The organism is Vibrio sp. B172a, from assembly GCF_030248355.1.
GTDB classification, from domain to species: Bacteria; Pseudomonadota; Gammaproteobacteria; order Enterobacterales; family Vibrionaceae; genus Vibrio; species Vibrio owensii.
Genome location: NZ_JAHGAC010000005.1, coordinates 1 through 114,396, shown reverse-complemented (window position 1 = coordinate 114,396; position 114,396 = coordinate 1). Strand labels below are relative to the sequence as shown.

General features: G+C 44.9%; 122 protein-coding genes, 2 pseudogenes and 1 riboswitch (1 of these 125 only partly in view). Of the genes and pseudogenes, 47 read left to right on the top strand and 77 right to left on the bottom strand.

Features of this window, described 5'->3' with window-relative positions; translation table 11 throughout:
- The 5 genes from KIT90_RS06960 to KIT90_RS06940 form a co-directional block, all read right to left on the bottom strand.
- A protein-coding gene (locus KIT90_RS06960; RefSeq protein ID WP_285375984.1) for a long-chain fatty acid--CoA ligase crosses the window boundary here: on the bottom strand, positions 1-614 show its start. The gene continues 1,195 nt to the left of window position 1, outside the view; the window shows 614 of its 1,809 coding nt (coding positions 1-614); the start codon lies at positions 612-614; its stop codon lies beyond the left edge, outside the window.
- A 299-nt stretch (positions 615-913) separates the two neighbouring features.
- On the bottom strand, positions 914-1,873 hold the full coding sequence (gene calR / locus KIT90_RS06955; protein WP_005437396.1) for a LysR family transcriptional regulator CalR: 960 nt from the start codon (positions 1,871-1,873) through the stop codon (positions 914-916).
- A 531-nt stretch (positions 1,874-2,404) separates the two neighbouring features.
- The gene (locus KIT90_RS06950; RefSeq protein ID WP_039841410.1) at positions 2,405-3,451 is read right to left on the bottom strand and encodes an MJ1255/VC2487 family glycosyltransferase; all 1,047 of its coding nucleotides are present in this window, start codon (positions 3,449-3,451) and stop codon (positions 2,405-2,407) included.
- A 3-nt stretch (positions 3,452-3,454) separates the two neighbouring features.
- Positions 3,455-4,003, bottom strand: a complete 549-nt coding sequence (locus KIT90_RS06945) for a phosphatase PAP2 family protein (protein WP_033005531.1) — start codon at positions 4,001-4,003, stop codon at positions 3,455-3,457.
- 200 nt (positions 4,004-4,203) lie between these two features.
- On the bottom strand, positions 4,204-4,995 hold the full coding sequence (locus KIT90_RS06940) for an SH3 domain-containing protein (protein ID WP_285375980.1): 792 nt from the start codon (positions 4,993-4,995) through the stop codon (positions 4,204-4,206).
- Between the two features lie 533 nt (positions 4,996-5,528).
- On the opposite strand from KIT90_RS06940, the gene leuA reads away from it, so the two are divergent.
- From leuA to KIT90_RS06915, 5 genes are all read left to right on the top strand, one after another.
- A complete protein-coding gene (gene leuA, locus KIT90_RS06935) occupies positions 5,529-7,076 on the top strand; it encodes a 2-isopropylmalate synthase (protein WP_038893918.1) in 1,548 nt (515 codons plus the stop codon).
- Between the two features lie 94 nt (positions 7,077-7,170).
- Entirely contained in the window at positions 7,171-8,262 is a 1,092-nt protein-coding gene (gene leuB, locus KIT90_RS06930) for a 3-isopropylmalate dehydrogenase (protein ID WP_285375978.1), read from the top strand.
- A gap of 73 nt (positions 8,263-8,335) precedes the next feature.
- Positions 8,336-9,736, top strand: a complete 1,401-nt coding sequence (gene leuC / locus KIT90_RS06925) for a 3-isopropylmalate dehydratase large subunit (RefSeq protein WP_285375977.1) — start codon at positions 8,336-8,338, stop codon at positions 9,734-9,736.
- Between the two features lie 16 nt (positions 9,737-9,752).
- Positions 9,753-10,355: a 3-isopropylmalate dehydratase small subunit gene (gene leuD / locus KIT90_RS06920; RefSeq protein ID WP_045416455.1), complete on the top strand. Its 603-nt coding sequence runs from the start codon at positions 9,753-9,755 to the stop codon at positions 10,353-10,355.
- Positions 10,356-10,490: 135 nt separating this feature from the next.
- On the top strand, positions 10,491-11,273 hold the full coding sequence (locus tag KIT90_RS06915; protein ID WP_285375974.1) for a DUF547 domain-containing protein: 783 nt from the start codon (positions 10,491-10,493) through the stop codon (positions 11,271-11,273).
- A 138-nt stretch (positions 11,274-11,411) separates the two neighbouring features.
- Here the strand turns inward: KIT90_RS06915 and djlA are convergent, their stop codons facing one another.
- Positions 11,412-12,272, bottom strand: coding sequence for a co-chaperone DjlA (gene djlA, locus KIT90_RS06910; protein WP_009707793.1), 861 nt, complete (start codon positions 12,270-12,272; stop codon positions 11,412-11,414).
- Positions 12,273-12,541: 269 nt separating this feature from the next.
- Here djlA and lptD point away from each other — a divergent pair, with 269 nt between their 5' ends.
- From lptD to apaH, 6 genes are all read left to right on the top strand, one after another.
- A complete protein-coding gene (gene lptD / locus KIT90_RS06905) occupies positions 12,542-14,887 on the top strand; it encodes an LPS assembly protein LptD (protein ID WP_285375972.1) in 2,346 nt (781 codons plus the stop codon).
- 61 nt (positions 14,888-14,948) lie between these two features.
- A complete protein-coding gene (gene surA / locus KIT90_RS06900; RefSeq protein WP_005437385.1) occupies positions 14,949-16,232 on the top strand; it encodes a peptidylprolyl isomerase SurA in 1,284 nt (427 codons plus the stop codon).
- Positions 16,222-17,220 (top strand): 4-hydroxythreonine-4-phosphate dehydrogenase PdxA, encoded by a 999-nt coding sequence (pdxA, locus tag KIT90_RS06895; RefSeq protein ID WP_039841404.1) that lies wholly within the window; start codon positions 16,222-16,224, stop codon positions 17,218-17,220. Before surA ends, pdxA begins: the two co-directional genes overlap by 11 nt.
- The gene (gene rsmA, locus KIT90_RS06890; protein ID WP_009707797.1) at positions 17,217-18,026 is read left to right on the top strand and encodes a 16S rRNA (adenine(1518)-N(6)/adenine(1519)-N(6))-dimethyltransferase RsmA; all 810 of its coding nucleotides are present in this window, start codon (positions 17,217-17,219) and stop codon (positions 18,024-18,026) included. Before pdxA ends, rsmA begins: the two co-directional genes overlap by 4 nt.
- 76 nt (positions 18,027-18,102) lie before the next feature.
- Positions 18,103-18,483, top strand: a complete 381-nt coding sequence (gene apaG, locus KIT90_RS06885) for a Co2+/Mg2+ efflux protein ApaG (RefSeq protein ID WP_005437382.1) — start codon at positions 18,103-18,105, stop codon at positions 18,481-18,483.
- Positions 18,484-18,495: 12 nt separating this feature from the next.
- Positions 18,496-19,302: a bis(5'-nucleosyl)-tetraphosphatase (symmetrical) ApaH gene (gene apaH, locus KIT90_RS06880; protein WP_285375971.1), complete on the top strand. Its 807-nt coding sequence runs from the start codon at positions 18,496-18,498 to the stop codon at positions 19,300-19,302.
- A gap of 67 nt (positions 19,303-19,369) precedes the next feature.
- Here the strand turns inward: apaH and folA are convergent, their stop codons facing one another.
- Entirely contained in the window at positions 19,370-19,849 is a 480-nt protein-coding gene (gene folA / locus KIT90_RS06875) for a type 3 dihydrofolate reductase (protein ID WP_009707799.1), read from the bottom strand.
- A gap of 330 nt (positions 19,850-20,179) precedes the next feature.
- On the opposite strand from folA, the gene KIT90_RS06870 reads away from it, so the two are divergent.
- The gene (locus KIT90_RS06870) at positions 20,180-21,208 is read left to right on the top strand and encodes a hypothetical protein (protein WP_285375969.1); all 1,029 of its coding nucleotides are present in this window, start codon (positions 20,180-20,182) and stop codon (positions 21,206-21,208) included.
- A 46-nt stretch (positions 21,209-21,254) separates the two neighbouring features.
- Here KIT90_RS06870 and KIT90_RS06865 read toward each other — a convergent pair whose 3' ends face one another.
- From KIT90_RS06865 to rplU, 5 genes are all read right to left on the bottom strand, one after another.
- Positions 21,255-21,728, bottom strand: a complete 474-nt coding sequence (locus tag KIT90_RS06865) for a threonine/serine exporter family protein (RefSeq protein ID WP_005437379.1) — start codon at positions 21,726-21,728, stop codon at positions 21,255-21,257.
- A complete protein-coding gene (locus tag KIT90_RS06860) occupies positions 21,728-22,528 on the bottom strand; it encodes a threonine/serine exporter family protein (protein ID WP_005437378.1) in 801 nt (266 codons plus the stop codon). The genes KIT90_RS06865 and KIT90_RS06860 overlap by 1 nt, the downstream gene beginning before the upstream one ends.
- Before the next feature lie 116 nt (positions 22,529-22,644).
- Positions 22,645-23,820 carry an Obg family GTPase CgtA gene (gene cgtA / locus KIT90_RS06855; protein ID WP_005437377.1) on the bottom strand — a complete coding sequence of 392 codons (1,176 nt, stop codon included), beginning with the start codon at positions 23,818-23,820 and terminating at the stop codon, positions 22,645-22,647.
- A 211-nt stretch (positions 23,821-24,031) separates the two neighbouring features.
- Entirely contained in the window at positions 24,032-24,289 is a 258-nt protein-coding gene (gene rpmA, locus KIT90_RS06850) for a 50S ribosomal protein L27 (protein WP_005383095.1), read from the bottom strand.
- A gap of 20 nt (positions 24,290-24,309) precedes the next feature.
- Positions 24,310-24,621, bottom strand: coding sequence for a 50S ribosomal protein L21 (gene rplU, locus KIT90_RS06845; protein ID WP_005437376.1), 312 nt, complete (start codon positions 24,619-24,621; stop codon positions 24,310-24,312).
- Between the two features lie 257 nt (positions 24,622-24,878).
- Here rplU and ispB point away from each other — a divergent pair, with 257 nt between their 5' ends.
- On the top strand, positions 24,879-25,850 hold the full coding sequence (ispB, locus tag KIT90_RS06840) for an octaprenyl diphosphate synthase (RefSeq protein ID WP_045482144.1): 972 nt from the start codon (positions 24,879-24,881) through the stop codon (positions 25,848-25,850).
- An 82-nt stretch (positions 25,851-25,932) separates the two neighbouring features.
- Here the strand turns inward: ispB and KIT90_RS06835 are convergent, their stop codons facing one another.
- Entirely contained in the window at positions 25,933-26,124 is a 192-nt protein-coding gene (locus KIT90_RS06835) for a hypothetical protein (protein ID WP_020196546.1), read from the bottom strand.
- Positions 26,125-26,257: 133 nt separating this feature from the next.
- Complete coding sequence (gene mdh, locus KIT90_RS06830) at positions 26,258-27,193, bottom strand: malate dehydrogenase (protein ID WP_020196545.1); 936 nt, start codon at positions 27,191-27,193, stop codon at positions 26,258-26,260.
- A gap of 358 nt (positions 27,194-27,551) precedes the next feature.
- Between mdh and argR the strand changes: the two genes are divergently transcribed.
- The 4 genes from argR to KIT90_RS06810 all read left to right on the top strand — a co-directional run bounded on the left by argR (position 27,552) and on the right by KIT90_RS06810 (position 32,733).
- On the top strand, positions 27,552-28,022 hold the full coding sequence (gene argR, locus KIT90_RS06825) for a transcriptional regulator ArgR (RefSeq protein WP_005430583.1): 471 nt from the start codon (positions 27,552-27,554) through the stop codon (positions 28,020-28,022).
- Between the two features lie 384 nt (positions 28,023-28,406).
- Positions 28,407-29,375 (top strand): TAXI family TRAP transporter solute-binding subunit, encoded by a 969-nt coding sequence (locus KIT90_RS06820; protein WP_005437372.1) that lies wholly within the window; start codon positions 28,407-28,409, stop codon positions 29,373-29,375.
- A gap of 295 nt (positions 29,376-29,670) precedes the next feature.
- On the top strand, positions 29,671-32,250 hold the full coding sequence (locus KIT90_RS06815; protein ID WP_285375965.1) for a TRAP transporter permease: 2,580 nt from the start codon (positions 29,671-29,673) through the stop codon (positions 32,248-32,250).
- Positions 32,251-32,295: 45 nt separating this feature from the next.
- A complete protein-coding gene (locus KIT90_RS06810) occupies positions 32,296-32,733 on the top strand; it encodes a universal stress protein (protein WP_005437370.1) in 438 nt (145 codons plus the stop codon).
- Between the two features lie 94 nt (positions 32,734-32,827).
- On the opposite strand, the gene thiQ is transcribed toward KIT90_RS06810, so the two are convergent.
- The 5 genes from thiQ to mpl form a co-directional block, all read right to left on the bottom strand.
- Positions 32,828-33,532 carry a thiamine ABC transporter ATP-binding protein gene (gene thiQ, locus KIT90_RS06805; RefSeq protein ID WP_285375963.1) on the bottom strand — a complete coding sequence of 235 codons (705 nt, stop codon included), beginning with the start codon at positions 33,530-33,532 and terminating at the stop codon, positions 32,828-32,830.
- Entirely contained in the window at positions 33,532-35,118 is a 1,587-nt protein-coding gene (gene thiP / locus KIT90_RS06800) for a thiamine/thiamine pyrophosphate ABC transporter permease ThiP (RefSeq protein WP_285375961.1), read from the bottom strand. Before thiP ends, thiQ begins: the two co-directional genes overlap by 1 nt.
- Positions 35,119-35,132: 14 nt before the next feature.
- The gene (thiB, locus tag KIT90_RS06795; protein WP_285375959.1) at positions 35,133-36,125 is read right to left on the bottom strand and encodes a thiamine ABC transporter substrate binding subunit; all 993 of its coding nucleotides are present in this window, start codon (positions 36,123-36,125) and stop codon (positions 35,133-35,135) included.
- Between the two features lie 68 nt (positions 36,126-36,193).
- Positions 36,194-36,343: riboswitch (TPP riboswitch) on the bottom strand.
- A 32-nt stretch (positions 36,344-36,375) separates the two neighbouring features.
- Positions 36,376-37,014, bottom strand: a complete 639-nt coding sequence (locus tag KIT90_RS06790; RefSeq protein WP_005450501.1) for a flavin prenyltransferase UbiX — start codon at positions 37,012-37,014, stop codon at positions 36,376-36,378.
- A complete protein-coding gene (gene mpl / locus KIT90_RS06785) occupies positions 37,014-38,372 on the bottom strand; it encodes a UDP-N-acetylmuramate:L-alanyl-gamma-D-glutamyl-meso-diaminopimelate ligase (RefSeq protein WP_285375957.1) in 1,359 nt (452 codons plus the stop codon). The genes KIT90_RS06790 and mpl overlap by 1 nt, the downstream gene beginning before the upstream one ends.
- 313 nt (positions 38,373-38,685) lie before the next feature.
- Here mpl and fbp point away from each other — a divergent pair, with 313 nt between their 5' ends.
- Complete coding sequence (gene fbp, locus KIT90_RS06780) at positions 38,686-39,702, top strand: class 1 fructose-bisphosphatase (protein WP_005430527.1); 1,017 nt, start codon at positions 38,686-38,688, stop codon at positions 39,700-39,702.
- Positions 39,703-39,827: 125 nt separating this feature from the next.
- Positions 39,828-40,358 (top strand): inorganic diphosphatase, encoded by a 531-nt coding sequence (ppa, locus tag KIT90_RS06775; RefSeq protein ID WP_285375955.1) that lies wholly within the window; start codon positions 39,828-39,830, stop codon positions 40,356-40,358.
- A gap of 65 nt (positions 40,359-40,423) precedes the next feature.
- Here the strand turns inward: ppa and KIT90_RS06770 are convergent, their stop codons facing one another.
- The 5 genes from KIT90_RS06770 to KIT90_RS06750 form a co-directional block, all read right to left on the bottom strand.
- Positions 40,424-40,783 (bottom strand): DUF2799 domain-containing protein, encoded by a 360-nt coding sequence (locus KIT90_RS06770; RefSeq protein WP_009707810.1) that lies wholly within the window; start codon positions 40,781-40,783, stop codon positions 40,424-40,426.
- A gap of 23 nt (positions 40,784-40,806) precedes the next feature.
- Positions 40,807-41,145: a DUF2799 domain-containing protein gene (locus KIT90_RS06765; RefSeq protein ID WP_020196538.1), complete on the bottom strand. Its 339-nt coding sequence runs from the start codon at positions 41,143-41,145 to the stop codon at positions 40,807-40,809.
- A 64-nt stretch (positions 41,146-41,209) separates the two neighbouring features.
- A complete protein-coding gene (locus tag KIT90_RS06760) occupies positions 41,210-41,557 on the bottom strand; it encodes a gamma-glutamylcyclotransferase (protein ID WP_005437357.1) in 348 nt (115 codons plus the stop codon).
- 32 nt (positions 41,558-41,589) lie between these two features.
- Positions 41,590-45,516: a translocation/assembly module TamB domain-containing protein gene (locus KIT90_RS06755; protein ID WP_285375953.1), complete on the bottom strand. Its 3,927-nt coding sequence runs from the start codon at positions 45,514-45,516 to the stop codon at positions 41,590-41,592.
- On the bottom strand, positions 45,513-47,225 hold the full coding sequence (locus KIT90_RS06750) for an autotransporter assembly complex family protein (protein ID WP_285375952.1): 1,713 nt from the start codon (positions 47,223-47,225) through the stop codon (positions 45,513-45,515). The genes KIT90_RS06755 and KIT90_RS06750 overlap by 4 nt, the downstream gene beginning before the upstream one ends.
- A gap of 166 nt (positions 47,226-47,391) precedes the next feature.
- Here KIT90_RS06750 and msrA point away from each other — a divergent pair, with 166 nt between their 5' ends.
- On the top strand, positions 47,392-48,030 hold the full coding sequence (gene msrA / locus KIT90_RS06745; RefSeq protein ID WP_285375950.1) for a peptide-methionine (S)-S-oxide reductase MsrA: 639 nt from the start codon (positions 47,392-47,394) through the stop codon (positions 48,028-48,030).
- A gap of 49 nt (positions 48,031-48,079) precedes the next feature.
- Here msrA and KIT90_RS06740 read toward each other — a convergent pair whose 3' ends face one another.
- A complete protein-coding gene (locus tag KIT90_RS06740; RefSeq protein ID WP_009707816.1) occupies positions 48,080-48,280 on the bottom strand; it encodes a DUF1107 domain-containing protein in 201 nt (66 codons plus the stop codon).
- 216 nt (positions 48,281-48,496) lie between these two features.
- On the opposite strand from KIT90_RS06740, the gene KIT90_RS06735 reads away from it, so the two are divergent.
- The 7 genes from KIT90_RS06735 to KIT90_RS06705 all read left to right on the top strand — a co-directional run bounded on the left by KIT90_RS06735 (position 48,497) and on the right by KIT90_RS06705 (position 54,111).
- Entirely contained in the window at positions 48,497-49,048 is a 552-nt protein-coding gene (locus tag KIT90_RS06735) for a YtfJ family protein (protein WP_009707817.1), read from the top strand.
- A gap of 176 nt (positions 49,049-49,224) precedes the next feature.
- On the top strand, positions 49,225-49,524 hold the full coding sequence (locus KIT90_RS06730; RefSeq protein ID WP_005437348.1) for a DUF2607 family protein: 300 nt from the start codon (positions 49,225-49,227) through the stop codon (positions 49,522-49,524).
- Positions 49,525-49,623: 99 nt separating this feature from the next.
- Positions 49,624-50,331: a DUF2796 domain-containing protein gene (locus KIT90_RS06725; protein WP_285375947.1), complete on the top strand. Its 708-nt coding sequence runs from the start codon at positions 49,624-49,626 to the stop codon at positions 50,329-50,331.
- A gap of 52 nt (positions 50,332-50,383) precedes the next feature.
- Positions 50,384-51,112 carry an ABC transporter ATP-binding protein gene (locus tag KIT90_RS06720; RefSeq protein WP_285375946.1) on the top strand — a complete coding sequence of 243 codons (729 nt, stop codon included), beginning with the start codon at positions 50,384-50,386 and terminating at the stop codon, positions 51,110-51,112.
- The gene (locus tag KIT90_RS06715) at positions 51,109-52,368 is read left to right on the top strand and encodes an ABC transporter permease (RefSeq protein ID WP_005437344.1); all 1,260 of its coding nucleotides are present in this window, start codon (positions 51,109-51,111) and stop codon (positions 52,366-52,368) included. The genes KIT90_RS06720 and KIT90_RS06715 overlap by 4 nt, the downstream gene beginning before the upstream one ends.
- A 3-nt stretch (positions 52,369-52,371) precedes the next feature.
- Positions 52,372-52,866 carry a DUF3299 domain-containing protein gene (locus KIT90_RS06710; RefSeq protein ID WP_009707821.1) on the top strand — a complete coding sequence of 165 codons (495 nt, stop codon included), beginning with the start codon at positions 52,372-52,374 and terminating at the stop codon, positions 52,864-52,866.
- Between the two features lie 339 nt (positions 52,867-53,205).
- Positions 53,206-54,111 (top strand): TIGR03899 family protein, encoded by a 906-nt coding sequence (locus tag KIT90_RS06705; RefSeq protein ID WP_285375943.1) that lies wholly within the window; start codon positions 53,206-53,208, stop codon positions 54,109-54,111.
- Positions 54,112-54,201: 90 nt separating this feature from the next.
- Here the strand turns inward: KIT90_RS06705 and cysC are convergent, their stop codons facing one another.
- From cysC to cobA, 5 genes are all read right to left on the bottom strand, one after another.
- On the bottom strand, positions 54,202-54,819 hold the full coding sequence (gene cysC, locus KIT90_RS06700) for an adenylyl-sulfate kinase (protein WP_285375942.1): 618 nt from the start codon (positions 54,817-54,819) through the stop codon (positions 54,202-54,204).
- A 24-nt stretch (positions 54,820-54,843) separates the two neighbouring features.
- Complete coding sequence (locus KIT90_RS06695) at positions 54,844-56,568, bottom strand: SLC13 family permease (protein WP_045415380.1); 1,725 nt, start codon at positions 56,566-56,568, stop codon at positions 54,844-54,846.
- A gap of 210 nt (positions 56,569-56,778) precedes the next feature.
- Positions 56,779-58,209 carry a sulfate adenylyltransferase subunit CysN gene (gene cysN / locus KIT90_RS06690; protein ID WP_285375939.1) on the bottom strand — a complete coding sequence of 477 codons (1,431 nt, stop codon included), beginning with the start codon at positions 58,207-58,209 and terminating at the stop codon, positions 56,779-56,781.
- Positions 58,210-58,227: 18 nt separating this feature from the next.
- Positions 58,228-59,136: a sulfate adenylyltransferase subunit CysD gene (gene cysD / locus KIT90_RS06685; RefSeq protein ID WP_005430587.1), complete on the bottom strand. Its 909-nt coding sequence runs from the start codon at positions 59,134-59,136 to the stop codon at positions 58,228-58,230.
- A 59-nt stretch (positions 59,137-59,195) separates the two neighbouring features.
- On the bottom strand, positions 59,196-60,071 hold the full coding sequence (gene cobA, locus KIT90_RS06680) for a uroporphyrinogen-III C-methyltransferase (protein ID WP_285375937.1): 876 nt from the start codon (positions 60,069-60,071) through the stop codon (positions 59,196-59,198).
- A 275-nt stretch (positions 60,072-60,346) separates the two neighbouring features.
- Between cobA and cpdB the strand changes: the two genes are divergently transcribed.
- The 3 genes from cpdB (at position 60,347) to KIT90_RS06665 (ending at position 63,534) form a co-directional block, all read left to right on the top strand.
- Positions 60,347-62,308, top strand: a complete 1,962-nt coding sequence (gene cpdB, locus KIT90_RS06675) for a 2',3'-cyclic-nucleotide 2'-phosphodiesterase (RefSeq protein ID WP_285375935.1) — start codon at positions 60,347-60,349, stop codon at positions 62,306-62,308.
- Between the two features lie 97 nt (positions 62,309-62,405).
- The gene (locus KIT90_RS06670) at positions 62,406-62,981 is read left to right on the top strand and encodes a Crp/Fnr family transcriptional regulator (protein WP_005437326.1); all 576 of its coding nucleotides are present in this window, start codon (positions 62,406-62,408) and stop codon (positions 62,979-62,981) included.
- 205 nt (positions 62,982-63,186) lie between these two features.
- Entirely contained in the window at positions 63,187-63,534 is a 348-nt protein-coding gene (locus KIT90_RS06665; protein ID WP_009707828.1) for a hypothetical protein, read from the top strand.
- Between the two features lie 60 nt (positions 63,535-63,594).
- Here KIT90_RS06665 and dbpA read toward each other — a convergent pair whose 3' ends face one another.
- Positions 63,595-64,974, bottom strand: a complete 1,380-nt coding sequence (dbpA, locus tag KIT90_RS06660) for an ATP-dependent RNA helicase DbpA (protein ID WP_039984677.1) — start codon at positions 64,972-64,974, stop codon at positions 63,595-63,597.
- 146 nt (positions 64,975-65,120) lie between these two features.
- Between dbpA and KIT90_RS06655 the strand changes: the two genes are divergently transcribed.
- Both KIT90_RS06655 and KIT90_RS06650 read left to right on the top strand, forming a co-directional pair.
- Positions 65,121-65,573, top strand: a complete 453-nt coding sequence (locus KIT90_RS06655; protein ID WP_285375932.1) for a GNAT family N-acetyltransferase — start codon at positions 65,121-65,123, stop codon at positions 65,571-65,573.
- On the top strand, positions 65,574-66,434 hold the full coding sequence (locus tag KIT90_RS06650; protein ID WP_285375930.1) for a DMT family transporter: 861 nt from the start codon (positions 65,574-65,576) through the stop codon (positions 66,432-66,434).
- Between the two features lie 62 nt (positions 66,435-66,496).
- Here KIT90_RS06650 and KIT90_RS06645 read toward each other — a convergent pair whose 3' ends face one another.
- Positions 66,497-67,093 (bottom strand): LysM-like peptidoglycan-binding domain-containing protein, encoded by a 597-nt coding sequence (locus KIT90_RS06645; protein WP_033005517.1) that lies wholly within the window; start codon positions 67,091-67,093, stop codon positions 66,497-66,499.
- A 231-nt stretch (positions 67,094-67,324) separates the two neighbouring features.
- Here KIT90_RS06645 and KIT90_RS06640 point away from each other — a divergent pair, with 231 nt between their 5' ends.
- Both KIT90_RS06640 and KIT90_RS06635 read left to right on the top strand, forming a co-directional pair.
- Entirely contained in the window at positions 67,325-67,945 is a 621-nt protein-coding gene (locus KIT90_RS06640) for an FKBP-type peptidyl-prolyl cis-trans isomerase (RefSeq protein WP_285375927.1), read from the top strand.
- Positions 67,946-68,096: 151 nt separating this feature from the next.
- Positions 68,097-68,576, top strand: a complete 480-nt coding sequence (locus KIT90_RS06635; protein WP_009707833.1) for a DUF2780 domain-containing protein — start codon at positions 68,097-68,099, stop codon at positions 68,574-68,576.
- A gap of 157 nt (positions 68,577-68,733) precedes the next feature.
- On the opposite strand, the gene rplQ is transcribed toward KIT90_RS06635, so the two are convergent.
- From rplQ to rpmE, 29 genes are all read right to left on the bottom strand, one after another.
- Positions 68,734-69,114: a 50S ribosomal protein L17 gene (gene rplQ, locus KIT90_RS06630; protein WP_005383141.1), complete on the bottom strand. Its 381-nt coding sequence runs from the start codon at positions 69,112-69,114 to the stop codon at positions 68,734-68,736.
- Between the two features lie 26 nt (positions 69,115-69,140).
- Positions 69,141-70,133 carry a DNA-directed RNA polymerase subunit alpha gene (locus KIT90_RS06625; protein WP_005383143.1) on the bottom strand — a complete coding sequence of 331 codons (993 nt, stop codon included), beginning with the start codon at positions 70,131-70,133 and terminating at the stop codon, positions 69,141-69,143.
- A 24-nt stretch (positions 70,134-70,157) separates the two neighbouring features.
- The gene (gene rpsD, locus KIT90_RS06620; RefSeq protein ID WP_005383146.1) at positions 70,158-70,778 is read right to left on the bottom strand and encodes a 30S ribosomal protein S4; all 621 of its coding nucleotides are present in this window, start codon (positions 70,776-70,778) and stop codon (positions 70,158-70,160) included.
- Between the two features lie 27 nt (positions 70,779-70,805).
- Positions 70,806-71,195: a 30S ribosomal protein S11 gene (gene rpsK, locus KIT90_RS06615; protein WP_001118870.1), complete on the bottom strand. Its 390-nt coding sequence runs from the start codon at positions 71,193-71,195 to the stop codon at positions 70,806-70,808.
- An 18-nt stretch (positions 71,196-71,213) separates the two neighbouring features.
- Positions 71,214-71,570 (bottom strand): 30S ribosomal protein S13, encoded by a 357-nt coding sequence (gene rpsM / locus KIT90_RS06610; RefSeq protein WP_005435100.1) that lies wholly within the window; start codon positions 71,568-71,570, stop codon positions 71,214-71,216.
- A 149-nt stretch (positions 71,571-71,719) separates the two neighbouring features.
- Positions 71,720-71,833 carry a 50S ribosomal protein L36 gene (rpmJ, locus tag KIT90_RS06605; protein WP_000868186.1) on the bottom strand — a complete coding sequence of 38 codons (114 nt, stop codon included), beginning with the start codon at positions 71,831-71,833 and terminating at the stop codon, positions 71,720-71,722.
- A 38-nt stretch (positions 71,834-71,871) separates the two neighbouring features.
- Entirely contained in the window at positions 71,872-73,206 is a 1,335-nt protein-coding gene (secY, locus tag KIT90_RS06600) for a preprotein translocase subunit SecY (RefSeq protein WP_005435093.1), read from the bottom strand.
- Positions 73,207-73,226: 20 nt separating this feature from the next.
- Complete coding sequence (gene rplO, locus KIT90_RS06595) at positions 73,227-73,661, bottom strand: 50S ribosomal protein L15 (protein ID WP_005435092.1); 435 nt, start codon at positions 73,659-73,661, stop codon at positions 73,227-73,229.
- Positions 73,662-73,667: 6 nt separating this feature from the next.
- The gene (rpmD, locus tag KIT90_RS06590) at positions 73,668-73,844 is read right to left on the bottom strand and encodes a 50S ribosomal protein L30 (protein WP_000201159.1); all 177 of its coding nucleotides are present in this window, start codon (positions 73,842-73,844) and stop codon (positions 73,668-73,670) included.
- Positions 73,845-73,851: 7 nt separating this feature from the next.
- The gene (gene rpsE / locus KIT90_RS06585) at positions 73,852-74,355 is read right to left on the bottom strand and encodes a 30S ribosomal protein S5 (protein ID WP_005435090.1); all 504 of its coding nucleotides are present in this window, start codon (positions 74,353-74,355) and stop codon (positions 73,852-73,854) included.
- 14 nt (positions 74,356-74,369) lie between these two features.
- The gene (rplR, locus tag KIT90_RS06580) at positions 74,370-74,723 is read right to left on the bottom strand and encodes a 50S ribosomal protein L18 (protein ID WP_005435088.1); all 354 of its coding nucleotides are present in this window, start codon (positions 74,721-74,723) and stop codon (positions 74,370-74,372) included.
- A 9-nt stretch (positions 74,724-74,732) separates the two neighbouring features.
- Positions 74,733-75,266, bottom strand: a complete 534-nt coding sequence (gene rplF, locus KIT90_RS06575; protein ID WP_005435087.1) for a 50S ribosomal protein L6 — start codon at positions 75,264-75,266, stop codon at positions 74,733-74,735.
- A 12-nt stretch (positions 75,267-75,278) separates the two neighbouring features.
- On the bottom strand, positions 75,279-75,671 hold the full coding sequence (gene rpsH, locus KIT90_RS06570) for a 30S ribosomal protein S8 (protein ID WP_009707834.1): 393 nt from the start codon (positions 75,669-75,671) through the stop codon (positions 75,279-75,281).
- A 29-nt stretch (positions 75,672-75,700) separates the two neighbouring features.
- Positions 75,701-76,006, bottom strand: a complete 306-nt coding sequence (rpsN, locus tag KIT90_RS06565; RefSeq protein WP_004410442.1) for a 30S ribosomal protein S14 — start codon at positions 76,004-76,006, stop codon at positions 75,701-75,703.
- A 17-nt stretch (positions 76,007-76,023) separates the two neighbouring features.
- Complete coding sequence (gene rplE / locus KIT90_RS06560) at positions 76,024-76,563, bottom strand: 50S ribosomal protein L5 (RefSeq protein ID WP_004745887.1); 540 nt, start codon at positions 76,561-76,563, stop codon at positions 76,024-76,026.
- 23 nt (positions 76,564-76,586) lie between these two features.
- A complete protein-coding gene (gene rplX / locus KIT90_RS06555; protein ID WP_005435084.1) occupies positions 76,587-76,904 on the bottom strand; it encodes a 50S ribosomal protein L24 in 318 nt (105 codons plus the stop codon).
- Positions 76,905-76,917: 13 nt separating this feature from the next.
- Positions 76,918-77,289: a 50S ribosomal protein L14 gene (gene rplN / locus KIT90_RS06550; RefSeq protein ID WP_004410450.1), complete on the bottom strand. Its 372-nt coding sequence runs from the start codon at positions 77,287-77,289 to the stop codon at positions 76,918-76,920.
- Positions 77,290-77,453: 164 nt separating this feature from the next.
- On the bottom strand, positions 77,454-77,708 hold the full coding sequence (gene rpsQ, locus KIT90_RS06545; protein ID WP_005435082.1) for a 30S ribosomal protein S17: 255 nt from the start codon (positions 77,706-77,708) through the stop codon (positions 77,454-77,456).
- The gene (rpmC, locus tag KIT90_RS06540; RefSeq protein ID WP_004410456.1) at positions 77,708-77,899 is read right to left on the bottom strand and encodes a 50S ribosomal protein L29; all 192 of its coding nucleotides are present in this window, start codon (positions 77,897-77,899) and stop codon (positions 77,708-77,710) included. The genes rpsQ and rpmC overlap by 1 nt, the downstream gene beginning before the upstream one ends.
- Positions 77,899-78,309, bottom strand: coding sequence for a 50S ribosomal protein L16 (gene rplP, locus KIT90_RS06535; protein WP_005379577.1), 411 nt, complete (start codon positions 78,307-78,309; stop codon positions 77,899-77,901). Before rplP ends, rpmC begins: the two co-directional genes overlap by 1 nt.
- Before the next feature lie 11 nt (positions 78,310-78,320).
- Positions 78,321-79,019 carry a 30S ribosomal protein S3 gene (gene rpsC, locus KIT90_RS06530; RefSeq protein ID WP_005435080.1) on the bottom strand — a complete coding sequence of 233 codons (699 nt, stop codon included), beginning with the start codon at positions 79,017-79,019 and terminating at the stop codon, positions 78,321-78,323.
- A gap of 18 nt (positions 79,020-79,037) precedes the next feature.
- Positions 79,038-79,370: a 50S ribosomal protein L22 gene (gene rplV, locus KIT90_RS06525; protein WP_005383164.1), complete on the bottom strand. Its 333-nt coding sequence runs from the start codon at positions 79,368-79,370 to the stop codon at positions 79,038-79,040.
- A 10-nt stretch (positions 79,371-79,380) separates the two neighbouring features.
- The gene (gene rpsS, locus KIT90_RS06520; protein WP_005435078.1) at positions 79,381-79,659 is read right to left on the bottom strand and encodes a 30S ribosomal protein S19; all 279 of its coding nucleotides are present in this window, start codon (positions 79,657-79,659) and stop codon (positions 79,381-79,383) included.
- 21 nt (positions 79,660-79,680) lie between these two features.
- Positions 79,681-80,505, bottom strand: a complete 825-nt coding sequence (rplB, locus tag KIT90_RS06515; protein WP_005435076.1) for a 50S ribosomal protein L2 — start codon at positions 80,503-80,505, stop codon at positions 79,681-79,683.
- 15 nt (positions 80,506-80,520) lie between these two features.
- A complete protein-coding gene (gene rplW, locus KIT90_RS06510; protein WP_004398471.1) occupies positions 80,521-80,823 on the bottom strand; it encodes a 50S ribosomal protein L23 in 303 nt (100 codons plus the stop codon).
- Positions 80,820-81,422 carry a 50S ribosomal protein L4 gene (gene rplD / locus KIT90_RS06505; RefSeq protein WP_005435074.1) on the bottom strand — a complete coding sequence of 201 codons (603 nt, stop codon included), beginning with the start codon at positions 81,420-81,422 and terminating at the stop codon, positions 80,820-80,822. The genes rplW and rplD overlap by 4 nt, the downstream gene beginning before the upstream one ends.
- Before the next feature lie 17 nt (positions 81,423-81,439).
- Positions 81,440-82,069: a 50S ribosomal protein L3 gene (gene rplC / locus KIT90_RS06500; protein ID WP_005435072.1), complete on the bottom strand. Its 630-nt coding sequence runs from the start codon at positions 82,067-82,069 to the stop codon at positions 81,440-81,442.
- A gap of 14 nt (positions 82,070-82,083) precedes the next feature.
- A complete protein-coding gene (gene rpsJ / locus KIT90_RS06495; RefSeq protein ID WP_004410492.1) occupies positions 82,084-82,395 on the bottom strand; it encodes a 30S ribosomal protein S10 in 312 nt (103 codons plus the stop codon).
- Between the two features lie 446 nt (positions 82,396-82,841).
- On the bottom strand, positions 82,842-83,063 hold the full coding sequence (gene rpmE / locus KIT90_RS06490; protein ID WP_005435070.1) for a 50S ribosomal protein L31: 222 nt from the start codon (positions 83,061-83,063) through the stop codon (positions 82,842-82,844).
- A gap of 294 nt (positions 83,064-83,357) precedes the next feature.
- Here rpmE and priA point away from each other — a divergent pair, with 294 nt between their 5' ends.
- The 7 genes and pseudogenes from priA to rraA all read left to right on the top strand — a co-directional run bounded on the left by priA (position 83,358) and on the right by rraA (position 91,501).
- Positions 83,358-85,559 carry a primosomal protein N' gene (gene priA, locus KIT90_RS06485; protein ID WP_285375920.1) on the top strand — a complete coding sequence of 734 codons (2,202 nt, stop codon included), beginning with the start codon at positions 83,358-83,360 and terminating at the stop codon, positions 85,557-85,559.
- A gap of 203 nt (positions 85,560-85,762) precedes the next feature.
- Positions 85,763-86,773 (top strand): annotated as a pseudogene (cytR, locus tag KIT90_RS06480) (DNA-binding transcriptional regulator CytR); the annotation flags it as partial.
- 151 nt (positions 86,774-86,924) lie between these two features.
- Entirely contained in the window at positions 86,925-87,473 is a 549-nt protein-coding gene (locus KIT90_RS06475; protein WP_285375918.1) for an SPOR domain-containing protein, read from the top strand.
- A gap of 290 nt (positions 87,474-87,763) precedes the next feature.
- Entirely contained in the window at positions 87,764-88,315 is a 552-nt protein-coding gene (hslV, locus tag KIT90_RS06470) for an ATP-dependent protease subunit HslV (protein WP_005435051.1), read from the top strand.
- A 29-nt stretch (positions 88,316-88,344) separates the two neighbouring features.
- The gene (hslU, locus tag KIT90_RS06465) at positions 88,345-89,676 is read left to right on the top strand and encodes an HslU--HslV peptidase ATPase subunit (protein WP_020196516.1); all 1,332 of its coding nucleotides are present in this window, start codon (positions 88,345-88,347) and stop codon (positions 89,674-89,676) included.
- 304 nt (positions 89,677-89,980) lie between these two features.
- Complete coding sequence (locus tag KIT90_RS06460; protein ID WP_005435047.1) at positions 89,981-90,898, top strand: 1,4-dihydroxy-2-naphthoate polyprenyltransferase; 918 nt, start codon at positions 89,981-89,983, stop codon at positions 90,896-90,898.
- A gap of 75 nt (positions 90,899-90,973) precedes the next feature.
- A complete protein-coding gene (gene rraA / locus KIT90_RS06455) occupies positions 90,974-91,501 on the top strand; it encodes a ribonuclease E activity regulator RraA (protein ID WP_285375916.1) in 528 nt (175 codons plus the stop codon).
- Positions 91,502-91,604: 103 nt separating this feature from the next.
- Here rraA and zapB read toward each other — a convergent pair whose 3' ends face one another.
- Positions 91,605-91,847 carry a cell division protein ZapB gene (zapB, locus tag KIT90_RS06450; RefSeq protein ID WP_005435037.1) on the bottom strand — a complete coding sequence of 81 codons (243 nt, stop codon included), beginning with the start codon at positions 91,845-91,847 and terminating at the stop codon, positions 91,605-91,607.
- Between the two features lie 346 nt (positions 91,848-92,193).
- On the opposite strand from zapB, the gene glpX reads away from it, so the two are divergent.
- The 3 genes from glpX (at position 92,194) to KIT90_RS06435 (ending at position 94,445) form a co-directional block, all read left to right on the top strand.
- Positions 92,194-93,201: a class II fructose-bisphosphatase gene (glpX, locus tag KIT90_RS06445; protein WP_285375914.1), complete on the top strand. Its 1,008-nt coding sequence runs from the start codon at positions 92,194-92,196 to the stop codon at positions 93,199-93,201.
- Positions 93,202-93,347: 146 nt separating this feature from the next.
- Positions 93,348-93,962, top strand: a complete 615-nt coding sequence (locus KIT90_RS06440; RefSeq protein WP_104035042.1) for a metalloregulator ArsR/SmtB family transcription factor — start codon at positions 93,348-93,350, stop codon at positions 93,960-93,962.
- A 120-nt stretch (positions 93,963-94,082) separates the two neighbouring features.
- Positions 94,083-94,445 (top strand): DUF3135 domain-containing protein, encoded by a 363-nt coding sequence (locus tag KIT90_RS06435; RefSeq protein WP_285375910.1) that lies wholly within the window; start codon positions 94,083-94,085, stop codon positions 94,443-94,445.
- Here KIT90_RS06435 and KIT90_RS06430 read toward each other — a convergent pair.
- From KIT90_RS06430 to KIT90_RS06420, 3 genes are all read right to left on the bottom strand, one after another.
- A complete protein-coding gene (locus KIT90_RS06430; RefSeq protein ID WP_373417668.1) occupies positions 94,442-94,705 on the bottom strand; it encodes a GIY-YIG nuclease family protein in 264 nt (87 codons plus the stop codon). The genes KIT90_RS06435 and KIT90_RS06430 overlap by 4 nt on opposite strands.
- Positions 94,706-94,958: 253 nt before the next feature.
- Positions 94,959-95,381 (bottom strand): DUF805 domain-containing protein, encoded by a 423-nt coding sequence (locus KIT90_RS06425; protein ID WP_005442827.1) that lies wholly within the window; start codon positions 95,379-95,381, stop codon positions 94,959-94,961.
- Positions 95,382-95,444: 63 nt separating this feature from the next.
- Positions 95,445-95,792, bottom strand: a complete 348-nt coding sequence (locus KIT90_RS06420) for a 5-carboxymethyl-2-hydroxymuconate Delta-isomerase (protein WP_005428160.1) — start codon at positions 95,790-95,792, stop codon at positions 95,445-95,447.
- A 271-nt stretch (positions 95,793-96,063) separates the two neighbouring features.
- Between KIT90_RS06420 and tpiA the strand changes: the two genes are divergently transcribed.
- Positions 96,064-96,834, top strand: a complete 771-nt coding sequence (gene tpiA, locus KIT90_RS06415) for a triose-phosphate isomerase (RefSeq protein WP_005428123.1) — start codon at positions 96,064-96,066, stop codon at positions 96,832-96,834.
- A gap of 217 nt (positions 96,835-97,051) precedes the next feature.
- Here tpiA and KIT90_RS06410 read toward each other — a convergent pair whose 3' ends face one another.
- The 12 genes from KIT90_RS06410 to KIT90_RS27910 form a co-directional block, all read right to left on the bottom strand.
- Positions 97,052-98,218 carry a nucleotide sugar dehydrogenase gene (locus tag KIT90_RS06410; RefSeq protein WP_285375908.1) on the bottom strand — a complete coding sequence of 389 codons (1,167 nt, stop codon included), beginning with the start codon at positions 98,216-98,218 and terminating at the stop codon, positions 97,052-97,054.
- A gap of 225 nt (positions 98,219-98,443) precedes the next feature.
- Positions 98,444-100,543 (bottom strand): YjbH domain-containing protein, encoded by a 2,100-nt coding sequence (locus KIT90_RS06405; RefSeq protein WP_285375907.1) that lies wholly within the window; start codon positions 100,541-100,543, stop codon positions 98,444-98,446.
- Positions 100,544-100,709: 166 nt separating this feature from the next.
- On the bottom strand, positions 100,710-102,698 hold the full coding sequence (locus tag KIT90_RS06400) for a nucleoside-diphosphate sugar epimerase/dehydratase (protein ID WP_285375905.1): 1,989 nt from the start codon (positions 102,696-102,698) through the stop codon (positions 100,710-100,712).
- A gap of 382 nt (positions 102,699-103,080) precedes the next feature.
- Positions 103,081-104,256 (bottom strand): DegT/DnrJ/EryC1/StrS aminotransferase family protein, encoded by a 1,176-nt coding sequence (locus KIT90_RS06395; RefSeq protein WP_285375903.1) that lies wholly within the window; start codon positions 104,254-104,256, stop codon positions 103,081-103,083.
- An 8-nt stretch (positions 104,257-104,264) separates the two neighbouring features.
- Positions 104,265-104,684, bottom strand: a complete 420-nt coding sequence (locus tag KIT90_RS06390) for a MaoC family dehydratase (protein WP_285375902.1) — start codon at positions 104,682-104,684, stop codon at positions 104,265-104,267.
- A 1-nt stretch (position 104,685) separates the two neighbouring features.
- Entirely contained in the window at positions 104,686-105,333 is a 648-nt protein-coding gene (locus KIT90_RS06385; protein ID WP_285375901.1) for an acetyltransferase, read from the bottom strand.
- 1 nt (position 105,334) lies between these two features.
- On the bottom strand, positions 105,335-105,928 hold the full coding sequence (locus KIT90_RS06380; RefSeq protein WP_285375900.1) for a sugar transferase: 594 nt from the start codon (positions 105,926-105,928) through the stop codon (positions 105,335-105,337).
- Positions 105,909-106,742, bottom strand: a complete 834-nt coding sequence (locus tag KIT90_RS06375) for an aldolase/citrate lyase family protein (protein ID WP_285375899.1) — start codon at positions 106,740-106,742, stop codon at positions 105,909-105,911. The genes KIT90_RS06380 and KIT90_RS06375 overlap by 20 nt, the downstream gene beginning before the upstream one ends.
- A gap of 10 nt (positions 106,743-106,752) precedes the next feature.
- Positions 106,753-107,859, bottom strand: coding sequence for a glycosyltransferase family 4 protein (locus tag KIT90_RS06370; protein WP_373417667.1), 1,107 nt, complete (start codon positions 107,857-107,859; stop codon positions 106,753-106,755).
- Between the two features lie 47 nt (positions 107,860-107,906).
- Positions 107,907-108,797: a glycosyltransferase family 2 protein gene (locus tag KIT90_RS06365; RefSeq protein ID WP_285375897.1), complete on the bottom strand. Its 891-nt coding sequence runs from the start codon at positions 108,795-108,797 to the stop codon at positions 107,907-107,909.
- On the bottom strand, positions 108,769-109,800 hold the full coding sequence (locus tag KIT90_RS06360) for an EpsG family protein (RefSeq protein ID WP_285375896.1): 1,032 nt from the start codon (positions 109,798-109,800) through the stop codon (positions 108,769-108,771). The genes KIT90_RS06365 and KIT90_RS06360 overlap by 29 nt, the downstream gene beginning before the upstream one ends.
- Entirely contained in the window at positions 109,769-111,004 is a 1,236-nt protein-coding gene (locus tag KIT90_RS27910; protein WP_373417666.1) for an oligosaccharide flippase family protein, read from the bottom strand. Before KIT90_RS27910 ends, KIT90_RS06360 begins: the two co-directional genes overlap by 32 nt.
- An 820-nt stretch (positions 111,005-111,824) precedes the next feature.
- On the opposite strand from KIT90_RS27910, the pseudogene KIT90_RS06355 reads away from it, so the two are divergent.
- A pseudogene (locus KIT90_RS06355) lies at positions 111,825-113,150 on the top strand (MBL fold metallo-hydrolase).
- A 147-nt stretch (positions 113,151-113,297) separates the two neighbouring features.
- Positions 113,298-114,380, top strand: coding sequence for a UDP-N-acetylglucosamine--undecaprenyl-phosphate N-acetylglucosaminephosphotransferase (gene wecA / locus KIT90_RS06350; protein ID WP_285375895.1), 1,083 nt, complete (start codon positions 113,298-113,300; stop codon positions 114,378-114,380).
- The last annotated feature ends 16 nt before the right edge of the window (positions 114,381-114,396 follow it).

Genomic DNA, 114,396 nt, shown 5'->3' with positions numbered 1-114,396 from the left:
GCCGAAATGTTCGCGTAATCCAACATAACGCCTTTTGGCTGCCCCGTTGTACCAGAGGTATAAATCAACGTGAGAAGGTCTTCTTCTTGCGCTTGATCTAAACGAGAAGTTAACTCGAGCTGCTGACTATCATCACCTTTGGCAATGAAATCATCCCACGTCATTGCAAACGCGTGTTCGCCGAGTTCAATGTCATCCGACATCGCAACGATCAGTTCTAGCTGCTGGCATTCGTCAAAGATGCTAACGGCTGCGTCAAATTGAGGTTGCTCACCGACAAACAGCACTTTTACGTCTGCATTATCGATGATGTAAGCAGACTGCGCTGCTGTGTTGGTTGGGTAGATCGGAACGGTTACGCCACGTAACTGCAACGCTGCAAAGTCAGCGATAGTCCACTGCGGCATGTTGTTTGAGAAAATACCGATCTTATCTTGAACGCCCAATCCTTGAGCCAAAAGTGCAAGCGACAAAGCATCCACTTGCTGACCAAATTGCTCCCAAGTAATACCTTGCCATGCGTCGCCTACTTTATGTTTAAGCGCAACACGAGTACCACCCTTCGCAATTTGTTCACGAATACGTTTAACGATATGAAAATCTAACTTGGCCATTCTTTACATTACCTTTTGGCTTACAGGCGTAAGCTATTTGAGCGCACAAGTGTAACCTCGACGCTTAAAAACGCAACTGACCATTATCAAACTTATCATTATTAAGAGAGCACTATCACTAATGAGAGCATAGCTCATGTTTAACTGATGAAGGTTTAATCAACTTAAGTCGCTGTTTCAGCTGTTATTTAGCGGATATAAAAAGACCCCGAGAGACGGCAATCTCTCGGGGCCAAGGAATTGTAAAAATTGATGATTACAAATCCAGTCTGACCAGTTAGTCAGGCTAAAAGTTAGGCTTATTTAAGCGCTACAACTTCACCACAAGTGATCATTAGTTGATCACGTAGCCAGATGTGGCCTTTGTCTTTCTCACTTGATTCGTGCCAGCTTAGGTAGCCGCTGATTTCTTTATTTTCAAATGGGAAATCTAGGATTTGTAGCTGATCGCTGTTTACTGCGTTTTCAGCCATCCAACGTGGTGCGATAGTCACAAGCTCAGACTGGCTTACTACGTATAGTAGGTTGCTTAGGCTTGAACCTTCGTATGCCGCTTGGCAATCAAGCTCACGGTAAGCTTGCTCAGAGAAGCTACGTTGACCATGTACACGTGATAGTTTCGCGTGTTTCTCGTTGATCAGTTGCTCTGCAGATACACCACCTTGGATGCGAGGGTGTGTCTTAGATGCAATCACAACTAGCTCATCTTTGAAGATTTCAGTGCTTGAGAAACCTTGGTCATCGAAACGAGCGTAGTCGATTACGAAGTCGATTTCTTGGTAGCGCATGCGCTCAGAAAGAAGACGATCAAATTCCGCATCTAGGTGAAGCTGTACGCTTGGCGCTTGCTCATTGACGTTAGCCATGATGCGAGGTGCAAAACGCATGTCACATGGGCTACAAATCGCTAGCTTAAATAGACGAGTTGAAGACTCAGGTTGGAATACTGAGCTTGGTAGTTCGTTGCGAATAAGCTGTAGTGCTTGGCGGATTGGGCCAAACAGTTGACGAGCGCGTTGAGTTGGTTGAATACCACGCCCCTGACGCATGAATAGCTCATCATTAAACATTACTTTTAGGCGAGCAACCGCGTTACTTACCGCTGGTTGAGACATGCCTAGGTTGTGTGCTGCACGAGTGATATTTTGCTCTTGCATCACAGCATCAAATACAGTCAATAGGTTTAAATCTACACCACGCAATGTGCTTTCCATACGGTAGCTAGCAATTGCGCTCATCGCGTCTTTTTTATCTAACATGGAGTGCGCCTCTTATGTAATCGTCAACTTGGTTCAATGAATTCTTAACGAATAGAATCCCTTTGCGCACAAACGACCGTGGCTGGATTCAAATCATTTTTGAAGGAATAGAAAACCGAATTTGTATTATATTTATCGTCCGGATGTATCCGGCTTGAACTGTACTATCAACTAATCAATCAAGGTTTCGCAACTAGATTGATATTTAATCATTAAATTTTAGCCAATTAGGTATTTAATCCATATTTATCATAACGTTAAGAAAAACATAAAAAAGTATAAAACAACTAAATCAGAGATTTCTGACAACCTATTTAGCACGTTAATGACAATCTACAGGGGTTATACAATCCATTTGCGGAAATTATTGTTTCCATTTCACTTCAAAAACCAGCATCAATAGTTCCGTTCACAAAACACACAAATCAGTTAAAGAGGCAGCAAAATCGCAGTGAATAGAAATGATTTTGAGGGCATAAAAATGCAGCCAATCAGGTCATGAATGACTGCAAGAGAAATATGAGGTGAGAGTTAAATATTGGCTACATAACTTGGAAAATCCACTTGTTCCCAAAGTTGTTCAGAAAGCTTCTCCGGCGCGTCCCATGCACCCTGTAATACCCAACTCGCGATGGCTTTGGCTACATCGGGATACTTTACGCTTTCGGCATGTTGCTCCTTCAACCACTGACGTACGATCGAAATATCCAGATTATCCATAGAAGTCGCCAAACCAAGATCTTCTAACGTAGCGACATTACTCTGTTGCTCAAATTGTCCCGCCAGTGGTTTAAGCAGTAATTTCTTACCAAGCGACAGGGCCTCTGAAGGGAGTTCAAACCCACCGTTGGCAATCACGCCACTACAACGCTGCAAATGATATTGGAAATTGGTGTGACACAACGGACGCAATTCAATGTTTTCGATACGCTCACACTCAATCACGTTTGGGTGGTAACAGACGAAAGACTGTTGATTAAAATGAAACAGCAAATCACTGATGTCTTCAATTGACTCAAACGGCAGATACACCAATACAAAGTCTTCACTGCCTGAGGCATGGTCAAGTGTATGAACAATAGGCGGAAGGATGGGCTGATCAAAGTGGTACCAATGCAAGCCTAGGTGATGTCGCGAAGGAGCAAAATGTTCAATCACCGATTTATCAAACCAACTCGCCCCTTTAAGAGGTACTGGGTAGCGAAATGCATTTTGATGACTGATCCCAATACAAGGTTTGTTTTGCTTACGAGCCGCCCAAGCCGAAACGGGTTCAAAGTCATTGATGACTAAATCATAAGAAGAAAGATCAAGCTGCTTCACTTCTTTGAAAAACTGAATGAGATTATTGTTCAAAGCGGTTTTGGTGTAGTTCACCGATCCTTTTTCCGTCACAAAAGTGAATCCACGACGTGTCTGATAGTCCCCAAATGCTTCCATGGAAAAGTACTTTTCTGGCTCACGTCCTGAAAAAAGAAAATCGACCTGCACATCGTGCTCTTTGAATGCTTCACTCATGGCTCTTGCCCGAGCGATGTGACCATTCCCCGTACCTTGAACACCGTAAAGGATTTTCATCCACTAGCCTCCTACTATAGCAATTGCTAAAGAACCACAAAGGCTGCCCAACAAGGCGCCAATAATGATGTCCGTAAAGAAATGCACGCCGAGCAAAATTCGTGACGTGCCAATTAAGCTCGCCCATACAAAGGCGAAAGTTCCAAGCTCTGGGTAAAAGTGATTGATGATGGTCGCCATAACAAAACCGGCAGCGGTGTGACCAGAGGGTAAGCTATAGCGATCAGACGGCGTGATAAATGCAGGTAAAAGTGCACTCAATTCTTCAGGACGACGACGCTTGAAACTGTTCTTAAGCATCCAATAGATTGGCAGTTCAAACGCAAATGCGGTAAGCCCTGCGAGTAAAAACCATTGCCCATGCTGCTTATCAAGGAACCAGGCCAGTAAACCTAGCACCAAATAAAGGTGCCCATCCCCACTGTGGGAAACACCTTTACTGATGTTTGCAACTTGTTGGTTAAAGCGGTGCTGTAAGCACACACTAGAAAACGCCAAATCAAATTTAGCGATGCTTGCTATTGGCTGTGAAATTGTCTCTAAAGCTCGCATGTGACTTCCCTATACTTTGACAACGCCCTTGTATGAAAAGTAGGCGCAGAAAGTGACAGCTACATGACGAGAATTTGGACAATTAATGACACGTGATGGCTTAGGAGAAAGAGATAAATAACCAATGATTAGACGGTACTAAAAAGCTCGGTGACAAATACATGATCGACCGAGCTTTATAATTGAGAAGAGGCGATGACTTAAGATTGGTTCGAGCTCGCCATCGGAACATCGATATACCAAACTTTTCTTTTTTTACGGCATGCTCTGAGTGAACCCGCAGTTATATGACCGTCTTTCGTCAGCTCATAACTCAAATCACGGCAAGTGTAGTTACCGAACAGCTCACTTTCGGCCGGCTCTACTGGCGCAGGTTCATCACCACATAGTAAAGGGTTTGGTTTAATAGAGAGAATATCGTGATTGACCTCGTTGATACGCGCATAGTCTTTATGAACATAACCTCGAACCATGCCCTTTTGCTCGACTAACAGCCAAGGTTCACCCTCAACTTTTGCAATCGCATTAAACTCTTCATCCTTATTTAGCTCCCCGAGCTTTTCTCCGTCTAAGCTTGGCTTTGAGCGTAAATTCAGTGTGGCTTTAGAGCGGTATGACACATCCATAAACTCCAGTGTTTTGGAGGTGTCCACTCCGTCGACGATTGGGCGACTGACTTCCGCCTCTTTCCATTGGTTAGGCTGAACTCGGATCTTCCACCATGAATATGTATCGGGGTCTTTGCCTTTGAACTTGTTACGGTTGTCAGACTCCAACGCCACCAGCATCTGATTCAGAAATGATGCTCGTCCATCTTCACTCAGGTACTGATCCATCTGTTGATTGATTACCATAACGCTTTCAGCATGATCATCCATCATCACAGAAGAAACCGTATGGGGCTGAGAACCAAACTGCAACAGTTGGCACCCAGATAAAGAAACCACAGCGATTGCCAGCGCAGAACGTCCAAATTGTTTTGCTAAATCCATTAATCCCTGACCTATTTACTTTGAAACTCTATAAATGCATCCGCTCTACTATAAAACGCTCTGATGGAATTATGCCAACCAATTGACCCCTTTGTGTGATACCTCGCAAAGCGTGCGGTATAAAATAGGAAAGAACTTTCCCAGCCGTGTACCCTTTACCCTCGTAACAACCTTCGTAACGCATATATCTCCAAAAATACTCATTCAACAAAAATATCACTTCTCACTTATTTATTGTCATACTCATCCGATATGAATAAAAAATCGACTTTAGGGTTGACGTGTTCCATTGAGTGCGGTACTAATTTGTTAACTTAATTTTGTGGAATGCTTAACAACTATGTCAGCACGTTTTTCTATCCTACTTAGCCTCCTCCTGATCGTGACCAATTCGCGCGGGTAGGCTGTGGAAGAAAAATAACCACACCAATTTCTAAGAAACCCGCATGCAAATGCGGGTTTTTTTATATCTAAATACCGGAAGTAAACGATTAAATTGCACGAAAAGTGCAGAAATCATGAAGGAAGCAAACATGAACGATCAGGTCATTATATTCGACACCACATTGCGTGATGGCGAACAAGCGTTGTCAGCAAGCTTGACGGTTAAAGAAAAACTGCAAATTGCCTATGCGCTGGAAAGGCTAGGCGTTGATGTTATCGAAGCGGGTTTTCCTGTTTCTTCTCCTGGCGATTTCGAATCCGTACAAACTATTGCAAAACACATTAAAAACAGTCGAGTTTGTGCCCTTTCGCGTGCCGTTGCGAAAGATATCGATGCTGCCGCTGAAGCGCTAAAAGTCGCAGATGCATTCCGAATCCACACCTTCATTTCTACCTCTACTGTCCACGTTCAAGACAAACTGCGCCGCAGCTACGACGATGTTGTAGAAATGGGCGTGAAAGCCGTAAGACACGCACGTAATTACACGGACGACGTTGAGTTTTCTTGTGAAGATGCAGGTCGCACGCCAATCGACAACCTATGTCGTATGGTCGAAGCGGCCATCGATGCTGGCGCAAGCACCATCAACATTCCAGACACCGTTGGCTACACCGTACCAAGCGAGTTTGGTGGCATCATTGAAACCCTATTCAACCGTGTACCAAACATCGACAAAGCGATCATTTCTGTTCACTGTCACGATGACTTGGGCATGTCTGTTGCGAACTCTATCGCAGCGGTTCAAGCAGGCGCTCGACAAGTAGAAGGTACCATTAACGGTATCGGTGAGCGTGCAGGTAACTGCTCTCTAGAAGAAATCGCGATGATCCTAAAAACGCGCCAAGAATTCATGGGCGTGCGTACGGGTCTAAAACACGACGAAATCCACCGTACCAGCAAGTTGGTGAGTCAGCTATGTAACATGCCAATCCAAAGCAACAAAGCGATCGTTGGTGCTAACGCGTTCAGCCACTCTTCCGGTATTCACCAAGATGGCATGTTAAAGAACAAGAACACTTACGAGATCATGACGCCTGAGTCGATTGGCCTTAAGAACCAAGCATTGAACCTAACCAGTCGCAGTGGCCGCGCAGCGGTTAAGAGTCACATGGACGCGATGGGCTACAAAGAAGAAGAGTATAACCTAGATGCGTTGTACGAGGACTTCTTGAAACTTGCTGACCGCAAAGGTCAGGTGTTCGACTACGATCTAGAAGCGCTAATGCACTTCTCGAATTTGCGTGAAGAAGACGACTTCTACAAGTTGAACTACCTAAGCGTGCAATCTGGCAGCGTAATGGCAACCACCAGCGTCAAAATGCAATGTGGCGATGAAGAAATGTGTGAAGCTGCCGTCGGTAATGGTCCGGTTGATGCGCTATACCAATGTATCTACCGCGTGACAGGTTACGAGATCGTCCTAGACAAGTTCGACCTAACGGCAAAAGGCGAAGGTGAAGATGGCCTGGGCCAAGCAGATATCATCGCCAACTACAAAGGTCGTAAGTACCACGGTACCGGCGTTTCTACCGATATCGTAGAAGCATCTGGCCAAGCGCTATTACACGTTATCAACAGCATTCATCGTGCCGATAAGATTGAAGAGATGAAGCAAAAGAGAATTGCGACGGTTTAATCATTAATTCAAGGAGCTTGAGTCCCGCAACGCAGGCTCCAACCAAATTCGTTTTAGACAAGCTCAAAAAATTTAGAAAATTTAAAGGATTAATATGACAGACAAATCATACAAAATTGCCGTTTTACCAGGCGACGGCATCGGCCCAGAAGTAATGGCGCAAGCACACAAGGTGCTAGATGCAATCGAGAAGAAACACGGCATTGCGTTTGAGCGTGACGAGCACGATGTAGGTGGTATCGCGATCGATAATCACGGCTGTCCACTTCCAGAAAGCACAGTAAAAGCGTGTGAAGAGTCTGATGCAGTCCTATTCGGTTCAGTTGGCGGCCCTAAGTGGGAGCACTTACCACCAAACGATCAGCCTGAGCGCGGTGCCCTACTGCCGCTACGTAAACACTTCCAACTATTTTGTAACCTACGCCCAGCGCAAATCCACTCAGGCCTTGAAGCTTTCTCACCACTACGTGCAGACATCTCAGGTCGTGGCTTTGACATCGTTGTTGTTCGTGAACTGACGGGCGGCATCTACTTCGGCCAACCAAAAGGTCGTGAAGGTGAAGGTCCAACAGAGAAAGCGTTCGACACTGAGGTGTACCACCGTTACGAAATCGAACGTATTGCAAAAATCGCTTTTGAGTCTGCTCGTCTACGTCGCAAGAAAGTGTGCTCTATCGACAAAGCGAACGTTCTACAAAGTTCTATCTTATGGCGTGAAGTGGTCGAAGAAATCGCACAAGACTACCCAGACGTCGAGCTATCACACATGTACATTGATAACGCGACTATGCAGCTTATCAAAGACCCAGCTCAGTTCGACGTAATGCTATGTTCAAACATCTTCGGCGACATCATTTCTGATGAGTGCGCGATGATCACAGGCTCTATGGGCATGTTGCCATCAGCAAGCCTAAACGAAAGCAAATTCGGTCTGTACGAGCCAGCAGGCGGTAGTGCACCAGATATCGCAGGTAAGAACATCGCTAACCCTGTGGCACAAATCCTATCTGCTGCACTGATGTTGCGTTACAGCCTAGGTGAAGAAAAGGCGGCACAAGACATCGAAACGGCAGTTTCAAAAGCGCTATCAGCGGGTGAGCTAACGGGTGACCTTGCTGGTGACAACCCAGCACTTTCGACGTCTGAGATGGGCGATAAGATCGCTGAGTACATCTTAAACTCTTAATACAGCACGATTTGATAATAATTATTTGCTCCTGATGAGCCGTTGTCGGGAGCTATACACGAGATAGCAAACAATGGGCAAAACACTATACGAAAAAGTCTACGACGCACACGTTGCCGTCGCAGCAGAAGGGGAAAACCCAATCTTGTACATCGACCGTCACTTGGTACATGAAGTGACATCTCCGCAAGCATTTGACGGCTTGCGTGAAAAAGGTCGCAAAGTGCGTCAGGTCAGCAAAACTTTTGCCACCATGGACCACAACGTTTCGACAACCACCAAAGACATTAACGCATCCGGTGAGATGGCTCGTATCCAAATGGAGACGCTATCGAAAAACTGTGAAGAGTTTGGCGTTACGCTTTACGACATCAACCATAAATACCAAGGTATTGTGCACGTTATGGGCCCAGAGCTTGGTATTACCCTACCGGGTATGACCATCGTTTGTGGTGACTCGCACACGGCTACACACGGTGCATTCGGCTCTCTAGCTTTTGGTATTGGTACATCAGAAGTTGAGCACGTATTAGCGACTCAAACGCTAAAACAAGCACGCGCTAAAACGATGAAGATCGAAGTGAAAGGCAAAGTGGCTCCGGGTATCACCGCTAAAGATATCGTGCTAGCGATCATCGGTGAAACTACAGCAGCTGGCGGTACAGGCTACGTGGTTGAATTCTCTGGTGAGGCGATCACCGACCTTTCAATGGAAGGCCGTATGACCGTATGTAACATGGCAATTGAGCTAGGTGCGAAAGCCGGTTTGATTGCACCAGATGAAACCACATTCGAATACATCAAAGGCCGTAAATTCTCACCTCAAGGTACGGACTTTGATGCAGCAGTAGAATACTGGAAGACATTAAAAACTGACGATGATGCTCAGTTTGATGCGGTTGTGACGCTAAACGCAGCAGACATTAAACCACAAGTCACTTGGGGAACTAACCCAGGCCAAGTTATCGCGGTAGATCAACCGATCCCAGCACCAGAAAGCTTTGCCGATCCAGTAGAAAAAGCCTCTGCAGAAAAAGCGTTGGCTTACATGGGGCTAGAGGCAGGCAAGTCATTGTCTGATTACAACGTCGATAAAGTCTTTGTTGGTTCTTGTACTAACTCACGTATCGAAGACATGCGCGCAGCCGCTGAAGTAGCGAAAGGTCGCAAAGTCGCGTCTCACGTTCAAGCACTAATCGTTCCAGGCTCTGAGCAAGTAAAAGCGCAGGCAGAAGCGGAAGGTTTGGACGTTATCTTTAAGGAAGCGGGCTTTGAGTGGCGCCTACCAGGTTGTTCAATGTGTCTAGCAATGAACAACGACCGTTTGGGTCCACATGAACGTTGTGCGTCTACTTCAAACCGTAACTTTGAAGGTCGCCAAGGTCGTGATGGTCGTACCCACTTGGTTAGCCCTGCTATGGCAGCGGCAGCAGCAATTGCTGGTCACTTTGTTGATATTCGTGAGTTGGATTAGGTTAAGGAGAGAACAAATGTCAGGTTTTAAACAACACACAGGCTTAGTTGTTCCTCTAGATGCAGCGAACGTAGATACTGATGCCATCATTCCAAAGCAGTTCCTACAAAAGGTCTCTCGCCTAGGGTTTGGTAAGCACCTATTCCATGACTGGCGCTTCCTAGATGATGCTGGCGAACAACCGAACCCTGAGTTCGTGATGAACGCTCCGCGCTACCAAGGCGCTTCTATCTTGCTAGCGCGTGAAAACTTTGGTTGTGGTTCTTCTCGTGAGCACGCACCGTGGGCACTAGCGGATTACGGCATCAGAGCGATGATCGCACCAAGCTTTGCCGATATTTTTTACGGTAACTCGATCAACAACCAAATGGTGCCAGTTCGTTTGACTGAGCAAGAAGTGGATGAAATCTTCCAGTTTGTTGAGGCGAATGAAGGCGCAGAAATCGAGGTCGACCTAGAAGCGAATGTGGTTCGCGCCAACGGCAAAGAGTACAGCTTTGAAATCGACTCATTCCGTCGTCACTGCCTGCTAAACGGTTTGGACAATATCGGCCTTACCCTTCAACACGAAGATAAGATTGCCGAGTACGAAGCGAATATCCCAAGCTTCCTAAGCTAATTAAAATCGCAATTTAAACAAACAAAAGGTTGGCTTATGCCAGCCTTTTTTCTTTTATTTTCATTGCCTCAAGAAAGAAACTTCGCCTTATGCAGGTCTACAATATCAAGAAGGTTTTAACCCAAAGGTATCTCTATGAAACGTCTGTTATTACTCTTGTGTGCGCTCGTTTCTTTCTCGACATTTGCCGCACCTAAATCCGACTTATGGCCGTATTGGAAACAATCGAATCAAGCCAATCAAAGTCAAATCTCTCATCAAGATTGGCAGCACTTGCTCGATGCTTATTTAGTTGAGCAAGGCGAGAATAGCTTGTTTCGTTACAGCCAAGTCACCTCGGCCGATAAAACTAAGCTGAAACAATACATCCAACGTTTGGCAAAACTCGATCCTCGACAATACAACCAAGCGGAGCAATACGCCTACTGGGTAAACCTTTACAACGCCATCACTGTAGACTTAATCCTAGATAACTATCCTGTCGAATCGATTACCAAACTTGGTGGGCTATTTAGCTTTGGCCCTTGGGGGGATGATGTGGTCGTGGTCAACGGGAAAGATCTGACTTTAAACGATATTGAACATCGCATTTTACGTCCAATTTGGAATGACCCGAGAACACATTACGCAGTTAACTGTGCCAGCCTAGGATGCCCTAATCTGCAGTCTCAAGCATTCACTGCTGAAAACACGCAAGTTCTACTGGATAGTGCAGCTAAAACATTTATCAACAGCAGCAAAGGCGTATCTATCCAAGGTAACACGGCACAGCTGTCTTCTATTTATGATTGGTTTGCAACGGACTTTGGTGGAGAAAAACAAGTCTTCAACCACATCGCAAAGTACGCACCGCAATACAAAAATTTCTCTGGCAAAGTGAAATACGAATACGATTGGGACTTGAATCAAGCCAACTAAACTGGGGGATTTGAGGTCAATTAGCGTTAGGATCATGATAGGTCAAAAGCTAAAGACACCGGCAACTCAAAGACTAAGATATGAAAAAAGGGCACTCTGTGCCCTTTTTAAATCCAATACTTGATAGAAAACGTCCGACTACTTAAAGCCTTTGACTTTCTTAATCAGATCGTAAGCGTTTTGAATCTCTTGAGATTTCTCTTTCGCAACGTTCATCATCTCTGGTGGCAAACCTTTTGCCATCAATTTATCTGGGTGATGTTCATTCATTAACTTACGGTAAGCACGTTTGACCGTTTTGCCGTCCGCATCTGAAGAGACATCAAGGATTTTGTAGGCATCTGCCAGTTGATCCGCTTGTGAAGCTTGCTGCCAACCTGCCCCTGAAGATTGATATTGCCCTTGTTGCTGACCATGGAAACCACCTTGGCTCTGAAAACGAAACGCGGCTTCTTGCATGTTCAGTCGACGTTCTAATTGCTCCGAAGAGAACCCTAAACCACGGGCAATTTTGTGTAATACACTGCGTTCACTCGGGTGGATGGAACCATCAGCAAACGCCGCTGAGATTTGTAGTTCCAAGAAGAACTGCAACAGGTCAAAACGCCCTGCTGAAGAGATTTTCACGCGAACCAATACATCTTCAAGTGGGAAATCACTCTCTTTACCATCACGGAACGCTTCTTGTGCTGCACGACGTTGATCGCCATGCAAACTCATGCGGTCCATCATTGCAGACGCAAGTTGAATCTCTTCTTTGGTCACTTGACCTTTGGCTTTTGCCACATGTCCCATAACTGCGAATGCAGCCTTAAAAAATTCTTCTTGGCGCTGGGCTTGGCTTGGACCTTTACCAAAGCCTCCGGTAGAAAACCCCGCTTGGCTTAAACGACGCGCTTTATCGAATTGGTGACCGATAAATAGGCCAAACAACAAACCGAATGGACCACCGAGTAACAAGCCAAAAAAGGCACCCAAAATTTTGCCAAAAATATGCATTATGTGTTCTCTATCAATGAATTTTTATCGACGACGGCGGTCTTATAGTGCCGGACGCAACGATTTCCTTTATGATAATGGAATTAGTTTTTTTATGATCAGGCTATTTCGCCTGCTTATCTTTGCAGCTATTTTATATCGGCATTATGCCACAGCGAATCCATGCTCTGGGATAATTGCAAACTATAGTTGATTCATTTGGCTATAAAGCGAGGGTACAACAAGCCCTATAGCCATCGAGTAGTAGTGACACAGGAAAGTTCAATTCAATGCAACATTTCTCCCGCACATGTTTAGCGGCCTCTATCAGCACCGCCTTGTTTGTACCCACCACTCAAGCTGAAGCGAATATCAATGATAGTGTGCAGGAAATGCCCACCACAGATCAATGTTTGGTCGAAACAAGTGGTGAGGAGGACGCGCTTAACTCCGAAGTCGTAGTACAAGCAGACCGCTTACAAGCCATCAATGGTGACAAAGCTCAGTACTCTGGCAACGTAGAAGTCACGCAAGGTCCGAAGAAAATCACCGCGGATAGCGTAACGCTTCACCAACAAGACAATGTCGTTGTCGCTGAAGGTAACGTAACCTTCAACGATGGCAAAGTAAAAGCACGCTCAGATCGCGTCACCAACGACATTAATCAAGATACTTTCTCGCTAGAAAACACCGATTACCAATTCCTCTGCCAACAAGGTCGAGGTACTGCCGCGTACATTGCACGCACGGGCCAATCTGTTTATGAACTAGAAGATGGTTCAATTACCTCTTGCCCACAAGGCGATAACTCTTGGCGATTAGTGGCATCAGGAATCGATGTTGATCAAGACGAAGAAACCGCAACTCTGCACCACCCTCGTTTTGAGGTGTTGGATGTGCCAGTGTTCTACGTGCCTTATTTGACCATGCCAATTGGCGATACGCGTAAAACAGGTTTCCTCTTCCCTTCTATGTCGTACGGTTCAAGTGATGGTATGGAAGTTGAAATTCCGTTCTACTGGAACATCGCCCCTCAATACGACATGACAATTACGCCTCTGTACATGCAAAAGCGTGGTACTAAGCTAGATACTGACTTCCGATACTTAACCAATGGTTGGGGTGACGGTGAGCTCAAAGGCGAATACATGGGCAGCGATAAACGTTACCAAGACGAATCGCGCTGGGGTTACCAGTTCAAACATGATGGTATTATCAATAAACAATGGGTTGTCAGTCTTGATTACTCCAAGGTAAGTGATATCGACTACTTCCGAGATCTCGACTCTGATATTGGTAACCGCGAAGATGGTCAATTGCTACAAGAAGGTGAAGTTCAATACCGTTCTGACTTCTGGGATGCGTCACTGCGAGTACGTGATTTCCAAATCCTACTCCAAGAAGACAACCAACCATATCGCTTGCTTCCTCAGCTCGATCTTAACTACTACACGCCGCTTTGGGGTAACTACGTTAACTTCGATGTGAAGAGCCAAGTGAGCCGCTTCGACACCGATGACGCTGCAAAACCAAACGCAACTCGTGTTCACGTCGAACCAGGTATTACCATCCCGCTGTCAAACTCGTGGGCAGATTGGACGACTGAAGCACGCATCTTATCGACTTACTACTCTCAAGACCTTACTGGCCTGACTGATAACGACTTGCGTAACACACTGGATGAAAACGTGTCACGTGTAATCCCAGAGTTCCGCACGCACGCTCGCATGTACTTAGAGCGTGATACTAGCTGGATCGAAGGTTATACACAGACGTTAGAACCACAGTTACAGTACTTGTATGTACCTGATGAAGATCAGAGCAACATTTACAACTACGACACCACCTTGCTGCAAACCGACTATTACGGCCTATTCCGCAGTCGCAAATACAGTGGCATCGATAAAATTGCTTCAGCAAACCAGTTAAGCTACGGTGCGAGTACTCGCTTTTTTGATGATGACTACAAAGAGCGCTTGAACGTCTCGTTTGGCCAGATCTATTACTTTGATAAGAAGACTAAGATCAGTAACAACCCAAGCTTGCCGGATGAAACATCAAACTACTCATCGTGGGCGGTTGAGACTGACTTCAACTACAACGATTACCTGTTCTACCACGGCGGTATCCAGTACGACATCGACTTGAGCTCGATGCAGCTTGCAAACAGCACGTTGGAATACCAATTTAATGGTGGCTTTATTCAAGGTAACTACCGTTATGTAACGCGTGAATACATTGAAGATACGATCATTGTCGAAAACCTAGATACGATCACTCGTAAAGGTATTTCACAAGCAGGTATCGTGGCGGCATACGAGTTCAACCCGAACTGGTCTGCAAGTGGCCAGTACTACTACGATCTGAATGAAAACATTGATATGGAATGGCTTGCTAGCGTTCGTTACCAATCAGATTGTTGGTACTTTGGTCTGACTTACTCGAACCAACTACTGGGTTGGGATGACAGAGCAATCGGCAGTGATGGTGCATCACCAGAATATGAAAACAACATCAGTGTGAACTTCGGTATTCAAGGCTTTGCAACCAACCAACGCGCAGATTCGGCCGCGAAAGAGCTTGATGGCTCGGACAACGCGATTAAATACGGTCGTCCATTCTATTTGAACAATTAATTGAATTAAGCGTCTTACCTATAAACAAGACGCCTAAACACCATTACTGACGGAATTTTTAATGAAAATTTGGAAATCACTCTTATTCACCACCCTACTATCTTGTGGTGTAACAGCAGCGCCAGTAGAGCTTGATAAGGTTGCAGTCATCGTTAACGATGGTGTAATTCTACAAAGCGACATCAATACCGCGATGAAAACGCTGCAAGCTAATGCTCGCCAAAGTGGCAAGAGTCTCCCTTCAGCAAGTGTGCTGAAAGACCAAGTGGTAGAGAAACTGATCATCGACACATTGCAAGGCCAAGAGGCGGAGCGTATCGGTGTTCGTATTGATGACAACCGCCTGAACCAAGCGATCGCAGAAATTGCTCGCAACAACAATCAAAGCGTGGAGCAGTTAGCTGCGTCTGTTCAAGCAGAAGGTCTCAGCTACCCAGAATTCCGTGAGCAGATTCGTAAAGAGATTGCTGCTTCTGAAGCGCGTAATGCACTAGTTCGTCGCCGTATCAACATTTTGCCAGCTGAAGTCGATAGCCTTGCCGACCAATTAGCGACTGAAACTAACGCTACAGTTCAATACAAGATTGGTCACATCCAACTTCGTTTCTCTGACGATAAAGACAAGTCAGAAGTTGAAGCAGAAGCCAATGCATTGGTTAAGAAACTAAAAGACGGTGCAGACTTCTCTGAAATGGCATACACCTACTCAAAAGGTCCTAAAGCACTACAAGGTGGTGATTGGGGTTGGATGCGTAAAGAAGAAATGCCAACCATCTTTGCAGACCAGATCAAGATGCAAAACAAAGGCAGCATCATTGGCCCATTCCGCAGCGGCATCGGCTTCCACATCCTAAAAGTAGAAGATGTGAAAGGTCTTGAGACCGTAGCGGTAACAGAGGTAAATGCTCGCCACATTCTGATCAAACCAACCGTTATCTTGAGTGACGAAGGTGCACAGAAAGAGCTAAACGAGTTCATCCGCCGTATCAAAGCAGGTGAAGCAACCTTTGCTCAACTGGCAACGCAGTACAGCCAAGATCCTGGTTCAGCTGCTCAAAATGGTGAGCTAGGTTACCAAACACCTGATTTGTACGTACCAGAATTTAAGCACCAAGTAGAAACACTACCTGTAGGCTCAATCAGTGAACCTTTTAAAACGGTACACGGTTGGCACATTGTTGAAGTTCTAGACCGTCGCCAAGTTGACCGTACAGACTCAGCAATGAAGAACAAAGCTTACCGAATTCTATTTAACCGTAAGTTTAATGAAGAAGCTGGCGCATGGATGCAAGAGCTACGCGCAAGCGCATTCGTTGAAATCGTGGATGACAATGATGGCAACTAATTCGATTCGCAGAATCGTCGTGACCGCAGGGGAACCTGCGGGTATCGGCCCGGATTTGGTACTGGCTCTGTCTAAGGAAGACTGGGCACACCAAATCGTCGTCTGCGCAGACAAAAATATGCTGTTGGAACGTGCCAACTTGCTTGGCATTGATGTTCAACTGACTGATTACAATCCAGAAGAAGCGCCAAAGGCACAAAAAGCAGGCACATTGATCGTTGACCATATCGAAATGGCAGAAAATGTCATCGCGGGTCAACTCAATGAAGCCAACGGCCACTACGTGTTAAAAACACTAGAAAGAGCCGCTTTGGGCTGTATGAATGATGAATTTGATGCTATTGTCACCGGCCCTGTACATAAGGGGGTGATCAATCGCTCTGGTGTTGCGTTCAGTGGGCATACTGAATTCTTCGCCGAGAAGTCCAACACACCGTTGGTCGTGATGATGCTAGCCACCGAAGGGCTGCGAGTTGCTCTAGTAACAACGCATATTCCTTTGGCTTACGTATCTAAAGCCGTCACGGAAGAGCGATTAGAAAAAATCATCGATATTCTTCACAAAGATCTTGTAGAAAAATTTGCCATCTCCCAACCAAACATCTATGTTTGCGGGCTAAATCCACATGCGGGAGAAGATGGCTGTTTGGGTCGCGAAGAGATCGAGACCATCACTCCAACATTGGAAAAGATTCGACAAGAAAAAGGAATCAATCTGATCGGTCCATTACCGGCAGACACCATTTTCAATGAAAAGTATTTAAACGATGCTGATGCTGTTTTAGGCATGTACCACGATCAAGTATTGCCAGTTTTGAAATACAAAGGCTTTGGTCGTTCAGTAAACATTACTCTTGGTCTACCTTTTATAAGAACCTCGGTGGATCACGGTACTGCATTAGAACTGGCAGGGACAGGTCAAGCGGATACAGGGAGCTTCCGAACAGCGCTCACGCATGCGATAGAATTGGTAGAGAAGAAACAATGAGAAATGATGTCCATTTAGGACACAAAGCGCGTAAACGTTTTGGTCAAAACTTCCTGAACGACCCATACATTATTGATGGCATCGTATCAGCAATTAACCCAAGACCAGGGCAAAACCTGGTTGAAATCGGCCCTGGTCTAGGTGCAATCACCGAGCCTGTTGGTCGCGAAGTCGACAAGTTCACGGTTATCGAATTGGACCGTGACCTAGCAGAACGTCTACGTAACCACCCTGAATTGGCAGACAAACTTACGATTCATGAAGGCGATGCAATGCGCTTTGACTTCACACAGTTAGTGAAGCCAAACAACAAGCTACGTATCTTCGGTAACTTGCCATACAACATCTCTACACCATTGATGTTCCACCTATTTGAATTCCATAAAGACATTCAAGACATGCACTTTATGCTTCAAAAAGAAGTGGTAAATCGCTTAGCGGCAGGTCCTGGTAGCAAAGCATACGGCCGTCTAACCGTAATGGCACAGTACTACTGTAAAGTGGTACCAGTACTAGAAGTACCGCCAACGGCATTTGTTCCACCACCGAAAGTAGACTCAGCCGTAGTACGCTTGGTTCCTTACGAAGAGCTGCCACACCCAGCAAAAGATCTACGTTTGTTGGAGCGTGTATGTCGCGAAGGTTTTAACCAACGCCGTAAGACTGTACGTAACTGCTACAAGTCGCTATTGAGTACTGAAGTACTTGAAGAACTGGGTATCAACCCTAGCATGCGTCCAGAGAACCTAACGCTACAACAATTCGTCGCCATGGCGAACTGGCTCGCGGACAACCCGCAGCAATAAGAACTCAAACGATAAGCCAAACCCTTGCCGGTTTGGCTTATTATTATTGGGATACAACGTTTCTCGAGGAGTGCACATGGACGTCATTCAACCTTGCATCAAAATCCAAGTTCATACCAAATACATTGAAGAACAGTCCAACCCAGAACTGCAGCGATACGTCTTCGCTTATATCATCACAATAAAAAACCTCAGCCAACAAACTGTTCAATTAGTTAGCCGTCGCTGGTTAATCACCGATTCAAACGGTAAACAAATGACGGTCGAAGGTGAAGGCGTTGTTGGTCAACAGCCTTTTATTCCGGGTAACGACGAATACACTTACAGCAGCGGAACAGCGCTTGAAACACCGGTTGGTGTTATGCAAGGACACTACATGTTGTTGGATGAAAAAGGACAGCAATTTATCACCGAGATTGATCCATTCCGTTTAGCGGTTCCAAACGTCTTAAATTAATCAGGAGATTCAGTGGCGACTTATATTGTTGGTGATATTCAGGGCTGTTTTGATGAGCTTCAGCAGCTACTGGAACAGGTTAGTTTCTCTTCACAACACGACCAGCTTTGGCTAGCGGGAGATCTCGTCGCTCGCGGACCTAAATCTCTAGAAACATTACGTTTTGTTAAGTCTCTGGGTGACAGTGCCAAAGTGGTACTTGGTAATCATGATCTACACCTAATGGCGGTGTCGCACGGACTGAAAAAAGTCAAAGACAAGGATAAGACTGCACCTATTTTTTCCGCTCCGGATAAACAAGAGCTGCTTACTTGGTTGGCTCAGCAACCTCTTATGGCCGAGCATGACGAGTTCGTTATGTGTCACGCTGGTATCTCTCCATTGTGGGATCTTGATACTGCAAGAGCGTGTGCACGTGAAGTTGAAAGCATCATTCAAAGTGAAAAGCTACCTTGGTTGCTAGAAAACATGTACAGCAACCACCCCGATCTTTGGGATGAGTCCTTGTCGGGTCTCGATCGTTATCGCTACACCATCAATGCGTTTACTCGCATGCGTTTTTGCTTTACTGATGGTCGCTTAGATATGGACTGTAAACTACCACCGCAAGAAGTGTCTGAAAATGAGCTTGTGCCTTGGTTTAAGCTGCCACAACGAGTCCCACTAGAAAAAGCAGTGCTATTTGGGCACTGGGCAGCACTACAAGGTCATATCGATGAAAGCATTATTGGTCTTGATACAGGCTGCGTTTGGGGCGGTTCGCTCACCATGATTCGTTGGGAAGACAAGCAAGTCTTCACTCAAGAAGCACTCAGTTAACGGCTCTGATTGCCGGACTAGAAAACAAAAAGCACCGCATTTGCGGTGCTTTTCTCATTCTATCCGATTACTTTTCGAGGACAGTAAAACGCATGTTGTAAGCGTTTTTCTCATCCGCTTGGTACGCTTCAGAGTACGTTTCTTTGAACTCAGTTCCCCAATCTGGGAACTGAGTATCTCCATCAATTTCAGCTTCAATATGAGTAACATACAGCTTGTTAGCCATGGGAAGGCACGCAGCATAAATCGCCCCGCCACCAATGATCATGACTTCTTCTACTTCACCAGCAACCTCAAGTGCTTGCTCAATTGATGTGACCGTCGTAACACCTTCAATGGAAAGTGAAGCATCACGGCTGATGACAATGTTCAAACGACCAGGTAAAGGACGCCCAATAGACTCATAGGTCTTACGCCCCATCACAACTGGTTTGCCCATGGTGCAACGCTTAAACCATGCAAAATCGGCAGGAAGGTGCCAAGGCATCTGATTGTCTTTACCGATGATTCGGTTGTCTGCCATCGCGGCAATCATGCTGATGATCATATTGGATCCTTATACTATGGGTCTGCGGCGATAGAATAACAGCCTCGGAACCGCCAAGCCAACCGCTAAGCCAGCAATAATAAACATCGCCTTAAGAAAGTTTTCCATGCACGTCGCAATAAGTTCAGGTGAGTAACCCAAGTGGCGTACATTTCTTTGGCAATCAGGCATTTAAAAACGAATTAAGATTAATAATGGGTTTTAAAACCTTAACGATAAGTTACACCTGAATAATCCAATAACATTCAACCAAGATTAATAATAATCATATTCGCGGTTAAAACATTCTGTAATAGCGTTTAATTGCAACCTCAACAATCGGATGGATACATGGAACACAAATATGCTTCAGCAATATTGCTTTCAGCATGTGCATTATTTGCTAATAACGCACATGCTACAGATTCAAGTAGTGAAACAATCCCAAAATACAAACCTCATGCGTGTCTTGTTTTAGTTTCTACTGGGCAGCAGTTTTGTCAACAAAAAGGGGAAGAACCCCTATCTCGCTTGCCTGATGAGTTTTATCGCCAACCAGTCTATGTTCAAGCTGAGCAAGGAACAGAAGTCATCCTATCGGATGTCGATAACTTGGCAGATAAAACAAGAAAAGTCTATGTGGTGGGCACTGTTCTTAATGAAGAGCTGAAAAACGCTGAATCATCGAAAGGAGAAATTATTGATGTTTCAGCACCAGCCTCAATGAAAGTCGTTGGTAGTGATAAAAACCTTGGCTGTTTACGAAACATTTCGACTGATCAGATGTACTGTCTTCCAAAAGATAGAAAAGTTAGCAGACTGCCTGATTTCATTTACGACCAACCAATCGAGGTTAGACCTACCTTCGGTTTAAAAGTAAAAGTATCGGCACAAGAGGAACTACTATCGGAAGCCTCTTACTCATTTGAGCAAACAACAACAAATGATCGCCTACAGAAAATCACTACGAATAATGGCTTAGAACTTAACTTACAAAAAGTAAAATCGATGGCTGTTGTTGACTCTGGAGCTCCAAAGGCTTGCTTAACGAGTCGTCAAACTGGCGTTCAATTTTGTCTAGCAGAAAAAGGAACTGGAGAAGCATACCCAAGTGAATTCGATAACCTTTATCCATCACCAAATTACCTACCAAGCTGGATTCGAGGGCATGAAGTTGATGCAAAATCGAATTCACCAATAGGCATGCATATTTCCAACACATATAACGTAATTGGATATCAATACACTTGGTTCCCACCGGGCGAAGTCAGTAACAATAAGCTTTCTCAGCAAGTCACTGTTGGTGGTGAGGAAGTAGATTTATCCCAACCTAACTCCTTTAATATCTTTAACTGCAAAAATAGCTCGAGAGATTGCTGACCACATAGAGAAGAAAGGGCACAGTGTCAGTGCCCTTTATATCAATTTAAACTATTGGTCTGCGGCGATAGAATAACAGCCCCGGAACCGCCAAGCCAACCGCTAAGCCAGCAATAATAAACATCGCCTTAAGAAAGTTTTCCATGCACGTAGCAATAAGTTCAGGTGAGTAGCCTAAGTGATTTATCTCCACCATAGCGATCATCGCCTTATATGCGAATACACCCGGAACCATAGGAATCAAAGCAGCCACAGTGAAGACTTTAGGGTGAGCCAGAAAACGATGGGACCAATGCACACCGATCAAACCGACTAACGTCGCTGCAAAAAACGTTGCCCATTCAATTGGCAAGCCAAAGTGCATCATTAGGTAACGACTGCCATGACCAATCGCACCACCTACCGCGCAGTACTTGAGTGCTTTCTGCGGCACATTAAACACCATAGCAAAACCAACGGCAGGAATAGCGGCGAAGAACATATCGTTCAACAGCCCTAAGATGAGTTCAAATACGCTCATTAGCTCATCCACCCCCAAATCCCCGTTACTTCCATTGCCGCAACAATACCGAGACAAGTCGCTAAGGTTAATAAGCTCGCCATAGTAAATCGCGCAATGCCCATGTTGATATGGCCTTTCAGCATATCGGCAACTGAGTTAATCAGTGGGAAACCGGGTACTAGCATCAATACCGAAGATGCCATCGCAACGGTTGGCAAGTTACCAATGTCAAAAATGACCGCTTGAGCAGAGATTAGGGTGGTAACAAACGCCGTGACAGCGAAGTTGAGAAGAGGATTAAAGTGGCGGTGGCCAATTTCTTGTCGAACGGTCATGCCGCCTGCAGAAGCAAGAAACGTCATGACAAACACACCTAAGTCTCCACCCGCTAAATGGCTGAAAGCCGCGCAAGAAAGGCCTATCATGAACACCACCAACCAACGGTTATAGCGCTCTGGGCTAATGGTGTTGAGTTTCTTCTGCGCCATTCTCACATCGAGTAAGCCGCGCTCCATCATGATACAAATGCGTTGGATCTGGGTGATCACTCGCATGTTGATCCCGCGATCGGCGCAACTTCTGGTCGTTGTAATGCAATGATCATCTTTGACTGTCGTGACAACCAAAGCATTCGCAGATAATGCCACTGCCACTTCGCTGACACCACAGGCAATACCGATGCGCTGCATGATGTCACTCACAAGCGTACTTTCTGCTCCGTGGGCTAATAGCATTTGCCCAGCTTGGGCAACGAGCCGAGAAATGGCCCTTTGGTTGGATGCCGTCGTTGCACAAGACGGTATAACTTCCGATGTCATAAATACTTCCTAAGTCCGTTAAGCTCATTATTGTGCCGCAAATCACATCGTCTAAACATGATTTAGATACAAAAAAAGCCGCAATAAACATTGCGGCTTAATGAATTAGCTAGCGATTAGTCGCGGACGTAAACAACGTGACCGTCGTCTTCTTCATCGTCCCAATCATCCCAATCGTCGTCATCTTCTTCAGTGATAACGTCTTTACCAGCGATTGCGTCTTTATGGTAATCATCCCACATGAAGTTTACTTTATCTTCTTCAGCAACTTCTTCCTCTTCGCGAGGTAGGTTTTCCATAAAGTCTGCTAACTTATAGCAAAGCTCTTTTGTACCGTTACGGTTGATCGCTGAGATCTTAAAGAACTCGTCTTCCCAACCTAGCGCATCCAAGATCTCTTGGATCTTTTCATTCGCTTCTTCTTCTGGCATCAGATCCGTTTTGTTGAAGACTAGCCAACGAGGTTTACCTGCTAGTTTCTCACTGTACTGCTCTAGTTCATCAATGATGGTTAGAGCATTTTGAATTGGATCCGACTGATCGATAGGCATGATATCAATCATGTGTAGCAATACGCGACAACGCTCTAGGTGCTTAAGGAAGCGAATACCTAGACCTGCACCGTCAGCTGCGCCTTCAATTAGACCAGGGATGTCTGCAACCACAAAGCTCTTCTCAGGAACCACACTCACAACACCCAAACTTGGGATTAGCGTTGTAAATGGGTAATCTGCTACTTTTGGTTTTGCTGCTGATACTGCGCGGATAAAGGTTGATTTACCTGCGTTAGGTAGACCAAGCATACCAACGTCAGCCAATAGCAACAACTCTAGACGAATTTCACGGATTTCACCTTTAGTACCTAGCGTTCTCTGACGAGGCGCACGGTTTACTGAAGATTTAAAACGCGTGTTACCAAGACCGTGCCAGCCGCCTTTCGCGACCATCACTTTCTTACCGTGTTCTGCTACTTCTGCTACGATTTCGTTAGTGTGGATATCAACTGCGCGAGTACCTACTGGTACGCGAAGTGTGATGTCTTTACCACGTTTACCAGTACAGTTACCGCCGCGACCGTTTTCACCGCGTTCTGCTTCGTAAAAGCGTTGGAAACGGTAATCGATCAGGGTATTTAGGTTTTCATCGGCTTGGATGTATACATCACCACCATCACCACCGTCGCCACCATCTGGGCCACCTTTAGTGATGAATTTTTCACGCCAGAAACTTACAACGCCGCTACCGCCGTCACCAGCCTGAACTTTTACTACCGCTTCATCTACGAACTTCATCTTTTACTCCGACTACTTCGTGCGTGGATTAAATCTGATTTGCCATCAAACAATTTTAGCAGATGACAGATCTAAGCTCCCAGATTCCAACCGCTCAGGGATAAAACGAGAAACTTGAATATGTCGACTGCTACAAATAAAAAACCCCGCCGAATCGGCAGGGCTTTTGAATTCAGCTATAAAGCTTTAGTAATTAACCTAAAAGGTAAAATTACTCAGCTTCGATGCTTACAAACTTACGGTTCTTAGGACCTTTAACCTCGAACTTCACCTTACCTTCAGTAAGAGCGAATAGAGTGTGGTCTTTACCGATACCTACGTTGTTACCAGCGTGGAACTTAGTACCACGTTGACGAACGATGATGTTACCTGCAAGAACAGATTCACCACCGAAACGTTTAACACCTAGACGTTTGCTTTCTGAATCGCGGCCGTTACGAGTAGAACCACCAGCTTTTTTGTGTGCCATTGTTAAACTCTCCTAATAGATTAAGCGTTGATACCAGTGATCTTCACTTCAGTGAACCACTGACGGTGACCCTGTTGCTTACGAGAGTGCTTACGACGACGGAACTTAACGATTTTAACTTTATCGCCACGACCGTGTTGTACAACTTCAGCAACAACTTTGCCGCCCTCTACAAGAGGAGCGCCAACTTGGATTTCTTCGCCGTTAGCAACAAGAAGAACTTTATCAAATTCAACAGTTGCGCCCGTTTCAACGTCTAATTTCTCTAAACGAAGAGTTTGACCTTCGCTTACACGGTGTTGTTTACCACCAGATTGGAAAACAGCGTACATATTTTACTCCGCTTTTTCCGCACAGCCTTTTCATGAGGGTGTGCGCTAAACTAATCATCAATAGGGCGCAGATTCTACAGAAGAGATGCCCCTATGACAAGCCATATTTTGAAAAAATTGGCGAAAAGCTAATCGCCAAAGAAAAGTGCGGCAATCATGCCCTTTAGTAATGTATTAATCAACGTTTTTTAGTGTATTATTCGACAATTATATAAATCGAATAAGCCTTGCAGGGTCTAACTTCAGCCGGATATACGATGGATTTTAAAACTATCCAAGCGCTTACTGCCGATGACATGGCAAAAGTGAATGAAACAATTCAAGCCCAACTAAATTCTGATGTCTCTTTAATCAACCAACTCGGTTTCTATATCGTGAGTGGTGGAGGCAAACGCTTAAGACCACTTCTGGCGATATTGTCAGCACGCGCTCTTGGTTACCAAGGTAACGGCCATACAATGGCAGCTGCGTTTATCGAGTTCATCCATACGGCAACCTTGTTGCATGATGATGTGGTAGACGAATCAGACATGCGCCGTGGTAAAGCGACAGCAAACGCTGCGTTTGGTAATGCCGCTAGCGTGTTAGTTGGGGACTTTATTTATACTCGCTCATTCCAAATGATGACTGAGCTAGGATCAATGAAGATCCTTAAACTGATGAGCGACGCAGTTAATGTGATCGCGGAGGGTGAGGTTCAGCAGTTGATGAACTGTAATGATCCTGACACGACAGAAGAAAGCTACATGCAGGTCATCTACTCTAAGACCGCACGTTTGTTTGAATCCGCTACGCAGATTGGTGCGATTCTTAACGATGCGCCGGAAGAAGTAGAAGTAGCATTCCAGAACTACGGTAAATATTTGGGCACAGCATTCCAACTGATCGACGACGTGATGGATTACACGTCTGACGGTGAGGATATGGGTAAGAATGTTGGTGATGATTTGGCTGAAGGCAAACCAACGCTTCCTCTACTTCATGCAATGCGCAATACCACACCAGAGAATGCGCAGATGATTCGTGAAGCGATTGAGAAGGCCAATGGCATGGATCGACTAGAAGACATTCTAGCGGTAATGCAGGAAGCCGGTTCGCTAGAATACACCACGCAAAAAGCGATGGATGAAGCAGATAAAGCAATTGCAGAACTCGCAATCCTTCCAGAATCTGATTACAAGCAAGCGCTGGTTACTCTAGCCCACATGGCAGTTAAGCGTACCAGCTAAGCTAGTAAAAGAAGACCCTGATGAAAAAAGGAAGAGTGTTGCTCTTCCTTTTCATTATGTTTGGCGCTCAAGCGATGTTTCGTTAGTAATAACGGTCACAACTGTCGTGAAGCTGTGGATTGTCTTCTATTTCATCGAAGCTAACTGCAAGCTGCTCTTCTGAACCTTGCTTAGCAAGCAGCACTGTCTCTGCCTCTTGGTCGATGACTAAAATCGTACCGACACCTTGCTGACACTCAACGACCATACCTTTACGGATTCGATTTGCTTCCATCACCCTCTCCTTCACAAAGTTACCTGATTCAGACTCTGATACGCGAGATAAGGTGAAAGGATCAAAAAAGCCGATCATCAGATCGGCTTTCAATTTAAATTGTCTTCTTTATATAACCTATATAAAAAGACGCTTATTTCGCAAATTCAACACCAATGTTGATATCGCCATTTAGTGTTTCTAGCATGCCATCTAATGCTGACTTCTCGTAGTCACTTAGCGCACCGTAGCTAAGAACTTCTTCTACGCCGTCTTTACCTAGCTTCACAGGTTGTGCGAAGTATGGTGCATGTTCGCTGCCACCGTCTACGTAAGCACACTCCACTACGCCTTCTTCACCTTGAAGAGCACGTACTAGCGCTAGGCCAAAGCGACATGCGGCTTGGCCCATAGATAGAGTTGCACTACCGCCACCCGCTTTCGCTTCTACTACTTCTGTACCCGCATTCTGGATACGTTTCGTTAGCGCTTCAACTTCTTCAGCAGTGAACTCAACACCTTCTACTTGAGATAGAAGAGGAAGAATAGTCACACCAGAGTGACCACCGATAACAGGAACACGAACATCACCTGGATCTTTGTCTTTTAGCTCAGCAACGAAGGTTTCCGAACGGATAACGTCCAGCGTTGTTACACCAAACAGTTTGCGCTTGTCGTAAACGCCTGCTTTTTTCAATACTTCAGCAGCGATTGGCACTGTTGTGTTCACTGGGTTAGTGATTATACCAACACATGCTGTTGGACATACAACGGCGATCTTTTCCGCTAGCGACTTAACAATGCCAGCGTTTACGTTGAACAGATCCGCGCGATCCATACCAGGTTTACGAGCCACACCAGCTGAAATTAGAACAACATCCGCACCTTCAAGTGCAGGTGTTGGATCTTCGCCTGCGTAACCTTTAATAGAAACCGGAGTTGGGATGTGGCTAAGATCTGCAGCCACACCAGGAGTTACTGGAGCAATATCGTATAGGGCTAAATCTGAACCTGCAGGAAGACGGTTCTTAAGTAGAAGGGCCAGAGCTTGACCGATGCCGCCAGCGGCACCAATAACGGCTACTTTCATGTAGTTCTCCTTGAGAGTATTTCTCTTATAAACGTATTCGTAGGGTATTTTGTAACCAGCTGAAATAAAGCTATCGGAATCACAACTTGATTACAATCAATTAACGCCAGCTTTGCGACCTCGCGCAACTCGCTGTTACCGTGCTACAAACAAAGGCTTGATTATTCGTTTATTCTGTTGAAATGACAAGAAATTCAGTGCAATAAATAGGTCAACAATTTCATACTTAAAGAACCCTATCCTGTTTAGGGTTTACAGTGATGGAATTAACATAATGTCGTGACTTTTTGGCACTGCATGAATATCTATGCGAGAATATGCAAAATTGCTGACCCTTGATAAGAGAATCATAACGACTATGCGCAATTCAGAAAAACAAGATAACTTAGTTCGCGCTTTTAAAGCCTTATTAAAAGAAGAGAGCTTTGGCTCACAGGGTGAGATCGTTGATGCACTAAAACAACAAGGTTTTGAAAGTATCAACCAATCCAAAGTTTCTCGCATGTTGACTAAGTTTGGTGCCGTACGTACACGTAATGCAAAAATGGAAATGGTTTACTGCCTACCAGCAGAGTTAGGCGTACCAACAGTTAGCAGCTCTTTGCGTGAACTGGTGTTAGATATCGACCATAACGCAGCTCTTGTCGTTATCCACACTGGCCCAGGTGCCGCTCAGTTGATTGCTCGCCTACTGGACTCATTAGGTAAATCAGAAGGCATCTTAGGTGTGGTTGCTGGTGATGACACCATCTTCATTACCCCGACAATGCCAGTTTCTACAGAACAATTGTTCAAATCTGTGTGTGAGCTTTTCGAGTACACAGGCTAAGTAACTGTTTGTGGGCTATGAAATTAGTTGAATTTTGTAGCCCATGAAAAATGTAAATTTTTTGATTTTTTAGCTTATTTTTTACCCATCCTATTTGTGATTTACATCACGCTATTGGTTTTTTTAATACCCTCGTCAACATGCAAGATAAGTAATTGTTCTAAAAAGAATTAGTCTGCGAATTTATCCCCACATACCAACGCACACTTTAGACTTATTCGCTATAGTTTTTAACAATCGGATAATTTTCTGCCAATTTTTTGTTATGATTCGCTCGCTTTTTCAAACGATTGGATTGGAAAAGATGCCGTTTCCAAATAGGAAACTCCTGAAGTAATTTTTGGTTATTTCCGGGTTAATAATGAATATAAGGAAGGGAAATTCATGGCATTTAACAAACTTCTTAAAGTAGGCGCTATCGCTGCAGCAGTTATGGGCGCAGGCGCAGTTAACGCTCAAGAGTTTATTACTATCGGTACTGGCTCTGTTACAGGTGTTTACTACCCTACTGGTGGTGCTATTTGTAAATTGGTGAACAAAGGTCGTAAAGATCACAACATCCGTTGTTCAGTAGAATCGACTGGTGGCTCAATTTACAACGTCAACACAATCCGTGCTGGCGAGCTAGACTTTGGTATCGTGCAATCGGATTGGCAGTACCATGGCTACAACGGTACGAGTAAGTTTGCTGAACAAGGCCCGTACAAAAAACTACGTGCAATGTTCTCTCTTCATACCGAACCTTTTAACATCATCGCACGTGCAGATTCTGGCATCGAAAACGTTCAAGACCTTAAAGGTAAGCGTGTAAACATCGGTAACCCTGGTTCTGGTGACCGCGCGACAATGGGCGTAGTGATGGATGCTATGGGCTGGACTAACGACAGCTTTAAACTTGCATCAGAACTAAAAGGTTCAGAACGTTCTCAAGCACTATGTGATAACAAGATCGACGCGTTTATCTACATGGTTGGTCACCCGAACGGTTCAATCAAAGAAGCAACAACCTCTTGTGATGCGAAGCTAGTTCCAGCAACTGGTCCAGAAATCGAGAAGATCGTTGCTGATAACCCTTACTACGCGTTCAGCACAGTGCCTGCTGGTATGTACCGTGGTACAGACAAAGACGTAAACAGCTTTGGTGTTGCGGCAACAATGGTAACGACTTCTGATGTTTCAGATGACGTAGCTTACAACGTTGCAAAAGCGGTATTCGAAAACTTCGATACGTTCAAGCGTCTACACCCTGCATTTGCAAACCTGAAGAAAGAAGACATGGTGAAAGCTGGCCTTTCAATCCCTCTTCACCCAGGTGCAGAGAAATACTACAAAGAAGTAGGCCTGCTTAAGTAAGCAACTACTAACTTCAAGCTCAGACAGAAAAGGATGGTTTTCTGTCTGATTGAGTATGCTGGTCGAGCACCTTCAACCAGCATACTTGGTTCAATTTTGCCGATTTCTCCCGGAAGTCGCGCTCACACACCTAAGAAAAAGAAAACGCACTTTTCCATACCTATGAATCAATGGGTTGAAGGATTGTAGCGATTCACTCGAAAGCAAACTTCGCTCTATTCACTACACTGTTATAGCGAAGCGCGGTTCTCGATACACAATACAGACAGGACCATCAATAATAAGGAAAAAGTACATGGCGACGAACAACACTCCGTCACAAGATGTGCAAGAGATGGTGGCTCAGGCAGATACAGGTGCGCGTAGCCCAATGGGCATGCAAGGTCGAATCTTATGGTTCGTTCCGCTGTGCTGGTCGCTATTTCAATTATGGTATGCCTCTCCGCTACCATTTATTTTTAATTTTGGCGTACTCAACGACACTGAAGCGCGAGCAATTCATCTAACTTTTGCCACTTTTCTCGCTTTCACTGCTTACCCAGCAATGAAGAACTCTCCGCGTGATCGTATCCCACTCATCGACTGGATATTAGCGCTCGCGGGTAGCTTTGCCGCGGCTTACATTTATATTTTCTATACCGAGTTAGCAGGACGTTCCGGAGCACCTACGACGGTAGATATCGTCGTTTCGGTTACTGGTATGGTCTTGCTACTTGAAGCAACCCGCCGTGCATTAGGTCCACCGCTCATGGTGGTTGCAGCGGTATTCTTAACTTACACTTTTGCTGGCCCATATATGCCAGACGTCATTGCCCATAAAGGCGCTAGCTTAAACAAAGCTATGTCGCATCTATGGTTAACGACTGAGGGTGTATTTGGTGTTGCACTTGGCGTATCAACGTCTTTCGTATTCTTGTTCGTACTCTTCGGTGCGATGCTTGAACGTGCCGGTGCTGGCGCTTACTTCATTAAAGTGGCTTTCTCATTGCTTGGCCATATGAAGGGTGGTCCTGCAAAAGCCGCAGTTGTTGCGTCTGGTCTATCGGGTTTGGTTTCTGGCTCATCGATTGCCAACGTAGTAACGACGGGTACCTTTACCATTCCGTTGATGAAGCGAGTTGGCTTCCCTGGCACAAAAGCCGGTGCGGTAGAAGTTGCAGCCTCAACTAACGGTCAGCTTACACCACCGATCATGGGTGCAGCGGCCTTCCTAATGGTGGAATACGTTGGTATCTCTTACGTAGAGGTAATTAAAGCAGCCCTACTTCCTGCACTTATTTCCTACATCGCGCTGATTTACATCGTTCACCTTGAAGCATGTAAAGCTGGTATGACTGGTCTTCCTCGTCGCCATAACCCAACCATGCTACAAAGCCTATTGTCATTTACTGGTACCATTCTCGGCTTGTGCGTGATTAGCGCTTTGGTTTACTACGGTGTGGGATGGACGAAAGATGTCTTCGGTGATGCAGCAACGCCTATCGTAACCGTAGCACTACTCATTGCTTACATCGGTCTGGTGAAAATTTCAGCCAACCATGCCAAAGACGGCGCAATTGAAATTGATGCAGAACTCACTGAGGTTCCAGATCCGGGTCCGACGATTAAATCTGGCCTGCACTATCTGCTACCAATCGTTGTGCTGGTTTGGTGTTTAACCGTTGAGCGCTTCTCTCCGGGCCTATCAGCATTCTGGGCAACCGTATTCATGATCTTTATCTTGCTGACGCAACGCCCATTGATTGCTTTGCTATCAAAACAAGGTGACTTGGTTGAGCAAACGAAAGATGGCTTTATCGACCTCGCAGAGAGCTTGGTATCTGGTGCACGAAACATGATTGGCATCGGTGTGGCAACGGCTGCTGCCGGTACGGTAGTTGGTGTAGTAACACTAACCGGTATTGGTCTGGTGATGACAGACTTCGTCGAGTTCATCTCTGGTGGCAGCATCATCCTAATGCTGTTGTTTACTGCAGTGATCAGCTTGATCCTTGGTATGGGCCTGCCAACGACGGCAAACTACATCGTGGTATCAACTCTGATGGCTCCAGTTATCGTAACTCTGGGTGCAGCTCATGGCTTGATCATCCCATTGATTGCGGTGCACTTGTTCGTGTTCTATTTCGGTATTCTAGCTGATGATACCCCTCCGGTAGGTTTGGCAGCCTTTGCGGCGGCAGCTATTGCTAAGTCCGACCCAATTCGAACGGGTATTCAAGGCTTTACCTACGATATTCGAACCGCAATTCTGCCATTCATGTTCGTCTTCAACACTCAGCTCTTGTTGATGGGTATCGACACTTGGTGGCACCTTGCTCTCACCGTGATTTCCTCAATCATTGCGATGTTGATCTTCTCAGCCGCTACGCAAGGTTGGTGGTTTACACGTAACAAGTGGTGGGAAACCATCTTGTTGCTTGTACTGACGTTCTCTTTCTTCCGTCCAGGATTCTGGTGGGACATGATCTACCCTGCAAAAGTTCTTTCCCCTGGGGTTGAGATAGCTCAAATCACTGAAGGGCTAAATGTAGGAGAATCCATTGAGCTACGAGTCGCAGGTGAAAACCTAGAAGGTGACTACGTAGAGAAAACGGTACGTCTTCCGTTCGAAGATAAAGCAAAAACTGCAGAAGAGCGCATCTCTTCTATGGGCCTAATGCTAACCGAGAACGACGGCAAAATGATCGTAGACATGGTCGAGTTTGGTAGTCCGGCAGAATCGTCTGGCGTCGACTTCGACTGGGAGATCAAATGGATTGTTCAAGACGCTGAGCGCCCAATGAAAGAATGGGTATTTGTGCCTTGCTTAATGATCTTGCTGGTACTTGCCATGAACCAAAAACGTCGTGCTCGTAGGGAACAGTTGAGCGCATAACCGATTAGGCCCCGAGGACAAAGGGGCCATGATGAGAGACACTGAATGTATAAACAAATTCTTGTTCCGGTTGATCTAAATGACCAAGGCTTCTCTGACAGAGCTGTTGAGCTGGCTGTTTGGCAAGCAAAACAAGCCAACGCGGAAGTTCACTTACTGACTGTACTGCCTGGTATTCATATGTCGATGGTCGCAACTTACTTCCCGAAAGATGCGGCAGCAAAGATGAAGCAAGACGTGAAGCAACAACTCAAAACGTTTGCTGACCAGCACATCGATGATGAAGTGATTTACAAAGTACACGTTGCAGAAGGCAAAGCGTATGCAACCATCCTTGATTACGCTGAGCGCTTAGGTGCCGATCTTATCATCATGCCAAGCCACAAACGCTCAAAGATCAACAAAGTGATGTTGGGCTCTGTAGCGAGCAAAGTGGTAGAGAATTCACCAATCAATGTGATGGTAGTGAAGCCACAAGGCTAACGTACTCATTCAAACTCCCAAAACTAAAAAAGGTTGATGCGAGCATCAACCTTTTGTTTTTCTCTCGCCTTATTCATCCAAGATAAACGGCGCTCTACCCTGCCGCTCGCACAAACGCTGTTAAAACATCGCTAGAGTGCGATACTGCCAATTCATCAATGTCACCTGACGCTTCGACCTGACCACCAGCGACAAAAGCAAAATGACTCGCAATCGCTCTTGCATCGCTCAAGTGGTGCGTCACCATTAACACGGTAATACCACGATCAGTCGCAAGCTGTTTCACTAATGTCAGCATCTCTTCACGCAGCACGGGATCAAGTGCAGAGAAAGGCTCATCGAGTAGCCACATCGGATGCGGCTGAACAAAGCAACGTGCGAGTGCCACACGCTGGCGCTGACCACCAGAAAGGTGTTCAGGTAAGCGATCTAAATACTCAGCAACGCCGACTTGCTTGGCTGCTTGCTCGACAAGAAGCTTTTGGTCTGCAGTAAGCTTTAACCCCGGATGCAACCCTAGACCAATGTTGTCCCTTACTGACAGGTGAGCAAATAGATTGTGTTCTTGGAACAGCATTGAAAACGGGCGCTGGTACGGCTCTTTACTCACGATAGATGTGCCATCAACCAAGATATCGCCTAGGTCAGGATTAATGAATCCAGCGACCAAAGCGAGCAACGTTGATTTACCTGCACCGCTCGGTCCCATCAGCGACACAATTTGTCCGCGCTTAATCTCTAAATCAAAGCGAAATAGCTCACGTTGATAGGTGTACTGAACCTCATCCAACACTAACATTATGCTTTCCCCTTTGTTTTTAATACTTTTTCAATCACAGCAAAGCAGCCTACGCTGAGTAATAGCAAGGTAACCGACACAACCGCTGCTGCATCCATTTGATAACTGCCGAGCAGTTGGAATAGGTACAGCGGTAAAGTTCTAAACTCTTGCCCGCCAAACAAGGCAATCGCACTTAAGTCACCAATCGCAAACATAAAGCTGATAGCAAAAGCATGTGCAAACGGCTTACGCAATGCTTGCCATTCCACGACTCTAAATCGTTGCCAACCACGCATGCCTAAACTGGCGCACACGTACTGATATTGCTGCTCAATGTGCAACATAGGTTGAGATAAAGTCTTAATGACGTAAGGCAATGCCATCAAGCCATTAACCAAAATAACGACAAAAAACGCTAAGCTGAATACATCGGTAAACGAACGCAGCAGTAAAAACAGTCCGGTGCTAATCACCAAACCTGGCGTCACTAAAATGATGGTTCCGATAAGCTCAATTTGATCGGCGCGAGTATTTTTATACTGCAATCGCCAACGTCGACTGGTCAGCAAAATCGATACGCCTGCTGCAACGGCAAGAGAGCTCGCCAGTACTGCAACTTTGAGTGAATTAAACAGTGCTGACCAAAAACGCTCATCGGTCAGTACCGACCAAACTTGCTGGTTGATACCACTAAACACCACCATCACAAGCGGCGGTATGACTAGTAAAAAGGCACCTATGATCCAAAAGCTATCCCAAGCTTTTGACCACCTATGATCCTTCGTTAAATATTGCTGTGCCGATGTGCTGCCAGCGCTTACTGAGACTGGCTTCGTCAACTTCTGTACGGCAATCGCTAACAAGCCACATAATAGCATTTGCCACAGTGCCAAAAGCGCCCCGGCCTGCAGATCAAAATCAAACTTAATCGCCTGATAAATGGCGAGTTCAATGGTGGTCGATTTCGGACCGCCGCCTAACGCCATCACGGTGGCAAAACTGGTAAAGCAAAGCATAAACACCAAGCCGCTTACGTGCGGCAATTGCTGCCTTAGGCGTGGCCATTCCACCCAACGAAACTTGTCCCAATGACTCATTCCAAGGTGTGCACACAGTTTATGTTGTTCTGCAGGTATCGACTCTAATGCCTGCAAAAGGAGTCGCGCTGCATAAGGCATATTGAAGAACACATGCGCAAGTAAAATACCGTTCAGACCATAGATGGAAAACGGCAGCTCAGCGTCGATACTTTTTAGCCATTGCGCTAATAAGCCGCTGTTACCGTAAATCGCCAATAAGCCAAATACACCAACCAACACAGGCAGAACTAAGGTAGATGCAAACAACTTGAGTAATAGAGACTTCCCCAAGAACTCACGTCGAGAAAGTGCATGAGCTACAGGAATAGCAAAGCCAACACTCAATAGTGTAGAAAGGAAAGCTTGGTAGAAGCTGAACTTGGTGACGTGCTGATAGTATGGGTCTCCCCACACCATAGACACATCAAGTGAAGGCGCTTGGACAATCAAAGCACCAAGGGCAGAAATAACAAAGGTCGCGATAATCATCGCGACCCCTAACCCTATTTTCGGAACAGAATTCAAAAGTAGAACCTATATTAGAACGTCAATGCGCTTTGCCACTCGCGAATCCAAGTCTTGCGCATTTTCGCGACTTCGTCTGCACTAAAGCTAAGTGGTTTGCTTGGTACGCTCAGCGTTTCAAAACCTTTTGGCAACTCAACGTCAGTCACTGGGTACATCCAGTTACCAGTTGGCATCGCAGATTGGAACTCATCACTCAAAATAAAGTTCATGAACTCATCTGCTAGCTCAGCATTCTTTGAGCCTTTCACCTTAGCCGCCACTTCCACTTGCATGTAGTGCCCTTCGGCAAAATCTACGCTTGCGTATTTCGCGTCATCTTCTGCAATCAAATGGTACGCGGGAGAGGTCGTGTAAGACAGCACTAAATCTGACTCACCGTTCAAGAACATCGAGTAAGCTTCTGACCAGCCTTTCGTAACCGTAACTGTTTTCGTTGCCAGTTGCTTCCACGCTTGAGTCGCATCGTCGCCATAGATGGACTTCATCCACAACATCAAACCTTGTCCCGGCGTCGAAGTACGAGGGTCTTGGTAAATCACTTTCAGATCATCACGCTCTTCCACCAGCTCTTTCATGCTCTTTGGAGGGTTCGCCAACTTCTCCTTGTTGTACACAAACGCAAAGTAGCCGTAATCGTACGGTACGAAGGTCTTATCGTCCCAACCGTTAGGCAAGGTCGTCTTCGATGTATCAACGTTGTGCTCAGCCAGAAGCCCCGTCTTTTTCGCTTCCGCCATCAGGTTATTATCCAAACCTAACACGATATCCGCTTTGCTGTTGTTCCCTTCCAAGCGAAGGCGGTTAAGGATTGAAACACCGTCATCCAGAGCAACGAAATTAACGTCGCAACCGCATTTGGCTTCGAACGCTTTTTCAACTTTAGGACCAGGTCCCCAATCGGCAGCGAAAGAGTCGTAAGTGTAGACAGTTAGGGTGTTTTCAGCGGCAAACGCTGAAGTAGAAGTGATGGTTGCAAGGGCAATCAGACTAAGAGTGGTTTTCACTGCTCGCTCTCCATTTGCATTATTAACATGAGTTGAGCGGCACAGGGTTGAGGCGGTATTTAGGACTTCCAATATCCAGACTCAATTCCTACGCCAGCATTATCTGGTTCAGGTAATACGGGTCCCTGTCTGCTCAACAATGTTAAACAATTAGGTCTCAGCGCCCCTTGGCATTGATAAGGTCAATACCTGATGGGTTTGCTCCCCGATGAGTTGGATGGATTGTAAAGGTCTTTTATTGATTACACAATCAACGTTGGTCATAACCCCAACGTGGCACCAAGCCTTGCTCAATACCGAGGTGATCGAGAATTCTTGCCACCATAAAGTCAACCAAGTCTTCAATGCTCTTAGGCTGATGATAGAAGCCCGGTGCTGCCGGCATAATGGTGACGCCCATTTGCGAGAGCTTGTGCATGTTTTCAAGATGCAGTGTTGAGAAAGGCGTTTCACGCACCACAAGCAGCAACTGTCCGCGCTCTTTCATTACCACATCAGCAGCACGCTCAATCAAGTTATCCGACATGCCGTGTGCAATGGCCGCGACACTGCCGGCAGAACATGGACACACCACCATTTGCTTTGGTGCCGCAGAACCAGAGGCCACTGGCGAGAACCAGTCGTCTTTACCACAAACGGTGATGTTATCTGGATTACAGTTGAGATGTTCAACTAACGCCTTTTGCGCCGCTTCAGGGCCGCTTGGTAGTTTCAGGTCATGTTCGGTCGCCATTACCACTCGCGCAGCCGAAGAGATCAGCACATACACGTGGTAATCAGCGGCAACAAGACATTCAAGAAGACGGAGCCCATACGGGGCACCAGAGGCGCCCGTTAGTGCTAATGTGATGGCTTTTTTAGGGGTTACTTTTTGCTGCATAGATGTCATTAAGCTTTTTGTTTCAGTTGTTCTAGAAGCTTGCCGTGGATACCACCAAAGCCACCATTACTCATTACGAGGATTTGGTCACCCGGCTGTGCTTGTTCTACGATTTTTGCGACAAAGCTGTCCATCTCTGCATCCACAAAAGCAGGTTGTTTACATTGGTCGGCAATCTCTTGTACCGACCAATCAATGTTGTCTGGTTGGAAGAGGAACACCTCATCAGCACTTCGCAGAGAAGCCGCCAAAGTATTCTTATGAACACCGCGCTTCATCGTCGCAGAGCGTGGCTCCAAAACGGCAAGAATGCGCTTTTCGCCAACTTTGTTACGTAAACCACCTAGAGTCAGTTCAATCGCCGTCGGATGATGAGCAAAATCGTCGTAAACCGTCACTCCCTGCTCTTCACCTTTCAGCTCTAAGCGACGTTTGGTATTGATAAAGCGACCTAAAGCCTGACAGGCTAACTCAGGAGCGACACCAACATGACGCGCAGCAGCAATAGCCATCAAAGCGTTATCCACGTTGTGGTCACCAACAAGGTCCCAATCTACGACGCCCACTTTCTCGCCTTGCAACGACACTTCAAATTTAGAACCATCAACAACCAGTTTGTGTGCTTGCCAATCACCATCAACACCAGAGAACTGCTTTTCTGTCCAGCAACCGCGCTCGATCACGTCTTGCAACGACTGATCTTGCTTCGGTGCAAGGATCAAACCGTTCCCCGGAACAGTACGCACTAAGTGGTGGAATTGACGTTTAATCGCTTCAAGATCGTCGAAGATGTCTGCATGATCAAATTCAAGGTTATTCATGATCAATGTGCGTGGGTGGTAGTGAACAAACTTAGATCGTTTATCGAAAAAAGCACTGTCGTATTCGTCCGCTTCAACGACGAAAAACATGCTTTCACCCAAGCGTGCCGACACACCAAAGTTACCCAATACACCACCGACAAGGAAACCAGGCTGGTAGCCACAGTCTTCTAAGATCCAAGCTAGCATGCTTGAAGTGGTGGTTTTGCCATGAGTACCCGATACCGCCAGAACCCAGCGATCGTGCAATAAGAACTCTTGTAACCACTGTGGGCCCGAGGTGTAACGCATATTGGTATTCAGCACATGTTCAACACATGGGTTACCACGGCTCATTGCGTTACCAATCACCACAAGATCAGGTTGAGGGTCAAGCTGAGAAGGGTCAAAGCCTTCAATAATTTCAATACCTTGAGACTCCAACAGGGTGCTCATTGGTGGATAAACGTTGGCATCCGAACCCGTCACTTTATGACCTAGCTGACGCGCTAAAATTGCCGCACCGCCCATAAACGTGCCGCAGATACCCAAGATATGAATGTGCATAAACTTAACCTTGTAATGCTTTCTTTAATCCTTTCATTATCGTGATAACCACCAGAAAAGCGAGTGCCTTTCGCCCTGTTCGTGCAGTCTCTTTCACAAATCTGACAGGGCTTAGTACTGACTGACCAAGCATTAACCAAGTGACAGACTTCTTATGCAATAAGACAAATAAATTGAGATCTCAGTCGGTTACTTCATTACCATTAATAAGATCCGCGTCATAAACTTACATCTAGCGCAATCGTTTAACATCCATAAAGAGATGACCCATTGCGCGACACCCCCAACGAAATGAAAAATGTAAGGATAAACCATGTCAGGACTGCGCACCCTAGGCGAATTCATTGTTGAGAAACAAGCGGATTTCCCCCACGCTAGCGGTGATCTTTCATCTCTCTTAGCTTCCATTCGTTTAGCTGCCAAAATTGTTAACCGCGAAATCAACGCGGCAGGTCTTGGTGATATCACCGGCGCTGTAGGTACGGAAAACGTGCAAGGCGAAGATCAGCAAAAGCTTGATGTATACGCGAACGACAAGTTCAAAGCAGCACTTGAAGCACGTGACCAAGTGTGTGGCGTTGCAAGTGAAGAAGAAGATGAAGCGGTTGCGTTCAACAAAGAACTCAACCAAAACGCAAAGTACGTTGTACTAATGGACCCACTCGATGGCTCATCAAACATCGATGTGAACGTATCAGTCGGTACGATTTTCTCTATTTACCGTCGAGTTTCTCCTATTGGTACCCCGCCAACAGAAGAAGACTTCCTACAGCCTGGTCACAAACAAGTGGCGGCGGGCTACGTGATTTACGGCTCATCTACTATGTTGGTTTACACCACTGGTAATGGCGTAAACGGCTTCACTTACGACCCATCGATTGGCAGCTTCTGTCTTTCTCATGAAAACATGATGATCCCAGAAGATGGCAAGATCTACTCGATCAACGAAGGTAACTACATCCGCTTCCCGCAGGGCGTGAAGAAGTACATCAAGTACTGCCAGGAGAATGTGCCGGAAGATGGTCGCCCATACACATCTCGCTACATCGGCTCACTGGTGGCTGACTTCCATCGTAACCTGCTTAAAGGCGGCATCTACTTATACCCAAGTACGCAAAGCCACCCTCAAGGCAAGCTGCGCTTGTTGTACGAGTGCAACCCAATGGCATTCTTAATTGAGCAAGCTGGCGGTCTGGCGTCTGACGGTGTAAACCGCATTATGGATTTGAAACCGACCGAACTGCACCAACGTGTGCCTTTCTTTGTGGGTTCAAAGAACATGGTCAACAAGGTCGAAGAGTTTCTTGAGCTGAATCGCGAAGAAGACTAATTTCAGACCTTTGTCCAACGCGGCAGGTGTTTACCTGCCGCGTTTTTGTCGTTAAAGTGAACTGCGTAAATGTTAGCCAGATTAAGCCTCTAAACGCTTAATCCTCAATGAAAAGGAATATTCAAATGAGCTTAAACAACGTACCAGCAGGTAAATCACTGCCTGACGATATCTATGTCGTTATCGAAATCCCTGCTAACGCAGATCCAATCAAATACGAAGTAGATAAAGACACTGGTGCTGTATTTGTCGACCGTTTCATGTCTGCGCCAATGTTCTACCCATGTAACTACGGCTACGTGAACGACACCCTTTCTCTAGATGGTGACCCAGTGGACGTACTGGTGCCGACTCCTTACCCATTGATGCCAGGTTCTGTGATTCGTTGTCGCCCAGTTGGCGTATTGAAGATGACGGATGAATCGGGTGAAGATGCGAAAGTCTTCGCTGTGCCGCATTCTAAAATCTCGAAAGAGTACGAAGGCATTCAAGATGTGGACGATATTCCAGAGCTACTCAAAGCCCAAATCACACAGTTTTTTGAACGTTACAAAGAGCTTGAAGCAGGTAAGTGGGTGAAAGTGGATGGTTGGGCAGATGTTGCTGCAGCGAGAGCAGAAATCCTAGAATCTTACGAGCGTGCGCAAAGCAAATAACCGCGAACGTTAAAAAGAGAAAGAGCTGCACACAGGCAGCTCTTTTTTGTTTTCACGATATATCGTTAGTAACCACCAGCCGTCGATAGCCTGCCTGATTCATAATCGTTTTGAAAAAATGGATCAACGTCATCGCAGATGCCAAAGTAAGGCGCGCCCTGTACGCCAAGAATGTAAGCACTTTGCTCACAATATTCTTGTTTACCTTCTTGATAGCCAGTTTTGTATGCCGTGATGAGTTCAGGAGTAGCACGATTAGTGTCGTCTAGCTTGGCGATGCGCTCTTCCGATAACTCAATCGCTCCGTCTAACGCTGATTGCTTACCGAAAGCCTGCCAGTCTGTCACGCTCACAGAGGTTGGTAACGTTGTCTGAGCACAAGCGTTGAGGAAAAGTAACATAGCGCCGACCACGAATAATCTCATAATCACTCCTTACTGATTGCTTGCTAGTAACGTTTACTGCCCTTCGCTGTGCGACCCAACTCGTATTCACGACGGAATCGGTCGTCTAGGTCATCACAGATACCACGGTAGTAACGCCTACTTTCACCGAGTGTAAAAGCGTCTTGAGCGCAGTAATTAGCTCGACCACTTTCGTAACCATTACTGTAAGCCATGTATAGCTCATCGTCTTTATTGAACTCTTGCATAGACAGTTTGGTATCGCCTGCTTCTGCACGCTGCATACCATATTGCTTCCATTCCATGCTGTCGTTGCCACTAGGTGGCGCGGTATTTGAACAACCGACCAGTAGCAGCAGTATGATTGGTGAAAGATATTTCATCGCAGACCTCCCAAGTCTTTGTTGTATATATCGTCAATGCATACGTTACTGGTCTAAGTATAGTTCACACCCGTTGGCACCAATCGCCAGATGCTATCTCTTCCGTAAGTTGTTCTGTGTCTTGATATAAGTAGATCCAAGCTTGGCCAAATGGCGTCGCAATGGTTTCTCTTCGATACTCAACCGGCACATCTTCAAGCTTATCTAGCTCAACCAAGGTGTCATTATCAATCAAGTACACTTCGCCTTGTATAACTTGCTGCCCCGTCGACAAAGCGGGGTAAGGCCCCAAGTCATAAAGCGCGAACTGGGCATCGGTTTGATGATGCCCAAGAAATTCGGCAGTACTCAAAAAGTGATGGTTGTGCTCTCCTTTGCGCAAGGTGCCATACACAAAAACCAAATGCTGCATAACCACTCCTTAGTTAGGTTTAAAAGCTAAGCTTAGTTGAATTCAAATTGGTAAAGCAGATCAACTGCACTATCGACACCGGATACCGCTTCTAAGTACAAATCTTTCATCAAACGGTAACGAACGGTGAATTCACCTAAAGAGGTAAAGATACCCACGCCGTATTTGACTTGAAGACCCGGCAGAATGTAACCACTCACCGTCACCTGAGAATCATCACCCGAACCTGCCGTATCTAATTGCAGGTCTTGTACACCAAAGGCTTCACCGATTTCACCCACGACTTTACCGCTCTTCGCCAAGCTGAGACCGATCAAGGTTGTGGTCATCGCGTTACCGCCCGACTCCGCATCGATATCTTGACCACGCAATAGGTAAGACAGCGCGTTTGCTTGTGGCATTGCAGGATCCGAGAAGATTTCTACTGTTGGATCACTCGCAGGTCCCGTCACTCGAACACCTGCCGTCACATCATCTTGCGTGTTGTCTGGGTTACGAATCGCTTTAATCGATACGTAAGGCTGATCCGCGGGACCATTCATCATGATCTTACCTTCTTCAATCACCAAGTCTTGGCCGAATGAACGGTAAGAACCGTCGACGATATTCACTTCACCGACAATGAATGGACCTTTGTCTTTTTGCGTCACGTTCAGGTTACCTTGCAAGTCGCCTTTTAGGCCAAATGCAGATAACTGGAAGTCATCGCCAATCTTAATGTTGATGTCGGTTTCGACATTAAACGGCAGCGCTGGCTCACCATCGACCGGCTGCATGTCTTTGTTCAAAATAACAGTATCGCTCGAGACACCAACTGCGCTTGGCGGCAATTCATCCACCAAAATACGACCCCATGGTAGATTGATATTACCTTCGACCTTAGCAAGCTTCGGTGTGACATCAATGGTCATATCTGGCTCGACCTTGATTCGCACCATCGGCGGCATATCAACTTTTAGCTCTTTAGCAAACACACGAGCTTTGGTGTGCCAGTTTTCTAGATCGCGCCAATCTGCATCACCGTTAATTTCCAACTTGCCATCTGGCGTAATAATGCCAGCGTCTAAATCCGCTTGGTGACCTTTAAAGTTAATCGCGACTTGGCCAGAGTTGATATCGATTGGCGTCACTTCACCTTGCAGCTTCATTTGGTCAATCAAGAATTGGCCGTTGACCTTCGGATGCATCACATCACCCGAAAGAGCCAGATCCGTATTCATGTTCGCTTTGAACAAGCTGTATTCACCAATCAGCGGGGCTAAGAAATCGAGATGGAACGTCGATAGCGACACTTTACCATCGATAGTTGGCTTTTCTGAAGAAACATCATTCAACGCTACCTTACCGGATAAATCACCGTTGTCTGTAACGTCAAGTAGCCACTCGGCATCTAACTTATCCTGAGCCAATTTTGCTTTGAGGCTCACACTTTCCCAACCGACCTTGATTGGTTGCTCTAGCGTTTGCTCAACCTGACCTTTTGGCATATCCACATTCACCGTGACTTCCGGCTTCATGTCTGGTGCCCATTTCGCAAACGCGTTCGCATTCACCGAACCTTGCAGTTTGGTTTCTGGCGGTAAGAATTGTTTGATTTGGTCAAAGTCAAAGTTGGTGATGGCTAACTTCGCTTCGCCGCTCTTACCAACGCTGATGTCCTCACTCAAACACACGCTCGACTTAGACTGCAACCAACAGTGCGCTTGTACATCAGCCACTTGTTTGTCGATGTTCACTTTCACTGCCGTCGATTTCTGCAGTGCCCAAGGGCCTTGTGGTGTGCTTAGCGTGAGTCGGCGCAATGCACCATCCCAGATCATTTCAGGTTTCTGCTTAAACGTACCTTCAATTTCTAAGCTGCTTGAAACGATGTCTGATACCACATCCAATGTCAGTTGATGCAGTTTCTCATCACCCGTCACTTCAAGATCTGCGCTGTCGATTTTGATGTCATCGTAAGTGATGTTTTTCGCAATCAAACTCACATCAGCTTTCGGCGCAGGCAGAGGTGTCACGTCGCCCTTCAGGGTAATCGTCTCGACCTTCGCTTGCTGTTGCCAATTCACTTGGTTAAGCGCGAGATCTAAGTTGATGTCTGGCTGTTTCAGGCTACCGCGAAGTGCGATATTACCATTCATATTACCGCCAAGATCCGGCACACTTTTCGCGAAATCAGGGAAGTTAACCTCAACATCCATTAAGATTTGCTTGTCGATCTTACCTTTCGCTCGCAATGAGTTAGGGCCATGAGACAAGGCTAAACCTTGAGTGTTCAGTTGAATGTCTTCGCCTTTACCATTCTTGTCCGCGGCATCTAATTGGCCTTCAATGTTTAACGGGTAACCACGTAGAATACCGTCGATGTCCAGTTTAGGCAGACTCACTTGCCAGCCACCTTGATCGGTCAGTGAGCCTGAAGTCGATAGACTACCGCTGATATCACCTTCGGCTTCTGGCCACTGTAAACCAGGTTGAATGTTCTTCAGGTTCAGATCGGCTTTCCAGTTGATTGGCGCCGCCCAGTTAGCCATGACCTTACCCGCTAACTCACCACCTAGCGTTTTGACTACGATGCTGTCTAAATCAATCTGCTCAAGCGTACCTTTGCCGTTCAGCGCCACATCGACTGCTGGGATATCTTTACCCGATGCCTTCGTTTCTAGCGCAACGGTGTAGCCATCTAGTGAGCCTTTCGTCTCTAAACTCGGCACAGAGACTTGATAGTCACTTTTTCCACTTAATGGCCATTGTGCTTCGACATCTTTCAGTTTGATATCAAATGGTAACTCAGATTTAAGCGGTTGAACTCGGCCTTCAATCTTGGCTTTAACCAGATCAGAAAGCGTTGCTTGTAATGACAAATCTCCCACAGAACCAGAAGCAGATAACGATAACTTCTGGCCTTTCACGTCCGCTTGTTTAACCAAGGCATCAATCTGCGCTTGAATTGGGTAATCAGCCGATAAAGTCACTTGCGTACTTAGCTGACCTTCTACTTCCGGCATATCAAGCTCAAGCGTTTTAACATCGACTTTATCACCGCCTGCCGTTGCTTCTAGTCCTAAGTGATGAACGATAACCGGCGTGTCACCAGACAATTTAAAGTCATGAATATCAAGACGCTGCGCGTCGATGGTCAGTGGAATCCATACCTCTGGTAAAACAATACCTTCAGGCTCAGCTTCTGCCGTCGCTTGGGGCTGTGTCTTATCTTGTTGTTTTGCAGCAACCTCTTGAGTTGAGGCTTGTTCTGATGGTTGCGTTTTTTCTGTCGCTTCAGATGCCGTATTTGCCGACTGCTGAGCCACCTTGGTTTGTGGCTCGCCTTTCTCGGCTGCAGCTTTGGTCTCTGGTGCTTGTGCAGATTGCTCTTCTGTCACTTCTTCACTTGGTGCAAGAGCCACATTGATGGCTTTCAATGCCGTTGGTGCAATGACTAAACGGTCACCTTGCATCGACAACGCCGTCGAGAAATCTTGCCAATCAATTTTGTTTCCTAAGATGTTTAGATTGATGTCGTTAAAGCTGACTTTATTAACAAAGATCGGCACAGGAGTGCTGATGGAACGCAGCGGCGGGGTTTCTTCTTCCGGCTCTTCACTTGCAGGAGGCAACTCCGGCATTTGGAAGTTCACACCTTGCAGAGCCAGCTCATCCACACACACTTTCGGATCAAAGAAACAACGGAAGTTGATCGCGAGCGTTAAGCTCTCAACCTTTGCATCAACATTCAACGACTCGTCAACAAAGCTAACGTTGCGTAAAGCAAATCGAGGGAACAATGAACCTTGAATTTGCTCAACTTTAAGTTGTGGTAAAGCTTTCTCTGCGCCCCAAAGCGCCAACTTTAAACCTGGATGCGTAAATAGAATGGTGCCGACGAAGATCGCCAGCAAAAGAATTAGACTCAGCAGACCGATTGAGAACCATTTCGTCCACTTCAAGGTTGTTTTCATCATAGCTCAGGCCCCAATGAGAAGTGGATGCGGAATTCAGGATCTGGCTCAGAGTCTAGACCCCAAGCAAAGTCAAAGCTGACCGGACCAACTGGAGATGCCCAGCGAATGCCCACACCCGCGCCCGATTTCCAGACTGGGGTTTCATTAAATGCGTCACCGATATCGTAGAAGACTGCGCCCCACCAGTTACCAGTTACGCGATATTGATACTCGAGCGTACTGGTTACCATGTACTTCGCACCAGTCAATGCCCCACTTGCATCTGTTGGCGAGATAGACTCATAACCATAACCACGAATGTTGTTGTCACCACCGGCGAAGAAACGCAGCGATGGCGATAGCTTTTCAAATTCATCTGTGATGTTGGCACCACCTTCTAGGCGGAATAAGCCACGGTGGTTCTGACCAATCCCACGAATCCAAGACGTACGACCCAGAAGACGAAGAACGCGCGTCTCAGACAACAATGCAGGGTCGCCGTATTCAACGGTCACACTCTGCTTATCACCCCACATCGGCATGTTGCCGCCACGAGTTCGTGTACGAGAGAACGATGCACCCGGCAGAACAAATTGCACACCATCTTCTTGCAAACCTTGCGAGAAGTTTTCGTACAAGTGGCGAACGTACAGAGTCTTGTGCCAACCACCATCAGTGATCCAGTGACGTTCTACCGCAAGATTCGATTCCAAACTCTCCGTATCGCGGTTATCAAGGTGCTTCAAACCGAACTGGAGTTGGTAGTACTCATGCAATACATCATCGAGTGGGATTTTGTAACCCGCTGTAATGGTTTGTTCTGGTTTCGATAGAGAAAGGGCGGTATCAAAACTGTGGCCACGAGCGCTTACCCATGGTTTTTTCCATTTCAGCGTACCGCGCACACCGGTATCGGTAGAGTAACCAATACCCGTCTCCAATTGGTTTTTCGCAGCAGGAGCAAGAGAGACTTTGATTGGCAAGTCACGACCGTCATCCAACTTACTCAGATCCGGCTCGACAAAAACCGAAGAGAACCAATCGGTGTTCGATAGGTTTTGGTTGTATTCACCCACTTCGGAAACCAAGTAAGGCTCACCAGTTTTAAATGGACGCAGAGAGTCCACTCGATCTTCCCAGATCTGACTGCCCAGAATTTCAACCGTACCAAAGTGATAGCGAATACCACTGTCATAATGCAAACGAACATTCGCTTCGTTTAGCTCTGGTACAATTTCTAGACGGCTCAGCTTAAAGTCACCATTAAAGTAACCGCGTTGCAGCGCTAAGTTGCGAATTCCCGATTTCAAAGCGTCATATTCCCCTTGATTGAGGATACGACCTTCTTTCAATCGTGATTTATTGATGAGATTCGTGAACTCTTCATCTTTCTCGGCTTCACCCGAAATCACCACGTCCATCATTTTTATTCTGACCGGCTCGCCAGGTTTGACGTTGACGATCAGTTCATCATTATCTTTCGTAATAGTGTATGAAATTTTCGCATGATAATAGCCGAGCGCATTCAACGCTTCAGTGATACTTTGTTCCAATCGCGCCTGAAAGCGCAAAGACGTAGAGTAGTCGTCTTCGGGAATTGAAGACAAATAAGCGTTCACATTATCTTCTAGCGCGCCATCGATGCCCTTGATCGTCAGGGAAACATCGGCGTAAGCGCTATGAGAAAAGGCAAGGAGGCTAGCAATTATCGGGGTAGCTTTTCTTATCATGCTTTTTAGCTGGACGAGGTTAAATAAACGTAAACAATAATAACGCCAATTAAAGGCTAAGTCTGTAATATTAATAGGTTTACTACGGTCTATGTCATCACAACATCATATTCAGACTGAATAAAATAATTCGCAAAATTAAGACACGTATTGAAGGACAAATACCATGCTCAACAAACAGACAATGATCAGTATAGAAGATGCACTGCCTGGTCGAGAGGCATCAATGCAAATCGATGACACTCATTTTGTAAATCAATCGAGTTTAACGGCTCAGCCACAATCTCACCAACAGCAACTTTTATTCGGAATGGGCTGCTTTTGGGGCGCTGAACGCCTGTTTTGGCAACTTGAAGGCGTCGTATCAACATCCGTCGGTTACGCAGGTGGCTACACAAAAAATCCCACTTACGATGAAGTTTGTACAGGCAAAACAGGTCATACCGAAGTGGTTCGCGTCGTATTCGACGAGCGCATTATTTCTCTGGAGCAATTACTGGCAACGTTTTGGGAAAGACACGACCCTACGCAAGGGATGCGCCAAGGTAACGATTTAGGAACTCAGTACCGCTCTGCAATTTATACCTACTCGCCAGAACAGCAAGATGCGGCAGAAAAATCGAAAATCCAATATCAACAAGCGTTGCAAGAAGATCAGCGAGCGGCAATCACGACGGAAATCCAAGCAGCGGGCCCTTATTACTTTGCAGAAACCTACCACCAGCAATATCTAGCAAAAAATCCAAACGGTTATTGTGGATTGGGCGGCACAGGTGTTTGCTTCCCACCGAGCCTTCAAGGTTAATCCGAAACGAAAAAGAGCGACGAAAGTCGCTCTTTTACAAATCTTGTCATTATACCGGGAGCGATAATATCGCTTGGTTTACTTCTCTAAATACAGAGAGTTGTTTGGGGTTTTTGACGTCAGGTAATAGTACTTTGCCGTTATCAAAACGGAACTCACCCACACCTGCAATTGAAAACTGACCTTTGAATAAAGTCTTAACGAAACGCGCCACCTGACGTGGACGGTAAACAGCAAACTCACGTAGCATAACCAACCTCAACATCCTTTTGAGAAAACACTGATTGCTCTTTCCTTGGCAACCTTTTATGCGCAATTTGCGACGTGGTTCATTCTATCAAATTTCAACGTTAACGCAACAATATTAGACATCATACGTTAAAGAATTGTTATAAACGGTTCTACATTTTTATGCACTGTAAGTATATACTTGGGAAGTCTCACAACCCATATGGAACATAACAATATGAAAACTAAGACTCTCCTCCCTCTTTTCCTTGCTCTTACTCCGGGTCTAGCGCTTGCTCACAACCTGTCTCTTGGAGAGAGTGTACCCGCAGCAAAAGTTGATGCTTACGGTGAAATCGTACTGCAAGGTGAAGGTGTGGCTTACCAACCTTGGGCAACTCAACAGATGCTAGGTAAGGTCCGAGTTATTCAGGCTATTGCAGGACGCAGCAGCTCAAAAGAAATGAATGCACCATTGATGGTCGCACTTACTGACGCAAAATTCCCAGCAGACGCTTACCAAACCACAACCATCATCAATCAAGATGATGCAGTTTGGGGAACAGGCTCGTTTGTAAAGTCTTCAGCACAAGACAGCAAACAAGAATTTCCTTGGTCTTCTATGGTTCTGGATGAAAACGGTGTAGTGGCAAGCTCTTGGGCCCTAAAAGAAGAAAGCTCTGCAATCATTGTGCAAGATAAACAAGGTAAAGTGTTGTTCATCAAAGAAGGCGCGCTAACTCCTGATGAAATCACGCAAGTACTTGGACTTATCAAACAAAACATCTAGCTGTTTTACGCTCCTTGCCACACTTGGCAGGGAGCCACTTCCTTATCTCTCCCAGATTACTCTTCTCATAAGCACTTCTTTCACCAAAGATAATTTGCTCTGCACTAACAAAAGAGTGAACTTTTAGCGAAAATGGATGTTATATTATAACACCAAGTATCATTTCGGGCTTTAAGATGCACTATCGCTGGCTAGCAACCACACATCATTGGCGTCGCACTGTTGTCTTGCTCAGTGTTGCGTTACTGATCGTATGGAATTTCGCTACCATTGCCCATGAACTTGACCTAATTCCAGAACATCACAGCCACCATCACTGCCAAATGTTTGCAGGAGCTCATCATGGTCTGGTTAAGGCTCTACCAGAAATTCTCGCTCCAACGTATCAACGTTCAACGCATTCTGACGTTATCGAAAAGCACTTAAATGTCAGTGATGTGCGCTACACAGCACGTGCGCCGCCGATATTTGCTTAAACTTAAGAAGTCCCCATACTAGAAACAAAACTGGTTGCTAACCTCATGATTTAATTCAGCAACCACAGCAAAATAATTAAGCAAATTAGGAAAAAGAAAATGCCATCTAAACACGCTCTAGCTCTTGTTATCGGCCTATCACTAGCAGCAACTGCTAACGCAGAAGAATACCGTCAGCACGAAGCGCACGTTCACGGTCACGTAGAATTCAATATTGCTCAAGACGGTAAAGACCTATTGATTGAAATCACTTCTCCGGGCGCTGACGTAGTGGGCTTTGAACACGCACCAGAAAATGCAGAGCAAGAGCAAGCACTTAAACAAGCGATTGCTGCGCTAAAAGATACAGACAAGCTATTTGCTATCAACCAACAAGCAAAATGTGTGATTGAAGATGTTCATGTCTCTCACACACTAGGCCAAGATTCTCACGAGGGTCATGACCACCATGATAATGAAGGCCACGACCACGATAAGCATGACCACGAAGGTCACGATCATGACAAACATGACCACGACCATGATCACGAGCACAAAGGTCATGATCATGATGAGCATGCGCATGATGACCATGACGGCCATGAGCACCACGATCACGAAGGTCACGATCATGAACACGGCGGCCACGGTGAGTTTACTGTTGAATACCGTTACCACTGTGATTCAGTCGCAGACCTAAACAGCATTGATACAACTTGGTTCAAGCAGTTCCCAGCGACAGAATCAATCAGCGCAAACCTATTCACTGACACCACTCAGTCAGCGACAACGTTGAACAAAGGCAACACAAAGATCGCAATTAAATAACTCACATGGCGTGTGAGTGCTTACTCACACGCCATTGCTTTGGTAATTTATTATGACTGAAACCACGTCAAACGTTGTTGAGCTTGCTAACGCCCAGTTTGTCTGGCCCGGCTCTGAAAACGCGACCATTAATATTCCACACTTACACATCGCTCAAGGTGAGCATGTCTTTATCAAAGGCCCTAGCGGCTGTGGTAAATCGACTCTGCTTGCCCTACTAACTGGAATCAATACTCTTACATCGGGTTCTCTGTCTGTACTTGATACCGATCTTGCAAGTTTAAGAGCAAGTCAAAGAGACAAATTTCGTGCCGATCACATTGGTTATATCTTCCAACAATTCAATTTGTTGCCTTACTTGAATGTGATCGAAAACGTCCTAATCCCATGCCAATTCAGCAAAATTCGCCGAGATCGCGTTGCACCAAACGCTTCGACTGCAAAGCTTGAAGAGCAAGCAACATCACTGCTAGAACGTTTGCATCTTCCGAAAGCACTGCACCATAAGCCTGTCTCTGAGCTGAGCATTGGCCAGCAACAACGCGTTGCAGCTGCCCGCGCACTGATCGGCCAACCTGAACTGGTGATTGCTGACGAGCCAACTTCAGCATTGGACCATGACAACCGCAAAGCGTTTATTGAGTTACTGATGGAACAGGCCAATCTTGCCAAAGCCACATTGGTTTTTGTTAGCCATGATCCAACTCTGGAATCTCTCTTCCACAGAACACTAAACTTGCCTGAAATCAATCAAGCGCAAACCCTAGGAGCCGCATCATGAGTGCCGTAGTAAAGCTCGCTTGGAAAAGCCTGATGAACCGCAAAGCGACGGCGATTCTTACCATCATGACCGTCGCGATTTCTGTTGTCCTTCTGTTAGGCGTAGAGCGAATTCGCACTCAAGCCAAAGACAGTTTTGCCAACACCATTTCTGGTACTGATTTAATTGTCGGCGGGCGTTCAGGGCAGGTAAACCTGCTGCTGTACTCGGTTTTCAGAATCGGCAACGCAACCAACAACATTGACTGGAAAAGCTATGAAGAATTTGCCAATCACCGAGCAGTTGACTGGGCGATTCCTATTTCATTGGGTGATTCCCATAAAGGCTTCCGAGTCATGGGGACCAATCACAGCTATTTCGAACATTACAAGTACGGAAGTAAGCAACCACTAACTTTCTCTGAAGGTCGAGAATTCAACGGTTTATTCGAAACGGTTCTAGGTTCTGATGTCGCCAAAAAGCTGGGCTATAAAATCGGTAGTGAGATCATCATTGCCCATGGCATCAGCGATGTTGGCTTTAGCCGCCATGACAATTTGCCGTTTAAAGTCGTCGGTATTCTTGCACCAACAGGCACACCCGTCGACAAAACCGTCCACGTCTCATTGGAAGCAATTGAAGCGATACATGTCGGTTGGGAAAGTGGCGCTCGCCTCGGTCCAACACCGAGCGCAGAAGAGCTCAAGGCAAGAGACTTCCAGCCTAAGCAAATTACTGCGATGTTGATCGGCTTGAAATCGCGCATTCAAACCTTCGCCTTACAGCGACAAATTAACACCTATCCGCAAGAGCCGCTTAGCGCCATCATGCCGGGTGTCGCCCTACACGAATTGTGGGGAATGATGTCTATTGCTGAGCAAGCGCTAATGGCAGTATCAGGGTTTGTCGTGGTCGCAGGCTTATTGGGGATGTTGAGCAGTCTACTCACTAGCTTACAAGAACGTCGCCGAGAAATGGCCATCCTACGAGCAATGGGAGCAAGACCAAAACACGTGTTCTCTTTGCTGATCAGCGAAGCAAGCTTACTGACATTTGCAGGCATCATTGTTGGGGTCGCGGGTTTGTATTCTATGCTTGCCCTCTTGCAACCGATAATCCAACAAAGTTATGGTATACACCTAACATTAACGGCACTGTCGCCGTATGAATGGATGTTGCTTGGCTTTGTGCAGTGCGCAGGCATTGTGATTGGCTTCATCCCTGCATTCCGTGCTTACCGACAATCGCTCAGTGATGGAATGACAATTAGGATTTAGTAAATGTGGAAAAAGATACTCGCTAGCTGCTTGCTACTGATTTCGTTCACTGCGCCAGTATTGGCAAGTGATGAACCGTTGAAACTCGACTGGATTGACCTAGTCCCTGAGAATGAGCGCAAGATGTTCGACAGCGTAGGTATGCCTGCGACTGACCACACCGGTGGCGCGGCATTACAGTCAAAGATTGGTAATGTTCGTCCAGAACTGAACGGCAGTAAGGTAAAAATCCCTGGCTTTGTGATCCCATTAGAAGGTGATGCGAATACAGTGACGGAATTTTTGCTGGTGCCATATTTTGGCGCTTGTATCCACGTTCCACCACCGCCACCAAACCAGATCATTTACGTGAAGTTTCCGAAAGGAGCGCCAGTACAAGAGTTGTGGGATGTCATTTATGTCGTGGGGACATTAAAGACCGAGACCATAGAACATGAACTGGCAGAAACGGCCTACGTGATTGATGGCTCAGCAATTGAAGCCTACGATGACATGTAGTTTGTAGCTCAATGAGCTCGTATAGCTGATTAAGTAGATACACCAAGGCGTCGATTCGGCGCCTTTTTTCTTTCTGCTAGTTACACAATGTAGCGCGACAAATACGCTAATACACCAACATATAAAACCAAAAGTAGCGCTATCGACAGGTGCTTTCTCAGTTTGCTTACGTCTGAATATTTCATCACCCCTCCAAAATAACGATAACAATTTTAACAACTCATTATCATTTTGAATAGCCTTTATTCTGTCAATTTCAAGACATGCCTCTCTGGTCGAGAAAACAGGAAAGGTGTAAATTTAAACAAGCGCTAATCGCCAGTCTTGGTAGGAAATGAAATGGCAGAACCAACAAAGCAACCTGTTGTTATCGAACACGAACCCACACAACAAAAACATACTCACCATGAAAAGAAGTCTGGCTACATTAAAGACAGTGCAAGCCGTGTTCAAAGCATTGCCCAAATCTACGGGCTAGACGCATTGTTGCAAAGTGATCCTCCAGCCAAAACCGCAATTGAGCGAGCTCAATTAAGAGAACAACGCCGCCAAGAACAAAGACAGAAGAACTTAGAGCAGATCCTCAAACTGGCACACAGCTCGTGTCGAGATGAGACCGCAGGTGAACCTGACCAAGACTGGTTGTATCGATTTTTCGATATGGCTCAGGACATCCACAACAGCTCGATGCAAAAACTCTGGGCTCAAGTTATGAAACGCGAAGTCACCAACCCCGGTTCAACTTCGATGAAAGCACTTAAAGTGCTGAAAGACATGTCGCCGAGAGAAGCCCAAACTCTGCAACGTGCCGCGACGTTAGCGTGCAGTTTTGGTGGTGATTCAAGTAGAAAACTGTTGATTGGCTACAAAGCGCATGGCGGAATATTCAGTTTTGGCAAACGCGATACCACCAGCAATCTCAACATGGGTAGCTTCCAACTTCCTTATTCAAGTTTGTTAGTGTTGATTGAATTGGGGCTACTACACAGTACCGAATTAGAGTCTGGCGAAATTGGTATTGAAACGCCTTTGATGCTCAGCTACCAAGGTAAGAATTTGTCATTACAGGTGAATACAAAAGGTGTGCGTCTGCTTTACTACCGCTTTACTCCGACAGGTAATGAGTTGTGTAAGCTGCTTGGTAACAAACCTAACAATCAATACTATGACCAGATGCTAGCGCTTCTAAATCAAAGATTTAGCGTTCATAGTGAAGCAAAACCCACAGTAAACCACACCGTTTAGTACATAAAAAAGAGCTTTTGGTCACCTATGATCCAAAAGCTCTTTTAACTGCTCAGTGACTTTTTGGCCACCCATGATCCAAATGCTTTTTTATCGGATCACACCACGTTGTTTAAGGTCGATTAAACACAACTCCACCAGCTCTTCGACACTCTTTTCACCCGCTGGCAAATCAATTTCTGGGGTTGCTGGAGCTTGGTATTCAGAGTCAATACCTGTGAAATTCGGGATTTCTCCTGCGCGTGCTTTCTTGTACAAGCCTTTCGGGTCACGGTCTTCACACACTTCTAAAGACGCATTGACGAACACTTCAATAAACTCCCCCTCAGGCAGTAGGTCACGCACCAATTGACGCTCTGCACGATGAGGAGAAATGAACGCAGACAGAACAATCAAACCCGCGTCTGCCATCAGCTTCGCCAGCTCACCAATGCGACGAATGTTCTCGCGACGGTCTTGCTCAGAAAAGCCTAAGTCGCTGCACAAGCCATGACGCACATTGTCGCCATCGAGCAAATAAGTGTGGTAACCCAGTTCGGCTAAGCGATTTTCCAATGCACCTGCCACCGTTGATTTACCCGCGCCAGATAGCCCAGTAAACCAAAGTACTGCAGGCTTCTGTTTTTTTAATCCAGCACGAAACTGTTTATCAACCGAGTGCTGATGCCAAACGATGTTTTCATCTTTTACCGGAGTTTCGGCAGTCATAACGTATCCTTGTAAATTTACAGATTAAAACGGAAAGAAGACCGGAATCAGCGTCAGTACTAGCACTGAATACACGATAGAAATCGGCACGCCAATTCGCACATAATCGGTCAATTTGTAATTCCCTACGCTGTATACCAATAAGTTGGTTTGATATCCGTAAGGAGAAATAAAACTGGCACTGGCGCCAAACAGCACCGCCATAATGAAAGGCATTGGATCAACGCCATAACCTACCGCCATGCTATAGCCAATAGGGAAAGACAGCGCTGCCGCAGCGTTGTTAGTGACAAGCTCGGTTAACACCAGAGTCATGATGTAAGTGGCAACCAACGCACCAAACACACCCCACCCATTAAAGGCTTCAATAAACATATCGCCCATTCGCACCGATAAACCGGACGAAATCATCAACTGTGCAATAGATAACGCTGAGCCAACAATCACCACAATATCAATTGGGAAACGACGACGAAGTTCAGACAGTTGAATCACGCCAAAGGCAAGCAGTGCTATCAAATAAGCCGCCAAACCTTTGATAATAGGGACAAGATCCAACAACGCACAGCCAATCACTGCCGCAAAGCCAAACAGTACTAGAGCGGATTTATTCGAGTCCAAGCGCGCGCTGGAATCCAGATCGTTGACTAAAACAAACTCTTTTCGGTGCGCACGTCGCTCTGCCTCAAATCGTTTGCCGGGAACCAAGACCAATGTATCACCCGCCGCTAAAGTAATATTACCTAAGCCACCTTCAAGGCGCTCATGACCACGACGGATCGCTACGACTACCGCATCAAATCGGTCACGGAAACGGCTTTCTTTAAGGGTTTTATGACAGAAGGTCGCCGATGAACTGACTACCACTTCAATAAAATTTTGACCATTGAGATGTTGATGACCAAACAGCGTTAACCCGGGAATCTCTTGTAATGTCGCCACGCTTTCTACATCACCACAAAACAGCAATCGGTCTTTGGCATTCAGTACAAAGTCAGGACCAACAGAAGAAACCGTCACACCATCGCGAATCACTTCAGCAAGGAACAATTTTCTCAGGGCACGTAGGTTATTTTCGGTAATGGTACGACCGACCAAAGGTGAACCAGGCTCAACACGAGACTCTAAGAAGTAAGGTAAGTCCTCTTGGTTTTGGTCATCGTAATTAGGTAATAGATAGCTCAGCGGGATGAGAATAAGCACACCGCCCACCAACACCGCTAAGCCAATCATGGTCGGAGTAAAGAAGCTCAAGCTTGGTAAACCGGCATCTTCAACAAAACTGTTGATGATTAAGTTGGTCGAGGTACCAATCAACGTCAACGTGCCACCAAAAATCGCCGCATAAGAAAGTGGAATCAAAAGCTTAGATGGTGCATGTTGTTGGTTGCGTTTAATCGCACCAATTAACGACACCACAACCGCCGTGTTGTTCGTGAAAGAGGAAAGTAAAGCGGTAGAAAAGCCCAACTTGGCAATCACACTACCAAGATGGCCTTCAGAAATACTGCGACTGACCCAGCTGATCAATAAGGTTTTTTCTAATGCGCTCGATGCGAGGATCAGCAGCACTAGGGTCAGAAGTGAAGAATTAGTAAAGTTTGCCGCAATGGTATTGAGCTCAATCATGCCCGCCATAAAGGCGATGAAAGCAGCTCCAGCAAATACGTAACTTGGTTTAATTTTGGTTACGAGTAAACAAGTGATAATGCCAAGCAAAATCGCTAATACAAATCCTTGTTCCCACATAGCCAATCCTTACCAATAAACCCGATACGGGCACAACAACGACTCGTGCAAACTTAGCTGCACGGAGTGACAAACGAGTAACCAGACAAAAAAGCAAAGCAAGCGAAAAAGAACGCCAGAATGCTCGGTTTCTTGGGCTTCCGGAGCATTCTGGATTCGGGGGAAATCAACCTGACGGGTTTCGCAATCCCGTCAGGCTAGGTGAGCCAATTACTTCTTCAATAACTGGCTCAGGTCTTTAGCTTCCCAATGCGGGAAGTGCTTACGAACCAAAGCATTGAGTTCAAGTTCGAACGCTGAAACATCCGCAAGACCACGCTCAACAGCCGCTAGGCTTTCTTTCACCATGCCCGCACCAACCGTTACATTGGTTAGACGATCGATGATGATGAAGCCGCCGGTATCGGCACAATCTTGGTAGTTATCCAACGCGACAGATTCGTTCAGCGACCATTCACACAAACCAATGCCGTTGAGCGGCAGTTCAGCTGCACCGTGAGTCGAAAGATTGTTGATGTCGTATTGGTGACGAATGGCTTCAACATGACCTACCGTCTTCTTACCAGCAATCTTAATGTCGTAATCACGACCCGGTTGTAGCGGTTGCTCTGTCATCCACACTACGTCAGCCAACAAGTGGTTGGTTGATTCCACTTGTGCATTTTCTAGCACCAGCAAATCACCACGACTGATGTCAATTTCGTCATTCAGCGTCAACGTCACAGCCAGACCTGCTTGTGCTTCCTGTACATCGCCATCGAAGGTCACGATACGTGCAACAGTTGAGGTTTTGCCTGATGGCAGCGCCTTGATCGCATCACCTACTTTCACCGAACCCGATGAAATCGTGCCAGCAAAACCACGGAAATCGAGGTTAGGACGGTTTACATACTGAACAGGGAAACGGAAGTCACCTTCGCCTTTATCGTGGTCAACATCCACAGTCTCAAGTAGCTCAAGCAGAGACGGACCTTCAAACCAGCTTAAGTTCTGTCCTTTCTCTACTACGTTGTCGCCTTCTAGCGCTGACAACGGAATGATTTGGATATCCGTCTCACCCGCTAGGTTTTCTGAGAACTGCAGATACTCATCACGAATCTCTTCAAAACGTTCTTGTGAGTAATCCACCAAGTCCATTTTGTTGATAGCAACAACGAAGTGTTTCAATCCCAATAGGTTAGAAATGAATGAGTGACGACGCGTTTGATCCAACACACCTTTACGTGCATCAACCAGAATCACAGCCAAATCACAGGTCGATGCACCTGTTGCCATGTTACGCGTGTACTGCTCATGCCCTGGCGTGTCAGCAATGATGAACTTACGTTTCTGCGTCGAGAAGTAACGGTAAGCCACATCAATGGTGATGCCTTGCTCGCGTTCTGCTTGTAGACCATCTACCAGCAATGCCAAATCTGGCTTTTCACCCGTGGTGCCTACGCGTTGGCTATCCGAGTGAACTGCTGCTAGCTGATCTTCATAAATTTGTTTTGAGTCGTGGAGTAAGCGACCGATTAGGGTACTTTTACCGTCATCTACCGAGCCACAAGTCAGGAATCTAAGTAACGACTTGTACTGGTGTTGTTTTAAATAGCCTTCAATACCAAGCTCGGCTAATTGAGCTTCAACTGCACTGTTCATTATCTTTCCTTAGATCCTTTAGAAGTAACCTTGACGTTTCTTAAGTTCCATCGATCCTGACTGATCGTGGTCGATCGCACGACCTTGGCGCTCACTTGAGGTTGCCACCAGCATTTCTTCGATGATGCCTGTTAGCGTGTTGGCTTCAGACTCAATCGCGCCAGTCAGCGGGTAACAACCCAAAGTACGGAAACGCACACTCTTCTCTTCAATCACTTCACCTGGTTCTAGCTTCATGCGGTCATCGTCTACCATGATCAGCATGCCATCACGCTCAACAACAGGTCGCTTGTCTGCAAGGTACAGAGGCACGATCTCGATGTTTTCTAGGTAGATGTATTGCCAGATATCCAGCTCAGTCCAGTTTGAAAGTGGGAACACACGAATGCTCTCCCCTTTGTTTACTTGACCGTTGTATGTTTTCCAAAGCTCCGGACGCTGGTTTTTCGGATCCCAGGTATGGTTCTTATCGCGGAATGAGTAAACGCGCTCTTTTGCACGTGACTTCTCTTCATCACGGCGTGCACCACCAAATGCCGCATCAAAACCGTACTTGTTCAGAGCCTGCTTCAAACCTTGAGTCTTCATGATGTCAGTATGCTTTGAAGAGCCGTGCACAAATGGGCTACAACCCATTGCTAGACCTTCTGGGTTCTTATGAACCAAAAGCTCAAAGCCGTATTTCTCAGCGGTACGATCACGAAACTCGATCATCTCGCGGAATTTCCAATCCGTATCTACGTGCAGTAGTGGGAATGGAATTTTGCCTGGGTAGAAGGCTTTACGCGCAAGATGCAACATGACTGATGAATCTTTACCAATCGAATACATCATGACTGGGTTATCGAACTCAGCAGCAACTTCGCGGATGATATGAATACTCTCCGCTTCGAGTTGTTTAAGGTGAGTTAAACGTTGTTGGTCCATGTTTTGTCTTTCCTTTTTAAGCTTGAAGGCTCATTACGTCCCTAATCTTTGGTCTGAAATTATATGGAGCTGGCAATAGCACTTTTGTTGAATTCAGTACTAGACAAAAACCAGTCCAACTTTTGAGACAGACGCACAACTTCGCCGACAACAATCAAAGACGGAGCTTGAGCTTCTTTAGATAATTCAGATAGTTGAGAAAGTTTTCCGGTGAAAACTTTTTGCTGGATTTGCGTACCGCGCTCGATGATGGCGATAGGGGTTGAGGCTGCCCTACCATGTTTGATGAGCTGATTCTGAATATAGTGTGATTTCATCAGTCCCATGTAGATCACTAAAGTCTGATTCCCGCGCGCGAGCGTCGACCAGTCCATGTCGTCACTTTCTTCTTTAAGATGACCCGTAACAAACAGTGCTGATTGCGCGTAATCACGATGCGTCAGCGGGATACCTGCATAAGCGGTCGCACCTGCAGCAGCAGTAATGCCCGGAACCACTTGAAAACGCACACCAGCATCAGCCAAAACTTCCAGCTCTTCACCACCGCGACCAAACACAAATGGATCGCCGCCTTTAATGCGCACCACTTTGTAACCTTGCTTAGCAAAGTCCACCAGCAATTGGTTGGTCTTCTCTTGCGGTACACTGTGGTGCCCAGCACGTTTACCCACGCACACCAAAATGGTTTCGCTTGGAATTAACGCCATGATCTCGTCAGACACTAGGTAGTCGTAAAGCACGACGTCAGCTTGTTGTAGGCAGTTGAGTGCTTTCAGCGTTAATAGTTCAGGGTCACCCGGCCCAGCACCAACAAGGGCAACTTCCCCCGGTTGAAGGGACTGCTTGCTGAAACGCGGAAGATCGGCAGCTTGGTTATCCGAAACCAGCCGAGGCTTGTTGATTGGGAAATTCGTTACTGAATCGTTAACTGCCATGTGCTTGCTCATCATCCATTGATATCGTTATGGATGGCATTATGGCGGTGGGTTTATATTACCGGAAATTCTAAAATTTCATTTTTTATTCAAAAAACTGCTAAGAAGCTTTTGTTAGGTCTCATTCAAAATGGTGAAAAAGGCATCACTTTGACACTTTCCTCCGCATTTAATTGCCTAATGTTCACAGTTTTCTGCATCTTGGCCTGAGCTTGCACTAATATTTGTTACATTACGCTGTACGACCCCTCTATCCCATTTAATTGGAGCACCTCATGAAAATGGCAGTTAATCCCGTATCCGTCGCAGTTTTAAGCGGTATGTTGACGCTTGCTGGCCCAGCGATGGCGGACACCATCAAGCTACGTATTATCGAAACCACCGACATTCACACCAATGTGATGGATTACGACTACTACAAAGATCAGCCTTCTCAGCAAATCGGTCTTAGCCGTGCGGCGACACTGGTTAAGCAAGCTCGTGAAGAAGCAGTGAACAGTGTTTTGGTCGACAATGGCGACTTGATTCAAGGCAGCCCGATGGGCGATTACATGGCAGCGAAAGGGATTAACGCTGGCGAAATCCACCCGGTATACAAAGCAATGAACCAGTTGGATTACGATGTGGGTAACATTGGTAACCACGAATTCAACTACGGCCTTGAGTTCCTGAAAAACTCTATCGACGGTGCGAACTTCCCTTATGTTAGTGCTAACGTTTTCGACAAGAAGACAGGCGAGCACTACTTCAAACCTTATCTAATTAAAACGCACACGTTCAAAGACACTGATGGTCAAAGCCACGAAATCAAAGTGGGTTACATCGGCTTCGTCCCGCCACAAATCATGGTATGGGATAAGAAGAATCTAGAAGGTAAAGTCTTCGCTGAAGACATCACTGAGACAGCGAAAAAGCTGGTTCCTCAGATGAAAAAAGAAGGCGCAGACGTGATTGTGGCGATTCCACACTCTGGTATTTCGACTGACCCATACAAGCTAGGCGCTGAAAACTCGGTTTACTACCTCACAGAAGTTGAAGGCATTGATGCGATTGCATTTGGTCACTCTCACGCGGTATTCCCGGGTAAAGATTTTGCCAAGCTGCAAGCTGTCGACAACGCAAAAGGCACAATTAATGGCGTAACCGCAGTAATGCCAGGTCGCTGGGGTAGCCACGTTGGCGTAATGGACTTGATGCTGAAAGAAAAAGATGGCAAGTGGCAAGTGGTTGAAGGTCAATCTGAAGCGCGCCCTATCTTCGATAAAGCTAACAAGAAATCTTTGGCAGAAGCCGATAAAGGCATCGTGGATGCACTTGTTGATGACCATAAAGGCACACGTGAATTCGTCAACCAGCCAATTGGTCAAGCAAATGATGTGATGTACAGCTTCCTAGCGCTTGTACAAGATGATCCAACGATTCAAATCGTAAACCTAGCGCAGAAAGATTACGTGGAACGCTTTATCCAAGGCGACCCAGACCTTGAAGGCATTCCAGTATTAAGCGCTGCTGCACCATTTAAAGTGGGCGGACGTAAAGACGATCCAAATGGTTTCACCGAAGTCGAGTCAGGTCAGCTGACTTTCCGTAATGCCGCAGACCTTTACCTATACCCGAATACGCTTGTAGCGATGAAGGTTAAAGGCAAAGAAGTTCATGAATGGCTAGAGTGTAGTGCAGGTCAGTTCAATCATATTGATGTTAACAGCACCAAACCTCAGTCTTTGATCAACTGGGATAGCTTCCGTACTTACAACTTCGACGTGATTGATGGTGTGAACTACCAAATCGATGTGACTCAACCACCGAAGTACGATGCGGATTGTAAAGTGATCAACCCAGATTCACAGCGTATCGTGAACCTGACTTACAACGGTAAGCCAGTTAATCCAAAACAAGACTTCATCATCGCAACTAACAACTACCGTGCTTACAGCGCAACCTTCCCAGGCACTGGTCCAGACTTCATCGCGTTTGATTCTCCAGATGAGAACCGCTCTGTAGTGGCCGCTTACATCTCTCGCATCAGTAAAGAGCAAGGCGAAGTGACACCAAGCGCGGATAACAACTGGTCATTCGCACCAATCAAATCGGATAACAAACTTGATGTTCGTTTTGAAACCTCACCAAGTGATAAAGCTGCGCAGTTCATCAAAGAGAAAGGGCAATACCCGATGAAACGTGTCGCAACTGACGAAGTTGGTTTCGCGATTTACCAAATCGACCTGAATAAATAAGGTAAGTTTGGCAGTGATTCTAAGCGGCTCTCATGAGCCGCTTTTTTGTTGTCAGTAAAAACCGTTAGAATGAGAAAAACCGTTTCTGAGTTATCACATGCACAGCGATCTTTTTTCTGACTTAATCAATCATGGCTTCCTCGAAGATGAAGCGAATCAGCTAATTGAACATGGGCAACAGTTAGAGTTGCCAACACGCCATATTCTCAATCATCAAGGTGAATTCAGCTCGCACATCTACTTTGTGTTAGAGGGTTTATGCCATGCCAGTTATCTGACCGACAAAGGGAAGGAGTTCAGTAAAGAGTTCTACTGGGAAAAGGATTGGGTGATTGGCTTTGAAGGGCTTATTAAGAATCAGCCCTCGCCGTACTTATTAGAAACGCTGACACCTTGTCATCTGTTTTGCTTGCCGATTGAAGTGCTACACCAATGGCGTGAAGAAAAGCATCCTATCTACTTAAAGCTGCTCGAAGCGCAATTAATGCATAAAGAAAACAAAGAACGCTTTATGTTGCTCTACTCACCAGAAGAGCGTTACCAACTGTTTTGTCAGCATTATCCAGACTTAGAACAGCGTATTACCGATAGCCAGATTGCCGCTTACTTGGGGATTACCGCGATCAGTTTAAGTCGAATAAAAACCCGCTTGAAGCAGCATCACGAAAAGTAAAACTAAAATAATATTGACAAAAAACAATCACTTTCAGTAGTCACACTATTATTATTAACTAACGCTATTTGTTTGAAGTATAAGCAAAAATCTCAAATCCCATCTGGATATGCATAAGGATATACCACACCCTGCATAGCCAAGTTTCATATCACTCGCCTCACATGGCGGGCGAGTGTTTCATCATGAGTTAAGGGAAAAGATTATGTTTGGAAAACTGAAAGCCGCCGCCGGCGATGCCGCAAACAATAAAGCAGCAACACTCATAACGACACACGTAGAACCCGTAATGGAAGAAATCCAAGGCTACTCTCCGGCAGTTATCATGGAAGATGAGACCTACCAGAGCCAAGTGATTGAGCCGACGCTCGTTGCACTTCAAGCGGCTTCGTCAGGCGTGACCTCAATGCTGCCAAACTTTAATGAGAAATTTAGCGCCTGCATGTTCCACCTTCGTGGCGAACTGCTCGAACTATCAGAAGATAAAGTCGCACTGATCGACGACTTCAAACAACAGCTACCTGCAGCTGTTATGGAAGGCTTAAAGCTATAGCGGTGTACAAAAACAAAAAAACGGCTAAATCGTTAGCCGTTTTTTACTGTATTGCTGGTTTTACTTCAGCAAACGGGCACGGAATTGACGACCTTTCATCTTGCCGTTACTGATAGTTTGTAGCGCTTTCTTCGCCACTGACTTTTCTACCGCAACATAAGCACGCATTGGGAACAGGTGAATCTTACCCACTTGTGCTCCTGTGATGCCATTTTTACCCGTTAAGCAACCTAGAATGTCGCCTGCGCGCACTTTCTGCTTCTTGCCGCCATCGATGTTAATCGTCACCATCTTAGCTTGATATGGCTGCTGAGTTGATTTCGCGGGCAATGTTGCTGGAACCACGTCCATGTCTAGATACTCTTCGATACGAGCCACACGCAGGCCGTCTTTTTCACCAAAGAAGCTGAATGCTAAGCCTTTGCTGCCAGCACGACCAGTACGACCAATACGGTGAACGTGTACCTCTGGGTCACGAGACAATTCGAAGTTAAATACCGCATCTAGATTGTCAACGTCCAAACCGCGTGCCGCCACATCTGTTGCAACAAGGATCGAAACACTCTTGTTAGCAAACTGAACCAAGGCTTGGTCACGTTCGCGTTGTTCTAGATCCCCATGAAGATCGATAACACTGAATCCTTTGTGATGCAGTTCATCTGCTACATTCTGTACTTCTTTCTTCGTGTTACAGAACACCACTGCCGACTCTGGCTGGTGAGTCAGTAATAGGTTGGCCAGAGCTTCATCGCGCGCTTCTGAACCTTCTACGTTGTAAAAGTACTGCGCAATGCTCGACGTATCGTGAGTGGATTCTACTTTGATCATCTCTGGCGATTGCATAATACGTTGAGCAATCTGTTCGATTTTCTCAGGGAACGTTGCACTGAATAGTAAAGTTTGACGCTGCTTTGGCGCGGCTTCAATGATCGCATCCAGTGCATCTTGGAAGCCCATATCTAGCATACGGTCCGCTTCATCCAAAACTAGTGTGTTTAGCTCTTCTAGGTTAATGCGACCTTTCTCTAGGTGATCAAGGATACGACCTGGCGTACCTACCAGAATATGAGCGCCATGTTCTAGTGAACCAATTTGCGGTCCCATTGGCATACCACCACAGAGCGTAAGCACTTTGATGTTGTGAATACTACGGCCCAAAGTACGAATTTCTTTTGCCACCTGATCAGCCAGTTCACGCGTCGGACAAAGCACCAAAGATTGCACGCGGAAGCGTTTTACGTTCAGGTTGGATAGTACGCCAAGACCAAACGCCGCTGTTTTACCTGAGCCAGTTTTACCCTGACCAATCACATCACGCTGATTCAAAATCGCAGGTAAGCTCAACGCTTGAATTGGCGTCATATGGGTGTAGTTCAATGATTCAAGCGTCTCTAGTAGCGCTGGAGTAAGCCCTACTTGGTCAAAAGTTTGTTTGCTCACAGGGAAATATCCTCAGGTGGGATGAAAAAGAGGGCACATTATCGCCAGATTTGTCACGAAGACCAGTGAAAATTAACCATTGTTAATGAGTAATAGCAGAAAACGACGTAAAGTCAGCTGCATTCGCTTATTAATGGATATTGGAAATGATCAACTGGACTGCCCTACCTTTCTCTCAACTGACTACAACACAACTCTACGAGATGCTGCGCCTACGCGTTGATGTATTTGTGGTGGAACAAACCTGTCCATATCCAGAGCTAGACGGCAAAGATACGCTAGAAGGCGTGTATCACCTATTGGGCTATCAAGGCGATGAGCTGGTTGCCTGCGCTCGATTATTGCCTGCTGGTACCACTTACGACAATGTGAGCATCGGCCGTGTGGTCACTAAACAAAGCGCTCGCGGTGGTGGCCTTGGGCATGAACTGCTTGAACAAGCTTTACAACATTGCCAACAACTTTGGACAGGCCAAACAATCGATATCGGAGCACAAGAACATCTGATGGCTTTCTATGCGAGCCATGGCTTTGAAGTGATTTCTGAAAGCTACCTTGAAGATGGCATCCCTCATGTCGATATGCGCCGAGTAAGCTAAATGTCGCCTTACCACCTAGCACTATTCTTACTGGTGATCGGAAATTTGGCGGCATCACTCTCCGATGTCGCCGTTAAACTGATTGAAGGTGGTATTAGCCCGTTCCAATATATGTTTGTTCGCCAACTGGCTTCACTGCTGCCCATCTTACCTTTCTATCTCAGACAACAACCGGATAAACGTAGCCTGAAGCAAGCGCCTATAACGATTTTACGTGCGCACCTGATATTGATTGGCAGTGGTTGTATGATGGTTGCGGTGACTCACCTCCCTCTGGCAACTGCCAACGCGGTTTTTTACGCCGCCCCTATTCTAATGCTGCCACTATCGATATTGTTTCTTAACGAGCACCCACCTCTGAGCAAAATTCTACTAACTTGCTTCGGGTTCCTTGGTGTCTTAGTGGTATTACGGCCGGATCACTTTCATTGGGCAGCACTGTTTGCACTCGGCACGGCGAGCACACTGGCGATGTTCAATATATTGGTAAGAAAACTACCGAGCGAACAATCTGTCGTCACCACACTTTGGTGGACTACGCTGTTCTCGTTGCCTATATCCGCAATATTAGCTGGGGTTTACTGGCAATCAATAACGTGGCAAGAACTGGCATTGGTTATCGCGAGCGCGGTTTGCATCTTAAGTTATAACGGATTGGCAGTATTGGCCTATCAAAAAGCGCCTGCGGGAGAGATTGCATTAGCTGAATACTCAGGCTTAGTGTTTGTCACACTCTTTGGGATATGGTGGTTTGATGAAATTCCAGATTGGCTGACTGTTGTTGGGATAATAATGATCGTATTACCGCTTTTACCATGGAATAAAAGAAAAACACTCGCTGGAAAACAAATTAAACGTTAACAAATCAACAGACATAAAAAAGGCGCGAATCATCGCGCCTTTAGAATACTTGTTAATGAACGTTATTTGTTACGCCCAAATGTGCCATCAGATAGACGGAAGAACATCACCGACTCGCCACTTTTCTCTAGCTGAAGCATATCTAATTTTCCATCGTCAGCAAGCTTAAAGCGCACCAATTGACCTTGCTTAATGCGACTCAAAGGCTTGTCGCTGCCTTCAATTTTGACTAAGGCATTTAAATCCGCCATCGGCAGTTGGTTACTACGGAATACTTGAGCCAGGGTATCGCCATTTTTCACCGTGTATTCTTTCCACTGCTCAGATTTAGGCTCTGAGTTTTGTGCAGAGCGCTGCTCACTTAAGCTTTGCGCGTTCAACTGAATCGCAACACGTTGATTCTCTACTTGGGTGTCTTCAAGCAGTACTTCTGTATCTTTTGGTACTGGGATGATCAAAAGCACCAACACCACTGGCACCAATACCATCAGTGCACGTTGATGTAGTTTTGGAAGACGATGCCAAAACTGAGTCACAGGCTGTAATCTTTCCTGCCACTTCTCTTTATTGAATGGCTGCTTCCAATCGATAGCAGCGAACTTTTGTTTCATCAATTCGACATGGTCGACTTGCTGCTTTTTCTTTCTGCGACGATTCATTCTGATGAGTCCCTTAATACTTCTGATGTCAGTATAAAAATACCAGCGCGGAGAGTATATGTTTTTCACCAAAGTAAAATGTAATTTGGCGTAAATTAGCAGAAATTTCACTTGGAGTAAGAGATAAGTCACACCCTCTACTCCTCATAGAGACATTCGAGCGCAATCATTTAAACCTAGCCTCGAACCTGATATCCTGTGCCTTTATCACTCCTAATAAGAGCGACATTCATGTCTGAAATTAAATTTGAAACTGCAGAACAAAAAGCAAGCTACGGTATTGGTCTGCAAATGGGTCAGCAACTTGCTGGTTCTGGTCTAGAAGGTCTTAGCGTTGACGCTATCGCTGCTGGTATTGCAACTGCACTAACTGGTGACATGCCTTCTATCGAAATCGACGAAATCAACAACGCACTGCAAGAGCTACACACTCGTGCAGAAGCAGTTCGTCAAGAAGCAGCTAAAGCTGCTGCGGCTGACGGCGAAGCGTTCCTAAAAGACAACGCTCTACGTCCAGAAGTAAACGTTCTTGAGTCTGGTCTTCAGTACGAAATCATCACTGAAGGTGCTGGTGAAATCCCAACTGCTGCATCTCAAGTACGTGTTCACTACCATGGTGAGCTAACTGACGGCACTGTATTCGACAGCTCTGTATCTCGCGGTCAACCTGCTGAGTTCCCAGTAACTGGCGTAATCAAAGGTTGGGTTGAAGCTCTTCAACTAATGCCTGTTGGTTCTAAGTGGAAACTATACATCCCACAAGATCTAGCATACGGTGAGCGTGGCGCAGGTGCTGCTATCCCTCCATTTGCTGCTCTAGTATTCGAAGTAGAACTACTAGACATCCTGTAAGTGAGACTCTCCTCAATACAAATTCGAAGCGGCGCTCACTAGCGCCGCTTTTTTTGTCTAAAATAAACAGACTTAAGCTCAACAACCTTAATGTCTCTGTTATCTTAAGTAGTGAATAAACAATAATAATCGCAAGCCACACGGAGGTATTATGCGTAAAACACTCCTCACCTTAACGCTGCTTTCAATGAGTATTGGTACAGCACACGCTTTTCTTGATGCGGTAACCGATAAAGAAAGCCAAGAAGGGTTAATGGACATGGTCAGCCAAGGCATGAATGCGGAATCATCTCCGCTCACCGATTTACTCACTAGCCAATTGCCCGTCTCAACCGAGCAAGCTGCAGGTGGTACGGGAGCCTTGTTAGCACTTGCACAAAGTCAGTTATCAGACCAAAACAGCAGCGAGCTGAAATCCCTAATTCCAGGCATGTCGAGTCTAGATGGCGCGCAAAGCTTATTAGGTAATATTGAAAGTTTAAGTGCAGTACAAAGTACTTTTGATAAATTAGGACTAGACCCATCGATGATCAGTCAGTTTGCGCCGGTGATACTTGGCTATCTAGGTGACCAAGGCGCAAGTGAAGGCTTGCTGAATTCGTTAAGCGGATTGTGGGGTTCAGGCAGCTAGACGTTTCGCCTAAACATAAATTAAGACTCAACATTCGATTATCGAAGGTTAGCTTTGAGAGGGGAGACGGAAAGCTGAATGTGTTTTCCCTTTCAAATACAACAGATACAAAAAAGCCGAGCTAATGCTCGGCTTTTTTTGTTCTTACGAACTGAGATTACTCAGCAGCTTCTTCAGCAGCTGGGCGATCTACAAGCTCAATGTAAGCCATTGGAGCTTTATCACCAGCACGGAAGCCAGCTTTTAGGATACGAGTGTAACCGCCCTGACGAGCAGCAAAACGTGGACCTAGTTCGTTAAACAGTTTTGCAACTACTTCGTTATCACGAGTACGTGCAAATGCTAGACGACGGTTAGCAACACTGTCAGTCTTAGCTAGTGTAATCAAAGGCTCAACTACGCGACGTAGCTCTTTTGCTTTTGGCAAAGTAGTCTTGATAACTTCATGACGTACTAGAGAGCTAGCCATGTTGCTGAACATCGCTTTACGATGTGAGCTGTTGCGGTTGAGTTGACGACCACTCTTACGATGGCGCATGACCTAATCCTTCTAACTAGTATCGATTAATCTTCAGCGATTGATGCAGGTGGCCAGTTTTCTAGGCGCATGCCCAGAGACAGACCACGTGACGCAAGTACGTCTTTAATCTCAGTAAGAGATTTTTTACCAAGGTTAGGCGTTTTAAGTAGCTCAACCTCAGTACGTTGTACTAGATCACCGATGTAGTGAATCGCTTCTGCTTTCAGACAGTTAGCAGAGCGAACTGTTAGTTCAAGATCGTCTACAGGACGCAGTAGGATCGGATCGAATTCTGGCTTCTCTTCCTTCTCCTCAGGTACACGTACATCACGAAGATCTACGAACGCATCCAATTGCTCAGCTAGGATAGTAGCTGCACGACGGATTGCTTCCTCAGGTTCTAGAGTACCGTTTGTTTCCATATCGATAACAAGCTTGTCTAGATCGGTGCGCTGTTCTACACGAGCTGCTTCTACAGCGTAGGCAATTTTGTCTACAGGGCTGTAAGTAGCATCTACTAGTAGGCGACCGATTGGACGCTCGTCTTCTTCGTTATGGATACGCGCAGAAGCTGGAACATAACCACGACCACGTTCAACTTTGATACGCATTGCGATCTCAGCGTTGTCATCCGTTAGGTGACAAATTACGTGTTCAGGGTTAGCGATCTCTACATCACCATCATGGGTGATGTCACCTGCAACCACAGGGCCCGAGCCTGATTTGTTCAAAGTAATGAACACTTCATCTTTGCCTTCGGCAACGCGCACAGCCAAACCTTTAAGGTTTAGAAGAATTTCAAGAATATCTTCTTGAACGCCTTCTTTCGTGCTGTACTCATGAAGTACGCCTTCAATTTCTACTTCTGTTACAGCACAACCTGGCATAGAAGATAGAAGGATGCGGCGAAGTGCATTACCCAGAGTATGACCAAAGCCACGCTCTAATGGCTCAAGAGTTACTTTTGCGTGAGTCGAGCTGATTTGTTCGATGTCAACTAGACGTGGCTTAAGAAATTCTGTTACAGAACCCTGCATTGTGTCCTCTCTTTAGTTTAAACCTTACTTAGAGTAAAGCTCGACGATCAATTGTTCGTTGATGTCAGCTGATAGATCAGAACGCTCAGGCATACGCTTGAATGTACCTTCCATCTTGCCACCATCTACTTCAATCCAAGTTGGTTTTTCACGTTGTTCAGCAACTTCTAGAGCTGCTTTGATACGAGCTTGCTGTTTAGCTTTCTCGCGGATAGAAACAACGTCATTAGCCGCTACTTTGAAAGAAGGAACGTTTACAACTTTACCGTTAACTAGGATAGCTTTGTGGCTAACTAGCTGACGTGCTTCTGCGCGAGTTGCGCCAAAGCCCATGCGGTAAACTACGTTATCAAGACGACCTTCAAGAAGCTGAAGCAGGTTCTCACCTGTGTTGCCTTTAAGACGTGCAGCTTCTTTGTAGTAGTTACGGAATTGTTTTTCTAGAACGCCGTACATACGACGAACTTTTTGCTTCTCACGAAGCTGAACGCCATACTCAGATAGACGACCGCGACGAGCGCCGTGTACACCTGGTGCGTTATCAATTTTACACTTGGTATCGATCGCGCGAACACCAGACTTAAGGAATAAGTCAGTGCCTTCACGACGGCTAAGCTTCAGCTTAGGACCCAAATATCTTGCCATGATCTTTCTCCAGTAATCTAAAAAACGTTATACGCGACGTTTCTTAGGTGGACGACAACCGTTATGAGGGATTGGTGTAGCATCAACGATGTTTGTGATGCGGAAACCAGCAGCGTTCAGTGCGCGAACAGTAGATTCACGACCTGGACCTGGACCCTTAACCATAACTTCCAAGTTCTTTAGACCGTATTCTTTAGCCATTTCAGCACAACGCTCAGCAGCAACCTGTGCAGCGAACGGAGTAGACTTACGAGAACCACGGAAACCAGAACCACCTGCAGTAGCCCAAGCTAGAGCATTACCTTGACGGTCAGTAATGGTTACGATTGTGTTATTGAAAGAAGCATGGATGTGCGCAACGCCATCTGCAACTTGCTTGCGTACGCGCTTACGAGCGCGAGTTGGTTGTTTAGCCATTGTACTCTACCTTCCCGATTATTTCTTGATCGGCTTACGCGGACCCTTACGGGTGCGAGCATTGGTTTTAGTACGCTGTCCACGTAGTGGTAGACTGCGACGATGACGAAGACCACGGTAACAGCCAAGGTCCATAAGACGCTTGATGTTCATAGATACTTCACGACGTAGATCACCTTCTACAGTGTACTTAGCTACACCATCACGCAGTTGATCGATCTGCTCTTCAGTTAGTTCACTGATCTTAACATCTTCAGCAATACCCACTTCAGCTAGGATAGCTTGAGAGCGAGTTTTACCGATGCCGTAGATTGACGTAAGTGCAATCACAGCATGTTTTTGATCAGGAATGTTAATGCCTGCTATACGGGCCATTATTCACTCCTAAGTGTTTCTATAAAAGAATTAGCCGCAGCAAAGCCCGTTATGGATACGCTGCGGAGTACTACTTCTTTTGCACGCAAAAGGTAGGCCGAGGAATATACTCGACCTAACCTTCGTTTTCAAGTAAAAATTTCTGCTAATTAGCCTTGGCGCTGTTTGTGCTTTGGCTCACTGCAAATCACGCGAACGACACCGTTACGCTTGATTACTTTACAGTTACGGCAGATTTTTTTAACGGAAGCACGAACTTTCATTGCTAAACTCCGTAATTGAAACTGAGTCTACCGCCGTATTAACGACCGTAGCCTTTCAGATTCGCTTTCTTCAACACAGAATCATACTGTTGAGACATCAGATGAGTCTGTACCTGTGCCATAAAGTCCATGATAACAACAACTACGATAAGTAGTGATGTACCGCCGAAATAGAAACGTACGTTCCACGCGACCATCATGAACTCGGGAATCAGACAGATAAAGGTAATGTACAGTGCGCCCGCTAGGGTTAAACGTGTCATTACTTTATCGATGTACTTCGCTGTCTGCTCACCTGGGCGGATACCGGGTACGAATGCACCGGACTTCTTCAAGTTATCCGCTGTTTCACGCGGGTTGAAAACCAACGCCGTGTAAAAGAAACAGAAGAAGATAATCGCTGCTGCATAAAGCATTACATACAGAGGCTGACCTGGGCTAAGAGCCAAAGACACGTCAGTTAACCAACCGAACGCGCTGCTCTCACCGTTCTGACCAAACCACTGAGCCAGTGTTCCTGGGAACAGGATAATACTTGATGCAAAAATCGCTGGAATAACACCTGCCATATTAATTTTAAGTGGCAGATGCGAGCTTTGTGCAGCAAATACTTTACGACCTTGTTGACGCTTAGCGTAGTTAACGACGATTCGGCGTTGACCACGTTCCATGAAAACAACGAAGTAAATTACTGCGAAAGCTAATACCGCGATTAACAGTAGAAGAAGTACATGCAATTCACCTTGACGCGCTTGCTCGATTGTTTGACCGATTGCAGAAGGCAATCCAGCAACAATACCTGCAAAAATCAGAATGGAAATACCATTACCGATTCCTCGCTCTGTAATTTGTTCACCTAACCACATTAGGAACATGGTACCGGTTACTAAACTTACGGTAGCAATTAGCGTAAACATGGTTTGGTTCATTACAACCAGATTGTCGACCATGTTTGGTAAGCCAGTTGCAATACCAATAGCTTGGAATGTTGCAAGTACAAGCGTGCCGTAGCGTGTATATTGGCTGATCTTACGACGGCCTGCTTCACCCTCTTTCTTGAGTTCCGCTAACGCTGGATGAACTACAGTTAGCAATTGGACAACAATAGATGCCGAAATATACGGCATGATGCCCAATGCTAATATAGATGCACGCTCAAGAGCACCACCGGAGAACATGTTAAACATTTCAACGATGGTACCTTTTTGCTGTTCGAACAAATCGGCAAGTACAGCAGCGTCAATACCAGGAATCGGCACAAATGAGCCGGCTCGGAATACTAAAAGTGCACCAATTACGAATAACAAGCGCGACTTTAGTTCACTTAAGCCGCTCTGAGCACTACGAAAATCTTGTCCTGGTTTCTTAGCCATCTGTACCTCGTTCCTCGAGATTATTCCTCGATTTTACCGCCTGCAGCTTCGATTGCAGCTTTAGCGCCTTTAGTCACACGTAGACCTTTAACAGTCACTGCTTTATCGATTTCACCAGATAGAACAACTTTTACGAATTCGATGTTCTTAGTGATGATGTTAGCAGCTTTAAGGCTGTTTAGATCAACCACGTCACCAGAAACTTTCGCTAGTTCACCTAGACGAACTTCAGCAGACACTAGGCTCTTACGAGAAGTGAAACCGAATTTTGGTAGACGTTGTTTCAGAGGCATCTGACCGCCTTCGAAACCTGGACGAACTTTACCGCCAGAACGTGATTTTTGACCTTTGTGACCACGGCCACCAGTTTTACCTAGGCCAGAACCGATACCACGACCTACACGCTTAGGAGCATGCTTAGAGCCAGCAGCCGGTGCAAGAGTATTCAAACGCATTTCTGATTACTCCTCAACTTTAACCATGTAGTAAACCTTGTTGATCATACCGCGTACGCACGGAGTATCTTCAAGTTCTACTGTGTGGTTGATTTTACGAAGACCTAGACCACGCAAAGTAGCTTTGTGCTTTGGTAGGCGGCCAATTGAGCTTTTAGTTTGAGTTACTTTAATAGTTGCCATGGTGTTCTTACTCCGAAATAGCTTCAACAGTTAGACCACGTTTAGCAGCAACCATTTCTGGCGACTTCATGCTACCTAGTGCATCGATCGTTGCACGAACGATGTTGATAGGGTTCGTAGAACCGTATGCTTTAGATAGTACGTTGTGTACGCCAGCAACTTCTAGTACTGCACGCATCGCACCACCTGCGATAACACCAGTACCTTCTGCAGCAGGCTGCATGTAAACTTTAGAGCCCGAATGGCGACCTTTCACTGGGTGGTGAAGAGTGCCTTCGTTTAGCGCGATAGTAGTCATGTTACGACGCGCTTTTTCCATTGCTTTTTGAATCGCTGCAGGTACTTCACGAGCTTTGCCGTAACCGAAACCTACACGACCGTTACCGTCACCAACTACTGTTAGTGCAGTGAAGCTCATGATTCGACCGCCTTTAACCGTTTTAGAAACACGGTTAACTGCGATTAGCTTTTCTTGCAAATCATTCGCTTGAACTTGTTGTTCTTTAGCCATCTTCCAACCCTACCTTAGAATTTCAGACCAGCTTCGCGAGCAGATTCTGCTAGCGCCGCTACTCGACCGTGGTATTGGAAACCAGAACGATCAAATGCAACTGCAGTTACGCCTTTTTCAAGAGCGCGCTCAGCAACAGCTTTACCTACTGCTTTAGCTGCATCAACGTTACCAGTGTATTTCACTTGCTCACGGATCGCTTTTTCTACAGTAGAAGCTGCTGCGATAACCTCAGAGCCATTAGCCGCGATAACCTGTGCGTACACGTGACGAGGAGTACGGTGTACAACTAGGCGAGTCGCACCCAGTTCTGCAATCTTACGACGTGCACGTGTAGCACGACGGATGCGAGATGCTTTCTTATCCATAGTGTTACCTTACTTCTTCTTAGCTTCTTTAGTACGCACATTTTCATCTGCGTAACGAACACCTTTACCTTTGTAAGGCTCAGGTTGACGGTAAGAACGAATGTCAGCCGCAACTTGACCAACTAGTTGCTTATCACAACCAGTGATGATGATTTCAGTTTGGCTTGGACATTCAGCTTTAATACCCGCTGGCAACTCGTGCTCAACTGGGTGAGAGAAGCCTAGTGTTAGACCTACAGCGTTGCCTTTGATAGCAGCACGGTAACCAACACCTTTAAGAGTTAGCTTCTTAGTAAAGCCTTCAGTAACACCAACAACCATGTTGTTAACTAGAGCGCGAGCTGTACCAGCTTGTGCCCATGCGTTAGCAGCACCTTCTTTAGGACCGAAGGTTAGGTTGTTTTCTTCCTGAGCGATAACCACAGCGCTGTTAAGAACACGTGATAGTTCGCCCTTAGCACCTTTTACAGTGATTTCTTGGCCGTTTAGTTTCACCTCTACGCCAGCTGGAATAGCGACAGGTGCTTTAGCAACACGAGACATATTCTACTCCTATTAAGCTACGTAGCAGATGATTTCACCACCAAGACCTGCTTTACGTGCAGCGCGGTCTGACATAAGACCCTTGGAAGTAGAAACGATAGCAATACCAAGACCACCCATTACAGAAGGAAGATCATCTTTCTTCTTGTAAACGCGTAGACCTGGACGAGAAACACGTTTAAGTTGCTCGATTACTGGTTTAGCTTGGAAGTACTTAAGTGTAACTTCTAGCTCAGGTTTTGCTTCGCCTTCAACAGCGAAGTCAACGATGTAACCTTCAGCTTTTAGTAGTGCAGCAATTGCAACTTTAAGCTTTGAAGAAGGCATTTTAACAGCAACTTTGTTTGCTGCCTGACCGTTACGAACACGGGTCAGCATATCCGAAATCGGATCTTGCATGCTCATATGATTTACTCCAAATGATTAAGTGGCAATTACCAGCTAGCCTTACGAAGACCCGGAATCTCGCCTTTCATGCAAGCTTCACGAACCTTAATACGGCTTAGACCGAACTTACGTAGGTAACCGTGTGGACGACCAGTTTGGTTACAACGGTTGCGCTGACGTGATGCACTTGAATCACGTGGAAGAGATTGCAGTGTAAGAACCGCATTCCAACGATCTTCTTCAGATGCGTTTACATCGCTGATGATAGCTTTTAGCGCTGCACGCTTTTCAGCGAACTTAGCTACTAGCTTCGCACGCTTTGCTTCACGTGCTTTCATTGAATTTTTAGCCATAACAGTAACCCTTCACCTTACTTACGGAATGGGAAGTTAAAGGCAGCCAGCAGAGCACGGCCTTCCTCATCAGTACCAGCAGACGTCGTAATAGTGATGTCTAGACCGCGTACTCGATCAACTTTATCAAAGTCGATTTCCGGGAAGATGATTTGCTCGCGAACGCCCATGCTGTAGTTACCGCGACCGTCAAAAGACTTAGCGCTAACACCACGGAAGTCACGTACTCGTGGAAGAGCGATGTTAATCAAACGCTCAAGAAAATCCCACATACGTTCGCCACGCAAGGTTACTTTACAACCGATAGGGTAGCCTTCACGGATTTTGAAACCTGCAACAGATTTACGAGCTTTAGTGATAAGTGGCTTTTGACCAGAGATCGTTGCCATATCAGCAGCTGCGTTTTCTAGCAGTTTCTTATCGTTGATTGCTTCACCAACACCCATGTTTAGGGTGATTTTCTCGATTCTAGGGACTTGCATGACGCTTGTGTAGCTAAACTGTTTGGTCAGTTCAGCGACTACAGACGACTTGTAGTAATCATGCAGTTTCGCCATAGTAGAACTCCAAATTACTTCTATTAGTTAGAAACGATTTCGTTGTTAGACTTAAAGAAACGAACTTTCTTACCATCTTCAAAACGGAAACCGATACGGTCAGCTTTACCAGTAGCTGCGTTAAAGATCGCCACGTTAGAAACATCGATAGCTGCTTCTTGCTCTACGATACCGCCTTGGATACCTAGTGCAGGAACAGGTTTCTGGTGTTTCTTAACAAGGTTGATACCTTCAACGATAACTTTACCAGTTGCTAGGACCTTAGTTACTTTACCTTTCTTGCCTTTGTCTTTACCAGCAAGAACGATTACTTCGTCATTACGACGGATTTTAGCTGCCATTTCTACGTGCTCCTTACAGAACTTCTGGAGCCAGTGAAACGATCTTCATGAACTTATCGCCACGAAGTTCGCGTGTCACAGGACCAAAGATACGTGTACCGATTGGTTGCTCAGTGTTGTCGTTCAACAATACACAAGCATTTCGGTCGAAGCGAATGACAGAACCGTCAGGACGACGTACGCCTTTACGGGTGCGCACTACCACCGCCTTCAGAACGTCACCTTTTTTAACTTTACCGCGAGGAATTGCTTCCTTAACAGTAACTTTGATAACGTCACCGATATGTGCATAACGGCGGTGAGAGCCACCCAGAACCTTAATACACATTACGCTGCGTGCGCCTGAGTTATCAGCTGCGTCCAGCATACTTTGCATTTGGATCATGTTAGTGCTCCGCTAAATAATAAAAAAACTAGACCCTCTCGGGTCGGGCTGCCTCTTTAAAAGGGACGCGAATTGTACCACCCTTTTTTCAGATTGGGTAGTCAAAAAATAAACGGCTCCAAAAATTATTTTTGGAGCCGTTTTTAATCATAGAATAAAGAAGATTAGATCTTCGCTTTTTCTAGGACTTTTACCAATGTCCAAGACTTAGTCTTAGACAGTGGACGACACTCAGCGATTTCAACTGTGTCGCCTAGGCCACACTCGTTGTTCTCGTCATGTGCGTGTACTTTAGTCGTGCGCTTTACGAATTTACCGTAAATTGGGTGTTTAACCATGCGCTCGATAGCAACTACGATAGACTTGTCCATCTTGTCGCTAACAACACGACCTTGTTGAGTACGTTTTACTTCGCTCATTATGCGCCTGCCTTCTCAGTCAAAACAGTTTTCACACGTGCGATATCACGGCGTACAGCTTTCAGAGTATGAGTTTGCTGTAGCTGACCAGTTGCAGCTTGCATGCGCAAGTTGAACTGTTCGCGTAGCAAATTCAATAGCTCAGCGTTAAGCTCTTCAACGCTTTTCTCGCGTAGATCTTGTGCTTTCATCACATCACCTGCTTAGTTACAAATGTAGTTTTGAATGGCAGTTTACGAGCCGCTAGGCGGAACGCTTCACGAGCCAATTCTTCAGGTACACCACCCATTTCGTACATAACCTTACCAGGTTGGATTTGGGCTACCCAGTACTCAACGTTACCTTTACCCTTACCTTGACGAACTTCAAGTGGTTTTTCTGTGATTGGTTTGTCTGGGAACACACGGATCCAGATTTTACCTTGACGCTTAACGTGACGTGTCATTGCACGACGTGCCGCTTCAATTTGACGAGCAGTTAGACGACCACGGCCAACAGCTTTAAGACCGAATTCGCCGAAGCTTACATCAGTACCTTTAGCTAGACCACGGTTACGACCTGTCTGAACCTTACGGAACTTAGTACGTTTAGGTTGTAGCATCTGTCGACTCCTTACTTACGGCCTTTACGCTGCTTCTTAGGCTTGTCGCCTTTAGGCTCTACAGCGTTAGCTGCTGGCATACCACCTAGGATCTCACCTTTGAAGATCCAAGTTTTAATGCCGATCACACCGTATTGAGTGTGAGCCGAAGAAGTTGCGTAATCAATGTCTGCACGTAGAGTGTGTAGAGGTACACGACCTTCACGGTACCACTCAGAACGTGCGATTTCAGCGCCGCCTAGACGACCGCTTACTTCCACTTTGATGCCTTTAGCACCTAGACGCATTGCGTTTTGTACCGCGCGCTTCATAGCACGACGGAACATAACACGACGCTCTAGTTGAGACGCGATGCTGTCACCAACAAGCTGTGCATCAAGCTCAGGCTTGCGTACTTCAGCGATGTTAATTTGAGCTGGTACACCTGCAATTTTAGCTACAGCTGCACGTAGTTTCTCAACGTCTTCACCTTTCTTACCGATTACAACGCCTGGACGAGCAGTGTGAATAGTCACACGGATGCTCTTAGCAGGACGCTCGATAACGATACGTGAAAGAGATGCTTTTTGTAGTTCCTTAGTTAGGAACTGACGTACCTTGAAGTCGCCGTCTAGGTTGTCAGCGAAATCTTTGGTGTTAGCAAACCATGTAGCATTCCAAGGCTTAACGATGCCAAGACGAATACCATTAGGATGTACTTTTTGACCCATTGCTTACTCTCCTAGTCTCTAGCGATCTGCTACAACAACAGTGATGTGGCTTGAACGCTTCAAGATACGATCCGCACGACCTTTAGCACGAGGCATAATACGCTTCATGGTTGGGCCTTCATCTACAAAGATTTTTGCGACATTCAGATCGTCAATATCTGCACCTTCGTTGTGCTCCGCGTTAGCGATAGCAGACTCTAGAACTTTCTTAACTAGAGCAGCAGCTTTTTTGTTGCTGAACGTTAGAATTTCTAGAGCTTGGTCAACAGATTTACCACGAATTAGATCCGCAACTAAGCGAGCTTTCTGAGGCGAAATGCGAGCAAAGTTATGTTTAGCAATAGCTTCCATTATTTACTCCTTAACGCTTCTTAGCTTTCTTATCCGCAGCGTGACCGCGGTAAGTACGTGTTGGTGCGAATTCACCTAGTTTGTGACCGATCATTTCTTCGGTTACGAAAACTGGTACGTGCTGACGACCATTATGGACAGCGATGGTCAAACCGATCATCGTAGGGATGATCATTGAACGACGGGACCAAGTCTTAATAGGCTTTTTGTCTCCGCTTTCCACCGCTTTCTCTACCTTCTTCAGCAAGTGTAGGTCAATAAAAGGACCTTTCTTGAGAGAACGTGGCATGGCGATTCCTCTTTATATAGATTACTTGTTACGACGACGTACGATGTACTTGTCAGTGCGTTTGTTCTTACGAGTCTTGAAGCCTTTAGTAGGCATACCCCAAGGAGATACTGGGTGACGGCCACCAGAAGTACGACCTTCACCACCACCGTGTGGGTGGTCAACCGGGTTCATTACTACACCACGTACGGTTGGACGTACGCCGCGCCAGCGTGAAGCACCAGCTTTACCAAGTTCACGTAGCATGTGCTCAGAGTTACCAACTTCACCGATTGTTGCACGGCCTTCAGAAAGAACTTTGCGCATTTCGCCAGAACGTAGACGGATAGTTACGTACGCACCGTCGCGAGCAACGATTTGAGCGTAAGCACCAGCCGAACGAGCTAGCTGACCACCTTTACCAGGTTTTAGTTCAACGTTGTGTACAGTTGAACCTACTGGGATGTTACGCATTGGTAGAGTGTTACCCGCTTTAATCGGTGCATCAACACCAGATTGGATAACATCACCCGCGTTAACACCTTTAGGTGCTAGGATGTAGCGACGCTCACCGTCTTTGTAAAGAACTAGAGCAATGTTTGCGCTACGGTTTGGATCGTATTCTAGACGCTCAACTTTCGCTGGGATGCCATCTTTAGTACGTTTGAAGTCAACTACACGGTAGTGGTGCTTGTGACCACCGCCGATGTGACGTACTGTGATACGACCGTTGTTGTTACGACCACCGTTCTTAGAGTTTTTCTCTAGAAGAGGTGCGTATGGCTTGCCCTTGTGTAGGTCAGCGTTAACAACTTTAACAACGTGACGACGACCAGGGGAAGTCGGCTTACATTTAACAATAGCCATTCTTAACTACTCCTGTTATTCCGCGCCGCCAACGAAGTCAAGATCTTGACCTTCTTTCAAAGTAACGTACGCTTTCTTAACGTCGCTGCGGCGACCTTGGCGTAGACCTTGACGTTTGGTCTTACCCTTAGTGATAAGAGTATTTACAGACTTAACTTCAACTTCAAAAAGCTTTTCTACAGCTGCTTTGATCTCTTTTTTAGTTGCATCTTTAGCTACTTTGAAAACGATAGTGTTCGCTTTCTCAGCTGCCATAGTTGCTTTTTCAGAGATGTGCGGAGCACGTAGAACTTTTAGGATACGCTCTTCAGTGATCATGCTAGCATCTCCTCAACTTGCTTAACTGCTTCTGCAGTCATTACAACTTTGTCGAACGCGATTAGTGAAACTGGATCGATACCAGCAACGTCACGTGCGTCAACTTTGTATAGGTTACGAGCAGCTAGGAATAGATTCTCATCTACTTCGCTAGTCACGATTAGAGCGTCAGTTAGCTCAAGCTCTTTAAGCTTAGCAACTAGCTCTTTAGTCTTTGGCGCTTCAACTGAGAAGTTATCAACAACGATTAGACGCTCTTGACGAACTAGCTCAGAAAGAATGCTCTTCATAGCACCGCGGTACATTTTTTTGTTTACTTTTTGGCTGTGATCTTGTGGTTTCGCAGCAAAAGTAACACCACCTGTACGCCAGATTGGGCTACGGATTGTACCAGCACGCGCACGGCCAGTACCTTTTTGACGCCATGGCTTAGCGCCACCGCCAGAAACTTCTGAACGTGTTTTTTGAGCACGAGTACCTTGACGAGCACCTGCTGCAAATGCAACAACTACTTGGTGTACAAGAGCTTCGTTAAACTCACGTCCGAAAGTAGTTTCGGAAACAGTTAGTGCATCAGCACCTTTAACCATTAGTTCCATTACTTACTCCTGAGACGTTATGCTTTAACAGCTGGTTTAACGATCACGTTGCCACCTGTTGAGCCTGGTACTGCACCTTTGATAAGAAGCAGATTGCGCTCAGCGTCAACACGTACGATCTCTAGGTTTTGAGTCGTTACACGCTCAGCACCCATGTGACCTGCCATTTTCTTGCCTTTAAATACGCGACCTGGAGTTTGACATTGGCCAATTGAACCCGGTGCACGGTGAGACAATGAGTTACCGTGAGTCATATCTTGAGTACGGAAGTTCCAACGCTTAACAGCGCCTTGGAAACCTTTACCTTTAGATGTACCAGTAACGTCTACTTTCTTAGTTTCGTTGAATAGTTCAACTGTTAGCTCAGCGCCAACTGCAAACTCTTCACCGTTTTCCAAACGGAATTCCCAAAGACCACGACCAGCTTCAACGCCAGCTTTAGCAAAGTGACCTGCTTCAGCTTTGTTTACGCGGTTAGCTTTCTTAGAACCAGCAGTTACCTGGATTGCAGCGTAGCCATCTGTCTCAAGAGTTTTAACTTGAGATACACGGTTTGCTTCAACTTCAACAACTGTTACTGGGATAGAAACGCCGTCTTCAGTAAATACGCGGGTCATGCCCACTTTACGACCGATTAGACCAATCATTCTTCTAATCTCCCTTAACCTAGGCTAATTTGAACGTCAACGCCCGCAGCAAGGTCTAGACGCATTAGAGCATCAACAGTTTTGTCTGTTGGCTCAACGATGTCGATTAGACGCTTGTGAGTACGAATTTCGTACTGGTCACGTGCTTTCTTGTTAACGTGTGGAGAGATAAGAACTGTGAAACGCTCTTTACGAGTAGGTAGTGGGATTGGACCACGAACCTGTGCGCCAGTGCGCTTAGCTGTTTCAACGATTTCCGCTGTAGAAGCATCGATTAGTTTGTAATCGAAAGCTTTTAGGCGGATACGGATACGTTGGTTCTGCATGAGACAGAGCTCCAATATTAAAAATTACACAAACAATATCGCCACTCAGACTCGTCAAGACGAGAGAATGCCGATTGATTTATGTGAAACCGTAGCGTCCAAGATTAGGACACATTGTCAGTTAATTTTCGATTAACTACCCCTATATGCCAGAGTCACGTCTGGGGATAGTTTTTCCGAAGAAAAGATAGCTAATTGTATTAACCGCGAACATAAGCTGAGTCTACATTACCTCGCAAATCCGAAGATTTACTCGCTCCTCACTGCTCATTGGTTCACAACTGGCTTAACCAGTGCGCTGCATTATACAGATCACACTTTAGGATGCAAGACCTGGATGAAAAATAATCGAACAAAAATTAACCATTCGAATTCTTCATTGAGCCATAAACAAAAAGGACGCCGAAGCGTCCTTTTTTAAACTGTAATCGTAATAGCGTCTGCTATTATTTCTTACCGCTTGATAGTGCACCGAAACGCTTGTTGAAGCGATCAACACGGCCGCCTGTATCAACGATACGTTGCTTACCAGTGTAGAATGGGTGACACTTGTCACATACGTCTAGGTGGATAGAATCTTTACCTAGAGTAGAGTTGAACTCGAAAGAGTTGCCGCAAGAACAAGTAGCAGTTACTGCTTTGTATTCTGGGTGGATACCAGCTTTCATGGGATAACCTCAATGTAGGCCGTGTCGCTATACGAATCTAAGCCGCACACCACACGTAATTAATAATAAAATGCGATACCGCATCGACCATTTGCCGAAGCCATATCTCAAGGCGCAGTATACTAATGAATCGCTAAGCTAGGATCAACACATTTGGCAACTTTTTCGCCACTTTTTTCACCAGTACTTTAGTACTGAGAGCAATCACTTCCCCAAAAATGCGCAGCGCTCGAATTTTTCACCGCGTTTTAATAGACTATACCTCTCTTCCCTCTTTTATATAGTAAAGATTCTATGCGTCCATCCATCGCCCGAGTGGCACTACCGGTCCCTCTAGACAAACAGTTTGACTATGTCATTCCTGGGCACCTGTTTCCGGTGATTGGAGGGCGTGTTTCTGTTCCTTTCGGCCGACAAACCTTGGTTGGTGTTGTCACAGCGATGGTCAATCATTCAGACTTTCCTAAAGAACAACTAAAGCCAATTAAAGCCGTCTTGGATGCACAACCGGTTTGGCCAGAGAAACTTTATTCTTTATTAATTTGGTGTAGCCAATTTTATCAGTACCCTCTTGGGGACACTTTGCACAATGCTATGCCAGCCGCTCTGCGAAAGGGTAAACCTGCGGATTTCGCCACATTACAAGAGTGGCAAATCACCGCATCGGGCAAAGACAAGTTAATGCAGGGGCTTGGGCGGGCGGTCAAACAACAACGCACTTTGCAGATGTTGGTCAACGGTGCCGTCCCACACCAAGAGTTTATTGATACAGAGATAGGTTCTGCGGTACTTAAGTCTTTGGAAGAAAAAGGCTGGGTTGAACGCATAGAGAAAAAGCCTACGGTAACTAAGTGGAGCACGCAGGTTGAACATGACGTCGAAAAACCAAAACTCAACCACGAGCAAGCGCTTGCTATTGCCAGCGTAAATAGCCAAACAGGTTTTGCCTGCTATTTATTAGAGGGTGTGACGGGCTCTGGTAAAACCGAAGTTTACTTGAACCTAATCAGGCCAGTTCTTGAGCAAGGCAAGCAAGCTTTGGTTTTAGTACCCGAAATTGGCTTAACTCCACAAACCATCAACCGCTTTAAACATCGATTTAACGTGCCTGTTGATGTCATCCACTCTGGGTTAAATGACACCGAGCGTCTCAATGCTTGGCTATCTGCACGAGATAAAGCAGCTGGTATTATTATTGGTACTCGCTCTGCCCTACTCACTCCCTTTGCGGATCTGGGCATCATTATTGTCGATGAAGAACACGACTCCTCTTATAAGCAACAAGACAGTTTGCGCTACCACGCTCGTGATGTCGCAGTCATGCGCGCGCACAAGGAGCAAGTGCCTATTGTTCTTGGCTCAGCCACACCAGCTTTAGAAACGCTGCATAATGCGCTATCGGGCAAATACCATCACTTAACGTTGACTCAGCGTGCTGGCTCTGCGGTACCTACCAACAACAAAGTACTCGATGTTAAAGGGCTTTATTTAGACAGTGGTTTGTCCGCACCTTTAATTGCTGAAATGCGTAAACACCTTAAAGCTGGCAACCAAGTGATGTTGTTCCTAAACCGTCGAGGCTTTTCCCCTGCCTTAATGTGCCATGAATGTGGTTGGATTGCGGAATGTAAACGTTGCGATGCTTATTATACGTTCCATCAATACAGCAATGAGATTCGCTGCCATCACTGTGGCTCACAACAACCGGTAATTCATCAATGTCAGGGCTGTGGCTCTACCCAGCTAGTGACGGTTGGCGTGGGCACTGAACAACTTGAGCTGCAATTGGCAGAGCTGTTCCCTGAATACAAAGCAATTCGTATTGATAGAGACAGTACTCGCCGTAAAGGCAGCTTGGAAGATGCGCTCGAGTCAATTCGTAAAGGTGAATACCAAATATTGATAGGGACTCAGATGTTGGCGAAAGGCCACCACTTCCCTAATGTCACCCTTGTTGCACTATTGGATGTCGATGGCTCTCTATATAGTAGCGACTTCCGCGCCTCCGAAAGACTTGCTCAGCTATTTATTCAGGTTGCGGGGCGTGCAGGGCGTGCAAGTAAACCCGGTGAAGTGATTCTTCAAACTCACCACCCTGAACACAGCTTACTGCAAGCCCTGCTTCAGAAAGACTATCGTCACTTTGCTATGACAGCGTTGGAAGAGCGCAAACTTGCTCAGCTTCCACCCTATAGTTTCTTAACCTTGTTTAAGGCAGAAGCCAACCAAAGCGAAGTAGTTGAGGACTTTTTGCGTCAGGTTCGTTTTACTCTGGAATCACACCCGCTGTTCGATGATTCTTGTATGGTGTTAGGCCCAACACCATCACCTTTGGCTAAGCGTGCCGGTAAGTATCGTTGGCAGCTTTTACTGCAAACTCAACATCGCTCATTGATGCAAAAGTTATTAACCAGTGCCAAACCTGCTATTGAGTTGTTGCCAAATGCCAAGAAAGTCCGCTGGAATTTAGACATAGAACCACAGGATCTCAGCTAGCAAACGTTTAACTATGTAATGAATTACCTTTTAATGTGATGGAGTTCTCATTAGGATTGCAATTTTTGTTAAACAGACCGTAACTTTCCCTTTAGAAATGAATAGACTATTCAAATTAGTAAAGTCTAAAGTGGATCAGTCACATAGACTTCAATTAGAAAAATGATGAACGTCATCTTGGCAATTATTTTAAGAGGGTAAAAACTATGGCGACAATGAAGGATGTTGCCCAGCTTGCAGGGGTATCTACTGCTACGGTATCGCGAGCATTGATGAATCCAGAAAAAGTCTCTTCATCGACAAGAAAGAGAGTGGAAGATGCCGTACTAGAAGCTGGTTATTCACCGAATTCATTAGCTCGTAACTTACGCAGAAATGAATCAAAAACCATTGTCACTATCGTCCCAGACATTTGCGACCCGTACTTCTCTGAGATTATTCGCGGCATTGAAGACGCAGCAATGGAACACGGTTACCTTGTTCTACTTGGTGATAGCGGTCAGCAGAAAAAGCGTGAAAGCTCATTTGTAAACTTAGTCTTCACCAAGCAAGCTGATGGCATGCTGCTTCTCGGAACCGACCTGCCTTTTGATGTCAGCAAGCCGGAACAGAAAAACCTACCACCTATGGTGATGGCGTGTGAGTTCGCACCAGAACTTGAATTGCCAACGGTGCACATCGATAACCTTACTTCTGCGTTCGAGGCTGTAAATTACCTGACTCAACTTGGCCATAAGCGTATTGCTCAAATCTCTGGTCCAGACACTGCGGTACTTTGTCAGTTCCGCCAACAGGGTTACCAGCAAGCACTCCGTCGCGCAGGCATTAATAAAGAAGAACAGTACAGCGTAATCGCAGACTTTTCTTTTGAAGGCGGCGTGCAAGCAGTCCGTAAACTTCTTGAGTTACCGGAACCGCCAACCGCACTCTTCTGTCACTGTGACACCATGGCGATCGGTGCTATTCAAGAAGCGAAACGTCTAGGTTTACGTATTCCTCAAGATTTATCGATCGTGGGCTTTGATGACATTCAGTTCGCACAATACTGCGATCCTCCGTTAACGACTATCTCCCAACCTCGTTATGAGATCGGTCGTCAAGCAATGTTGATGATGCTTGAACTATTGAAAGGCCATGACGTTCATTCCGGCTCTCGTTTGCTAGAGACTAAGTTAGTTGTTCGTGGCAGCGCAGCGCCACCGCCATTGCGTTAATCGGTAAATAAACATGAAAGCGATGCTTCTGGCGTCGCTTTTTTATGCCTACTTTCCTGTACGTAGCTAACAAGAATGTTCGAATAGGGTGTTTTCTCATTGCGTTCTGGATTAACATATTTGCCAGAATCCTTGATGACCTGAAGTAACCGTGGCAAATAGAGATTATGTAAGACGCGGACGCGGCGCTCCGAAAAAGTCTACAAAAAAACAACCTTCAAGAAAAAAACCTTGGCGTAGTGGTCTACTGGCAATCTTGCTCGTGGGCGGCTTTGGCTATGGACTGTATTTGTTAAGCTCAGATCCAGAACCTGAGCAAACTGTTGTGGTTGAAAAGCCCGTAACGAACACTACCAAACCAAAAGCGAAGAAAGACATCCCACCTCCACCAGAAGAAAAGTGGGAGTACGTGGAATCTTTACCGCAGCGTGAAGTGGAAGTCGTTGCGAAAGAAATTCAAGTATCCAAAGTACCTTACGTGATGCAGTGTGGCGCTTACAAAAAACAAAGCCAAGCCGAAGAGCGTAAGCTAGCTATCGCCTTCCAGGGCATGACGAGCCGAGTCATTAAGAAAGAAGGCAGCTCTTGGTATCGCGTTGTTCTTGGTCCATACAAGTTCAAACGAGATGCAGAAAAAGATCGCCACAAACTGCAACGCGCGAAGATCGAGCCATGTGCTATTTGGAAAGAGAATCTATAATTCTCACAGTTCGATGAAATACGGAGGCCAACCGAGCGATCGGTTGGTCTTTTCTTTTAGCTAAAGGGCAGGAAAGCGAGATTCCCTACTCGTTTATGCTTCACTCTAGGCAATGACACAGATAATACGTCAACACAACGCCTTATCTCCTCCAACGCCATTGCTCTCATTCTCGTTCAGAAAGACAAAACACTCTGTCTATCATCGAAAAACAACTTCCCCTTGAATCCACAATTCATTTGCCCCATATACTTAATTAAATCCAAAGAGAAATAATTAAGAGGTCGACTGTGACTACCATTGTATCTGTACGTCGAAACAATAAAGTCGTCATCGCGGGTGATGGCCAAGTGTCGCTAGGCAATACCGTAATGAAAGGCAACGCGCGCAAAGTTCGCCGCCTATACAACAACCAAGTGCTTGCAGGCTTCGCTGGCGGTACAGCAGATGCCTTCACCTTATTCGAGCGCTTCGAAAGCAAGCTGCAAATGCACCAAGGCCATTTAACAAAGGCAGCTGTAGAGCTAGCAAAAGATTGGCGTAGCGACCGCGCACTTCGCAAACTAGAAGCCCTACTGGCAGTAGCAGATGAAACCGCTTCATTGATCATCACGGGTAACGGTGATGTGGTACAGCCAGAAAACGATCTGATCGCGATTGGCTCTGGCGGTGCTTACGCGCAAGCTGCAGCAACAGCCCTATTAGAAAACACAGATCTAGACGCGCGTGAAATCGCGGAAAAAGCATTGAACATTGCTGGCGACATCTGTGTATTCACCAACCATCACCACACTGTAGAAGAACTAGAATCTACAGTAGAGCTCCCTAAGCCAACAGCTTAAGAGCAATCGTAACGAAGTAAGGAAAGAATATGTCTGAAATGACTCCTCGCGAAATCGTTCATGAACTGAACCGCCACATCATTGGTCAAGACAAAGCAAAACGTTCGGTTGCGATTGCACTACGTAACCGCTGGCGTCGCATGCAGCTTGAAGAAAGCTTGCGTGTTGAAGTAACGCCAAAGAACATTCTAATGATTGGTCCTACTGGTGTAGGTAAAACTGAGATCGCACGTCGTCTTGCTAAACTGGCAAATGCACCATTCATTAAAGTAGAAGCAACTAAGTTCACGGAAGTGGGTTACGTAGGTAAAGAAGTGGAAACCATCATCCGCGACCTTACCGATGTTGCAGTGAAGATGACCCACCAACAAGCGATGGAAAAAGTAAAATTCCGTGCAGAAGAGCAAGCGGAAGAGCGTATTCTTGATGCTCTACTTCCACCAGCTCGCGATGCTTGGGGTCAATCTGAGCAAAAAGAAGACACATCGAACACGCGTCAAATCTTCCGCAAGAAACTGCGTGAAGGCCAGCTAGATGACAAAGAAATCGACATCGACGTAGCTGCACCGCAAATGGGTGTAGAGATCATGGCGCCTCCTGGTATGGAAGAAATGACCAACCAGCTACAAGGCATGTTCCAAAACCTAGCTGGTGACACGAAGAAGAAACGCAAGCTGAAAATCAAAGACGCAATGAAAGCGTTGGCAGAAGAAGAAGCAGCGAAACTGGTCAACCAAGAAGAGCTGAAAGAGTCTGCAATCTTCAACGTAGAGAACAACGGCATCGTATTCATCGACGAAATCGACAAGATTTGTAAGCGCGGTGAAAGCTCTGGTCCTGATGTTTCTCGTGAAGGTGTTCAGCGTGACCTACTACCGCTAATCGAGGGTAGCACGGTATCAACGAAGCACGGTATGGTGAAAACTGACCATATCTTATTTGTGGCATCTGGCGCATTCCAAGTAGCGAAGCCTTCTGATCTGATCCCAGAACTGCAAGGTCGTCTACCAATCCGCGTAGAACTTGAAGCGCTAAGCAGCAACGATTTCAAACGCATCCTAACCGAGCCAAAAGCATCTCTGACAGAACAGTACATTGCACTGATGAAAACAGAGAGCGTAGATGTTGAGTTCACGGAAGACGGCATCACGCAAATCGCGGAAGCGGCATGGACAGTAAACGAAACCACTGAGAATATTGGTGCGCGTCGTCTACACACTGTGATGGAGCGTCTGATGGATGAGATTTCTTACGACGCGACTGAAAAAGCCGGTGAGAAGTTCGTCATCAACGCAGCTTACGTGAAAGACCGCCTAGGCGATACGATTGAAGATGAAGATCTAAGCCGCTTTATTCTTTAATAACGCTCTATAGATACCAAAAGCCCAGAACGATGCTTCTGGGCTTTTTCGTTCAGAATAACGGTGACTTTAACAAGTTCTAAATCAAAAGAGTTCGTCATCCTAGCGAGCTCAAGCGAGACTAAGGATCTAATAACAACGTGCGCCGTCCACTTCCCCAAAAGAGCCTTTTTAATGCCTCAAATATGGAAACTGTGTTCCTTCTCCGTAACCCTTTGACTCTTAATTGACTTGCTTTAGGTCAATAGCGTATTGAGCGCTTTGTGCTTATACTGGGCACATTGGTTACTAGCACGAAATATCCATGAAACAATCATTGCAGATCTGGCTTGAAGCCGCTCGCCCAAAAACATTACCCCTCGCACTGGTGTCTATTTTGACCGGTAGCGTACTCGCCTACTCTGCGGGACACTTCTCGCTGACGATTGCCATTATGGCGTTTGTCACGGCAACCCTACTGCAAATTTTGTCGAACCTTGCGAACGACTACGGCGATGCAGTGCAAGGCACGGATAACGACAACCGTTTAGGCCCTCAGCGCGCAATGCAGTCTGGCGCAGTCACAGCACAGCAAATGAAAGTCGCGATCATCTTCAACATCATTCTGACGGCAATTGCTGGCTTAACCCTGGTGTTTTACGCACTGAGTTCTTTTGAAAGCATCATTACCTTTATCGGCTTAGGCATACTTGCCATTATCGCGGCGATTGCTTACACCATGGGTAGCAAGCCATACGGTTACGTCGGCTTAGGCGACCTGTCCGTTTTCATCTTCTTTGGTTTACTTGGTGTGTCTGGTACCTACTTCCTGCACACCGGTCATGTGGATGCGACATTGTTCTTACCTGCATTGGGCTGTGGCTTGCTAGCGGTAGCAGTGCTGAACATCAACAACATGCGTGATATCGAGAACGACAGCGAATGTGGTAAGCGCACCATGGCTGTTCGACTTGGCCAACGCAAAGCAAAGCAATACCACTTCATTTTACTTGGTGGTGCCCTATTGGCTTTCGCGGCTTACCTGCTTATTCAAGACAAGCCAGTGTGGATTAGCCTGCCCTTCTTGATCAGCATTTACGTGGTGGCTCATCACGGTAAAGCGGTTTGGGATACCGAGAAGCCAGCGCAAATCGCACCTATGATGCCAGTTGTTGTGAAGTGCTCACTGGTCACTAACGTTTTATTTGCAACAATTGTGGTAGCTCAAACTCTGATGAGTTAAAAAAGGATTGTCATTGCATTGACTTAATGCCTAGATATACTCAAAGACAACAGTTTCTGTTTAGAAAGGTACGCTATGGAATACAATACCTCAGCACTCTGTGATATCTATCTTGATCAGGTAGATGTAGTTGAACCAATGTTCAGTAACTTTGGCGGTCGAGCGTCGTTTGCCGGGCAAGTGACGACAGTTAAGTGCTTTGAAGACAACGCACTGATCCGCGAAACGTTAGAACAAGATGGTATCGGACGAGTATTGTTGATTGATGGTGGCGGTTCCCTACGCAGAGCCTTAATCGATGCAGAAATCGCAACGCTTGCAGAAGAAAACGAATGGGAAGGAATTGTCGTTTACGGTTGCGTCCGTGAAGTGGACGAACTGGAAGACATGAATCTTGGCATTCAAGCACTCGCATCTATCCCTGTAGGGGCAGCAAGCCAAGGTATTGGTGAGATCGACGTCCCGGTTAACTTCGGCGGTGTTAGCTTCCTACCTGAAGATTACATCTATGCAGATAGCACTGGCATCATTCTCTCACCTGAGCCTCTCAATGTAGATTTAGAGCTCGATGAAGAAGACGAAGCTGAGGAAGGTTTAAACTAACCTCACTCCATGATTAGCGACTAACTCCACCGCTAAAAAATCATCGCCAAATACGCAAACACCCGCCGAAGCGGGTGTTTTTGATTCTGGATACTTAAGTGGATTATTCCACTTCGTCCATCTTGCCAAGTAGTGCACGAATGCGCTCTTGCCACTGAGCATGCTCTTGTTGAGCTTGCTGAGATTTTTGCTCAAGCTCTTCACGTTGAGAACGCATTTCGTTAGCTTCAGCTTCTAATTTCACTTTGTCTTCTTTCAGCTCTTCAACTTCCATCTGAAGAAGAGTGATTGTGTCAACTGCAGTTTGAATTTTCGCTTCTAGTTGTTCTAGTACTTCAAAAGACATCTTGGCCTACCTATTGTTATTCCGTGGGACGATGCGCGAGCGTTCGCTTGCACCTTACCTATGAGGTTCATTCTACTCAGCGTAGCGATGAGAAACACTTACTATATTCGATATTTTGCATCATTCGGTTAAAAAATCAGCGCAATCTCACTAAACGCTGACTTTTCTTATCCTCGAAGCATTTTTGAGCAATGTATTTTCCCATCACTACCCCATAAACTCACCCAAGTATTGATCAAATTCAACTTAGTTAAAGTAAAAGCTCAGCAAAAAGGCAAACGTTTAACTGACGATGTGTTAAAATCGCCGCGCAAATTATTCTTCCCTCTTGTTACTTGGAGACATCATGAAACGCGATTTAGCAATGGCATTTTCCCGTGTTACTGAAGGTGCCGCTTTGGCTGGTTACAAATGGCTTGGCCGTGGCGACAAAAACGCAGCGGACGGTGCTGCAGTTGAAGTGATGCGCACCCTACTGAACAAAACAGACATCAGTGGTGAAATCGTTATTGGTGAAGGTGAAATCGATGATGCACCAATGCTGTACATCGGTGAGCAAGTGGGTATTGGTGGCGACGAAGTCGATATCGCTGTAGACCCAATCGAAGGCACACGCATGACTGCAATGGGTCAATCTAACGCCCTAGCAGTATTGGCAGCGGGTGAGAAAGGCAGCTTCCTGAAAGCGCCAGACATGTACATGGAAAAACTGGTTGTTGGTCCAGGTGCAAAAGGCGTTATCGACCTAGGTAAGCCACTTAAAGAAAACCTAGAAAACGTAGCAAAAGCACTGAACAAGCCTCTTGATACGCTAGTCGTTATTACGCTTGCGAAGCCTCGTCACGATAAAGTGATCGCAGAGATGCAAGCAATGGGCGTTCGCGTATTCGCTGTGCCAGACGGTGATGTAGCTGCTTCAATCCTAACTTGTATGCCTGATAGCGAAGTAGACATGATGTACTGCATCGGCGGCGCACCAGAAGGCGTAGTATCAGCAGCGGTGATTCGCGCACTGGACGGTGACATGCATGGTCGTCTTCTTCCTCGTCACGAAGTAAAAGGTGATACGGAAGAAAACCGCATCTACGGCGCAGCTGAACTACAACGCTGTGAAGAGATGGGTGTAGAAGCGAATGTTGTATTGAAGATGGAAGACATGGCGCGCAGCGACAACGTAGTCTTCTCGGCAACGGGTATTACTAAAGGTGACCTACTAGAAGGCATCTCTCGCCAAGGCAATATCGCAACAACAGAAACCCTACTAATCCGTGGCCGTTGTCGTACTATTCGTCGCATCAAATCTACGCACTACCTAGAGCGTAAAGACCCTGAAGTGCGCGATATTATTCTTTAATCTCGACGTAGATTGATTCGCAAGGGTTGGCTAAGTGCCAACCCTTTTTGTTTGTGATTCAACAAATCCACACACAAACTAAGTCAACACTTTTCTTTACTAACCCTATCGCGCATAATATGTACTGACGTATAAATGGTGGGTATATGAAGACCGTAGATAGGATTTTGCAAATCGTTAAGCGTGATGGCTCGGTCACCGCGAAACAACTCTCTTCTGAACTGGGTATGACGACCATGGGTGCGCGTCAGCATCTGCAAGGTTTGGAAGATGACGGCGTCCTGTCAATTCATGATGTAAAAGTCAAAGTTGGTCGCCCTACTCGTCATTGGTCTCTGACACAAAAAGGTCATGAGCAATTTGCCGATCGCCACGGTGAACTGACCATTCAATTTATTGAGGCCGTAGAGCATATCTTCGGTAAAGATGGGCTGGAAAAAGTCACGTCTGAGCGCGAGAAACTCACCTTACAAAACTACCAACAACACCTTGAGCAGTGTGACTCTCTAGAGAGCAAACTAAAGACATTAGTTACTCTGCGTGAGCAAGAAGGCTACATGGCAGAACTGGAACAAGATGAGCATGGTTTTATTCTCATCGAAAACCACTGCCCTATCTGTAAAGCCGCGACTCGCTGCCCAAGTTTGTGCCAATCTGAGCTCAACGTCTTCCAGTCACTTCTCGGCAGTGACACCAAAATAGAGCGAGCTGAGCACATCATCAGTGGTCAACGTCGCTGCGTGTACCGCATTCAAGCCTAATATCTCGATTCTCTTCCACTTCACTATGAACATACGCTCTTATTAATGAGACGATGTTGTAATTCTTTCTATCTCCGTTTCTACATGGATTAAGCTTTTATTAACTAGGAGCAACATCCAATGGATTTGGAGATAGCCATGCCAAGCATCCACAAACCACAAGTTTTGCCCTCATTCGATGAAATGGTAAAAATGGCGGAACGCGATCCCGAAGCCTTTGAACAGTTTCGTCATGATATGGCAAAAGCGATGATAGAAGGTGCCTCAGAGCAAATGCAGCCAAGATTATGGGCGCAACAAAGCCACATAGATAGAGTCATCCACAACTGCAAAAACCCAAACCACACCAATGTCGCATTGATGAATGAGCTACAAAAACAGGTGGTGAAATTTAGAGAGGCATTGCAGGGAGAAACTACTTCAACTAACAAAGCCGATGTAGTGGAGTTGAGAGCGTTTAAAGATAGAGGTGATTTTTACTAAAACTCATTGGATAAATCGAGAAAGTCAGGATTCGTTTTTCTTATTAAATCTAACTTCCACTCTCGTTTCCATTGTTTCAGCTGCTGTTCTCGGTTTATGGCAGTTGCCATATCTTCGAACAACTCAAAATAAACAAGCTTGTGAACGTGATATTTCTTGGTAAAACCCTCAACGACTCCGTTTTTATGCTGCCATATTCTTTGGGCTAGTTGGCTGGTAACACCAATGTAGAGAACTGAGTTATTTTTTGAAGTTAGGATATAAACGCAAGGTACCTTGTCGATGGTTCATTCTCCTTAATGACTTGTTGCTGGTTTCCTATTGTGACCCACCGGCAAAGTAAGATTACTTCAAACTCGGAGCACTCGGTGAGTAGATTCTGAATCACGCTCGTCCCTCGCTGTTCAGAATGACGGTTAATTTAACTTACTATTAAATAAAAGAAATCCGTCATTCTAGCGAGCTTCAGCGAGACTAAGAATCTACGTCCAACGAGTTCGGAACCCAAGGACCTTACTTCGGCTCAGGGCCGTAGTTGTTTTGACCTGCCGTACCTTTCAAGAAACCACACTCAACCAGAATCCATAGGCCACATATCAGAGAAATAGAAGCAATCATCATTTGCGGTGTTGATGGGTCTTGTGCTGCTGGATTGGTCATCGGCGTTGCAACTCGACCAATGATCAACGGGATGTTTAACGCTAGCCAGTAAATCGACTTATTACGGTCATGCCAGCGCTTAGTGGTGATAGCTAAGTCTGGGATAAGAAGAATCAGTAAGAAGATAGGCAGAAGAATATAAGAAAAAGCAGGGAACAACTTACTGATGCCCGCACCGAAGCCCAAGATCATGATGTAGTAGATGATATTCCACATCCAGTAAGTTTTACGGCCTATACGACCTTGGAAAGAAAACAGTAATTCTTTAATCGACATCGAAACACTCAACATATTGAAAGTGCGACAACTCCTTGGCCGCACTAAGTAAATCTAGTGTGTCTAATTTACCACCTTCTGGAAGCAATCAATATCCATATCTCGAACATTCACGGTCAAACTGCGAACATGGCTCGCTTGCTCTTGCAGTACTACCATCAGTGCTCTTGATAATTCCCGCTTCTGTTCAGGGCTTCTTCCTGCGAGCAAATCAAAGTTGATATGAATAAAGTCCACACTATCGCCCTCTTCCCCGACCAGCCAATTGTGGCAACGAAGTGCACGAGACTTAACTGACGCCAGCTCAAACAAACCACTATCTAAAGTCACTTTATGTAAGTCTTCTAATAGGCCTTGAACATTCACACGCTCATCAACCGAGTTGGAATATTCTAAAACTAAGTTTGGCATTTTGATTCCTTTCTTATTACGGCTAACTTTTAACCCGTAGTAATACCAATCTAAGCGGCAATTTCCGAGGAATGGACTATCATTCTGTCTACGCGATCACCAATCGATTGTTTTTGACAAAAATAACAGAACAAATGCAGCACCGACCAGATGAAGAAAGCCGAATAAGACATGACGCCAATCATGATCTGTTCACATTATTCTGTTATATTCCTACGTAGATTTTTTACATTAATAGACTATTTACATTAAAGATAAGGGAGATATTCCTATGCGTCGTCCTGTAGTGATGGGTAACTGGAAACTAAACGGTAGCAAAGCAATGGTAACTGAGCTACTAACAGGTATTAACGCTGAGCTTGAAGGCGTTGAAGGTGTAGACGTAGCAGTAGCTCCACCAGCTCTTTACATCGATCTAGCAGAGCGCGTAATCGCTGAAGGCGGTAACAAAGTTATCCTAGGTGCACAAAACACTGACCTAAACAACAGCGGTGCTTTCACTGGCGACATGTCTCCAGAAATGCTGAAAGACTTCGGTGCTTCTCACATCATCATCGGTCACTCAGAGCGTCGTGAATACCACAACGAATCTGACGAGTTCATCGCGAAGAAATTCAACTTCCTAAAAGAAAACGGTCTAACTCCTGTTTTCTGTATCGGTGAATCTGAAGCTCAAAACGAAGCTGGCGAAACTGAAGCAGTATGTGCACGTCAAATCAACGCAGTTATCGACACTTACGGTGTTGAAGCTCTAAACGGCGCAATCATCGCTTACGAACCAATCTGGGCTATCGGTACTGGTAAAGCAGCAACAGCTGAAGATGCACAACGCATCCACGCTTCTATCCGCGCTCTAATCGCAGCGAAAGACGAAGCAGTTGCAGCACAAGTAATCATCCAATACGGCGGTTCTGTTAAGCCAGAAAACGCTGAAGCTTACTTCTCACAACCAGACATCGACGGTGCTCTAGTTGGCGGCGCTTCTCTAGACGCTAAGAGCTTCGTAGCTATTGCTAAAGCAGCGGCAGCAGCTAAAGCTTAATTTCGCTTTTTACTAAGCAGAAATAACAAAGGGATGCATCACGCATCCCTTTTTGTTTGCTTACGATCTAATGAGTTTTGTCATTCCGAGGAGCCTAGGCGACATCAGGAACCTGCTCACGACAAGCACCTAACTCCAACCAGAAAATCAAAAACATTCGTCAAGCACTCGATCAAAAAAGGCCCCTAAAAGGAGCCCATTTACGAATTTCTATTGCTTAATCGCTACCAAACAAGTCGCGAGTGTAAACCTTATCAACCACGTCAGCTAACTCTTCAACCATACGGTTAGAAACGATCACATCTGCCGTTTGCTTGAATTCGTTTAGGTCTTTCATCACGCGAGAATTAAAGAAGTCATCTTCTTTTAACACAGGCTCGTAAACCACAACTTCAACACCTTTCGCTTTGATGCGCTTCATGATGCCTTGGATAGAGGAAGCACGGAAGTTATCAGAACCCGCTTTCATGATAAGACGATAGATACCAACAACTTGTGGTTCACGCTTGAGGATGGATTCCGCTACGAAGTCTTTACGAGTGCGGTTCGCATCGACAATCGCGCCGATAATGTTGTTTGGCACTTCTTGGTAGTTAGCAAGTAATTGCTTAGTATCCTTAGGAAGACAGTAGCCACCGTAACCAAATGATGGGTTGTTATAATGATTACCGATACGAGGATCTAAGCCAACACCTTCAATGATCTGACGGGCATCCAAGCCATGAGCTTCTGCATAAGAATCCAGCTCATTAAAGTATGCAACACGCATGGCAAGGTAAGTGTTAGAAAACAGCTTAACCGCTTCCGCCTCTGTTGAATCAGTAAAGAGAACTTGAATATCTTCTTTTACTGCGCCTTCAACTAGCAAACCTGCAAACATTTCTGCGCGTTCACTACGCTCACCGACAATGATACGTGATGGATACAGGTTATCGTAAAGTGCTTTACCTTCACGCAGAAACTCAGGAGAAAAAATAACATTCTCACTACCTAGCTCTTCTTTGATGCGTGCCGTATAACCTACTGGCACGGTAGACTTAATTACCATAACTGCGTCAGGGTTAACTGCCACTACATCTTTGATCACAGCCTCGACAGAAGCTGTATTGAAGTAGTTAGTTTGAGGGTCATAATCTGTGGGAGTTGCAATTACAACATACTCTGCATCTTTATAGGCGAGCTCTTTGTCTAGAGTAGCCACAAAGTTGAGTTTTTTCGTTGCAAGAAAGCTCTCGATCTCAGCATCAACAATAGGAGATTGCTTATTGTTTAGCATCTCAACTTTCTCTTGGATGATGTCTATCGCAACGACTTCATGATTCTGAGCCAAAAGCATGGCGTTTGACAGGCCTACGTATCCTGTACCTGCAACTGCAATTTTCATTCTTTTATCCCATAAATAAAACTGTCGTAAGAATACCAAAACATCGCTTTCTACGGTAGAAATTGGTGCTATTAAGACTTTTTTTTACCGTGACGTTACTAAAAGTACGAAATAGCGACTTCTCAGCCGCTATTTATTATGCCATCGATACAGGTTTTTAGGGGGATGTATTAGTTAGATTGCCTTTCGTTCAACCTACGACCTGTTCGATCAAATGGTAGGCTACTAATCAATTTGAGTCGTTAAGTAACGTAAGTAAGCATTACGCATACGGATTTTGTTCTCTTCAAAGTAATCACTACCGTAACGACCACGGTTGAAGTATCGGCGCAGCATGCTGTTATCCATCACCAGTTCATCCCCTTGTCCTGTACTTAAGAAGTTTTGGTCATTACCAACTCGCGTCGAAACATTAAAGTCGTATGCTTCGTTCCCACGAACCTGAAGTAAGCCAGGAGACATATCACGCCAAGGTGTCAGAGGTAGTTTCACCGCAACAGTAACGAACTGCTCTTCATCGGTATCATTAAACTTCGTCACTTGGTAGCTCGCAGAAACTTCAATGTCCTCAAACCAATGTGAAGTCGTGAACTTAGCGCCTACATCCCCTTTCCAAAACTCACCCGCAGTCGCATTAAACTGCCAATCCCATTCAGGCATACTAAAGGTATAACGAGTTAAGAACGTTTGGCGATCCGGGTTCGCATAACCATTTTTGTCTTTCTCATCCATGTGCTGGAAATAACTCATCTCTAGCCCAAGAGCATGAGCACCAGATGGAGAGAACCAAGCAGATTCACTGCGAGCACCGACATAATCGGTTTTCACCAGACCTAACGACACTTGGTTAGCTACATCGACATATGGCAAGCGGAAGAATTGATGAACCATGGCACGGTCAATTTCGTTTTCGTAGGCGCTATCTTCAAAGTAACCGCCCTCTTCAAAGTCATCGCTTTCCGCTAATGGTAGGATATGGCGAATATCAACAGCAGCACCAGACCACAAGAAGGTATATAGGTTACTCGACATCGCAAACGAGTAATCATAAACACCAAACTCAGTCGCAACACCATGGCGTACCATTGGCGATAACACCAATTGTGAATCTAACGCTCCGCTGTTTACGCGCTCTGTTTTCCACTCCACCAACTCAAGCTTGTCGGATAGATTTTTGGTACTGAATTGAATGTCATCACATGCCGCAGAACCATTCACAAAACTCTGGTAACAAGTCGCATCCGTTTGCACACTCACGACTGGTTTTTGGTTCGCCAATAGCATTAACTCTACACGATCAGAGCTTAAGCCCATTTCTTGTGCGGAGCTTGTACCGAAGTGACTCGAAATGATCCCCATCGCCACACCCAAACCATCCATCTGGTTGTGATTGTAGCGGCGGTTCTCTAGAGCTACGACAACCGATTGGTTTAAGGTGCCGACTTGAATATTGACAAAACCTTCGTTGCGCAGTGCACTTACCAAAGCAGAGATTGACGCATTATCAGCTTTGCTTTGCTCTAGAGAGAGCTTTTCCATTAGTGACACATTGCTGCGAGCATACTCACGAGAACGGGTGTAATCGGTGATGAGCGGGATAGACAATGCGGCATTCCACATATTCTGTTCATCCGTCTCATGGCCAGAGTAAATTTGGTAGCTCAAGGAAGCCGTCATGTCGTATGGTAAAAGTTCTTCAGGCGTGAACACTTTCACTGATGAGTTAAACTCGACAGCATCGTATTCCCCAGTAAGCTGAACAAAATCAAATGGTTGGTATTCAACACCACCAAATGGCCCGTCCATAACGCCTAACGGGATATCAGATTGACCATAACCCGCAGAAATTCGCACAGGAACAGCATTAAATGTGTAATCAGCAACTGCATATTTGGTGCTGAAACGGTTTCCTGAGCCACCAAAATCTTGGACACCGAGTGCTAAATCAACATTATCTAAGCTCAAAAAATTGGGTAACTGATACTTAAAAGAGAATGAAAGGTCTCGAATATCGCCACAATCATCGAAACAATTTGACGTATAATCATCAGTGACAATCCGCCCCTGCGCTTCCAACCCTTCCAAAATACCAAAGGCAAATTTGAGAGAATCAAAATCTTGGATTTCGGTGTTATATGGCAACCCCTGAGCATACGTGAAAGAGAAGTCGCCATATTCCAAAGACTGTGCGTTGGGTGTCAACGTCAGTCCCGTAAAACTCTGATTAGAAGGGAGCGTTTTTAAACCTTCTGCTGCAATAGGCGCACTCATAAAGAGCGGTAGCGAGAGTGCTGCAATCCGTTTTTTAATTATTTTCTGTGCCATCAGTTTTGCCACTGTTAAAGTCATGAATACACAAAAAGGCACCGCTTTGGTGCCTTTTAACTTTTGTCATTTCGTTGCTGATGATGATTGAAATCTAACCGTTCCTTCACAAGCCGCCACCAGCAAATGATTAATTTATCTATTATTTATCAACACAACTAAAGCATCAAGTTTCAGCTGCATTACTTTGCTTTGGCTCAAAGTTAAACAAAGCCGCTGTTTGTGATGTTTGTTTCCAGACTAAATCTTCGATGCCGTCTACAGGGTTAAAGCCGGTCGGTGCTTCGAGCAACAAACGGCGAATCACTTCATGTTGGAAGTTGTGACAAGCCACATCCAATTTATCAATTAGTGTTTCGTATTCCTTCATTGGCAAGAAGTCTTCTTGCGCGGTCATGATTCGGCTGTGAGCGGTTTCAGAAACATTATCATCACCAATCAGCAACTCTTCATACAGCTTCTCGCCGGGTCTTAAGCCTGTGTACTTGATCTCAATATCCCCTTCTGGATTGGCTTCATCTTTGACTTCCAAGCCTGATAGGTGGATTAAGTTCTTCGCTAGGTCGACGATTTTTACTGGCGAGCCCATATCAAGAACAAAGACGTCGCCACCTCTGCCCATCGCCCCGGCTTGAATCACAAGCTGTGCGGCTTCTGGAATCGTCATAAAGTATCGAGTGATATCTTTGTGAGTCACCGTGATTGGTTCACGGTTAGCAATTTGTTTTTTGAAAACCGGTACAACCGAACCTGATGACCCCAAAACATTACCGAACCTCACCATACAAAAGCGGGTGCCTAGGTTTGGGTTGTTCTCTCGAATGCGGTTTTGTTGCTCAGCTAGCGCTTGTAAGCCTAACTCAGCCATTCGCTTGGTTGTGCCCATCACGTTAGTAGGACGAACCGCTTTATCAGTAGAGATTAAAACGAAATTTTTCACCCCTGCATCAATGGCAGCTAAAGCCGTATAGTAAGTACCAAATACGTTATTACGCACACCTTCTACGACATTGTATTCAACAAGCGGGACGTGCTTGTACGCGGCAGCATGGTAAACCGTGTCGACTTCAAACGCCTTCATGGTGGTTTCGAGGCGGTTTTGTCTTTGTACCGACCCAACCAAAGGGACAACCACAATGTTGAGTTTTCTGTCTTTAACGATTTGGCTCAGCTCAATATGTATCTGATATAGAGCAAATTCAGATAACTCAAACAAGACCAGTGCTTTCGGGGAGTAATTTAAAATTTGTCGACAAAGCTCTGAGCCAATTGAGCCACCAGCCCCTGTTACCATAACGGTTTGGTCTTTGATGTTTGATTCCATCAATACTTGCTGAGGTTGAACCGCGTCTCGACCTAACAAATCACCAATTGGGACTTCTTTTAGTTCATCGATTTTTGCTTTACCGGTTAAGATATCGCGCATATCTGGCACAGTCTGAATCTCAACAGGCAGTTTAGAAATGCTATCCAACACTTCTTTACGACGTTTATTTGAAGCGCTTGGGATCGCCAGTAGAATCTGTTTCACGTCATATTTTTTGATCGCTTTCGGTGCACTTTCTACCGTGTAAACAAAGTGTCCCATCAAGGTAGTGTTATAGAGTGTTTTGTCCTCATCAACAAAACCAATCACACGATGTGTCTCTGATTGGCGCAGCGCGAACGCCAATTCACGGCCTGCACTACCGGCACCATAAATCAGCACTGGTGTTCCCACTTTATGCACTGATTGGGCAACTAAACTTCTGACGATTAAGCGGCTGCTACCGACGCCAATAGCCAGAAAGGCTGCATAAATAAACGGGACAGAGCGAGGTAACTCAGCGTGGAAGGCAAAAGCAAACGTTGCCGCGCACATCGCAGAAAGAATGGTGCCTAGCCCAACAACCGCCAGCACATGAAAGCCTAAATAACGTAGTACCGCTCGATATAGACCTAAAGCCGCAAAAATCGTTAACGTAATCGCGATAGTACAATAAAGCACATACTGGCTTGCCGTATCTGGTAGGTGAGTAAACTCTCCAATTCTGGTCCAGTACGCCATTAAAAACGCACTGGAAATAATAAAAAAGTCTACTACCGCACTAATGACACGTTTTTTATAGCGTGGTAACGACCAAATGACGTTTAATTTGGAATTATGTTCAATCATGACGAAGAATAAGCCTCATTACCCCAGATTTATTAATAAGAGTTGGTGGTAATGTTTTTTGTTGAATTTATACAGCAGCTGAACAAACATTATACAACTCAGTGAGTATTAATAGAACACTCGGATGCATAATAATTAGCAACGCCGCGTTGAATTTGCAACGCAATGCAACAAAGGAACTGTACTCCTTGTCCCTTCGCAAAATTACGGCGCACAGAAGGCGCTGCAGGGGTTAGTTCTAGGTTCTAGGTTCTAGGTTCTAGGTTCTAGGTTCTAGGTTCTAGGTTCTAGGTTCTAGGTTCTAGGTTCTAGGTTCTAGGTTCTAGGTTCTAGGTTCTAGGAGGAAAGTAAAAGCACTCTCATTAGATTTTCAAATCAATATTTAGCGCTGAGCTTCTAAAAACACTTCTCGGATCACTTGAGCCGTTTTAGACACTTCTTCAGCCGTTAAGGTTGGGTGCACAAGGAACATCAAGCTTGTTTCGCCTAAAGCCACGGCATTGCTCAATCGCTGCTTTGGTCGCCAAGGTGTATTGTCAAACGCCTTCTCTAGGTACACTTCTGAGCAACTGCCTTGATAAGCTGGCACACCACGCTTAATGATGGTTTCTACGATGCGCTCTCGTGTCCACCCTTCTGCAAGGTTCTCAGGCTCTACAAACAAATAGTGTTTGTATGCAGCATGCTCACTGTATTCCGGCACTTCCACTCGGCGAACCACGCTTAGATCTGCAACCGCTTCATCAATTTGTGCAGCATTCGCTTGGCGTTGCGCTGTCCATGCTGGCATGCGAGCGAGTTGGATACGACCAATAACAGCTTGCAACTCTGTCATGCGCCAGTTAGTCCCGAAAGATTCGTGTAGCCAACGAAAGCCCGGTGGATGCTCGCGATTGTAAATCGCATCAAAGCTTTTACCGTGATCTTTGTACGACCACATAGTTGACCACAATGTCTTATCATTGGTCGTCACCATGCCGCCTTCGCCGCCTGTCGTCATGATCTTATCTTGGCAGAAAGACCACGCACCAATGTGACCAATAGTGCCCACACTGCGGCCTTTGTATTTCGCGCCATGTGCTTGAGCACAGTCTTCAATCACGTAAAAACCGTGCTGCTGTGACAGCGCCATAATGGCATCCATCTCCGCTGGCATACCAGCAAGGTGCACCACAATCACCGCTTTTGTTTTTGGCGTGAGTACCGCTTGTATCGATTCCGCCGTAATCGCTTGGCTATTTAGGTCTACATCCGCAAAAACGGGTGCAGCACCGGAAGTCACAATTGATGAAGCAGAAGCAAGGAACGTTCTTGAGGTGGTAATCACTTCATCGCCCTCGCCAACGCCCAAGGCTTTCAATGCCACGTCGAGCGCAAGTGTGCCGTTACCAAGAGCAATCGCATATTCACAACCTGCCCATGTAGCAAACTCTTTTTCGAACTCGCGACACTCGTTACCTGTCCAATAGTTCACTTTGTTTGACAGTAGCACACGGCTCACTGCATCCGCCTCTTCTTGAGTAAAAGAAGGCCATGGAGAAAATGGTGTATTAAGCATAGTAAACCCTATGGGATGTAGATTTCAGCCGTGCCATCAATGACAGTTTTGCTTCTGACTTTGCAAACCGTATCAAAATGAACTCTGCGCTTTTTCAAGTCGATAGACTTAACTGTTGCAGAGGCAGTTACCGTGTCCCCAATATAAACAGGACGCTTAAAGTTAAAGGACTGCCCGACATAAACACAACCAGGTCCTGGCAGCTTGGTACCAAACAAAGCAGAAAAAAAGCTTCCTGAAATTAACCCGTGAGCGATCCTTCTTTTATATCTAGACTCCAAAGCATAAACTTCATCGACATGAACTGGATTATGGTCACCAGAGAGTCCGGCAAACTGTTTGATGTCTGCATCAGTGATAGTTTGCGAGTACGAAACCGTCATCCCAACCTGAATATCTTCAATTGGAATATTGTTACCGACTAACATCCTAAGCTCCTCTCTTTATCGACTTCGCTGGGTTACCAAACACCACGTCACCAGCTTTTACACTTTTTGTAACAACAGCCCCCATACCAACAACAGCACCTTGTCCAATAACTATTGGTTTAACTGGTGTTCCTTGTTTGATAACTGCTCCAGTACCAATATAAGCATGATCTTCTATATGAATGTTCCCGTTACATTTTACGCTTGGGGCGAACGTAACAAAGTCTCCAATTACGCAATCGTGCGCAACGTAGCTGTATAAGTTGGCGTGAAAGGACTTACCGATCTTTGTATTAGAAGTAATTGTAGTAAATGGGCACAAGATGACCCCCTCACCTATTTCGTTCGAGTCCATAATGACAGAGTTTGATGCCACTATGTTTACTTGCTCGACTTCATCATTTTCAAGCTTAACTGATATTTTTTCTCTCACTTTTGAGTCAGCGATAGCTATAACGGCTTTTTTTTCTATATGGGTTGCTTCTAGAAAGCTCTCATAGCTACAGACTTTAACCCCATTTAACTCGCTAACTTTTGCTGCATCATCGATAAACACTATTTCGTATTCATCTGAATAGATATTCCTTACAACAGGAACAACTTCTCGACCAAAGCCACTAGCTCCATAGACGCCAATTATTTTATTCATTTTATTTATTTCCTTTAAAGTACGGCATAGTCGCTTCACCTTGCGCACTGATGCCTTCTTTAATAAATACTTTTTTAACGGTTAAAAAGAGTATCTTTATATCTAGCCAAATCGTTTTATTATCGACGTACCAAACGTCTAACTCGAATTTCTCTTCCCAACTGATCGCATTACGGCCATTAATCTGCGCCCAACCCGTTACTCCAGGGCGAACTTCATGACGTCTTGATTGCTCTTTGCTATAAAGCGGTAGATATTGCATGAGCAACGGACGAGGCCCAACTAAGCTCATTTCCCCTTTTAACACATTCCATAATTCTGGAAGTTCATCTAAGCTGCTATTTCTTAGCTTATCGCCAAAGGGAGTCATACGCTCAGAATCCGGTAGCGGGTTCCCTTGTTGATCAACCGAATCTTTCATGGTGCGAAACTTCACCATTTCAAAAGGTTTTCCATTCAAGCCCGGACGCGTTTGACGGAATAGAACCGGAGAACCAAGATTTTTACGTACCTTCCATGCAAGGAGAAAAATCAAAGGCGCGAAAACCAACAAAGAAACGAATGAGATTACTACATCAAATAACCTTTTCTGCATTCTTTTGAATCCTTTCAGAAATACGACTCACAATATCTTTTAACTCTTTTTTATTTACTAACAATTCGTGTTTTGAAATGATTTTCAAATCATTGTATTTCTTTTTCATCTTAGAAACCTCTAGTTTCAAATCGACTTTTTCAGTGGAAGTTGACACAGACTTATCATTTTTGAATGTTCTCGATAAAATAACCGAATGAGAATTCAATCTAACATGTTCTGATAGAATTAACTCAGCAGGAAGATCTCCTTCGCCCAATTTAGCTATCCCTCCAAAGCCAACAACACTACCTGACATGATAATTTTATCTATCATATATTCTACAAGCCCACTAGAGAGGACTTCGAACATAAAGTTAAGCCCCAAACTTATTTTTAAATCATTTAAACCAATAAAAAATTCGTCAATTCCTTTTACAGCTATTAAATCATCTATTCGAGACATCGCCTGGGCTGTTTCAATCATGACAATTGTCCTAGCCCGACCATCAACCATATTAACGAAATCTTGGGCATCTTTGGAATCAAATGCCATAGGTAGCATGATAATGTCCGCGCCACTTGCTATCACACAATCTATCTCGTGTTGTGAATTAGGGTTAATTGGGTTGACTCTAACAAGTAAATCTGATTTATTAATTACAGCGCGTACGGCTTTAACATCTTCGATTGTATGATTGGAAAGTACAGTATTTAATCCCCTTTGTCTTTCTGATTTATTTAAAAACTCTAGGTCAACAAATATTCTATTTACACCTGCTAATTCTGCCTCTAAAGCAAATGCAGGCTCATTAGTAAGAATCATTAATTGCATGGTAATAACCTTAAGAGAAAATAATATTCATTCGGTCTTTATGAGTCAAATGAAGCATTATTTCCCTGTCAAAATGTTCAACACACCGTTTATAACCGCTTTCAGATAAAGCAAGCCTCATTTCTTTATCTGAATATAACTTCTCCATTGCTTCTTTCAGTTCAGAAACATCTCTAGGAGCGATCAACAACCCTGATTTGTCTTGCTCTATAACCTCAGAAGGACCTGGAATATCCGTAGTAATAATAGGCACCTTGAGAGCCATTGCTTCCTGTAAAACCATACTAAAACCTTCTCGGTAAGAAGGATGTACGTGAACACTGAAACTAGAAATGAATTTCGAGGTATCCTTTTGCGCTCCAACAAAAATAACTTTATCAGAAGAATCAGCCCAATCTAGTAAATCTTTTTTTATAGGATCGCCATCAAATTTACTTCCAACAAGAACTAGCTTTATATCTTCATGGGTGCTGGACATCTCTCTAAATGCTTCAATAAGTTCGTTTGTGCCTTTATCTCCTCTCAAACTTCCTACGTAACCAAAAATAAAATCATCCGGACGTAAGCAATACTTATTTAATACAAAGTTTCTACCATCAGCCTTCATATCAAGATTAAACTTTTTGAAATCTACCCCTATTGTCCCTCCTTGTCCAATAACAGAACTTTCATTTTCTTTATATAATTTCTCACATATCGAAAATTGTCTATTCTTTTCACTAGCTGGTCTTATGTCCGTTGATAGAGAACAAGTTAAATATTCAATAAGTTTAAATATATTTCTCCTTACTCCACTAAATCCAACATATCTAATCCCCCATTGACAATATAACCTTTTAGGAACGCAGGCCATAAAACTTGCAATAGATGAATAAAATGCAGCATTTGGTGTTGCATACTGAATTATATCAAATTTTTTAAACTTGAAAATTTTATATAACTCATAAGTATTTTTAATAACATCGAAAATTGAAGTTCCTCGAGTCATGTTAAGATTAATACAATCAAATTCGTTGCGATATTTAAAGTAGAAATCATCTGACATATTACATATCAACGTAATATTAAATCCTTTTTTCTTATGATACCTTGCAGCCTCTATAATAAAAGCAGACATTGTCGCATCAACAGTTGTTACAATACAATACTTGACCATATTATCTATTAATCTATACCAGGTACTTTAGTTTTAAGAATAGTATCAATTTCATTTTTAACATTATTCACATCATTACTACTATGCTCATTACTTCTTAAAAAGCTAGTCTTTACCTTCCCATATACATTCACTTTAGATAATGCTTTTAAAGCCAATTTCTTAACATTATTCTTATAAATCAGTTTTCTTATTTCGCTATTAGAAAGCATACCTTTTCCGTAGTTTCTAATAATTTCATTTCGTTCATGAAAACTAGTTTCTATTTGACTAACACTCACATTAGCATCATCTCGATAGAAATAAAGAGGTTCGTCTATTCTTGCGTGAATACTATCATTTAGTGAACCGTTAGAAATGGAGCGAATCCAGAGTTCATAATCTTCAGTCCTCTTGTTTAGAGTCGAGTATTTATTATTTTTTGACCATGATGACTTGGTTAATATTGTAGGATGTCCTATTGAGCTTCCAAATTTTAAGTAATTTTTTAATGTTATTGAATGATCGAGAGATTTTCTCAAGTTCAATACGTTATTATTAGTATCTACGACTGCTATTTGTGTCGAAACGATATCTAGCCCATAGCTTCTGATAAAATTTAACTGATGCTCTATTCTTCTAGGTGAACACATATCACCACTATCCATCCGAAGAATAAAATCAGACTTAGCTCTCTCGTTTATTTCATTTAATCGATACGCTAATTTCCTATTCCGTCCATCATGAAAAACTTTTACTCTTGGATCGTTAATGCTCATCAATATATCCAATGATTTATCTTGAGAACCATCATCAATGGCAATAATCTCCCAATCTTCATAAGTTTGAGCAAATATCGACCTCAATGTATCAACTAGATCATTCTCGTTGTTATATACGGGCAACCCCACAGTAACCATTATTTTTTCTCTTAAAGTTGATTAAAAACTCTTTAAATATTGCGATAAAAATCAAAGGATAGAAAATCCACGCCATAACTCCAAATCTATCGGAATAAGGTATTATTAGTGATAATATATGAAAATTACCTACTAACGCTGTCAACTTAGTTAATATCAACAGATTTTTATTTTCAACCCTAAGATTTTTTATTGTTAGTAGAAATAAAATAGGCAAAGAGGACATAATCCAGAAGTCAAATCTAAACCCAATATTATAATCATGCTCTCCTTTTAAATACATTGCGGCCTTAAAACCTTCTAAGTATTGTGACAAAGGAGATATAATTGAAGATAAAACATTAAAATATGATAGTAACGTTGCCAAAAGCCAAAAAATAATAATATATTTCTTCTTAAAGCCAAATTGTAAAACGTAGAATACAATTAATATAAAAATACTGTTATGAATAACAGAAGAAACTAACAAACCAAATAAACACAAATATTTTCTGTCATTAAAACAAAGTGAAAGGATAAATATTGACAAAGCTAAAGCTTGCCTAATAACATTACCATTTAAGGAGTAGAAAAAAGGGTAATTAATTAACGCTATCGTAACTAAGCAGCTAAAAAAGACACTATTTGATATTTTAAAACTAAAAAAGTAATAAGATAGCAAGAACAAAGTAGGTATTGTAATGAATATGAAATTAATGGATGAGTCCATTATATTTGCAATATTAACAAAAAAAATAAATCCGACTTCATAACCGAAGACCTCATTGCCATTTCTTAAATCCTCTATCATGTTAATATATGGTAGTGTGTCAGGGGTTGAATATACATCCCTAAATGCCACGATATAAGAAACTATAAATACTAAAGGAACAATAAAAACAAATCCTATCTTATAATTGTCAATTTTTAATGAGTGAACAGAAAAACTCAATATAAAGCACAATATACAGAAGATAGATATAATTAAAATGTCACTTTTTTGAAGGTAGTCTACGGCCCACATAGTATCTCTTAGTAAGAAGATAAAAAACAAATGAAATGGATAATGCTAGGAAATTAAAAACATTATACAAATAAGCTAGGTAATCCTCACCTAGCAAATCTAGCTGAAAACCATATATATATATCGCACACAAGGATAAAACTAAAGCCTTTATAAAAATAAATTTTGACATGCGCTGCCTAATGAGGAATTGGAGAAAAACAATATCCAGCATAATAAAAATAACACTCAAAGACATTGTGTCTAACATTTGTACTGATGAAATGTACTTTTTCGAATATATTATTTCAATAAACAAACCGGACAACATCCAAACCATAAAACATGAAACAAAAGAGAATATCAAAACAAAAAAAATCAAGTTATTCACTCTGGAATAAAGATTGTTGACACTCTGTTTAACAAAAATATATTTTGAAAACATCGACTTGATGAGTATTAATGAAAAAGCTCTAACCTGCTCTATTAACTGAACTGAGACCGCATAATAAGCCAACACTTCAGTATTGAGTTGATGCTCAACAAAAAATCGATCAATCCTAGTGTACAAATACGTCAAAAATATACCAAACCAAAACTTTAAACCTCGAAAAAATATAATTTTAGTTATATAAGATGAAAATGAGAACTTTACATTAAACAGCACTAACATATATAACATTAAAGTTAAGAAAATTATTGCTTCCATGAACCTCGCATTAATAAATGAATTAATTCCCTCCCCACTCCTATATGCTATAAAATATAATACCGCTCTAATAACCAAACTTAAAACATTTGCTATGGTAGTATATTTAACATTAAGAATTGCTAAACTATAGTTAGTTGAAGTGGATGCAATTTCATTTACACAAAGAATAAACACAAAGGAAAAGAACAATTCACGTTGAAGTCCAGATATATTGAAGAAATCAACATATATAGATGCAACAGACATACAAAGTACAAATATTAACAACCTTATAATAATTACACTTGTTAATACCTCGTTTACAATTCTTTTATTTTTAACTAGGACAGGTACCACAATTTCGCTTGATATCAGCAAACAAAAAGAATATACCAATAACGATACATTCATTGCGTATTGCCAATAGCCATACTCATTTACACTGACTGTCCTAGCCAATAAAGAATCACACAAGATAAAAAACACGACAGTAAATAATCGGTCAAATATCTGAAATGATATATATTTAAACATATAGAAAAACAGTCACAATTGAAAATATTGATAAAGAGAGTTCGAGTGTACATTTTGATAACTAACCACTAATTAAAAAGACGTAACATTTAATGCTTAGTTTTTAAGGAAAGTATTGAGGAGGGAAAACCTTATGCCTAGCCAATGTATCACTCAAAACTGCGTATCAGCTTTGATTTTGCCCCTCTGACGTAATGGAGCTTTACTTAAATGTTTGTTTAAGCGCTCCTTTTGATAAGAAGCGACTTGCCAGATGCGCAACTGTGTGCTTAATTATATTTATATGTTACGGCATTCCTTGATGATGTTCGTCATCATGTGCGCGTGATTTCTAATTTGAGTACGCTACCGCCCCTAGGTCTGGCTCCTAAAGGCAATGCAATCCGCTCTAATATATTGACGTACTCTAGGCATGGAATTGTATAGCAAACAGGTTGCAACTAAAAGACGCAAACTCACGAAAAAATGACTTTTTACTGACATTATTTTGGCGTTACATTTATAAAAACTTACCATGAATACCCAAGTCGTTATAAATCAACACTTTATAACACCGCAATTATAATAATTATTTATGCAGTTACATAAAACATAAAGCAACGAAAGCGCATGGTAATGCATAGTTCCGTGCCACCTCACACTCTATAGTAATCACTTATCGCCATATTCATGACTCTCGTTTATGTGTGTCCAATTTCGTCTATTTTTGCCACTTTCCTTCTCCTTTTCGATGAGGTTGTCAATTAAGTTAAACCCGACGAAAAATGGCTTATCTTTTAAAGAATAAACTCTAGGTAAATAGCGAAAAGGAAAAAGGCTTATGCCGGTTGTGCGCCACGGAGGAAAGCACTCAGTAACAGGCTCTTGTCACGAGCTCAAGTTACCCAAAAGCAGCATTTTGATCGATTGTGGGCTTTTTCAGGGACGGGACGCATTGAAGAATGGCAAACACCGCTCATTAGAAATTGAGTTTTCTGTCCGCAGAATAAAAGCTTTGGTGCTGACTCATGCGCATATCGATCATATTGGTCGCTTACCTTGGCTATTAGCTGCAGGCTATAAAGGTAAAATTTACTGCACTCGTGCGACGGCAGAGCTGGTGCCACTAATGCTAGAAGATGGATTGAAGCTTCAACTTGGATTAAAAAAAGAACAAAGGGAACAAGTCCTGAATGTCAGTAAAAAGCGATTAGTACCTTGTGATTACCAAACATGGCTTCCGCTTAAAGAGTTGGCTTATCTTCGCTTTCAGCCAGCGGGGCACATTCTTGGTTCTGCTTATGTGGAGTTTAAACTTCCTAACAATGAGGTGGTGGTCTTTTCTGGTGACTTGGGGCCAAGTAACACACCGCTTCTTCCAGACCCTGTCTCCCCTACTCGTGCGGATTATCTGTTTATCGAATCCACTTACGGTAACAAACAGCATGAGAGTGTCGAGATCCGAAGCCAAAGGTTACTCGCAATTATTCGTCATGCGCTTGAAGATGGTGGTGTGATAGTGATTCCGGCATTTAGCGTAGGCAGAACGCAGGAGTTGCTGTTTGATATTGAACAGCTTATTCATCAACATGATTTACATCACTCGCTTCCTATCATTCTGGATTCTCCTTTGGCGAAAAAAGTCACCAAGACTTACCGCCGATTTAAAAAGCTATGGGGAAAAGAAGCAAAGCAGCGTTTAGGGAATCATCGTCACCCTCTGGCGTTTGAACAATGTATTACTATTGAGTAATCATGCGGAACATTTGCGCTTGGTAAATCGCCTCGCTAGCACGGCAGAGCCCGCTATTGTGGTCGCGGCTTCTGGCATGTGTGAAGGCGGCCGTGTGGTCAATTACCTCAAAGCCTTGTTACCGGATAAGCGTAATGATGTGTTATTTGCAGGCTATCAAGCAGAAGGACATTAGGTAGGGATATACAAAGCGGAGCTAAAGAAGTGATGATTGATGATCAGAGAATTCATGTGCAAGCTCAGGTACATACGATGTCTGGCTATTCTGCGCATGCAGATAAATCTGATCTGATTCGTTTTGTGGAAGGGATAAGCGCCCCTCCTAAAGAGATCCATTTGATTCATAGCGAGAAGGCGGCAAAAGAAGAGTTATTTGTCAGCTTAAACTCAAACAATTTAAAGGTAATCCGTTGATTTGTCGGTTAAGATAGGTAAAAGCACAATGTAATGTAGGATAAATTCTATTGCCCCTTTCACATTGTTACCAAATTTCTGCTTGAGATAGCGTCGTCCTCCGCTAAAATGGTCGCCGAATAACTATATACGATGTTGGCGCACTTTATGTTTCTCGAGCTTTTATTTATCTTTTTCTCCTCATTCGCAACCCTCTTCCTTATGCGAAAAGCTGCTAGAACAGTAGGCTTAGTAGATAAACCAAATGAACGAAAGCTGCATGAAGGCGCGGTTCCTTTAATTGGGGGAATATCAATTTGTATCGTGTTAGTTCAGTTCTTAACTTTCAAACCTGAAGTGATCGAATACAGTTGGCTTTATGTTTGCTCTATCGTTGTTCTTACCTTTATTGGCGCTATTGATGACAAGATAGACCTTAGCTTCAAAATTCGTATGGGGATCCAAGCTGCACTATCTCTGATCATGATTCACGTTGCTGGTATTGAGCTACATAGCTTGGGTAATATGTTCGGCTTCGGAGAAATATCTTTGGGCTGGAGTGGTGTGGTAATCACTGTACTGGCAGTTATAGGGGCAATTAATGCCTTTAATATGGTAGACGGCATTGATGGGTTGCTGGGTGGGTTATCTATTGTGACGTTTGGTGCATTAGCTTACTTGCTACAAGTCGACTCTCAACACGGATTGGCTTATTTATGTGTGGTTATCATCGTAGCTATGCTGCCTTATATTTTTATGAACCTTGGTATTCTTGGCCGTGAAAGAAAGGTATTCATGGGTGATGCTGGCAGCATGATGATTGGTTTTACAGTGATTTGGCTACTGTTGGGGGTCAGCCAGGCTGAGAGCAAGCCCTTAATGAGACCAGTAACTGCATTGTGGCTGATTGCTGTTCCGCTAATGGATATGGCTGCAATTATGATTCGCCGTGTGCGTCGTGGCGACTCTCCATTCAAACCGGATCGTGAGCATTTACATCATATTTTCCAACGTATGGGTTTAAGCTCGAAACAAACGCTAGTTGCTATTTGTGGTATTGCTACTTTGTATGCAGCATTTGGTATTTATGGTGAGATGGCAGGAATTTCAGAAGCAATCATGTTTTACACTTTTATTGGATGCTTTATTGTGTATTCTATTATCCTTGCTTACATTTGGCGTATCACGAGTTTCGTTAGAGAAAAAATCAACACGAAAGCAAGACGTAATACATCTACTAATCCTCAATAATAAAAAGCCCCTGTTA

Excerpts from the sequence above, each read along its gene's own strand:
- rpsS (WP_005435078.1), bottom strand. The coding sequence starts at position 79,659 with ATGCCACGTTCTCTCAAGAAAGGTCCTTTTATTGACCTACACTTGCTG.
- rpsH (WP_009707834.1), bottom strand. The coding sequence starts at position 75,671 with ATGAGCATGCAAGATCCGATTTCGGATATGCTGACCCGTGTTCGTAAC.
- fbp (WP_005430527.1), top strand. The coding sequence starts at position 38,686 with ATGTCAGGACTGCGCACCCTAGGCGAATTCATTGTTGAGAAACAAGCG.
- rpmC (WP_004410456.1), bottom strand. The coding sequence starts at position 77,899 with ATGAAAGCACAAGATCTACGCGAGAAAAGCGTTGAAGAGCTTAACGCT.
- rpsD (WP_005383146.1), bottom strand. The coding sequence starts at position 70,778 with ATGGCAAGATATTTGGGTCCTAAGCTGAAGCTTAGCCGTCGTGAAGGC.
- rpsJ (WP_004410492.1), bottom strand. The coding sequence starts at position 82,395 with ATGCAGAACCAACGTATCCGTATCCGCCTAAAAGCTTTCGATTACAAA.
- rraA (WP_285375916.1), top strand. The coding sequence starts at position 90,974 with ATGGAATACAATACCTCAGCACTCTGTGATATCTATCTTGATCAGGTA.
- KIT90_RS06360 (WP_285375896.1), bottom strand. The coding sequence starts at position 109,800 with ATGTGGGCCGTAGACTACCTTCAAAAAAGTGACATTTTAATTATATCT.
- cgtA (WP_005437377.1), bottom strand. The coding sequence starts at position 23,820 with ATGAAGTTCGTAGATGAAGCGGTAGTAAAAGTTCAGGCTGGTGACGGC.
- KIT90_RS06940 (WP_285375980.1), bottom strand. The coding sequence starts at position 4,995 with ATGGATTTAGCAAAACAATTTGGACGTTCTGCGCTGGCAATCGCTGTG.
- rplO (WP_005435092.1), bottom strand. The coding sequence starts at position 73,661 with ATGCGTTTGAATACTCTTGCACCGGCTGCTGGCTCTAAGCATGCTCCT.
- KIT90_RS27910 (WP_373417666.1), bottom strand. The coding sequence starts at position 111,004 with ATGTTTAAATATATATCATTTCAGATATTTGACCGATTATTTACTGTC.
- KIT90_RS06725 (WP_285375947.1), top strand. The coding sequence starts at position 49,624 with ATGCCATCTAAACACGCTCTAGCTCTTGTTATCGGCCTATCACTAGCA.
- KIT90_RS06695 (WP_045415380.1), bottom strand. The coding sequence starts at position 56,568 with ATGTGGGAACAAGGATTTGTATTAGCGATTTTGCTTGGCATTATCACT.
- secY (WP_005435093.1), bottom strand. The coding sequence starts at position 73,206 with ATGGCTAAGAAACCAGGACAAGATTTTCGTAGTGCTCAGAGCGGCTTA.
- ppa (WP_285375955.1), top strand. The coding sequence starts at position 39,828 with ATGAGCTTAAACAACGTACCAGCAGGTAAATCACTGCCTGACGATATC.
- rplR (WP_005435088.1), bottom strand. The coding sequence starts at position 74,723 with ATGGATAAGAAAGCATCTCGCATCCGTCGTGCTACACGTGCACGTCGT.
- KIT90_RS06915 (WP_285375974.1), top strand. The coding sequence starts at position 10,491 with ATGAAACGTCTGTTATTACTCTTGTGTGCGCTCGTTTCTTTCTCGACA.
- rplD (WP_005435074.1), bottom strand. The coding sequence starts at position 81,422 with ATGGAACTAATGGTTAAAGGTGCTGATGCACTAACTGTTTCCGAAACT.
- KIT90_RS06395 (WP_285375903.1), bottom strand. The coding sequence starts at position 104,256 with ATGCTTAATACACCATTTTCTCCATGGCCTTCTTTTACTCAAGAAGAG.
- KIT90_RS06820 (WP_005437372.1), top strand. The coding sequence starts at position 28,407 with ATGGCATTTAACAAACTTCTTAAAGTAGGCGCTATCGCTGCAGCAGTT.
- priA (WP_285375920.1), top strand. The coding sequence starts at position 83,358 with ATGCGTCCATCCATCGCCCGAGTGGCACTACCGGTCCCTCTAGACAAA.
- KIT90_RS06835 (WP_020196546.1), bottom strand. The coding sequence starts at position 26,124 with ATGGAAGCAAATCGAATCCGTAAAGGTATGGTCGTTGAGTGTCAGCAA.
- apaG (WP_005437382.1), top strand. The coding sequence starts at position 18,103 with ATGGACGTCATTCAACCTTGCATCAAAATCCAAGTTCATACCAAATAC.
- KIT90_RS06440 (WP_104035042.1), top strand. The coding sequence starts at position 93,348 with ATGAAGACCGTAGATAGGATTTTGCAAATCGTTAAGCGTGATGGCTCG.
- KIT90_RS06625 (WP_005383143.1), bottom strand. The coding sequence starts at position 70,133 with ATGCAGGGTTCTGTAACAGAATTTCTTAAGCCACGTCTAGTTGACATC.
- KIT90_RS06420 (WP_005428160.1), bottom strand. The coding sequence starts at position 95,792 with ATGCCAAACTTAGTTTTAGAATATTCCAACTCGGTTGATGAGCGTGTG.
- rplQ (WP_005383141.1), bottom strand. The coding sequence starts at position 69,114 with ATGCGCCATCGTAAGAGTGGTCGTCAACTCAACCGCAACAGCTCACAT.
- tpiA (WP_005428123.1), top strand. The coding sequence starts at position 96,064 with ATGCGTCGTCCTGTAGTGATGGGTAACTGGAAACTAAACGGTAGCAAA.
- wecA (WP_285375895.1), top strand. The coding sequence starts at position 113,298 with ATGTTTCTCGAGCTTTTATTTATCTTTTTCTCCTCATTCGCAACCCTC.
- cysN (WP_285375939.1), bottom strand. The coding sequence starts at position 58,209 with ATGAACAGTGCAGTTGAAGCTCAATTAGCCGAGCTTGGTATTGAAGGC.
- rpsC (WP_005435080.1), bottom strand. The coding sequence starts at position 79,019 with ATGGGTCAAAAAGTACATCCTAATGGTATTCGTCTTGGCATCGTTAAG.
- KIT90_RS06950 (WP_039841410.1), bottom strand. The coding sequence starts at position 3,451 with ATGAAAATCCTTTACGGTGTTCAAGGTACGGGGAATGGTCACATCGCT.
- rplB (WP_005435076.1), bottom strand. The coding sequence starts at position 80,505 with ATGGCTATTGTTAAATGTAAGCCGACTTCCCCTGGTCGTCGTCACGTT.
- argR (WP_005430583.1), top strand. The coding sequence starts at position 27,552 with ATGCGCAATTCAGAAAAACAAGATAACTTAGTTCGCGCTTTTAAAGCC.
- rpsQ (WP_005435082.1), bottom strand. The coding sequence starts at position 77,708 with ATGAGCGAAGTAAAACGTACTCAACAAGGTCGTGTTGTTAGCGACAAG.
- KIT90_RS06945 (WP_033005531.1), bottom strand. The coding sequence starts at position 4,003 with ATGCGAGCTTTAGAGACAATTTCACAGCCAATAGCAAGCATCGCTAAA.
- rplE (WP_004745887.1), bottom strand. The coding sequence starts at position 76,563 with ATGGCGAAACTGCATGATTACTACAAGTCGTCTGTAGTCGCTGAACTG.
- rsmA (WP_009707797.1), top strand. The coding sequence starts at position 17,217 with ATGAGAAATGATGTCCATTTAGGACACAAAGCGCGTAAACGTTTTGGT.
- leuD (WP_045416455.1), top strand. The coding sequence starts at position 9,753 with ATGTCAGGTTTTAAACAACACACAGGCTTAGTTGTTCCTCTAGATGCA.
- rpmA (WP_005383095.1), bottom strand. The coding sequence starts at position 24,289 with ATGGCACACAAAAAAGCTGGTGGTTCTACTCGTAACGGCCGCGATTCA.
- KIT90_RS06425 (WP_005442827.1), bottom strand. The coding sequence starts at position 95,381 with ATGTCGATTAAAGAATTACTGTTTTCTTTCCAAGGTCGTATAGGCCGT.
- KIT90_RS06715 (WP_005437344.1), top strand. The coding sequence starts at position 51,109 with ATGAGTGCCGTAGTAAAGCTCGCTTGGAAAAGCCTGATGAACCGCAAA.
- KIT90_RS06710 (WP_009707821.1), top strand. The coding sequence starts at position 52,372 with ATGTGGAAAAAGATACTCGCTAGCTGCTTGCTACTGATTTCGTTCACT.
- rplN (WP_004410450.1), bottom strand. The coding sequence starts at position 77,289 with ATGATCCAAATGCAAAGTATGCTGGACGCAGCTGATAACTCAGGCGCA.
- hslU (WP_020196516.1), top strand. The coding sequence starts at position 88,345 with ATGTCTGAAATGACTCCTCGCGAAATCGTTCATGAACTGAACCGCCAC.
- KIT90_RS06735 (WP_009707817.1), top strand. The coding sequence starts at position 48,497 with ATGAAAACTAAGACTCTCCTCCCTCTTTTCCTTGCTCTTACTCCGGGT.
- KIT90_RS06435 (WP_285375910.1), top strand. The coding sequence starts at position 94,083 with ATGGATTTGGAGATAGCCATGCCAAGCATCCACAAACCACAAGTTTTG.
- KIT90_RS06655 (WP_285375932.1), top strand. The coding sequence starts at position 65,121 with ATGATCAACTGGACTGCCCTACCTTTCTCTCAACTGACTACAACACAA.
- rpmD (WP_000201159.1), bottom strand. The coding sequence starts at position 73,844 with ATGGCAACTATTAAAGTAACTCAAACTAAAAGCTCAATTGGCCGCCTA.
- KIT90_RS06385 (WP_285375901.1), bottom strand. The coding sequence starts at position 105,333 with ATGAATAAAATAATTGGCGTCTATGGAGCTAGTGGCTTTGGTCGAGAA.
- rplW (WP_004398471.1), bottom strand. The coding sequence starts at position 80,823 with ATGATCACTGAAGAGCGTATCCTAAAAGTTCTACGTGCTCCGCACATC.
- leuC (WP_285375977.1), top strand. The coding sequence starts at position 8,336 with ATGGGCAAAACACTATACGAAAAAGTCTACGACGCACACGTTGCCGTC.
- cpdB (WP_285375935.1), top strand. The coding sequence starts at position 60,347 with ATGAAAATGGCAGTTAATCCCGTATCCGTCGCAGTTTTAAGCGGTATG.
- djlA (WP_009707793.1), bottom strand. The coding sequence starts at position 12,272 with ATGCATATTTTTGGCAAAATTTTGGGTGCCTTTTTTGGCTTGTTACTC.
- rplV (WP_005383164.1), bottom strand. The coding sequence starts at position 79,370 with ATGGAAGCTATTGCTAAACATAACTTTGCTCGCATTTCGCCTCAGAAA.
- calR (WP_005437396.1), bottom strand. The coding sequence starts at position 1,873 with ATGTTAGATAAAAAAGACGCGATGAGCGCAATTGCTAGCTACCGTATG.
- rplC (WP_005435072.1), bottom strand. The coding sequence starts at position 82,069 with ATGATTGGTCTAATCGGTCGTAAAGTGGGCATGACCCGCGTATTTACT.
- leuA (WP_038893918.1), top strand. The coding sequence starts at position 5,529 with ATGAACGATCAGGTCATTATATTCGACACCACATTGCGTGATGGCGAA.
- KIT90_RS06405 (WP_285375907.1), bottom strand. The coding sequence starts at position 100,543 with ATGGCACAGAAAATAATTAAAAAACGGATTGCAGCACTCTCGCTACCG.
- folA (WP_009707799.1), bottom strand. The coding sequence starts at position 19,849 with ATGATCATCAGCATGATTGCCGCGATGGCAGACAACCGAATCATCGGT.
- cysD (WP_005430587.1), bottom strand. The coding sequence starts at position 59,136 with ATGGACCAACAACGTTTAACTCACCTTAAACAACTCGAAGCGGAGAGT.
- mdh (WP_020196545.1), bottom strand. The coding sequence starts at position 27,193 with ATGAAAGTAGCCGTTATTGGTGCCGCTGGCGGCATCGGTCAAGCTCTG.
- rplF (WP_005435087.1), bottom strand. The coding sequence starts at position 75,266 with ATGTCTCGTGTTGCTAAAGCACCTGTCGCTATTCCAGCTGGCGTAGAG.
- KIT90_RS06400 (WP_285375905.1), bottom strand. The coding sequence starts at position 102,698 with ATGATTGAACATAATTCCAAATTAAACGTCATTTGGTCGTTACCACGC.
- cysC (WP_285375942.1), bottom strand. The coding sequence starts at position 54,819 with ATGACTGCCGAAACTCCGGTAAAAGATGAAAACATCGTTTGGCATCAG.
- lptD (WP_285375972.1), top strand. The coding sequence starts at position 12,542 with ATGCAACATTTCTCCCGCACATGTTTAGCGGCCTCTATCAGCACCGCC.
- KIT90_RS06760 (WP_005437357.1), bottom strand. The coding sequence starts at position 41,557 with ATGCAGCATTTGGTTTTTGTGTATGGCACCTTGCGCAAAGGAGAGCAC.
- KIT90_RS06755 (WP_285375953.1), bottom strand. The coding sequence starts at position 45,516 with ATGATGAAAACAACCTTGAAGTGGACGAAATGGTTCTCAATCGGTCTG.
- KIT90_RS06740 (WP_009707816.1), bottom strand. The coding sequence starts at position 48,280 with ATGCTACGTGAGTTTGCTGTTTACCGTCCACGTCAGGTGGCGCGTTTC.
- KIT90_RS06370 (WP_373417667.1), bottom strand. The coding sequence starts at position 107,859 with ATGTCTGCTTTTATTATAGAGGCTGCAAGGTATCATAAGAAAAAAGGA.
- rpsN (WP_004410442.1), bottom strand. The coding sequence starts at position 76,006 with ATGGCTAAAAATTCAATGAAAGCACGTGAAGCAAAGCGTGCGAAGCTA.
- rplU (WP_005437376.1), bottom strand. The coding sequence starts at position 24,621 with ATGTACGCTGTTTTCCAATCTGGTGGTAAACAACACCGTGTAAGCGAA.
- KIT90_RS06765 (WP_020196538.1), bottom strand. The coding sequence starts at position 41,145 with ATGAAATATCTTTCACCAATCATACTGCTGCTACTGGTCGGTTGTTCA.
- KIT90_RS06705 (WP_285375943.1), top strand. The coding sequence starts at position 53,206 with ATGGCAGAACCAACAAAGCAACCTGTTGTTATCGAACACGAACCCACA.
- KIT90_RS06665 (WP_009707828.1), top strand. The coding sequence starts at position 63,187 with ATGTTTGGAAAACTGAAAGCCGCCGCCGGCGATGCCGCAAACAATAAA.
- KIT90_RS06810 (WP_005437370.1), top strand. The coding sequence starts at position 32,296 with ATGTATAAACAAATTCTTGTTCCGGTTGATCTAAATGACCAAGGCTTC.
- glpX (WP_285375914.1), top strand. The coding sequence starts at position 92,194 with ATGAAACGCGATTTAGCAATGGCATTTTCCCGTGTTACTGAAGGTGCC.
- zapB (WP_005435037.1), bottom strand. The coding sequence starts at position 91,847 with ATGTCTTTTGAAGTACTAGAACAACTAGAAGCGAAAATTCAAACTGCA.
- rplX (WP_005435084.1), bottom strand. The coding sequence starts at position 76,904 with ATGGCAGCTAAAATCCGTCGTAATGACGAAGTAATCGTTCTTGCTGGT.
- rpsK (WP_001118870.1), bottom strand. The coding sequence starts at position 71,195 with ATGGCTAAACAACCAACTCGCGCTCGTAAGCGCGTACGCAAGCAAGTT.
- KIT90_RS06390 (WP_285375902.1), bottom strand. The coding sequence starts at position 104,684 with ATGTTAGTCGGTAACAATATTCCAATTGAAGATATTCAGGTTGGGATG.
- KIT90_RS06650 (WP_285375930.1), top strand. The coding sequence starts at position 65,574 with ATGTCGCCTTACCACCTAGCACTATTCTTACTGGTGATCGGAAATTTG.
- rpsE (WP_005435090.1), bottom strand. The coding sequence starts at position 74,355 with ATGGCTAAAGAACAACAAGTTCAAGCGAATGATTTGCAAGAAAAGCTA.
- ispB (WP_045482144.1), top strand. The coding sequence starts at position 24,879 with ATGGATTTTAAAACTATCCAAGCGCTTACTGCCGATGACATGGCAAAA.
- surA (WP_005437385.1), top strand. The coding sequence starts at position 14,949 with ATGAAAATTTGGAAATCACTCTTATTCACCACCCTACTATCTTGTGGT.
- KIT90_RS06410 (WP_285375908.1), bottom strand. The coding sequence starts at position 98,218 with ATGAAAATTGCAGTTGCAGGTACAGGATACGTAGGCCTGTCAAACGCC.
- KIT90_RS06645 (WP_033005517.1), bottom strand. The coding sequence starts at position 67,093 with ATGAATCGTCGCAGAAAGAAAAAGCAGCAAGTCGACCATGTCGAATTG.
- KIT90_RS06460 (WP_005435047.1), top strand. The coding sequence starts at position 89,981 with ATGAAACAATCATTGCAGATCTGGCTTGAAGCCGCTCGCCCAAAAACA.
- KIT90_RS06640 (WP_285375927.1), top strand. The coding sequence starts at position 67,325 with ATGTCTGAAATTAAATTTGAAACTGCAGAACAAAAAGCAAGCTACGGT.
- mpl (WP_285375957.1), bottom strand. The coding sequence starts at position 38,372 with ATGCACATTCATATCTTGGGTATCTGCGGCACGTTTATGGGCGGTGCG.
- KIT90_RS06870 (WP_285375969.1), top strand. The coding sequence starts at position 20,180 with ATGGAACACAAATATGCTTCAGCAATATTGCTTTCAGCATGTGCATTA.
- KIT90_RS06380 (WP_285375900.1), bottom strand. The coding sequence starts at position 105,928 with ATGCAGAAAAGGTTATTTGATGTAGTAATCTCATTCGTTTCTTTGTTG.
- rplP (WP_005379577.1), bottom strand. The coding sequence starts at position 78,309 with ATGCTACAACCTAAACGTACTAAGTTCCGTAAGGTTCAGACAGGTCGT.
- KIT90_RS06635 (WP_009707833.1), top strand. The coding sequence starts at position 68,097 with ATGCGTAAAACACTCCTCACCTTAACGCTGCTTTCAATGAGTATTGGT.
- KIT90_RS06770 (WP_009707810.1), bottom strand. The coding sequence starts at position 40,783 with ATGAGATTATTCGTGGTCGGCGCTATGTTACTTTTCCTCAACGCTTGT.
- KIT90_RS06790 (WP_005450501.1), bottom strand. The coding sequence starts at position 37,014 with ATGACATCTATGCAGCAAAAAGTAACCCCTAAAAAAGCCATCACATTA.
- cobA (WP_285375937.1), bottom strand. The coding sequence starts at position 60,071 with ATGGCAGTTAACGATTCAGTAACGAATTTCCCAATCAACAAGCCTCGG.
- rpsM (WP_005435100.1), bottom strand. The coding sequence starts at position 71,570 with ATGGCCCGTATAGCAGGCATTAACATTCCTGATCAAAAACATGCTGTG.
- KIT90_RS06865 (WP_005437379.1), bottom strand. The coding sequence starts at position 21,728 with ATGAGCGTATTTGAACTCATCTTAGGGCTGTTGAACGATATGTTCTTC.
- KIT90_RS06860 (WP_005437378.1), bottom strand. The coding sequence starts at position 22,528 with ATGACATCGGAAGTTATACCGTCTTGTGCAACGACGGCATCCAACCAA.
- rpmJ (WP_000868186.1), bottom strand. The coding sequence starts at position 71,833 with ATGAAAGTTCGTGCTTCCGTTAAAAAAATCTGCCGTAACTGTAAAGTA.
- KIT90_RS06375 (WP_285375899.1), bottom strand. The coding sequence starts at position 106,742 with ATGCAATTAATGATTCTTACTAATGAGCCTGCATTTGCTTTAGAGGCA.
- KIT90_RS06815 (WP_285375965.1), top strand. The coding sequence starts at position 29,671 with ATGGCGACGAACAACACTCCGTCACAAGATGTGCAAGAGATGGTGGCT.
- KIT90_RS06670 (WP_005437326.1), top strand. The coding sequence starts at position 62,406 with ATGCACAGCGATCTTTTTTCTGACTTAATCAATCATGGCTTCCTCGAA.
- thiQ (WP_285375963.1), bottom strand. The coding sequence starts at position 33,532 with ATGTTAGTGTTGGATGAGGTTCAGTACACCTATCAACGTGAGCTATTT.
- KIT90_RS06720 (WP_285375946.1), top strand. The coding sequence starts at position 50,384 with ATGACTGAAACCACGTCAAACGTTGTTGAGCTTGCTAACGCCCAGTTT.
- leuB (WP_285375978.1), top strand. The coding sequence starts at position 7,171 with ATGACAGACAAATCATACAAAATTGCCGTTTTACCAGGCGACGGCATC.
- KIT90_RS06365 (WP_285375897.1), bottom strand. The coding sequence starts at position 108,797 with ATGGTTACTGTGGGGTTGCCCGTATATAACAACGAGAATGATCTAGTT.
- KIT90_RS06730 (WP_005437348.1), top strand. The coding sequence starts at position 49,225 with ATGCACTATCGCTGGCTAGCAACCACACATCATTGGCGTCGCACTGTT.
- pdxA (WP_039841404.1), top strand. The coding sequence starts at position 16,222 with ATGGCAACTAATTCGATTCGCAGAATCGTCGTGACCGCAGGGGAACCT.
- rpmE (WP_005435070.1), bottom strand. The coding sequence starts at position 83,063 with ATGAAAGCTGGTATCCACCCAGAATACAAAGCAGTAACTGCTACTTGT.
- KIT90_RS06750 (WP_285375952.1), bottom strand. The coding sequence starts at position 47,225 with ATGATAAGAAAAGCTACCCCGATAATTGCTAGCCTCCTTGCCTTTTCT.
- msrA (WP_285375950.1), top strand. The coding sequence starts at position 47,392 with ATGCTCAACAAACAGACAATGATCAGTATAGAAGATGCACTGCCTGGT.